This is a genomic window from Citrobacter sp. Cpo147, from assembly GCF_030332405.1.
In the GTDB taxonomy this organism is placed as follows: Bacteria; Pseudomonadota; Gammaproteobacteria; order Enterobacterales; family Enterobacteriaceae; genus Citrobacter; species Citrobacter portucalensis.
Genome location: NZ_JAOWHX010000029.1, coordinates 1 through 115,343, shown reverse-complemented (window position 1 = coordinate 115,343; position 115,343 = coordinate 1). Strand labels below are relative to the sequence as shown.

Below are 115,343 nucleotides of genomic sequence, written 5' to 3'. Positions count from 1 at the left end.
CACGACGTTCACGACGCGGACGGTCTTCACCACCACGGTCATTACGGTCACGAGGGCCACGATCGTTGCGGTCACGCGGACCACGGTCATCACGGTCGCGGAATTCGCGTTTCGGACGCATCGGCGCATCTGGCGGCAGGATCAGAGGACGTTCGCCCTGAGCCATTTTCAGCAGTGCAGCTGCCAGCGTTTCGATATCCAGCTCTTCTTCCGGCTGCATTTTCGCCAGCAGAGCACGGTACTGATCCAGATCGCTACTTTCCAGCTGCTGCTGTACTTTAGCGGCGAATTTTTCCAGACGGCGTTTGCCCAGCAGATCTGCGTTCGGCAGTTCTACTTCCGGAATAGTCAGCTTCATGGTGCGTTCGATGTTACGCAGCAGACGACGCTCGCGGTTCTCAACGAACAGCAGCGCACGACCCGCACGACCCGCACGACCGGTACGGCCGATACGGTGAACGTAAGACTCGGAATCCATCGGGATGTCGTAGTTGACAACCAGGCTGATACGCTCAACGTCCAGGCCACGGGCCGCAACGTCGGTGGCAATCAGAATATCCAGACGACCATCTTTCAGACGCTCCAGAGTCTGCTCACGCAGGGACTGGTTCATGTCGCCGTTCAGTGCAGCGCTGCTATAACCGCTACGCTCCAGCGCTTCTGCTACTTCCAGGGTCGCATTTTTGGTACGAACGAAGATAATCGCCGCATCAAAATCTTCTGCTTCCAGGAAACGCACCAGCGCTTCATTTTTACGCATGCCCCACACAGTCCAGTAGCTCTGGCTGATGTCAGGACGGGTAGTAACGCTGGACTGAATACGTACTTCCTGCGGCTCTTTCATAAAGCGGCGGGTAATACGACGAATCGCTTCCGGCATGGTTGCAGAGAACAGAGCGGTCTGATGACCTTCCGGGATCTGCGCCATGATGGTTTCAACGTCTTCGATGAAGCCCATACGCAGCATTTCGTCAGCTTCGTCCAGTACCAGACCGCTCAGTTTGGAGAGGTCCAGAGTACCGCGCTTCAGGTGATCCAGCAGACGGCCCGGCGTACCGACGACGATCTGTGGCCCCTGACGCAGGGCACGTAATTGCACGTCATAACGCTGGCCGCCGTACAGGGCAACCACGTTCACGCCGCGCATGTGTTTAGAGAAATCCGTCATGGCTTCTGCAACCTGAACCGCCAGTTCGCGGGTCGGTGCCAGCACCAGAATCTGAGGTGCCTTCAGCTCAGGATCAAGATTGTTGAGCAGCGGTAAAGAGAACGCTGCAGTTTTGCCGCTACCTGTCTGGGCCATACCCAGAACATCGCGGCCGCCCAGCAGATGCGGAATGCACTCTGCCTGGATTGGAGATGGTTTTTCGTAACCCAGATCGTTAAGGGCTTCAAGGATAGGAGCCTTCAGGCCCAGATCTGCAAAAGTGGTTTCGAATTCAGCCATGTAGTACGTGTGCCTCAAAATTAATGGCGGCCAGTCTACATAACTCATCATGAAATTGATCTGCAATTTTCATTGAAAAGTGTGAACCGGCTCAAAGTAGGTGTATTAACGAACAACAACGCCCTCACCCGTGAAGGTGATGGCAATCAAAAAAGATTACGGGCTGATGTGTACGTCAGCTATTGCTGGTCCGATTCTGCCAGGTCATCTTGGTCCTGGCCCAGGAGCGATAATTCCAACAATGCGTATCGGTGCTCAACAAAGTTATGAACGTTGTTAGCCACCGCCAGTTTGAACAATGCCGTAGCGTTGTCCAAATCCCCCAGACTTAGGTAGTACTTACCTAAATAGAAGTTGGTTTCACTGAGATGCTCAGCGAGCGAGGTGTTATCCGTTGCGTCCGCCTTCAGGCGTTCCATCAGCGTTGCTTCGCTAATGTTGCCCAGGTAGAACTCGACAATGTTCCATCCCCATTGCTCTTTATCCGATTTCTCAAAGCGTTGCTTCAACGCTTCTTTAGCCTGCTTCTCATCGAGCTTCTGCTCGGCAAGATAAAGCCACAGACTACGGAAAGGATCATTGGGATCGTCTTGATAAAACGCTAGCAGATCATCTTGCGCTAACTTGTCGCGACCGCCGTAATACAATGCGATACCGCGATTTAAGTGCGCGTAGTTGTAAGTTGGATCAAGCTCAAGTACAGAATCAAACGCTTCATAGGCAGCATCAAAATTGCCTGCCTGCGTTAAATATATACCTAAGTAATTGAATACTTCAGGCATATCTGGTCGGATTGCCAGCGCTTGTGAAAAATCATTTCGCGCCAGTGCCCTCAGACCGAGACTATCATACAACACTCCGCGCTCATATAAAAGCTGTGCGCGTTCGTCATCGGTTAAAGCCCGACTGGCAAGAATTTGTTCCATACGTGCCAGAATCACTTCCTGCTGCAAAGTCGGTTGCAATGGTACTGCGAGGACTTCACTCTTTCGCCAGGCGGAATTACTGCATCCAGCCAGCGTGAGTGCTGTCGCAACGAAACACCAGCGCAAAAAAGGCTTCATTTCCCACTCCCGAAGACAACGATTGAATGAACGTCCAGGTTCCCCGGTTGCTAACAAGGCATCCTGCCGGGTTAAAGGCCCTCCGCTTTCACGGAGGGCAATGGCAACCTTACTCGCCCTGGCTTGCCGGAGCTTCCGGTTCGCCTGCAGGCTGAGACTGCTCAGTTGCTTCTTTAATGCTCAGACGTACACGGCCCTGGCGATCAACTTCCAGAACTTTGACCGGTACTTCCTGGCCCATCTGCAGGTAGTCGGTCACTTTCTCTACGCGCTTGTCAGCGATCTGAGAGATGTGTACCAGACCTTCTTTACCGCCACCGATGGCAACGAACGCGCCAAAGTCAACGATACGGGTCACTTTACCATTGTAGATACGGCCAACTTCGATCTCTGCGGTGATCTCTTCGATACGACGGATAGCATATTTCGCTTTCTCACCGTCGGTCGCAGCAATCTTCACGGTACCATCATCTTCGATTTCAATGGTGGTGCCGGTTTCTTCGGTCAGAGCACGGATAACAGAACCGCCTTTACCGATAACATCTTTGATCTTGTCCGGGCTGATCTTGATGGTGTGGATACGCGGAGCGAACTGAGAAATGTCGCCGCGCGGAGCGTTGATCGCTTGTTCCATCACACCCAGGATGTGCAGACGCGCACCTTTAGCCTGGTTCAGAGCAACCTGCATGATTTCTTTGGTGATACCTTCAATTTTGATATCCATCTGCAGTGCAGAGATACCGTCGCGGGAACCCGCCACTTTGAAGTCCATATCGCCCAGGTGGTCTTCGTCGCCCAGGATGTCAGACAGAACAACAAAGTTGTCGCCTTCTTTCACCAGACCCATCGCGATACCCGCAACGGCGGCTTTGATCGGCACACCTGCGTCCATCAGCGCCAGGGAAGCACCACATACGGAAGCCATGGAAGAAGAACCGTTAGATTCGGTGATTTCAGAAACCACACGCACGGTGTACGGGAATTTATCCAGTTCCGGCATTACTGCCAGTACGCCACGCTTCGCCAGACGGCCGTGACCAATCTCACGACGCTTCGGAGAACCGACCATACCGGTTTCACCTACGCAGTACGGAGGGAAGTTGTAGTGGAACAGGAAGTTGTCAGTACGCTCGCCCATCAGTTCGTCGAGGTTCTGCGCATCACGCGTGGTGCCCAGGGTCGCAGTAACCAGCGCCTGAGTTTCGCCACGGGTGAACAGTGCGGAACCGTGGGTACGCGGCAGAACGCCAGTACGCACGTCCAGGCCACGGATCATGTCTTTTTCACGGCCATCGATGCGCGGCTCGCCTGCCAGTACGCGGCTACGAACAACGTTTTTCTCGATAGCGTGCAGGATTTCACCCAGTTCGTTAGCGTCCAGGGTTTCGTCTTCAGCCACCAGAGTCGCGATGGTTTCAGATTTGATCACGTCAACCTGAGCATAACGCTCTTGTTTGTCAGTGATACGGTAAGCATCGCTCAGACGAGCTTCTGCCAGTGCGGCAACGCGCGCGTTCAGCGCTTCGTTGACGGCTTCTGGCTGCCAGTCCCAACGCGGTTTGCCAGCTTCTTTCGCCAGCTCGTTGATCGCCTGAATCACAACCTGCTGCTGTTCGTGACCGAACACAACAGCGCCCAGCATCTGATCTTCGCTCAGCAGTTCAGCTTCGGATTCAACCATCAGTACGGCTGCTTCAGTACCTGCAACAACCAGGTCCAGCTTGCTTTCTTTCAGTTCGTCCTGAGTCGGGTTCAGTACGTACTGGTCATTGATGTAACCAACACGTGCAGCACCGATCGGGCCGTTGAATGGGATACCAGACAGCGTCAGCGCAGCAGATGCACCAATCATTGCCACGATGTCCGGGTTAACCTGCGGGTTAACGGAAACAACGGTCGCGATAACCTGAACTTCGTTAACGAAGCCTTCCGGGAACAGCGGGCGAACCGGGCGGTCAATCAGACGCGCGATCAGGGTTTCGCCTTCGCTCGGACGGCCTTCACGACGGAAGAAGCTACCCGGGATACGGCCAGCAGCGTAGGTACGCTCCTGATAGTTAACGGTCAGCGGGAAAAAGTCCTGGCCTGGTTTCGCTTTTTTCTGACCAACAACGGTAACGAATACCGCGGTGTCATCCATGCTAACCATAACAGCGGCAGTCGCCTGACGCGCCATCATGCCGGTTTCCAGCGTAACGGTATGCTGACCGTACTGGAATTTACGAACGATCGGATTAAGCAAAATAATATCCTTTCTCTATTTTTTGACGGCACATTTTTGCGCCATCGTTAATACCCGATCTTCTGCGCATCCTCGCGACTAATGACAACCCTAACCCATAAGCATGAGTAAAGCCTCTCATTAGCCGCGCGAACCTCTGCAACGGAAGATCATTCATAGCAACAATACATTAGTTTCCAGCGAATTGCTGCCATCTGCTGGAAAAAAGGGGCCATGAAGGCCCCCTCTTTCTGAAACTCGAAAGAATTAGCGACGCAGGCCCAGACGCTCGATCAGCGCGGTGTAACGTGCAACATCTTTACGTTTCAGGTAGTCGAGCAGTTTACGACGCTGAGAAACCATGCGCAGCAGACCACGACGGCTGTGGTGATCTTTTTTGTGCTCTGCAAAGTGGCCCTGCAGGTGGTTAATCTGTGCAGTCAACAGAGCAACCTGAACATCGGTAGAACCGGTGTCGTTTGCATCACGACCAAACTCAGAAACGATTTTAGCGGTAGCTTCAGTACTTAGAGACATTTTAAAACTCCAAAGTGATAAGAATGAAAGGATGCCGATCTCTAATTCAGCTATCCCAGTGTATACACATCATCCTTCAAACTGACTCTGCGTTGGCTGCGTCCGCTCACCTCAATCACTTACCTAAGTAAGCACTTGAGGGTTATCAGATGTGCCGCCTTAATGCAGCTCGAATGATTTTGTGTATACGCCACGCAGATTGTTAAACAATTTACGCGACGTTAAGCGGCAGTATTCTACTCGCAGCGCCCTTTTATCGCAAGACAGAGAGCGCTATGCAGGATACTCAACCACCAGGCGGCGGGGGGCGACACGACCTTCATCGTCCATCTCCCCCATGCCAATAAACTTGCCGTCATCGCCTTCCGTCACGCGTACCAGCCCTTCCAGCGGGGCGCCTGTCGTCCGTACCGGATTACCATTTTTAAAGTAAACCGACGATGTTAAAGGCAAATTAACAACAGGATAGTCCGATGCCGGACTGTCCATTGGCATCAGCAAAGGATCAAGCAGCTGAGCCGCCGGAATGTTCTGCTGTTCTGCCTGTTCGACCAGCTCACGCAGGTGTTCCAGCGTGACCATACGATCCACCGGATACTTGCTGACCGTCAGACGACGCAGATACGTTACGTGCGCGCCGCAGCCCAGCTTCTCACCGAGATCGTCAACGATGGTACGAATATAGGTGCCTTTGGAGCAGTGAACTTCCAGCTCCAGTTCGTTACCTTCGTGACGGATAAACAGCAGCTCATAGACGGTAATCGGGCGCGCTTCACGCGGCACTTCAATGCCCTGACGCGCATATTCGTACAGCTTCTTACCCTGATACTTCAGCGCCGAATACATCGACGGAATCTGCTCGATATCGCCGCGGAAAGTCTCCAGCGCGCTCGCCAGTTGTTCTGCGGTGAAGGTTACCGGACGCTCCTGCACGATCTGCCCATCGGCATCGGAAGTGTCAGTACGCTGGCCCAGACGGGCAACCACGCGATAGCGTTTGTCAGAATCCAGCAAATACTGTGAAAACTTTGTCGCTTCACCGAGGCAGATAGGCAGCATACCTGTCGCCAGCGGATCCAACGCGCCGGTATGTCCCGCGCGGTTGGCATTGTAGATGCGCTTTACTTTTTGCAGCACGTCATTGCTGGACATGCCCTGCGGCTTATCCAGCAGCAGGACACCGTGAATATCGCGACCACGACGACGAGGACGACTCATCAGTCCTCCTTGCTGTCGTCCGCTGGGTTCACACGACGCTCATCGTCATGTTTCACCACGCTGGTCACCAGGTTGGACATGCGCATCCCTTCAACCAACGAGTTGTCGTAGAAGAAGGTCAGCTCAGGCACGATACGCAGACGCATTGCTTTACCCAGCAGAGAACGGATAAAACCAGAGGCTTCCTGCAGTGCCTTAATGCCGTTTTTCACAGCAGCTTCGTCCTGATCGTTGAGGAAAGTCACGAATACTTTGGCATATGCCAGATCACGGGACATCTCAACACCCGATACGGTGGTCATCATGCCAACACGCGGGTCTTTGATTTCGCGTTGCAGGATGAGTGCGATTTCTTTCTGCATCTCCTGCGCGACACGCTGTGGGCGACCAAATTCTTTCGCCATAATAAATTCTCCAGACAAAAAAGGGGCATTCAGCCCCTTTTGAAAATAATTCGGTGATTAGGCTGTAGGCCTGATAAGCGTAGAGCCATCAGGCATTACATTGCCGGATGTCGGCGTAAACGCCTTATCCGGCCTACACCCGAACAACCTTAAGCAATTGTACGTTTGATCTCGATGATCTCGAACACTTCGATCATATCGCCAACGCGAACATCGTTGTAGTTCTTAACGCCGATACCACATTCCATACCGTTACGGACTTCGTTAACGTCATCTTTGAAGCGGCGCAGGGATTCCAGCTCGCCTTCATAGATAACCACGTTGTCGCGCAGTACGCGGATTGGGTTGTGACGTTTAATCGTGCCTTCGGTAACCATACAGCCTGCGATAGCGCCGAATTTCGGTGATTTGAACACATCACGAACTTCAGCCAGACCAATGATCTGCTGTTTCAGCTCCGGAGACAGCATGCCGCTCATCGCAGCTTTCACTTCGTCGATCAGATGATAGATGACGGAGTAGTAACGCAGATCCAGGCTTTCTGATTCGATAACTTTACGTGCAGAGGCATCAGCACGTACGTTGAAGCCAACCAGAATCGCGTTGGATGCCGCAGCCAGGGTCGCGTCGGTTTCGGTGATACCACCTACGCCAGAACCGATGATCTTCACTTTTACTTCGTCGGTAGACAGTTTCAGTAAAGAGTCGGAAATCGCTTCTACAGAACCCTGTACGTCAGCCTTCAGCACGATGTTCACTTCGTGAACTTCGCCTTCGGTCATGTTGGCGAACATGTTCTCAAGTTTAGATTTCTGCTGACGAGCCAGTTTAACTTCACGGAATTTGCCCTGACGGTACAGTGCAACTTCACGCGCTTTCTTCTCGTCACGAACAACAGTAACTTCGTCACCCGCAGCCGGAACACCGGACAGACCGAGGATTTCCACCGGAATGGACGGACCTGCTTCCAGTACTTCCTGACCCAGTTCGTTACGCATCGCACGAACGCGGCCGTATTCGAAACCACACAGAACGATATCGCCCTTGTTCAGGGTACCTTCGCGAACCAGGACGGTAGCAACCGGGCCACGACCTTTATCCAGGAAGGATTCGATAACTGCACCGCTCGCCATACCTTTACGCACAGCTTTCAGTTCCAGAACTTCGGCCTGCAGCAGGATAGCATCCAGCAGTTCGTCGATACCGGTACCCGCTTTCGCAGAAACGTGAACGAACTGGCTCTCGCCGCCCCACTCTTCCGGCATGATGCCGTACTGGGACAGTTCGTTTTTAACGCGATCTGGATCCGCTTCCGGTTTATCGATTTTGTTGACTGCAACAACTACCGGCACACCTGCCGCTTTCGCGTGCTGGATAGCTTCGATAGTCTGCGGCATCACGCCGTCGTCTGCTGCAACAACCAGAACAACGATATCCGTTGCCTGAGCACCACGAGCACGCATGGAGGTAAACGCGGCGTGACCCGGGGTGTCCAGGAAGGTGATCATACCGTTGTCAGTTTCAACGTGGTACGCACCGATGTGCTGAGTAATGCCGCCCGCTTCGCCAGAGGCCACTTTCGTTGAACGAATGTAGTCCAGCAGAGACGTTTTACCGTGGTCAACGTGACCCATGATGGTCACTACCGGTGCGCGCGGTTCAGCCGCAGCGCCGGTGTCACGGTCGCTCATTACTGCTTCTTCCAGCTCGTTTTCACGACGCAGGATAACTTTGTGGCCCATCTCTTCGGCAACCAGCTGTGCGGTTTCCTGGTCGATGACCTGGTTGATGGTCGCCATTGCGCCCAGTTTCATCATCGCTTTGATGACCTGAGAGCCTTTGACCGCCATCTTGTTCGCCAGATCGCCAACGGTGATGGTTTCGCCGATCACAACGTCACGGTTAACGGCCTGAGCTGGCTTCTGGAAGCCCTGCTGCAGAGCGGAACCTTTACGCTGCTTACCGCCTTTACCGCCGCGAACCGCTGCACGTGCTTCTTCACGGTCAGCTTTAGATTCAGCGTGTTTGTTACCTTTTTTCGCCGGACGCGCTGCTTTAGTGCTGCGAGTACGACCACGACCGCCTTCAACTTCACGATCGTTCTCGTCTTCAGCCTGGCGAGCATGCTGAGAGGTGGTGACGTGATAATCACTGGTGTCTTCGACAGGTTCAGCGTTATTCACACCATTTTTCTCGTTTTCTTCCGCCATACGGCGAGCTTCTTCCGCTACGCGGCGCGCTTCTTCTTCAAGCTTGCGACGTGCTTCTTCTTCCGCTTTACGCTTCAGTTCTGCGGCTTCATTTTCACGGCGGGCTTTTTCGGCCTGGGCGGTTTTAGTCATATCGTCGGTCTGTTGATTGCTCACTTTGTCTTTTTCCGCAGCTTCACGTTTCGCTTTATCAGCGGCTTCACGCTTAGCTTGTTCTGCGGCCTCACGTTCGGCTTTTTGTTGCGCCTCGCGTTTGGCAGCTTCTTCTGCCTCACGACGGGCTTGCTCTTCCGCTTCACGCTGCGCCTGCTCTTCCGCGGCAAGGCGTTCAGCCTCTTGCGGATCGCGTTTCACAAAGGTGCGTGTCTTGCGGACTTCGATTTGTACCGATTTGCTTTTTCCACCGGTACCTGGAATATTGAGAGTACTGCGCGTTTTACGCTGCAATGTCAACTTATCCGGCGCTGAGCCGTTTTCACGGTTCAAATGCGCCAGTAAGGTTTGTTTCTCTTGTGCGGACACAGAGTCGTCAGCAGACTTCGGAATACCGGCATCAGCAAATTGCTGTACCAGGCGATCTACGGAAGTCTGTATCTCTGCAGCCAGCGTTTTTACGGTTACATCTGTCATACTGTTCCTTCCTGCTACAGTTTATTACGCTTCGTCGCCGAACCAGCAAATATTACGGGCAGCCATAATCAGCTCACCGGCTTTTTCGTCGGTCAACCCTTCGATATCAGCCAGATCATCAATGCCCTGTTCAGCGAGATCTTCCAGCGTACAAACACCACGGGCCGCCAGTTTGAAGGCCATCTCACGATCCAATCCTTCCAGATTCAGCAGATCGTCAGCCGGTTTGTTATCACCGAGGCTTTCTTCCTGGGCCAGTGCCAGAGTGGTCAGTGCGTTTTTAGCACGCTCGCGCAGCGCTTCAACGGTCTGTTCATCCAGGCCGTCAATTTCCAGCAGTTCTTTCATTGGCACGTAGGCCAGTTCTTCCAGCGTCGCAAAACCTTCTTCCACCAGAACGGTCGCGAAATCTTCATCGATATCGAGATATTTGGTGAAGGTATCGATGGCTGCATGTGCTTCAGCCTGATGCTTCGCTTGCAGGTCATCAACGGTCATCACGTTGAGTTCCCAACCGCTCAGTTGTGAAGCCAGGCGGACGTTCTGACCATTACGTCCAATCGCCTGAGCCAGGTTACCGGCTTCAACCGCGATATCCATGGTGTGTTTGTCTTCATCCACCACGATAGAAGCGACGTCTGCTGGCGCCATTGCGTTAATCACGAACTGCGCCGGGTTATCATCCCACAGGACGATATCGATACGCTCGCCGCCCAGTTCGGTAGAAACCGCCTGAACGCGCGCACCGCGCATACCAACACAGGCGCCGACCGGATCAATACGCTTGTCGTTGGTCTTAACGGCGATTTTCGCACGCGATCCCGGATCGCGAGCAGCCGCTTTAATTTCGATAACTTCTTCGCCGATTTCCGGCACTTCAATGCGGAACAGCTCAATCAGCATTTCCGGCTTGGAACGGGTTACGAACAGCTGTGCACCGCGCGCTTCCGGGCGAACTGAGTACAGAACGCCACGAATACGGTCACCAGGGCGGAAGTTTTCACGCGGCAGCATGTCTTCACGCAGGATCACAGCTTCAGCATTACTGCCCAGATCCAGAGAAATGTTGTCGCGGTTTACTTTCTTCACCACACCGGTGACGATTTCGCCTTCGTGTTCGCGGAACTGATCAACAACCATTGCGCGTTCAGCTTCACGTACTTTCTGTACGATAACCTGCTTCGCGGTCTGGGTAGTGATACGGTCAAAGGTGACAGATTCAATCTGATCTTCAACATATTCGCCCACGTTCAGACTTTCGTCTTCGAAGCGTGCCGCTTCCAGCGTAATTTCTTTGGTCGGCTGAGTAACTTCTTCTACGATTACCCAACGACGGAAGGTATCGAAATCACCGCTTTTACGATCGATTTCTACGCGAACGTCGATCTCTTGCTCATATTTTTTCTTTGTTGCTGTAGCCAGCGCACTTTCCAGCGCTTCAAAAATTTTCTCGCGTGGCAGCGCTTTTTCGTTGGATACGGCTTCAACAACAGCCAAAATTTCTTTGTTCATCGCGGGCTTTTCACCTCAATCCAGACTGTTAAAAGTGGGGAACCAGGTTCGCCTTCTGGATATTACTCAGCGCGAACACTTCATCTTTGCCTTCGACTGTGACCGTGATCATCTCACCGTCCACCGCTTTGATAACGCCCTGCCATTTACGACGGTTTTGTACCGCCATACGAAGAACCAGCGTGACTTCTTCACCCAGGAACCGCACGTAGTGTTCAGCTGTGAACAGAGGACGGTCGAGACCCGGAGAGGAGACTTCAAGGTTATAGGCAACGGTGATTGGGTCTTCGACATCCATCACGGCGCTTACCTGATGGCTCACATCAGCACAATCATCAACATTGATGCCATCTTCACTATCAATATAGATGCGCAGTGTGGATGTGCGACCACGAATAAATTCGATGCCGACCAGTTCGTAGCCCAGGGCTTCAACTGGCGCTGTAATCATCTCTGTTAATTTTTGCTCTAATGTGGACAAGCCCACCCCCAAGACATAAAAAAAGGGCCTAAAGCCCAGTTATTCTGTAGTCAGATAACAAAAAACCCCGATAAATCGGGGCTTTAGATAACTGAACCCTATAACCGCACCTGCGGTTCGGAGAACCTTCCGAAAGAATTTTTTTCAAATCCAGCTACGAAGGCCTAAGTCTTCACAGTATATTTGAAAAAGAACTCTAAGGGAAAGTGGTTGCGGGGGCCGGATTTGAACCGACGACCTTCGGGTTATGAGCCCGACGAGCTACCAGGCTGCTCCACCCCGCGCCTGAAACGTGGCAAATTTTACTCGTTTTGGGTAAAAAATGCAAATACTGCTGGGATTTGGTACCGAGGACGGGACGTAAAATCTGCGCACAGTATATTGATTCACTATGCGTTATGTCAACCTTGTTACGACTATGCAAATCAATGAATGCTGCCCAGCGCTAACCCAGCAAGATAAATATGCCGCCCACGCCGTTATTTAACGAAATTATCACTAAACTCTTCCTGTCATCCAGAAAAGATGATTAAATGAAAACTCATTTATTTTGCATAAAAATGCAATTAGTATAATAAGCCGACCTCTTCACCAGTCTATCAAGCAGGGTTTTATTTTATGACGACGATTCTCAAGCATCTCCCGGTAGGTCAACGTATTGGTATCGCTTTTTCCGGCGGCCTGGACACCAGTGCAGCACTGCTGTGGATGCGACAAAAAGGGGCTGTCCCATATGCATATACTGCGAATTTGGGTCAGCCGGATGAGGATGACTATGACGCCATTCCTCGCCGTGCAATGGAATATGGTGCTGAGAATGCTCGCCTGGTAGATTGCCGTAAGCAGCTGGTTGCCGAAGGGATCGCTGCCATTCAGTGCGGTGCATTCCACAACACCACTGGCGGACTGACCTACTTCAATACCACCCCGCTGGGCCGTGCCGTGACCGGCACCATGCTGGTTGCCGCAATGAAAGAAGATGGTGTAAACATCTGGGGCGACGGTAGCACCTATAAAGGTAACGATATTGAACGTTTCTATCGTTACGGTCTGCTGACCAACGCCGAACTGCAGATTTACAAACCATGGCTGGATACCGATTTTATCGATGAACTCGGCGGTCGCCATGAGATGTCCGAATTTATGATTGCCTGTGGTTTCGACTACAAAATGTCCGTTGAGAAAGCCTACTCCACTGACTCCAACATGCTCGGTGCGACCCACGAAGCTAAAGACCTTGAGTTCCTGAACTCCAGCGTCAAGATTGTTAACCCGATCATGGGCGTCAAATTCTGGGACGAAAACGTCAAAATTCCTGCGGAAGAAGTTACCGTTCGTTTTGAACAGGGTCATCCGGTTGCGCTGAATGGTAAAACCTTTAGCGACGATGTTGAAATGATGCTGGAAGCCAACCGTATTGGCGGCCGTCACGGTTTGGGTATGAGCGATCAGATTGAAAACCGTATCATTGAAGCAAAGAGCCGTGGCATCTACGAAGCCCCGGGGATGGCATTGCTGCATATCGCCTACGAGCGTCTGCTGACCGGTATTCACAACGAAGATACCATCGAGCAGTATCACGCACATGGTCGCCAGCTTGGTCGTCTGCTGTATCAGGGACGCTGGTTCGACTCTCAGGCGCTGATGCTGCGTGACGGTCTGCAGCGTTGGGTTGCCAGCCAGATTACCGGCGAAGTCACGCTGGAACTGCGTCGTGGTAATGACTACTCAATCCTCAACACCGTGTCTGACAATCTGACGTACAAACCAGAACGTCTGACGATGGAAAAAGGCGACTCCGTATTCTCTCCGGACGACCGTATCGGTCAGTTGACCATGCGTAATCTGGATATCACCGATACCCGCGAGAAGCTGTTTGGTTATGCACAATCTGGCTTGCTGACCGCCTCTTCCGCAACCGGCCTGCCGCAGGTTGAGAATCTGGAAAATAAGGCGAAGTAAAGATTCACTATCTTAAGGCCGCGCAAGCGGCCTTTTTTATGCGCGGAATATAGGATGTCTGTAGGTCGGATAAGGCGTTTACGCCGCCATCCGACATTATTACAACGCCTGATGATGCTACGCTTATCCGACCTACAGACAGCCATAAATAACAGACGAAAAAAAAGACGCTTTGCAGCGTCTTTTTTTTGGAATTTGGTACCGAGGATGGGACTCGAACCCACAAGCCCGTTAGGGCACTACCACCTCAAGGTAGCGTGTCTACCAATTCCACCACCTCGGTACAGAATACTTAGCGTGGGATATCGCTGGTCGGCTGAGCCGGAGCAGCTGGCTGAGTTTGCTCGGTTTTCGCCGGTGCGCTCAGATTTTCCCACTCACTTCCTTTATTGGTCTTATTGCTGTTCATGTTACCCAGCACCAGACTGATGATGAAGAACAAGGTTCCCAATACAGCTGTCATACGGGTCATGAAGTTACCAGAACCACTTGAACCAAACAGAGTACCAGAAGCGCCTGCGCCAAAAGAGGCTCCCATATCAGCGCCTTTGCCTTGCTGCAGCATGATCAAGCCTACCAGGCCAATTGCCACAATAAGGAAAACTACTAAAAGAGCTTCGTGCATAATCAACCTGTTCCTTGCGGAGTTGCCGCGTACAATGCTTCGACCATTAAAGCGGGAATATTTACTGTTTCCCACTGAAGCGGGTGTGAATACTAACCAAAGCGAATAACCTTCGCAAGGGCAATTTGTTAGCATTGTATCAACTGCGGAAAAAATCGCCATATCAATCAAAAACGCAGCAACTTCTCCCAGCATCTCTGCATAACGGCACGTTGATCTTCAAGATTCGCCCATACCACAACGGGGATTTCACAAATCAGGTCTGTATTTTCTGGCCAGCAGTGAATAATTTGCTGATTCACCAACTCTTCCGCCACCATCGATTCAGGTAACCAGGCCATTCCCATATGGCGCAGTACCATTTCTCGTATCGTTTCGCTTAAACCACTCTCAAATACTTTTTTTAGCCGTGGGCGGACGCGTTGTTCTGCCGACTCAATAATACGTCTGACAAAGGTGTAGTCGCTGTAGCATAGCCACGGAATCGGAGCATGCGGATCATTAAGCGCATCAGCCAACTGGGCTGAAATAACCGGTATAAATCGCTCATACCGCCATAGGGAACGTTTTAACCCTCCAGCGATCTCCAGCCCCGGCTGGGCAGACGGTAAATCGTAGGTCACCAGCAAATCAATTTGCCGGTTCATCAGGGCATTGAAGTGGTTGTCTATCCCCTGGATACTGGCGTTTACCGTAAAGTTTAACTGCGGCTCACTCTGTCGCAGGTAGTTGATCATATCCGGCAGGATATTCACCGACAGCGTATGCAGGCTGACCATCACCAGCGTGTTATCCGTTGCTGGCGTCATCGCCGACAGCTCATGACGTGCCTCTGTTAACGTGCTGAGGACATGCCGGGCATAAGGCTCAAAGCGTTCACCATAGCGCGTCAGCGTGACGGGGGTCGTTGTCCGGTCAAACAAAGGTACGCCCAGCACCTCTTCCAGCGCCTTTATACGCCGACTCAACGCAGGTTGAGTAATATGCCGCTGCGCCGCGGCCTGAGAGTAGTTTCCATGCTGGCTCAAGGCCAGAAAATCTTCCAGCCACTTACAATCCACGTTGTGCTCTCCGCCATGCCATAACCGCATCCTCCAATAACAAATCGGTAATAGTCATAGTTATAGTAATGGCTTTATGGTGGGCATCATAACAACAATATTTCGTTTCACCTGCCGACTCTCACCCTCGACGTTTGACAGGACCGCTATGTTTACTTTATTGACCAATGCCCGTGTTTTTTCTCCTGAGGATTTAGGCCTCTGCTCCCTGCTCATTCATGCCGACCGAATTGTGGCGGTAGAAAAAGATATTTCATTGTTTGATGGCATCAACGAGGTCATCGATTGTCGGGGTAAATGGGTTATCCCTGGTATCATCGATCAGCATGTTCATCTTACCGGTGGCGGTGGTGAAGCCGGATTTGCCAGTCGGACGCCCGCCGTCAAGCTGCGCGATCTGATTCAGGCAGGTATTACCACGGTGGTTGGCGTGTTAGGCACCGATGCCATTTCTCGTTCACCCAAAGACCTCTACGCTAAAATGCAGTCTCTCAACCTTGAGGGATTACGCGCGTTTATGCACACGGGAGCCTACGCCGTTCCCAGCCCAACTATTACGCGATCCATCCGCGATGATATGGCCTTCATTCCGGCAATTCTTGGTGTAAAAATCGCCCTCGCCGATCACCGTGGCTCTTACCCCTCTTTCCAGGAGTTGCTGAGGATAGTGAGCGATATTCGCGTCGCTTCCCTGCTGGCAGGGAAAAAAGGCTTGCTGCATGTGCACCTGGGGAATCTGCCGGAAGGGATGTCGCAACTTATTGAGCTGTGTGATGCGGGTATTCCGATTCACCATATTTCACCGACGCATGTTGCGAGAACTGAGCCCTTGTTCGAACAGGCAATTGCTTTTGCCCATCGCGGCGGCCATATCGATGTTACGTCAGGTGGCAGTCGTTTTATGCCTCAGGAGCAAGCGATTCTCCACGCACTCGAAGCACAGGTTCCGGCGGAGCGCATCACGATCAGTTCTGACGGCAATGGCAGCGTTCCACGCTTTAACGCTCAGGGTATCGTTGAAGGTTTAAGCGCAGCACCGGTCGCAGGCAATCTTAACCTGCTTCCTCGCCTGATTGATGTCGGGATTCCGGTGCCACAGGCCATCGCGATGCTGACGGCAAACGTTGCGCGCTCGCTGGGTATTTCCGGGGGCGTGCTCTGCGCCGGAGAACGTGCTGATATCTGTGTACTCAATGATGACCTCTCGCTGGCCCACCTGTTCGCCGCGGGTAAACCGTTGCTGCGGGATGGCGAGTGCCTGGTTACCGGCAACTTCGAGTAAGGGGGCAAGAATGTCGTTACTACTGGCGCTAATCGCCATCATTTTTGCCGGACGTCTAATCCTCAAAAAATATCACCCCCAGTCGGTACTGTTATTGACCGGGATTGTGCTGTTGCTTATCGCGCATTTTAGCGGAATGACCTCACTCAGTGGCCTGGTGAAAAAGAGCACTGGATTTGGCCCCTTTGACGCCTTTGAGTTTATTCGCGATACCCTGAGCGTGCGTCTCGGCGGCCTCGGTCTGCAAATTATGCTGATTGGTGGTTTTGCCACCTATATGTCGGCCATTGGCGCAAGCCAGGTACTGGTTCGGGTGACATCTCGTCCTTTGCAACGCCTGAACTCGCCTTATCTGCTGCTGGGGCTGGCACTGCTACTGGGTCAATTCCTGTCGCTGTTTATCAGCAGCGCCACCGGATTGGGTCTGCTGTTGATGGCGACGCTTTACCCATTGCTTACCCGTCTTGGCTGTAGCCGCGCCGCGGTTGCCGCCGTTATCGCCAGTACCTGTGCGGTTGAGTTTGGCCCCGGTTCCGGCAACTCTGTTCTCGCCGCCAAAACTGCAGGCATCGAGGTCGTGAACTATTTCGTGCAGGATCAGTTGCCGATCGTTGTACCCGTCATTCTTTTCATCGCCCTACTGCATATTGTTGTGCAACGCTTTTTTGACCGTCGGGAAAGTGGCGACAATGCAACTCAGCAAATGCAGACATTAACGGCGACTGATGAAGCCGACGCACCTATCGCCTGGCTGTTTCTGCCCATGCTGCCGCTGGTATTGATGCTGGTGTGCAGCGATTTAGTATTCAGCTCACTCAAGATCACCCTGGATACCGCCGTACTGATAAGCCTCGCTATTACGCTGGTTTGTGAGTACTGCCGTCATCGCAAGGCGCGCGAGGTGATGGCTGGCGTACAAAAGGTTTTCGACAGCATGGGCAGCGTTTTTGCCACCGTCGTGACACTGATTATCGCCGGTGAAGTCTTTTCCGCCGGACTGAAAGCCATTGGTGCCGTTGACGCACTGTTGTCGCTTTCCGGTGAATTTGGCCTCAGCGCCGCCTCTATTATCCTGCTGATGACCCTGATCACCTTCGCAATTTCAGCGCTGATGGGCTCCGGGAATGCGGCATTTTTCTCCTTCGCACCCATGGTGCCGGACATCAGCCGTCATATCGGCAGCGATATCGCTGTCATGATGTTGCCTATCCAGATCTCTGCGGGTATTGGTCGTACGTTATCGCCCATCGCCGGCGTAATCATTGCTATCGCAGGGATTGCAGGTGTCTCGCCTGTGGATATTGTTAAGCGTACCGCGATTCCGATGCTGGGCGGTTGGCTACTGATGATTGCGTTAACCTTTGCCCGGTCTGGGCATCTGCTGGCGGTTCTGCCGTGGCTGGCAGCCCTTGTGCTACTGATGGTCGGTGGTTACTTCTGGCAGCGCCGACGTAAACAGCCGCTTGCCGTACAGTAAAAAAAAGCCGGAGTCTCAGACTCCGGCTTTCACTTTCTTCGGAATTACGCCGCTTTCACAGCATCGGCAATACGGTGGGCGAATTCAGTCACCTGCGCTTCGTCTTCACCTTCAACCATCACACGAATTAGCGGTTCGGTACCAGACTTACGCAGCAGGACGCGTCCACGGTTACCCAGCGCCGCTTCCACTTCCGCCATCACCGCTTTCACGTTTTCATGTTCCAGCGGATCGCCGCTACCTGCTGTGTATCGTACGTTAACCAGCAGCTGTGGGAACATTTTCATGCCGCTGCACAGGTCGTGCAAGCTCATATGGTTGCGCACCATCGCCGCCAGCACCTGCAGGCCCGCCACGATGCCATCACCAGTGGTGGTTTTGTCCAGCAGGATTACATGACCAGAGTTTTCGGCACCGATACGCCAGCCTTTTTCCTGCATTTTTTCCAGCACATAACGGTCGCCAACTTTTGCACGGGCAAACGGAATACCCAGCTGTTTCAGCGCCAGCTCGAGGCCCATGTTGCTCATCAGCGTACCTACCGCGCCACCGCGCAGCTGACCCTGACGCAGGGCTTCACGGGCGATGATGTACATGATCTGATCGCCATCGACCTTATTGCCTTCGTGGTCAACCATAATGACGCGGTCGCCATCGCCATCCAGCGCAATACCCAGATCGGCTTTTTCCGCAATCACGCGCGCCTGCAGGGCACGGACGTCGGTGGCACCGACTTCTTCATTGATATTCACACCGTTTGGCTCACAGCCAATGGCAATCACGTTTGCACCCAGTTCACGCAGTACATTTGGCGCAATGTGGTACGTCGCACCGTTAGCGCAATCCACCACAATTTTAAGCTCATTCAGGCTCAATTCGTTCGGGAAGGTGCCTTTGCAAAACTCGATATAGCGACCGGCAGCATCAACGATACGTGTGGCTTTACCCAGTTCAGCGGAATCCACGCAGGTGATCGCTTTTTCCATCTCGGCTTCAATGGCTTCTTCCACTGCATCCGGCAGTTTAGTCCCGTCGGTAGAGAAGAATTTAATCCCGTTGTCATAGTACGGGTTGTGCGAAGCGGAGATAACAATCCCGGCCTCAGCACGGAAGGCGCGCGTCAGATACGCAACGGCGGGTGTTGGCATTGGCCCTGTGAATGAGGCTGAGAGTCCGGCGGCAGCCAGGCCCGCTTCCAGCGCAGACTCCAGCATATAGCCGGAAATACGCGTATCTTTACCGATAATAATTTTACGTGAACCATGACGAGCAAGCACTTTCCCTGCAGCCCAGCCCAGCTTGAGCACAAAGTCAGGAGTAATTGGGGCATCACCTACGCGACCGCGGATCCCATCAGTGCCAAAATATTTACGATTACTCATAGCGTTTTTTTTCCTTTGCAGACAATGTGGCTTCCACCACACGCATCGCTTCTACGGTTTCTTTGACGTCATGGACACGAACGATCTGCGCCCCCTGCATTGCGGCAATCACCGCGCACGCAAGGCTACCGCTCAGGCGTTCAGATGGCCCCACATTCAGTAACTGGCCAACCATTGATTTTCGTGACATCCCAACCAGCAATGGCAGATTAAAATGATGAAACTCAGACAAACGTGCCAGTAATGTGTAGTTGTGAGTGAGATTTTTACCGAATCCGAATCCGGGGTCGAGCAACAATTTATCTTTTGCGATTCCAGCCCGCTCGCAACGTGCTATTTGCTCAACAAAGTAACGGTTTACCTCAGCAAAAACATCCTCATACTTTGGCGCTTCCTGCATGGTTTTCGGCTGCCCCTGCATATGCATCAGGCAAACCGGCAATCCGGTCTCCGCTGCGGCTTCCAGCGCTCCAGGCTCCGAGAGTGAGCGAATATCGTTGATGATATGCGCGCCAACTCTGGCGCATTCGCGAATCACTTCGGGTTTTGAGGTATCGACCGAAATCCACACTTCAAAACGCTGAGCAATCGCCTCGACCACTGGGATCACTCGCTGCAACTCTTCTTCCACACTCACATCAGCCGCGCCCGGACGCGTGGACTCACCGCCCACATCAATGATAGTCGCCCCGGCGTTAATCATCAGGTTTGCGTGTTTTACCGCCTCAACCAGAGAGTTGTGCGCTCCGCCATCGGAAAAAGAATCTGGCGTGACGTTCAAAATCCCCATGACGTGCGGATGGCTGAGATCCAGTGAAGAACCCTGAGCAAAGAGTTTCATAGTTTTATCCCTGGTAAAATCTTGAATATGCAGATAAGAAAAACCCCGGAGCAAGCCCCAGGGTTTTCAATTAAAACACGGTCATCATCAACGATAACTTATTTGTCGCCCAGTTGCTCTGACATAGTGCCAGAGTCCGGCGCACGCGGTTCATCAACCGGACGCGGTGCACTCGGCTTGCCGGTGCTGCCAGAGTTGTTATTAGAAGAACCCGGTTCTTCCCAACCCGCTGGCGGACGCACATCGCGGCGAGCCATCAGATCGTCAATCTGCGGCGCATCGATGGTCTCATATTTCATGAGCGCATCTTTCATCGAGTGCAGAATGTCCATGTTTTCGTTCAGCAAACGACGTGCACGGTCATAGTTACGCTCAATCAGCAGTTTAACTTCCTGATCGATAATGCGAGCGGTTTCATCGGACATGTGTTTCGCTTTCGCTACAGAACGTCCCAGGAACACTTCGCCTTCTTCTTCAGCGTACAGCAACGGACCGAGTTTATCGGAGAAGCCCCACTGAGTAACCATGTTACGCGCCAGGTTAGTCGCGACTTTAATGTCGTTCGACGCACCGGTAGAAACATGTTCAGCACCGTAGATGATCTCTTCCGCCAGACGGCCACCGTACAGTGTGGAGATCTGACTTTCCAGTTTCTGACGGCTGGCGCTGATTGCGTCGCCTTCAGGCAGGAAGAAGGTCACACCCAGCGCACGACCGCGCGGGATAATCGTTACTTTGTGCACCGGATCGTGTTCCGGTACCAGGCGACCGATAATCGCGTGGCCAGCTTCGTGATACGCGGTAGATTCTTTCTGCGCTTCCGTCATCACCATGGAGCGACGTTCCGCACCCATCATGATTTTGTCTTTCGCTTTTTCGAACTCAACCATCGACACTACGCGCTTGTTGCCACGAGCAGCAAACAGCGCCGCTTCGTTCACCAGGTTCGCGAGGTCCGCACCGGAGAAGCCAGGCGTGCCACGTGCAATGATTGCCGCATCGATATCCGGAGACAGCGGTACGCGACGCATATGCACTTTCAGGATCTGTTCACGACCGCGAACATCTGGCAGACCAACCACAACCTGACGGTCGAAACGGCCTGGACGCAGCAGCGCAGGGTCAAGAACGTCTGGACGGTTAGTTGCTGCGATAACGATAATACCTTCGTTACCTTCGAAGCCGTCCATCTCAACCAGCATCTGGTTCAGCGTCTGTTCACGTTCATCGTGACCACCGCCCAGACCTGCGCCACGCTGGCGACCTACGGCGTCGATTTCATCGATGAAGATGATGCACGGTGCCGCTTTCTTGGCTTGTTCGAACATGTCACGCACACGAGATGCACCGACACCCACGAACATTTCCACGAAATCAGAACCGGAAATTGTGAAGAATGGAACCTTCGCTTCACCTGCGATAGCTTTCGCCAGCAGGGTTTTACCCGTACCCGGAGGACCAACCATCAGGACGCCTTTCGGGATTTTACCGCCCAGTTTCTGGAAACGGCTCGGTTCGCGCAGATACTCAACCAGCTCAGCGACTTCTTCTTTTGCTTCGTCACAACCCGCAACGTCAGCAAAAGTCGTTTTGATCTGATCTTCCGTCAGCATGCGCGCTTTGCTCTTGCCGAACGACATGGCACCTTTGCCACCACCGCCCTGCATCTGACGCATGAAGAAGATCCAGACACCAATCAGCAGCAGCATTGGGAACCAGGAAATGAAGATAGAAGCCAGCAGGCTCGGCTCTTCAGGTGGTTCGCCAACAACCTTGACGTTTTTGGTCAGCAGGTTATCAAGCAGCTTCGGATCGTTAACCGGGATGTAGGTCGTGTAACGGTTACTATCTTTCTTGGTAACGTTAATCTCACGTCCGTTGATCTTCGCTTCACGAACCTGGTCCTGATTGACCTCTTGCAGGAAGGTAGAGTAATCAACCTTACGGCCATTAGACTCGCTGGGCCCAAAGCTCTGGAATACTGACATCAGCACAACGGCAATGACCAGCCAGAGAATTAGGTTTTTCGCCATGTCACTCAAGGGATTAACCTCATATTACAACTGTGTTAAAAACAGCGTCAGGATACTCTATATCCAGTTTCTTTCAAACTTTCGTTTGAAATCTGCCGGTTATGGTTTACGCCCGGTCGCTACAATATACACTTCACGCGAACGGGCGCGAGAAGAGTCCGGCTTACGAACTTTGACCTTCGTAAACAGGGAGCGAATCTCTCTTAGATACTCATCGAAGCCTTCGCCCTGGAACACCTTCACTACAAAACTACCACCTGGCGCTAATACATCACGAGCCATTCCAAGCGCCAGCTCTACCAGATACATGGCCCGGGGAATATCCACCGCCGGTGTTCCACACATATTTGGCGCCATATCAGACATGACAACTTGTACTTTACTGTCACCTACGCGTTCAAGTAACGCTTTCAGGACTAATTCATCACGAAAGTCGCCCTGAAGGAAGTCCACACCAACGATTGGATCCATAGGTAAAAGATCGCAAGCGATAATGCGGCCGGTGTTGCCGATCTGCGTAACTGCATATTGCGACCAGCCACCGGGTGCAGCACCGAGATCAACTATCGTCATCCCCGGTTTAAAAATTTTGTCACTTTGCTGTATTTCATCAAGTTTAAACCAGGCACGGGAACGTAACCCCTTTTTCTGTGCCTGTTGAACATATTTATCGCTAAAGTGTTCCTGAAGCCAGCGACTCGAGCTGGCAGAACGCTTTTTACCTGTCATTTCACATTCCCAAAGGGCAGTTCATCGTAACCAATGGTGTAAATTTCTACACAGCTATTTGGTGATATATGGGAGATGGCGGTAGAATGACCCGTTTTCAATCCCAACGTAAGCAAAAATATACGATGAATCTGAGTACTAAACAAAAACAGCACCTGAAAGGTCTGGCACATCCGCTCAAGCCTGTAGTTATGCTTGGCAATAATGGTTTGACCGAAGGGGTACTGGCCGAGATTGAACAAGCGTTAGAGCACCATGAACTTATCAAGGTGAAAATCGCCTCGGAAGATCGCGATACTAAAACCTTGATCGTGGAAGCTATCGTACGCGAAACCGGCGCCTGCAATGTACAGGTCATCGGCAAAACGCTGGTACTGTATCGCCCGACTAAAGAACGTAAAATCTCGCTGCCACGCTAAGAATATCCCAAAGTTGCACACGAAGTTTGTGTAAAACGCGGGGTTTTCCGCTAGCAGGAGAGCAAAATGCCACGCTCTCTTCGTTGATAAAAGGCCGCTATGCGGCCTTTTTCCTTTCTTTACAATGTATCAACATCTTAACCAAGATGCGAATTACAGGTATTCTACCTTCGTCACTTCATATTCCACTTCGCCGCCCGGCGTTTTGATAACCACGACGTCATCCTGCTCTTTACCGATAAGGCCACGAGCGATAGGCGAGTTCACTGAAATCAGGTTCTGTTTAAAATCGGCTTCATCATCGCCGACAATACGCCATGTCTGCTCTTCATCGTTATCGAGATTCAGAACGGTAACCGTCGCACCGAAAACAACGCGGCCATTGTTCGGCATTTTAGTAACGTCGATTACCTGCGCGTTGGACAGTTTAGCTTCGATATCTTTAATGCGTCCTTCGCAGAAACCCTGCTGTTCGCGCGCCGCGTGATACTCCGCGTTCTCTTTCAGGTCACCGTGCTCACGCGCTTCAGCGATAGCGGCAATAATTTCAGGACGGCGCACAGATTTCAGAAAATCCAGCTCTTCGCGCAGTTTTTCAGCACCACGTAAGGTCATCGGGATAGCTTGCATTTGTTATACCTCTTGAACATTCCTGTAGGGGGTAGTTGCTCTCACCCCGGCTGCTAAGCCCACCCTGGCGTGTGTCATGCCAGAGTCAGAAGCAAAAAAATACCGACCCGGGGCTCAAGGTCCCAGGTCAGCTACAATTCTCTATTTGATGATCATTTTACCCTGGAGTTCCTTATGGGTCATCGTTTACTTTTTGGGGCGTTGCGCCGTAGTATGACGGCCTGTTTCCAGGTTGTTAGCGCGAGATTATGCGATTTTCCAGATTTACCATCGGATTGACTGCCAGTATAGCGTTCAGCGTTCAGGCTGCGAACGTCGACGAGTATATCAATCAGCTCCCTGCCGGGGCCAACCTCGCCCTTATGGTACAGAAGGTTGGCGCACCTGCACCCGCTATTGATTTTCATAGCCAGCAGATGGCGCTGCCCGCCAGCACCCAGAAAGTAATCACCGCGCTGGCGGCATTGATTCAGCTCGGGCCTGACTTTCGTTTTACCACCACGCTTGAGACCAAAGGCAGCGTGGAAGGCGGCGTATTGAAAGGTGACTTAGTGGCACGATTTGGTGCCGATCCGACGCTAAAACGCCAGGATATTCGCAATATGGTGGCAACCCTGAAAAAATCAGGTGTGACGCAAATTGCCGGGAATGTCCTGATCGACACCTCTATTTTTGCCAGTCATGATAAAGCGCCCGGTTGGCCCTGGAACGACATGACGCAGTGTTTTAGCGCACCGCCCGCAGCGGCTATTGTCGATAGAAACTGTTTCTCGGTTTCACTCTACAGCGCGCAAAAACCCAACGATCTCGCCTTTATTCGCGTGGCATCTTATTACCCGGTCACCATGTTCAGTCAGGTGCGTACCCTCGCCCGAGGTTCTGCGGAAGCGCAATATTGTGAACTGGATGTGGTTCCCGGCGATCTCAACCGCTATACGCTGACCGGATGCCTGCCACAACGAGCCGATCCGCTGCCGCTGGCGTTCGCCATTCAGGACGGTGCCAGCTATGCCGGGGCAATTATCAAAGATGAGCTAAAACAAGCAGGTATCACCTACAGCGGTACGCTGCTGCGCCAGACGTTGGTCAACGAACCGGGAACGGTGGTCGCCAGTAAACAGTCTGCGCCGCTACATGACCTGCTTAAGATTATGCTGAAAAAATCGGACAACATGATTGCCGATACCGTTTTCCGTATGATTGGTCATGCCCGGTTTAACGTGCCGGGCACCTGGCGGGCGGGTTCTGATGCCGTGCGCCAGATTTTACGTCAGCAGGCAGGCGTTGATATCGGCAACACCATTATTGCCGACGGTTCTGGCCTCTCCCGCCATAACCTGATTGCCCCAGCGACCATGATGCAGGTGCTGCAATATATCGCTCAACACGATAACGAGCTGAACTTTATCACTATGCTGCCGCTGGCGGGCCACGACGGCTCCTTGCAATACCGTGCGGGTCTGCATCAGGCTGGTGTGGATGGCAAAGTATCGGCGAAGACTGGCTCGCTGCAGGGGGTTTATAACCTCGCAGGTTTCATCACCACGGCAAGTGGCCAACGCATGGCATTCGTGCAGTATTTATCTGGTTATGCGGTAGAGCCAGCTGACCAGCGTAATCGCCGTATTCCGTTGGTGCGCTTCGAGAGCCGGTTGTACAAGGATATTTATCAGAACAACTAAATGGGTAATTTGATTGTCGGATGGCGGCATTAACGTGCCTTATCCGGCCTACAGAGAGGCCTGGAAACAAAAACCCCGGCAACATGGCCGGGGTTTTTAATGCGATTAACGCTTGTAGATGAACTCAACGCCTTCTTCGTCGTCTTCGTCCCAATCGTCATCCCAGTCATCTTCCGCTTCGTCTTCGACTTCAGCGAGCTGCTGGCGGTGATAATCATCCCACATGAACTCAACTTTCTCTGGCTGTTTCGCTTCTTCAGCCTGAACAATCGGGTTCTCAATGATAAAGGTCATCACATCCCAGCAGAGATCTTTCACGCCCAGCTGGCTGGCGGCAGAGATCAGGTAATATTTACCTTCCCAACCCAACGCTTCGGCGATCGCTTTCGCTTTCTCTTCCGCTTCAGCCTTGTCCATCAAATCAATTTTGTTGAACACTAACCAGCGCGGTTTAGATGCCAAATCCTGACTGTATTTTTCCAGTTCGCCAATAATGATACGGGCGTTTTCAACTGGATCAGAGCCATCAATCGGATCGATATCGATGAGGTGAAGCAGTACACGGCAACGTTCCAGGTGTTTCAGGAAGCGGATACCCAGGCCTGCGCCTTCAGCCGCGCCTTCAATCAGTCCCGGAATGTCGGCAACCACGAAGCTCTTTTCGTTGTCCATACGAACCACGCCCAGGCTCGGCACCAGGGTGGTAAACGGATAATCAGCGACTTTCGGCTTCGCCGCGGACACCGCACGGATAAACGTCGATTTCCCGGCGTTTGGCATGCCCAGCATACCCACGTCCGCCAGCAGCATCAGCTCCAGCATCAGATCGCGCTTATCACCCGGCGTACCCATTGTTTTCTGACGCGGAGTACGGTTAACCGAGGATTTGAAACGGGTGTTGCCCAGACCGTGCCAGCCACCTTTAGCGACCATCAGACGCTGACCGTGTTTGGTCATGTCGCCCATGGTTTCGCCCGTGCCCTGATCGATAACACGCGTACCAACAGGTACTTTAATCGTAACGTCTTTGCCACGCTTACCGGTGCAATCACGGCTCGCGCCATTCTGACCACGTTCCGCACGGAATGATTTTTCAAAACGGTAATCGATCAGCGTGTTCAGGTTTTCGTCGGCTTCCAGCCAAACGTCACCACCGTCACCACCATCACCACCGTCCGGACCGCCTTTTGGGATGTACTTTTCGCGGCGGAAGCTGACGCAACCATTACCGCCATCACCTGCAACGACCAGAATCGATGCTTCATCAACAAACTTCATTTTACTCTCCGTAAATCATTCGCCTGATCGGGGTTGCGAAACCACCGTTTCATGCTTACGTAAACCGCCCCAAATTCGATGACCAATGGCGGAATACATCGCGCCCGCAACCACGATAAACGCACCGAGATAACCTAATAGGTTTAGCATCGGTCTGGCGAAGAAATCGGGCCAGGCCAGTGATAATAAATCTGAAAATAACAACGTAAACAGCGGTGTGAGCGTGATAATAGCGCTCACCTGAGCCGCCTGCCAACGCGCCATCGCTTCCGCGAGAGCGCCGTATCCTACCAGCGTATTCAGGCCGCAGAATACCAGGCATGCCAGCTGCCAGTCGCTGAGTTGCGTGATGACACCGGGTTTAGCCAGCGGCAACAACGCCATCGTACATAAAGTGTACAGTAAAAACAGGATCTGCGGTGATGCCAGGCGGCGCAATAACACCTTTTGTGCGACCCCATAGCTCACCCAGACCATCGCCGCACCGACACCAAAGATAACGCCCCAGGTGTAATCGGTGAGTCGGGTAAAAATTTCGATCAGACTGGTATTAAAAAACAGAACCAGGCCGCTCAGAAGCATAATGGCGCCAATAACCTGCGTGCCGCGCATCTTTTCTTTCAGGATAAAGACGCTGGCGATCATCATACCAACCGGTGACAGCTGGCCGATAACCTGCGAAGCCGTTGGGCTCAAATACTGCAAGGATGAACTAAACAGAATGAAGTTACCGAACAGCCCACCGGTTGCGATAGCCAGCAACACCAGCCAGCGCGCTTTGCGAAAAATACGCAGCGGAGGGAGCTTTTTTTTAACCGCAAGAATAGCGCCAAGGCCAACGCTTGCCATTAAAAAACGGTAGAATACCACGGTAGGAGGCTCCATCACCTCCAGCACTTGCTTCATTGCTATTGGCAAAGCGCCCCAACATACTGCCGTTGTGAGTGCTAACAGAATACCAATGCCTGCCTGCTGCTTCATGCCGTATTCCCTGCAAGGGCTCGTTTCCGGGTTGTCGGCGCGACGAGCGTATTTACCGGCCGTCGAATGTAAAAAGCCCCGCAACGTGTTGCGGGGCTTTTATCCGTTACCGGGACGCGAAAAACTTATTCAGCAACGATGCTGATGAATTTACGGTTTTTCGGGCCTTTCACTTCAAATTTCACTTTACCGTCTGCTTTAGCAAACAGAGTGTGGTCTTTGCCGCAACCAACGTTGGAGCCAGCGTGGAATTTAGTACCACGTTGACGAACGATGATGCTACCAGCCAGAACTGTTTCACCGCCGAAGCGTTTTACGCCCAGACGTTTAGCTTCTGAATCGCGACCGTTACGAGTCGAGCCGCCAGCCTTTTTATGTGCCATTTAATCTGCTCCCCTTAACTTAAGCGCTGATGCCAGTGATTTTCACATCAGTGAACCACTGACGATGGCCCTGCTGCTTACGGTAGTGTTTACGACGACGAAACTTAACAATTTTAACTTTCTCGCCACGACCGTGAGCAACGACTTCAGCTTTGATAACGCCGCCATCAACGAAAGGAACGCCGATTTTGACTTCTTCACCGTTTGCGATCATCAGAACTTCTGCGAATTCAACAGATTCGCCAGTTGCGATGTCCAGCTTTTCCAGGCGAACGGTCTGACCTTCGCTTACTCGGTGTTGTTTACCACCACTTTGGAAAACCGCGTACATAAAAAACTCCGCTTCCGCGCACACCTTTTTGATGATTCAGAGTGCGCTATAAATATTCACAATAGGGCGCGAATATTACGCAAAACGCGAGCCTTTGACAAGTGCTACCGTCAATACATGAAGAAAAAAAACACAACACGTACGGTAACGTTTATCTACGGCGTTTTTTCAGTACAATCAGCATATATTTATAACCCTAAACCCGACGTTACCTTCCCACACAGTAAGGTAATCGGGGCGAGAAGCCCGGCTTTTGCGATGAATTTAGAAAAAATCAATGAGTTAACCGCGCAAGATATGGCGGGGGTCAATGCGACAATCCTTGAACAGCTCAATTCCGACGTTCAGTTGATCAATCAACTGGGGTACTACATCGTTAGCGGCGGCGGAAAACGCATTCGCCCAATGATCGCCGTCCTCGCAGCGCGGGCCGTTGGTTACCAGGAAAATGCGCACGTTACGATCGCGGCCCTCATCGAGTTTATCCACACCGCGACCCTGCTGCACGACGATGTTGTGGATGAGTCAGACATGCGCCGTGGGAAAGCTACGGCAAATGCGGCGTTTGGTAATGCGGCCAGCGTGCTGGTTGGCGATTTTATCTATACCCGCGCATTTCAGATGATGACCAGCCTTGGCTCGTTGAAAGTGCTGGAAGTCATGTCGAAAGCAGTCAACGTCATCGCCGAAGGTGAAGTCTTGCAGTTGATGAACGTCAACGACCCGGACATCACCGAAGAAAACTATATGCGCGTCATCTACAGTAAGACCGCGCGTTTGTTTGAAGCGGCAGCCCAATGTTCAGGTATTCTGGCTGGCTGTAGCGAAGAACAAGAAAAAGGGTTGCAGGATTATGGCCGTTATCTCGGTACCGCTTTCCAGTTAATTGACGATTTGCTGGATTACAGCGCAGATGGCGAGCAACTGGGTAAAAACGTCGGCGATGACCTCAACGAGGGTAAACCAACGCTGCCGCTGCTGCATGCCATGCGCCATGGTACCCCAGAACAAGCGCAAATGATCCGCCAGGCCATTGAGCAAGGTAATGGTCGTCACCTTCTGGAGCCGGTTCTGGAAGCGATGAACGCCTGTGGCTCCCTGGAATGGACTCGCCAACGTGCAGAAGAAGAGGCTGATAAGGCCATCGCTGCGCTGCAGGTGCTGCCTGATACACCGTGGAGAGAAGCGCTGATTGGTCTGGCACATATTGCCGTACAGCGCGACCGTTAATTCCCTACTGCATCCTCTCTCATCCCGTGCCCTGCACGGGATTTTCTTATAAGCTCCAGTAAGCATTTCCTCCTCTCCAGAAAATCACGCAGAATCTTGGCATATTCTGAATATACACACACTTTACATGAACATTTTAGAACATTCACTCTTCGGGCGTTATAGTGTCGGCACAACCGATCGTGGAACCGTAAGTCGTTAACCAAAGGAGAGATGAATTTATGGAAAGCAAGCTGATTGACTGGCATCCGGCCGACATCATCGCCGGACTGCGCAAGAAAGGGACCTCAATGGCCGCTGAATCACGTAAAAATGGATTGAGTTCATCAACGCTGGCAAATGCGTTAACGAGACCATGGCCAAAAGGTGAGTTGATAATCGCCCAGGCGCTGGGAACTGACCCCTGGGTAATTTGGCCGTCACGCTATCACGATGCCAAAACGCATGAGTTCATCGACAGAACGCGGATGATGAGGAGTCGCAAAGAGAAAAAGAATCCGGAATGAACATTGAGCTGTAACCCCCGGTTCGCAGAACCAGGGGTTAAAAGAGACGTTGACGATTACTCGCCTTTCACGCGCTCAATGTTTGCGCCCAGCGCACGCAGTTTATCTTCGATGCGCTCATAGCCGCGATCGATGTGATAAATACGATCGACTACCGTCGTACCTTCAGCAATACAACCTGCCAGCACCAGGCTTGCAGATGCGCGCAGATCAGTCGCCATAACCTGTGCGCCAGAGAGCGTTTCCACGCCGTGGCAAATCACGGTATTGCTTTCGATTTCTGCGTGAGCACCCATACGGCTCAGCTCAGGCACGTGCATAAAGCGGTTCTCAAACACGGTCTCCGTGATGAAGCCGGTTCCTTCAGCTACCAGGTTCAGCAGCGTGAACTGGGCCTGCATATCAGTTGGGAATGCCGGATGCGGTGCAGTACGCACATTGACCGCTTTCGGACGTTTACCGTGCATATCGAGGCTTATCCAGTCGTCGCCAACTTCAATATCCGCACCCGCATCACGCAGCTTCGCCAGAACGGCATCCAGCGTGTCCGGCTGTGCATTACGGCAGATAATTTTGCCGCGAGAAATTGCCGCCGCCACCAGGAAGGTACCGGTTTCGATACGATCTGGCAGAACGCGATAAACACCACCGCCGAGACGCTCAACGCCTTCGATGGTAATACGGTCGGTGCCCTGACCCGTGATCTTCGCGCCCAGCGCAATCAGGAAGTTCGCGGTATCCACAATCTCCGGCTCGCGCGCGGCGTTTTCGATGACGGTGGTGCCTTCGGCAAGCGTTGCTGCGCACATAATGGTGACCGTCGCACCGACGCTCACTTTGTCCATGACGATATGCGCGCCTTTCAGACGGCCATCAACGGACGCCTTCACATAGCCTTCTTCCAGCTTAATAGTCGCGCCTAACTGCTCCAGGCCGGTAATGTGCAGGTCAACCGGACGTGCACCGATGGTGCAGCCGCCCGGCAGTGATACCTGGCCCTGACCAAAGCGGGCAACCAGCGGCCCGAGCGCCCAGATGGATGCACGCATGGTTTTCACCAGATCGTACGGCGCACAGAAGACGTTCACATCACGCGCATCAATGTGCACGGAACCATTACGCTCAACTTTCGCACCCAGCTGGCTCAGCAGCTTCATCGAGGTGTCAACGTCCTTCAGTTTCGGGACGTTTTGGATCTCTACAGGTTCTTCAGCCAGCAGCGCCGCAAACAGGATCGGCAGTGCGGCATTTTTAGCGCCTGAAATTGTGACTTCGCCCTGGAGCTTGGTTGGCCCCTGAACACGAAATTTATCCATTATTCTGTTCTCTGTTAAGAATTTATCTTCGCTACCGGTACATCACCCGTAGCTCAAAAACCGTTAAGTTTGCGATCGCGCGCCCATTCCGCTGGGGTAAACGCCTTAATCGACACGGCATGAATGCGGTTGTCCGCAATGTACTCCATCAACGGGCCATAGACCGATTGCTGCTTCTTGACCCGGCTCATGCCTTCAAACATCTCACCCACGGCAATAACCTGAAAGTGACTGCCGTCGCCAGAAACGTGGACTTCCTGGAGGGAGAGTGCATTCATCAGCACGCTCTGAATTTCATTATTTTCCATGGGCTCTTCATTCGTCAGATAGTGAAAACAGCCCAACATCTTAGAGCAAAGTGGCGCTGTCATAAATAAGCAAAAAGCCTCGCTGATAAATCAGACAAGGCTTTAGTGGCAGATCCCCCTCAGGGGTTTTGCCGGATAGCGGCACAAGACCTTATCCGGCCTGGAAAAATTAACGCGGAAGGACGTCGTCAGGCAGATTGTAAAGCTGCGCCAGCATGTACACTTTATCGTTAACGCCAGTGAGCGAAACGCTATTTCCCTGCTGCTTGCCTTGATTAATCAGATGCAACAGTAACGCCAAACCGCCGGTATCTACCCGGGATACCTGGTTCAGGTCGATGCAGGATACCCCTTTCATCGCCTCAATTCGCGCATCCCATAAGGGATTTAACACGTCCTGATCCAGCTCTCCCACCAGCACCAGCTTGTCGCCTTCGCGCGTCCAGGTGAGTGACTGCGTCATTATTTTTTCTCTTCCAGAGTGATTTTCTGCTGAGAAATAGATTTCAGCTGCGCCGTCAGGCCATCAATACCTTTGGTACGCAGCAGGTCGCTCCACTCATTTTGTTTGGTGGTGATCATACTTACGCCTTCGGCGATCATGTCATACGCCTGCCAGTTACCGGTCTGGGAGTTTTTACGCCACTGGAAATCCAGACGTACCGGAGGACGACCGTTTGGATCGATGATGGTTACGCGGATAGGTACGATAGTCGCATCACCCAGCGGTTGTTCAGGGGCAATCTGATAGGTTTGGCCGTGGTACATCGCCAGTGCCTGGCCGTAAGCCTGCTTCAGATATTCACGGAATGCGGCAAAATAGGCTTCACGTTGGGCAGGAGTCGCATCTTTGTAGTAACGGCCCAGCACCAGCGCACCGGCATACTTAACCTGCACATAAGGCAGCAGTTCCTGATCGACGACCTGACGCAGGTAATCGGGGTTGGAACGGATTTTTGGTTGCTCGTTTTTCAGACGGTCAAAGGTCTTCTGCGCCGCCTCATCCATCAGTTTGTACGGGTTAGTCTGGTCTGCTGCGGTTGCCGCGCTAAGTGGAGCAATCACCAGCATAGCCACCATCATCAATCGTTTAAACATACGTCGATTCTCCTGAGATTATTTCGTTGCGCCCGCAGGCGTAGTGGCTTCATTATTGCCGTCAGTTGCGGCTGGCGCATCGCCAGAATTCTTATTGTCATCACCTTTACTGTTGCTGTTGTAAAGGAACTGACCAATCATATCTTCCAGCACCATCGCGGATTTCGTGTCCTGAATCGTACCGCCATCTTTGAGGATAGACGTTCCCAGCTCAGGATCTTCAAAACCCACGTTCAATGCCAGATACTGTTCGCCCAGCAGACCGGAAGTACGGATGCTCAGAGAACTGGTGTCAGGAATATGGTTAAAACGCGATTCGATTTCCAGCGTCACGCGCGGCAGGTACGTTTTCGGATCTAACGAGATGTCCGATACGCGTCCAACTACCACCCCGCCAATCCGCACCGGAGAACGCTCTCTCAGGCCGCCGATATTATCAAAGGTCGCATAAATCGTGTAAGTCGGCTCAGTACGCATTGAGGTGACGTTCGCTGCCTTCAGGCACACAAACAGCGCTGCCAGCAGCGCAACCAGCAAGAATAACCCGACCCAAATTTCATTTTTTTTCGTTTGCATGAACTCAATTCCCAAACATCAGTGCGGTCAGCACAAAATCCAGCCCCAGAACGGCAAGAGAGGCGTGCACAACGGTGCGTGTCGTTGCCCGGCTAATCCCGGCAGAGGTCGGGATCGCATCATAACCATTGAACAATGCAATCCATGTGACCGTAATGGCGAACACCACGCTCTTAATCAGACAGTTGACCAGGTCCAGACGCCAGTCGACGGCATTTTGCATAGCCGACCAGAAAAAGCCCGCATCAATCCCCTTCCAGCTTACGCCAACCAGTGAACCACCCCAGATCCCGACTGCGACAAAAATAATCGTCAGCAGCGGCAATGAAATAACACCGGCCCAAAAACGTGGGGAAATCACCCGGCGCAGTGGATCGACGGCCATCATTTCCAGACTGGAAAGCTGTTCGGTCGCCCGCATCAGGCCAATTTCTGCGGTTAAGGCCGACCCGGCCCGCCCGGCAAACAGCAGCGCCGCAACAACCGGTCCCAGCTCACGTAACAATGACAGTGCCACCAGCATACCGAGGCTGGTTTCCGCGCTGTAAGTCGTCAGCACCAGGTATCCCTGCAACCCCAGCACCATACCGATGAACACGCCAGAAACAATAATGATCAGCATCGATAAGACACCGACATTATAGAGCTGGCGTATCAGCAGCGGCGCATGTTTGCGAAACTCCGGCTTGCCGACAACCGCATTGAACAACATTAATCCGGCTCGCCCGAACGTCCTGAGGGTTTTTATTCCCCGATGTCCGAGTGATGCCAGCGCATTTAACAACATGGGTGGCTTAACTCCCTGTTTTGAGTAAATCGATGTGGTAGTCGCCCGCCGGGTAACGGAACGGAACCGGTCCATCGGCAATGCCGTCAAGGAACTGGCGTACGCGCGGATCGGCATTTTCTTGTAGCGCCTGAGCACTACCGTAGGCCACTATTTTTTTGTCCGCCATTATATAGGCGTAATCCGCAATACTCAGTACCTCAGGCACATCATGGGATACCACCACACAGGTGACGCCCAGCGCGCTGTTCAGTTCTGAAATTAGCTTCACCAGAACGCCCATGGTGATGGGATCCTGGCCGACGAACGGCTCATCAAACATGATGAGGTCTGGCTCCAGCGCGATAGCACGTGCTAACGCGGCGCGACGCGCCATCCCACCGGATAATTCAGAAGGCATTAATTTGGCCGCACCCCGCAGGCCGACGGCCTCGAGCTTCATCATCACCGTGCTCTTCAGCAACGGCGCTGGCAACGTCGTATGCTCGCGCAGAGGGTACGCGACGTTGTCAAAAACATTCATGTCGGTAAATAGCGCACCAGACTGAAACAGCATACTCATGCGCTTACGCACGGTAAATAAACGCGAACGGGACATGGCCGGGACGTTCTCACCGTCAAACAGGATCTCGCCCTTATCCGGGGGGATCTGTCCGCCAATCAGACGCAACAGCGTCGTTTTGCCGATGCCTGATGGCCCCATGATCGCCGTCACCTTACCGCGCGGTACCGTCAGGGAAATATTATCAAAGATGCAGCGGTCACCCCGGGAAAAGCTGACATCGCGCATATCGACTAGATTCGCCACAGACTGACCCATTGATTCATCCTTTACTATTGCCTCGTTGATCGAAGAGTTTGGCGCTCAATTTAGCCCTGAACCCAACATATTTACAGATTATTGCCTGTCCTGGTTAGCGAAAGCTGGCATTTGTTTTACTTTTTAGCCGCATAAAGTCAAAATTAAGACTTCGTTACGGCTTCCAGAAGATCCTTCAAGTGGACCGGCGAGTATACCTGAAGAAAGGACTTTAGATGCTTTTAGCGACGGCGCTGTTAATAATTGGTTTACTTCTGGTGGTCTACGGTGCCGACCGTCTGGTATTTGCCGCATCCATTTTATGTCGAAATTTCGGTATTCCTCCCATTATCATCGGAATGACCGTGGTCAGCATGGGTACGTCGTTACCCGAAATAATTGTCTCCGTTGCCGCATCGATGAATGGGCAACTCGATCTGGCTGTCGGGACCGCCATAGGTTCTAACATCACCAACATTCTGCTTATTTTAGGCCTGTCGGCGCTGATTCATCCTTTTACCGTGCATTCTGATGTTCTGCGTCGTGAATTACCGCTAATGTTGCTGGTAAGTATTTTAGCTGCATCCGTCCTGTATGACGGACAGTTAAGCCGCAGCGACGGTTTCTTTCTTCTGCTTCTGGCCGTGCTATGGCTGCTATTCATTGTTAAAATCGCCCGTCTGGCCGAGCGACAAGGCAATGACAGCCTGACACGTGAGCAGATAGCTGAGCTACCGCGTGAAGGCGGGTTACCTGTCGCGTTTTTGTGGCTGGGCATTGCGCTGATTATTATGCCAATGGCAACACGTATGGTGGTGGATAACGCTACCGTGCTGGCGAACTATTTCGCCATGAGCGAACTTACTATCGGGCTAACAGTGGTCGCCATTGGTACCAGCCTGCCGGAGCTGGCAACAGCGATTGCGGGTCTGCGTAAAGGTGAAAACGATATTGCCGTCGGTAACATTATCGGCGCAAACATTTTTAATATCGTTATCGTCCTCGGGCTACCGGCGCTGATTACGCCGGGTGAAGTCAATCCAATGGCCTTCACCCGTGACTATAGCGTCATGCTGCTGGTGAGCGTGATTTTTGCACTACTCTGCTGGCGACGTCCGCGCCAGATTGGTCGCGGCGCAGGTGCGCTGCTGACCGGCGGTTTTATCATATGGCTGGCGATGCTGTATTGGTTATCGCCACTTCTCGTTGGATAACTGGAAACGCATTATGTCGCACTTAGAGTTGCAACCGGGTTTTGACTTTCAGAAAGCAGGCAAGGAAGTCCTGGCAATTGAACGTGAAGGCCTGGCGGAGCTTGATCAGTACATCAACCAAAATTTTACCCTCACATGCGAGAAAATATTCAGCTGCCCGGGCAAAGTGGTGGTGATGGGAATGGGGAAATCTGGCCATATCGGGCGGAAAATGGCAGCCACATTTGCCAGCACCGGCACCCCCTCATTTTTTGTACATCCAGGCGAAGCCGCACATGGCGATCTGGGTATGGTCTCGCCGCAGGATGTGGTCATCGCCATCTCTAACTCCGGTGAATCCAATGAGATAGCGGCGCTGATCCCGGTATTAAAACGTCTTCATGTACCGCTTATCTGCATGACCGGTCGTCCTGAAAGCAGTATGGCGCGTGCGGCAGATGTGCATCTGTGTGTTAAAGTGCCCAAGGAAGCTTGTCCGTTAGGCCTGGCGCCGACCAGCAGTACGACAGCAACATTGGTGATGGGCGATGCCCTGGCGGTGGCGTTATTAAAAGCGCGCGGCTTTACCGCGGAAGATTTTGCGTTGTCTCATCCCGGTGGCGCACTGGGCCGTAAGCTTTTACTGCGCGTTAACGATATTATGCATACGGGCGACGAGATCCCGCATGTGACCAAAAACGCCAGCCTGCGTGACGCCTTACTTGAGATCACGCGTAAAAATCTCGGCATGACCGTCATTTGCGATGATGCCATGAAGATTGACGGTATTTTCACCGATGGCGATTTACGTCGTGTCTTCGATATGGGCGTTGATGTACGCCAGTTAGGCATTGCCGATGTGATGACCCCTGGAGGCATTCGCGTGCGTCCGGGCATTCTTGCCGTCGATGCCCTGAACTTAATGCAGTCCCGCCATATCACCTCGGTAATGGTTGCTGATGGCGACCAGTTACTCGGTGTGTTACATATGCATGATCTGCTGCGTGCAGGTGTAGTGTAAGAAACTCAAGGATAACAAAAATGAGTAAAGCAGGTGCGTCGCTTGCGACCTGTTATGGACCCGTCAGCGCAGACGTTATCACCCGGGCAGAAAACATCCGTTTGCTGATCCTGGATGTGGATGGCGTACTGTCTGATGGTCTGATTTATATGGGCAACAACGGTGAAGAGCTGAAGGCTTTTAACGTCCGTGATGGTTACGGAATTCGCTGTGCGCTCACTTCCGGTATTGAGGTTGCCATTATTACCGGACGAAAGGCTAAACTTGTAGAAGATCGCTGTACCACTTTGGGGATCACCCACCTGTATCAGGGGCAGTCAGACAAACTGGTTGCCTTTGGCGATCTCCTTAGCAAACTGGCGATCGCGCCGGAGAATGTCGCCTATGTTGGCGATGACCTGATCGACTGGCCGGTGATGGCTAAAGTGGGATTAAGCGTCGCGGTGGCAGATGCCCACCCTTTGCTGATCCCGCGAGCTGATTATGTCACCCGCATTGATGGGGGACGTGGCGCTGTGCGTGAAGTCTGCGATTTATTACTCCTGGCGCAGGGCAAACTGGACGAGGCCAAAGGGCAATCGATATGAGCAAAACCAGACGTTGGGTTATCATTCTACTGTCGCTGGCTGTCCTTGTGATGATTGGTATTAATCTGGCAGACAAAGATGACACCGCTCAGGTCGTCGTCAATAACAACGAGCCAACCTATAAGAGCGAACATACTGATACCGTCGTGTATAGTCCGGAAGGCGCGCTGAGCTATCACTTGATCGCACAACACGTTGAATATTATTCGGAACAAGCGGTTTCGTGGTTTACTCAACCGGTATTAACCACGTTTGATAAGGATAAAGTACCGACCTGGACGATCAAGGCCGATAAAGCCAAATTGACCAACGATCGGATGCTGTATCTGTACGGCCATGTTGAGGTTAACGCCCTGGTGCCTGACTCTCAACTACGCAGAATTACGACCGATAACGCGCAGATTAACCTGGTGACACAAGACGTCACTTCCGATGATCTGGTGACGTTGTATGGCACAACATTTAACTCCAGCGGACTGAAGATGCGCGGCAACTTACGCAGCAAGAACGCCGAGCTGATTGAAAAGGTTAGAACCTCATATGAAATCCAAAACAAACAAACTCAGCCTTAATCTTGTACTTGCCAGCTCACTTCTGGCCGCCAGCATTCCGGCATTTGCCGTCACCGGCGATACCGAGCAGCCGATTCACATTGAATCGGACCAGCAGTCCCTGGATATGCAGGGCAACGTGGTGACGTTTACTGGCAACGTGATTGTGACTCAGGGCACCATCAAAATTAACGCCGATAAAGTCGTCGTGACCCGTCCTGGCGGTGAAGACGGCAAAGAAGTGATTGATGGCTATGGCAATCCAGCAACGTTTTACCAGATGCAGGACAACGGTAAACCGGTTAAAGGCCACGCCTCTCAGATGCACTATGAACTGGCGAAAGACTTTGTCGTTCTCACCGGCAAGGCGTATCTGGAACAGCTCGATAGCAACATCACGGGCGATAAGATCACTTATCTGGTAAAAGAGCAGAAAATGCAGGCCTTCAGCGATAAAGGCAAACGCGTCACCACCGTTCTGGTTCCGTCGCAGTTGCAGGACAAAAACAAGGCTCCGGCAGAGAAAAAAGGTAACTGATTCGTTATGGCAACATTAACTGCAAAGAACCTTGCAAAAGCCTATAAAGGCCGTCGTGTGGTTGAAGATGTCAGTCTGACCGTCAACTCCGGGGAGATCGTCGGTCTGCTCGGTCCTAACGGTGCAGGCAAGACAACAACCTTTTACATGGTTGTCGGCATTGTCCCGCGCGATGCGGGTAACATTATCATTGATGACGAAGACATCAGTCTGCTGCCTCTGCATGCGCGCGCGCGTCGCGGCATCGGCTACTTACCGCAGGAAGCATCGATTTTCCGTCGCCTGAGCGTGTTTGATAACCTGATGGCGGTGCTGCAAATTCGTGACGATCTGACCAGCGAGCAGCGGGAAGATCGCGCTAACGAGCTGATGGAAGAATTCCACATCGAGCACCTGCGCGACAGCTTAGGTCAGTCGCTCTCCGGTGGTGAACGACGCCGCGTGGAGATCGCTCGCGCACTGGCCGCCAATCCGAAATTTATCCTGCTGGATGAACCGTTTGCCGGTGTTGACCCGATTTCTGTTATTGATATTAAACGGATCATCGAACACCTGCGCGACAGCGGCCTTGGCGTGCTGATTACCGACCACAACGTCCGCGAAACGCTGGCAGTGTGTGAGCGCGCCTATATCGTAAGTCAGGGGCACCTGATCGCGCACGGCACGCCAACAGAAATACTGCAGGATGAGCACGTTAAGCGCGTATACCTTGGGGAAGACTTCAGACTCTGATAGGGTAGAAGACTTCACGTCACTGCAGGAGAAAACAACTCTGAACATGAAGCAAGGTTTGCAACTCAGGCTTAGCCAACAACTGGCGATGACGCCTCAGCTACAACAGGCTATCCGTCTGTTGCAGTTGTCCACGCTGGAACTTCAGCAAGAACTTCAGCAAGCGCTGGAAAGTAACCCACTGCTCGAGCAAACCGATCTTCACGACGAAATTGATACCCAGGAAAAACAGGACAGCGAAACCCTCGACACCGCAGATGCACTCGAACAAAAAGAGATGCCTGAGGAGTTGCCGCTTGACGCCAGTTGGGATGAAATTTACACCGCCGGGACGCCTTCGGGCACCAGCGGAGATTACATCGACGACGAACTGCCTGTCTATCAGGGTGAGACCACGCAATCACTACAGGATTACCTGATGTGGCAAGTGGAACTGACCCCGTTTTCTGATACCGATCGCGCCATTGCGACATCCATTGTGGATGCGGTAGACGAAACCGGTTATCTCACCGTGACCCTGGACGATATTCTCGAAAGCATGGGCGATGACGACGTCGGTATGGACGAAATCGAAGCCGTGCTTAAACGCGTTCAGCGCTTTGATCCCGTTGGCGTGGCCGCCAAAGATCTCCGTGACTGCTTACTGATCCAACTTTCGCAGTTTGATAAAGCCACACCGTGGCTGGATGAAGCGCGCCTGATCATCAGCGATCATCTCGATCTGTTAGCCAACCATGACTTCCGCACGCTGATGCGCGTGACCCGACTGAAAGAAGACGTGCTGAAAGAAGCCGTCAACCTCATCCAGTCGCTTGATCCCCGCCCAGGGCAGTCGATCCAGACTGGCGAGCCGGAGTACGTCATTCCGGATGTGCTGGTGCGTAAGCATAACGATCGCTGGGTGGTCGAACTCAACGGCGACAGCATTCCGCGCTTACAGATTAACCAGCACTACGCCGCGATGTGCAATAGCGCACGCAACGATGCCGACAGCCAGTTTATTCGTAGCAATCTGCAAGATGCGAAGTGGCTGATTAAAAGCCTGGAAAGCCGCAATGATACGTTGCTGCGCGTCAGCCGCTGCATCGTTGAGCAGCAGCAAGCTTTCTTTGAACAAGGCGAAGAGTATATGAAACCGATGGTACTGGCGGATATCGCCCAGGCCGTCGAGATGCACGAATCGACCATTTCCCGTGTGACCACGCAAAAGTATCTGCACAGTCCGCGCGGCATTTTTGAATTGAAGTATTTCTTTTCCAGTCACGTTAACACTGAAGGCGGAGGTGAAGCCTCATCCACAGCTATCCGTGCGCTGGTGAAGAAATTAATTGCTGCGGAAAACCCCGCGAAACCGCTGAGTGACAGCAAGTTAACCTCTATGCTGTCAGAACAGGGTATCATGGTGGCACGCCGCACCGTTGCGAAGTACCGAGAGTCTTTATCCATTCCGCCGTCTAACCAGCGCAAACAGCTGGTGTGACCCAACCGATAAGGAAGACACTATGCAGCTCAACATCACTGGAAACAACGTCGAAATCACCGAAGCCCTGCGCGATTTTGTGAATACAAAATTTGCCAAGCTCGAACAATATTTCGACCGGATTAATCAGGTCTATATTGTGTTGAAAGTGGAGAAGGTTACACATATCTCGGATGCAACACTGCATGTGAACGGTGGCGAAATTCATGCCAGCGCGGAAGGTCAGGATATGTACGCCGCCATTGACGGTTTAATTGATAAACTGGCTCGGCAGTTAACAAAACATAAAGATAAACTGAAACAGCACTAACTTGTCCGGGCAGTTAGCGGGTGCAGGACGGCCTGTTGTGTAGCACAACGGGCCATTTGTACAGTTAGCGCTTAGGTGAAATTATGACAAATAACGATACGACTCTACAACTGAGCACTGTTCTTAACCAGGAATGTACACGCGCAGGCGTTCACTGCCAAAGCAAGAAACGCGCACTGGAAATCATCAGCGAACTTGCGGCAAAACAGCTTAGCTTGCCTTCTCAGGTGGTATTTGAAGCCATTCTGACGCGTGAAAAAATGGGCAGTACCGGCATCGGTAATGGTATTGCTATCCCGCACGGAAAGCTGGAAGAAGACACGATGCGCGCGGTTGGTGTGTTTGTTCAACTCGAAACACCCATCGCCTTCGACGCCATTGATAATCAACCTGTCGATCTGCTTTTCGCCCTGCTGGTCCCGGCAGACCAAACCAAGACGCATTTGCATACGTTGTCACTGGTCGCAAAACGTCTGGCGGATAAAACCATCTGTCGTCGTCTGCGCGCCGCGCAGAGTGACCAGGAGTTGTATCAAATCATCACGGACACCGAAGGTGGACAGGATGAAGCATAACAACCCAATGGCATCCTTTTTTGTCGTTGTGAGGAGAAACAGTACATGGTACTGATGATCGTCAGCGGCCGTTCAGGGTCAGGTAAATCTGTCGCCCTGCGTGCGCTGGAAGATATGGGTTTTTACTGCGTGGATAACCTTCCCGTAGTGCTGTTGCCCGATCTGGCTCGTACACTGGCCGATCGCCAGATTTCTGCGGCCGTCAGCATTGATGTGCGCAACATGCCTGAGTCCCCGGAAATTTTCGAGCAGGCAATGAATAATCTGCCCGAGGGTTTCTCACCACAGCTGCTGTTCCTTGATGCAGACCGTAACACGCTGATTCGTCGCTACAGCGACACGCGCCGTTTACACCCGCTCTCCAGCAAGAACTTGTCTCTGGAAAGCGCTATCGATAAGGAAAGCGATTTGCTGGAGCCTCTGCGCTCTCGCGCTGATCTGATCGTTGATACCTCCGAAATGTCCGTACACGAACTGGCGGAAATGTTACGTACCCGACTGCTGGGTAAACGTGAACGTGAATTGACGATGGTATTCGAATCCTTTGGTTTCAAACACGGTATCCCGATTGATGCGGATTACGTCTTTGACGTGCGCTTCCTGCCTAACCCACACTGGGATCCGAAGCTGCGCCCAATGACCGGTCTTGACCGCCCTGTCGCCGCATTCCTCGACAGGCACACAGAAGTACACAATTTTATCTACCAGACTCGCAGCTATCTTGAGCTATGGTTACCCATGCTGGAGACCAACAACCGTAGCTACCTTACCGTAGCCATCGGCTGTACCGGCGGGAAACACCGTTCGGTGTATATTGCAGAGCAGCTGGCAGACTACTTCCGCTCACGCGGTAAAAACGTGCAGTCACGCCATCGTACGCTGGAAAAACGTAAATCATGACCGTGAAGCAAACCGTTGAAATCACCAATAAGCTGGGCATGCATGCCCGCCCAGCGATGAAACTGTTTGAATTGATGCAGGGTTTCGAAGCAGAAGTTTTGCTGCGTAATGATGAAGGAACGGAGGCCGAGGCCAACAGCGTTATCGCCCTGCTGATGCTGGATTCAGCCAAAGGGCGTCAGATAGAAGTCGAAGCCACGGGACCACAGGAAGTAGAAGCCCTGGCCGCAGTGATTGCCCTGTTTAATTCAGGGTTTGATGAAGATTAATCGAGTACACAGAACGTAGCCAGTAGGCCGGATAAGGCGTTTACGCCGCATCCGGCAATAACTACGCTAATACAGCTTATTTTCCCGCATAAACGACTCACCACCTAACTGACGCATTTGGCGCATAATCCAAGCCTGGCGGTTACGCACATAACCAGAAGGCGCATTCGCCTTAAAACGCAAAGGATTGGGCAATACTGCCGCCAGCAAGGCCGCTTCAGACAGGCTCAACCGACTGGCCGGTTTATGAAAATACCGTTGCGCCGCCGCCTCCACGCCAAATATCCCATCGCCAAACTCGGCGATATTCAAATAGACGGTCAGAATACGTTTCTTACTCCAGACGGTTTCCATACCCAGCGTTAGCCCGGCTTCGAGACCTTTACGCACCCAGCTGCGTCCATCCCATAAAAACAGGTTTTTCGCCGTCTGTTGCGATAACGTCGACGCCCCGCGAATGCGGTTTTCATTGCGTTCATTGTGCGCCAGCGCTTTCTCTATGGCGGTGACGTCAAACCCCCAGTGGTCGGGAAACTTCTGATCCTCCGCAGCAATCACCGCCAGTCCCATCCACGGTGAGATCTCATCCATACTCACCCAGTCCGAGTGCGCCACATAGCCGAAATCACCGGACAGCCATGCGCCCAGCTGTCGCTCGACCATCACCGCCGAGAAAGGCACAGGCATCACGCTGAAAAGTGCGATACCTCCGCCCCAGAATACGGCGAGGACAACCACCACCCGCAGAAAAATACGTCGCAGAAAGGCGGTTACTCCTTTTCTCATTCAGTCAGCACCAACACACGCGATACCAGTTTATCGATGCCACTCGCAGCCTGAGCGATGTCCTGCGCCAGCATATAGGCAGGCGTGGTGACGATTTTGTTGTCTTCATCGACGACAATGTCATCAACCGGACAAGGCACATGCTCAGCGCCCATCTCTTCCAGCACCTCTGCCGTGTCGATATCAGTGCCGATGGTCAGACGCAGCGGGAAGTCAAAAATTTTAGGTAACATGGCAGGCGCAATGCACATAAATCCCAACGGCTTACCCGCCTGATGCATGGCCACCGCCAGCGCGGCTAAATCGCTGTCAACCCGGCATTCGCTGCCCTGACTGGCAAAGTTGCTCAGATTTTTGGCCGCACCAAACCCACCCGGCACGATCAACGCATCCAGTTCCGATGAGACTGCCTGCGCAAGTGGGCGAATATCGCCACGTGTGATGCGCGCGGCTTCAATCAGCACATTGCGAGTTTCCAGCATCGGCTCGCCGGTCAGATGATTAATCACATCCGCTTGTTGTTTATCCGGTGCAAAACAGACGGCCTGAGCGCCGTTGCGGGCAATGGCCAGAAGCGTGAGAACAGTTTCATGGATCTCTGCACCGTCATACACGCCGCATCCGCTGAGCACTACACCCACTTTTTTCATCGTGATACTCCTTTCTCAACTGGCTGAAACATATTAGTTATTATGATTTAAATGCTACGCTTCACACATTTAACTGATTCATGTAACAAATTATTTAAGATTTGCTATCTTAACTGCGTGCGGCCTGAAAATTAGGGCTGCGCCCTTGTAAACAATGATAATAATTTACGGCGCAGCCACGATTTCCCTGGTGTTGGCGCAGTATTCGCGCACCCCGGTCAAGCCGGGGTCATTTTTTTTCCACGCTCGCCACCCAGGCTTTTAATACTGCCACGTCGTGCTGCCACTCCTGCTTCATCTCTTCAATCCATTCAGCAACGTTATCTTCCCAGGCAGGAAGATCCGGCGACTGGATTTGCTGACCTAGCTGTTGCAGGTGACGCAGCCCCACTGAACCTGCTGCGCCTTTAATTTTATGGCCTTCCTCAACAACACCTTTTTTATCCCGTGCCGTCAGATTGGACTCCAGCACGCTCAAATATCCCGGCATCATCTTCTCAAACACCGCCAGCCCGTCGGTAATTAACTTCGGTCCCACCAGCTCGAGGTATTGTTCCAACATAGGAATATCTAACAGCGCTTGCGATTTACTGCTTTCTTCAGATGTCACAGTGCTCTCCTCTTCGTTTCGGGTATCCCAGTATTTTTTGATCATGGCGGTTAGTGCCGGAACCGACAGCGGCTTACTCAGCACGTCGTCCATGCCTGCGTCCAGATACTCTTTTTTATCTTTCAGTACGTTGGCGGTGAGTGCGACCAGCGGTGGCAGATCTTCACGGGCGTATTTTTGCGTGAGCTCCCGCGAGATATCCAGACCGGTCATATCCGGTAGCTGAATATCCAACAACACCAGGTCATATTCACCCGGCGTAAACATTTCCAGCGCGGCTTTCCCGGTCATCGCGACATCCACGCTGTTGCCTAATTTTTCCAGCACGGAGCGCGCAACAATAACGTTCAGCTCAATGTCTTCCACCAGCAGCACATTCAGGGCTGGCAGCGGCAGTTCATCGTCTTCAAACGCGTCTTCAATCTCTTCCGCTACCGCAGGGGCATGCACGGTCAGCGTAAAGATAGACCCTTTTCCTGCCTGGCTGGAAACCGTAATATCACCGCCCATGTTTTTCGCCAGACGCTTCGACACGGCCAAACCAATCCCTGTCCCCGTTGCCGGTTTACCGCCGTTACTGTCCTTCACCTGATAATACATAGCGAAGATTTTATCCTGCTCATCCTGCGGAATGCCGATGCCGGAATCTTCAACTTCGAAATGCAGCATATTCCCCTGGTCATAGCGCGCCCGCACGGTCACCTGCCCCTGCTGGGTAAACTTCACGGCGTTGCTGATCAGATTCCACAGGATCTGACGCAGACGCGTTCCGTCGGTAATGACCTTATGCGGCAGGGGTAACGTCGGCTCAAGCACAAAACGCAGACCCTTTTGCTGCGCCTGTAGGCCAGAGAGGTTTTCCAGATCCGCCATAAAACTGGTGAAATCGATCGGCTGGTTATCGAGCTGGACTTTACGTCGCTCCATCTTATCCATGTCGATAATATCGTTGAATATATTCCCCAGCGTCACAGCAGAGACGTGGATTGTTTTCAGGTATTTTTCCTGCTCCGCTGTTAGATCCGTATCCAGCAGGATCCGGCTTAAGCCGACAATGCCGTTAAGCGGGGTGCGCAGCTCGTGGCTGATGGTAGAAATAAAGGTGGTCTTATCGCGGCTGGCGCGCTCAAGCGCATCCTGATAACGCTTACGCTCGGTAATATCGCGTCCAAAGCCCATCAGACCATGTCGCTTACCTACGCGGTCATAGTAAGGCACTTTGCGAATTTCAAAGCAGGCTTTGCGCCCATCCGGGTAGTCCAGCCACTGTTCGTAGGTGAGCGAAACATTATGACGGAACACCTTCTCGTCGGTCTCAATCACCTTTTCAGCCGCTTCAGGAGAGTAAACGTCAGCCGGTTTTAAGTTCACCAGCTGCTTTTCGCTTTTGCCAGTCAGCAGCTCCATGGCACGGTTACAGCCGGAAAACTCCTTATCTTCATTGCGATAAAAAACCAGATCCGGCGAGGCATCAAGGAAAGAGCGTAAAAAGGAAGACTGTTGCTCAAGCTGGATCTGCGCCTCTTCGCGCTCTTTGATTTCAACCTTCAGTTGCTCGAATGTTTCCTGGCGCTCTGCTTCAGCTTTTTCACGCTCAACAATTTCCTGATTGAGCTGGGCAATATTATCTTTCAGCTGCACATTGAGCTTGAGATCGCGCTCGCGCATCTCTTCCAGCTTTTGTACCAGTCGTGACAGGCGCTGCCGGGACTCCTCAAGTTGCTCCACCACCACGGACAAGAAATAGACGGCCCAGGGGGTAATTAACAGACCAAAAAAGATAGAGCGGATGACATCAATGCTTTCTACCTGGCCATGCAGCACCATGGTGACAGCCATCTGCACCACAATTGCCAACACGACCAGAGCCAGCGCCAACAGCAGCGAAAAGCGCACCAGACCTAACTTCATCATCAGGTCGACGTAATATTGCGCCAGCATACGGATTTGCTTCATAGAGGGTTCCTTCACGACAACTTGGCACAATAATACTCAATTCTCAGCGTGACGTTGAAGATTGTGCAAGAAATGCGGAGGTTATCGGTGAAATGACCGCGGAGAGGCCATCGTACGCCTGATAAGCAAAGCGCCATCAGGCAAGCAGGCGCAGATTTCCGGATGTCGGCTTTACCTTATCCGGCCTACGGAGAGTTAGTTCTCAGGCAGCACCCATGGCGTACCGAGCGCCGAGCCTTGCACACCGTACTTGTTAAGGTACTTATCCAGTTCGACCATGCCGGTCCAGCGGTTTTCACACCATAGAGGTGCCAACAGCGTTGGGCGGCGCGCGCTGGCGGAAATTCGATGATAAATCACCTCTGGCGGCGTATGACGGATCATCTCCCCGGCGGTAACCGTATAGTCGTCCAGTTCAATTCCGTTCAGCCGCCCGGCTTCCCAGGCTTTCGCCATCGTACTGCCTTTCACAATATGCAGCGGGTGCAGCTTAATACCGTCAACACCCGTCTCCACCACACGTTCCATGGTTTGCAGGCATTCTGCTTGCCCTTCTCCCGGCAGACCGACAATCAGGTGTGAGCACACTTTCAGCCCGCGCTCGCGTGCCAGTCGCGTAGTGCGTTGGTAACAGGCAAAATCATGGCCGCGGTTAATACGGTGCAAGGTTTTGTCATGCGCAGTTTGCAAACCGAGTTCCAGCCATACCTCATAGCCGAGGTCTTTATACTCGCAAAGCAGATCAAGTACCGCATCCGGCACGCAGTCGGGGCGCGTCCCAACGCATAACCCGACGATACTGGCCTGGCTGACCGCCTGCTGATACATCGAACGCAGCACCTGCACTTCAGCAAAGGTGCTGGTATAGGCCTGGAAATAGGCCAGATAGCGTTTCGCGCGATTGACCAGATGCGCCTGATGCTCAAGCTGCTCGGCAATAGAATGGTGCTGCTGTGCTTCATCGGCAAACGAGGCGACATTGCAGAAAGTACATCCACCACGTCCGATGGTGCCATCACGATTTGGACAGCTAAAGCCGCCGTGAAGCGTGAGTTTATGAACCTTTTGCCCGTAACGGCGAGAAAGATCCCCACCAAACATATTGACTAATTTCTGTAACTGCATAATCTGGTAGACCGCGCCTTGAAAAGAGGCCAAAGCCTGCCATTTTTTGCCCCAGTCGGCGATGACCTGGATCAATCGCCCTGGCGTGCCTTTATTTATTGCATAACAAATCAAAACAATCGAAATTTCATTCATTCAAAATGAAATTACTTTTCCTTATATCCGACTGTTTTTTTTATCTTCTTATACTCTCAGCATAAAAACAGTATCTTTAAGACGCCAAAACTCTAAAAACCAGCATAAAATGCCAAGCATAGCGATAAACAAAGGGAGGACGGGGGATATACAGCCTTTCTGACAGTGAGACAGATCACACTTCGCACTCCATTCCCCTTGCGTTAAATCAATGTAAAAAAGCCTTAAATTTCAACATATTCATAAAGTTAATCGCCCTATAGCACATTTTTGCATAAATAAGATTGCCATTTGACCTGTGTGTGGATTCCCGATAACGTGGAAATCCGCTGGAAGCTTTCTGGATGAGCAGTCTGCTCATCATATTTATGCAGTAATTGAGATTCCCTCTGAAGCAAGTCCTCAAACTTGTTTGACCTATGCGAAAAGGATAAAGAGGGCGAATGCGAGGTAAGCGTATGACACGCAAACCCCGTCGCCATGCTCTTGGTGTGCCCGTGCGCAACGGTCCAGATGGGAATCCCGCAGAGCCTGGGGAGGTTCACTGATATGTTGTACGATAAATCCCTTGAGAGGGATAACTGTGGTTTCGGCCTGATCGCCCACATAGAAGGCGAACCTAGCCACAAGGTAGTGCGTACCGCCATACACGCACTGGCCCGCATGCAGCACCGTGGCGCAATTCTTGCCGATGGTAAAACCGGCGATGGTTGCGGTTTGCTGTTACAAAAACCTGACCGCTTTTTCCGCATCGTGGCGCAAGAGCGCGGCTGGCGTTTAGCTAAAAACTACGCCGTCGGCATGATCTTTTTAAATAAAGACGCTGAACTGGCTGCGGCTTCTCGTCGCATTGTCGAAGAAGAATTACAGCAGGAGACCCTGTCGATTGTCGGCTGGCGCGACGTGCCGACCAACGAAGGTGTTCTCGGTGAAATCGCCCTCTCCTCCCTGCCTCGAATCGAGCAAATTTTTGTCAACGCCCCTGCGGGCTGGCGTCCGCGTGATATGGAGCGTCGCCTGTTCATCGCGCGCCGTCGTATCGAAAAACGCCTCCAGGACGATAAAGACTTCTACGTCTGTAGCTTGTCGAACCTGGTCAATATCTATAAAGGTCTGTGTATGCCGGCGGATCTGCCGCGCTTTTACCTGGACCTGGCGGATCTGCGTCTGGAATCGGCCATCTGCCTGTTCCACCAGCGCTTCTCCACTAATACCGTACCGCGCTGGCCGCTGGCGCAACCGTTCCGCTACCTGGCGCATAACGGTGAAATTAACACCATCACCGGCAACCGCCAGTGGGCACGCGCACGTACCTATAAATTCCAGACACCGCTGATCCCTGACCTGCACGACGCCGCACCGTTCGTTAACGAAACCGGCTCCGACTCCAGCTCAATGGATAACATGCTGGAACTGCTGCTGGCTGGCGGGATGGACATTATCCGCGCCATGCGTTTACTGGTGCCGCCGGCCTGGCAGAACAACCCGGATATGGACCCGGAGCTGCGCGCGTTCTTTGACTTTAACTCCATGCACATGGAGCCGTGGGATGGCCCGGCGGGCATTGTTATGTCCGACGGCCGCTTTGCCGCCTGTAACCTTGACCGTAACGGCCTGCGTCCGGCGCGCTACGTCATCACCAAAGACAAGCTGATTACCTGCGCCTCTGAAGTCGGGATCTGGGATTATCAGCCGGATGAAGTCGTCGAGAAAGGTCGCGTCGGCCCAGGCGAGCTGATGGTTATCGATACCCGCAGCGGGCGCATTCTGCACTCCGCCGAAACCGATGACGATCTGAAAAGCCGCCATCCGTACAAAGAGTGGATGGAGAAGAACGTCCGCCGTCTGGTGCCGTTCGAAGACCTCGCAGACGATCAGGTCGGCAGCCGCGAACTGGACGATGACACGCTCGCCAGCTATCAGAAACAGTTTAACTACAGCGCCGAAGAGCTGGATTCCGTGATCCGCGTGCTCGGTGAAAACGGTCAGGAAGCGGTCGGCTCAATGGGTGATGATACCCCGTTTGCGGTGCTCTCAAGCCAGCCACGCATCATTTATGACTACTTCCGCCAGCAGTTCGCGCAGGTGACTAACCCGCCGATCGACCCGCTGCGTGAAGCGCACGTTATGTCGCTGGCCACCAGCATCGGTCGTGAGATGAACGTCTTCTGCGAAGCCGAAGGTCAGGCACACCGCCTGAGCTTTAAATCGCCGATCCTGCTGTACTCCGATTTCACCCAGCTCACCACCATGAAAGAGGAACATTACCGCGCCGATCGCCTGGATATCACCTTCGACGTGACCGAAACCACGCTCGAAGAGACCGTCAAAGCATTGTGCGATAAAGCCGAACAGATGGTGCGTAACGGTACGGTGCTGCTGGTGCTCTCTGACCGTAACATCGCGAAAAACCGTTTGCCGGTTCCGGCACCGATGGCCGTGGGCGCAGTGCAAACGCGTCTGGTAGAACAAAGTCTGCGTTGCGACGCCAACATCATCGTTGAAACCGCCAGCGCCCGTGACCCGCACCATTTTGCTGTCCTGCTCGGCTTTGGCGCGACGGCCATTTATCCGTATCTTGCGTATGAAACGCTGGGACGATTGATCGACACTCAGGCGATTGCCAAAGATTACCGGACCGTGATGCTGAACTACCGTAACGGCATCAACAAAGGTCTGTACAAAATCATGTCCAAAATGGGCATCTCGACCATCGCCTCTTACCGCTGCTCGAAGCTGTTTGAAGCGGTTGGTCTGCATGATGATGTCGTGGCGCTGTGCTTCCAGGGCGTAGTCAGCCGCATCAGCGGCGCAGGGTTTACCGACTTCCAGCAGGATCTGCTGAACCTCTCCAAACATGCATGGCTGGCACGTAAGCCTATCAGTCAGGGCGGTTTGCTCAAATACGTCCACGGCGGCGAATACCATGCCTACAACCCGGACGTGGTGCGCACGCTGCAACAGGCGGTACAAAGCGGTGAGTACAGCGACTATCAGGAATATGCCAAGCTGGTCAATGAGCGTCCGGCGGCCACGCTGCGCGATCTGCTGGCGATTACGCCTGGCGATGAAGCCGTAAGCATTAGCGAAGTAGAACCCGCAACCGAACTGTTTAAACGCTTTGATACCGCGGCGATGTCCATCGGTGCATTAAGCCCCGAAGCACACGAAGCGCTGGCCGAAGCCATGAACAGCATCGGTGGCAACTCGAACTCCGGTGAAGGCGGCGAAGACCCGGCGCGCTACGGCACTAACAAGGTGTCGCGCATTAAGCAGGTTGCCTCCGGTCGCTTTGGCGTAACCCCGGCGTATCTGGTCAATGCCGATGTCATTCAGATTAAAGTCGCTCAGGGCGCGAAGCCTGGCGAAGGCGGTCAGTTACCGGGTGATAAAGTCACCCCGTACATCGCTAAACTGCGCTATTCGGTACCGGGCGTGACGTTGATCTCCCCGCCGCCGCACCACGATATTTACTCTATCGAAGACTTAGCACAGCTGATTTTCGACCTCAAACAGGTCAACCCGAAAGCGATGATCTCCGTGAAGCTGGTTTCCGAACCGGGTGTCGGCACTATCGCCACAGGCGTGGCAAAAGCCTATGCGGATCTGATCACCATTGCTGGCTACGATGGCGGTACCGGCGCAAGCCCGCTCTCCTCGGTGAAATATGCGGGCTGCCCGTGGGAACTCGGTCTGGTGGAAACCCAACAGGCGCTGGTCGCTAACGGTCTGCGTCACAAGATTCGTCTGCAGGTTGATGGCGGTCTGAAAACCGGTGTCGATATCATTAAAGCGGCGATTCTGGGTGCGGAAAGCTTCGGCTTCGGTACCGGTCCAATGGTGGCGCTGGGCTGTAAATACCTGCGTATTTGCCACCTGAACAACTGCGCAACCGGCGTGGCGACTCAGGATGACAAACTGCGTAAGAACCACTATCACGGCCTGCCGTTCAAAGTGACTAACTACTTTGAATTTATCGCCCGCGAAGTCCGTGAGCTGATGGCGCAACTGGGTGTGAAGCGTCTGGTGGATCTGATTGGTCGTACCGACCTGCTCAAAGAGCTGGAAGGGTTTACCGCGAAGCAACAGAAACTGGAACTGTCTCGTCTGCTGGAAACCGCCGAACCGCATCCGGGTAAAGCGCTGCATTGCACCGAGAACAACCCGCCGTTTGATAACGGCGTGCTGAACGCTCAGTTGTTACAGCAAGCGAAACCGTTTGTCGACGAGCGCCAGAGCAAAACCTTCTGGTTCGATATCCGCAACACCGACCGTTCTGTTGGCGCGTCGCTGTCGGGCTATATCGCGCAAACACATGGCGATCAGGGGCTGGCGTCTGACCCAATCAAAGCGCACTTCAGCGGTACCGCAGGCCAGAGCTTCGGCGTGTGGAACGCGGGCGGCGTGGAGTTGTATCTGACCGGTGATGCCAACGACTATGTCGGTAAAGGCATGGCGGGCGGTCTGCTGGCAGTGCGTCCTCCGGTTGGCTCTGCTTTCCGTAGCCATGAGGCGAGCATCATTGGTAACACCTGTCTGTATGGCGCCACCGGTGGCCGCCTGTTTGCCGCGGGTCGTGCGGGTGAGCGCTTTGCAGTACGTAACTCCGGCGCAATCACCGTGGTTGAAGGTATTGGCGACAACGGCTGCGAATATATGACCGGCGGCATCGTCTGTATTCTCGGAAAAACGGGCGTCAACTTCGGAGCGGGTATGACGGGCGGATTTGCCTACGTGCTCGACGAAGACGGTGAGTTCCGCAAACGCGTGAACCCGGAACTGGTAGAAGTGCTGAGCGTGGACTCGCTGGCTATCCACGAGGAACACCTGCGCGGTTTGATTACCGAGCACGTACAGCATACCGGCTCTTCACACGGCGAAGAGATCCTGGCTAACTGGCCAGCATTCTCGGCGAAATTCGCGCTGGTAAAACCAAAATCCAGTGATGTGAAAGCACTGTTGGGTCACCGTAGTCGTAGCGCAGCAGAGCTGCGTGTGCAGGCGCAGTAAGGGGTAGCAGCAATGAGTCAGAACGTATACCAATTTATCGACCTGCAGCGCGTTGATCCGCCTAAGAAGCCGCTGAAGATCCGTAAGATCGAGTTTATCGAGATCTACGAGCCGTTTTCCGAAGGCCAGGCCAAAGCACAGGCAGACCGCTGCCTGTCCTGCGGTAACCCGTACTGCGAGTGGAAGTGCCCGGTGCATAACTACATCCCGAACTGGCTGAAACTGGCGAACGAGGGGCGTATTTTTGAAGCAGCAGAACTGTCGCACCAGACCAACACTCTGCCGGAAGTCTGTGGCCGCGTGTGCCCGCAGGATCGTCTGTGTGAAGGATCCTGTACGCTGAACGATGAGTTCGGCGCGGTAACTATCGGCAACATCGAGCGCTATATCAACGATAAAGCATTCGAAATGGGCTGGCGCCCGGATATGACCGGCGTGCGTCAAACCGACAAGCGCGTGGCGATCATCGGTGCCGGTCCGGCAGGCCTGGCCTGTGCTGATGTGCTGACCCGCAACGGCGTGAAGGCGGTGGTATTTGACCGCCACCCGGAAATCGGCGGTCTGCTGACCTTCGGTATTCCAGCCTTCAAACTGGAAAAAGAGGTGATGACCCGCCGTCGTGAAATCTTCACCGGTATGGGCATTGAGTTCAAATTGAACGTGGAAGTGGGCCGCGATGTACAGCTTGACGATCTGCTGAAAGATTATGACGCCGTGTTCCTTGGCGTAGGTACCTATCAGTCTATGCGCGGTGGGCTGGAAAACGAAGACGCTTCCGGCGTATTTGATGCCCTGCCGTTCCTGATCGCCAATACCAAACAGTTGATGGGCTTTGGCGAAAACAGCGACGAGCCGTACATCAGCATGGAAGGCAAACGCGTCGTCGTTCTCGGCGGCGGCGATACCGCGATGGACTGCGTGCGGACCTCGGTTCGCCAGAACGCAGCACACGTTATCTGTGCTTATCGTCGTGACGAAGAGAACATGCCGGGTTCCAAACGCGAAGTGAAAAATGCGCGTGAAGAAGGCGTCGAATTCCAGTTCAACGTCCAGCCTTTAGGCGTGGAAGTGAACGCCAACGGTAAGGTATGCGGTGTGAAAATGGCGCGTACCGAAATGGGAGAACCGGATGCGAAGGGCCGTCGCCGTGCGGAGATCGTCGCCGGTTCCGAACACGTTGTTCCGGCAGATGCGGTGGTACTGGCGTTTGGCTTCCGTCCGCACAGTATGGAGTGGCTGGCAAAACACAGCGTCGAACTGGATTCTCAGGGCCGCATTATTGCTCCTGAGCGCAGCGACAACGCCTTCCAGACCAGCAATCCGAAAATCTTCGCCGGTGGTGACATCGTGCGCGGTTCGGATCTGGTAGTCACCGCGATTGCCGAAGGTCGTAAAGCGGCGGACGGCATCCTGAACTACCTGGAAGTGTAATACAGCCTCTTAAGGCATCTCATCTGCCCTGGTGGGTGAGATGCCAAATTCCTGCCGCAATACCGCCAAACCTGCCGATTAAGCCAGTCTGACAACACCTTTAGTAAACAGGGCAAATAACCTTAACACCCCAAACACATCAACATCATGAATAATAACCATGTAAAAATCAGACGAAAACGTTTGCTTTACGTTGAGAACTGTATATTATGCGGCGGATTTTTTGGGCAAAATTCATGGAGGCGTTGTGTCGCAAGACAACAATTATAGCCAGGGCCCCGTCCCTCTGGCGGCGCGAAAAGGCGTAGTTCCACTAACATTTGTGATGTTGGGGCTCACATTTTTTTCCGCCAGTATGTGGACCGGTGGCACACTCGGTACCGGTCTTTCTTATAATGATTTCTTCCTGGCAGTTCTCTTCGGTAATCTTCTCCTCGGTATTTACACTGCATTTCTCGGTTTTATCGGCGCAAAAACAGGGCTCTCAACCCACCTTCTGGCGCGTTACTCATTTGGTGTGAAAGGTTCATGGCTTCCCTCTCTGCTGTTAGGCGGCACACAGGTAGGCTGGTTTGGCGTTGGTGTGGCCATGTTTGCTATCCCGGTTGGCAAAGCGACGGGAATTGACGTCAATATCCTGATTGCGGTTTCCGGTCTGCTGATGACCCTGACCATCTTTTTTGGCATCTCAGCGCTGACCATTTTATCTATCATCGCCGTACCTGCCATCGTCATTCTTGGCAGCTACTCTGTCTGGCTGGCAGTGAGCGATGTCGGCGGTTTGGAGCATTTAAAAGCGATAGTGCCGCAAACGCCGCTGGATTTCTCCACCGCACTGGCGCTGGTAGTCGGCTCGTTTGTCAGCGCAGGGACGTTAACCGCTGACTTCGTCCGTTTTGGTCGCAACGCCAAAGGTGCGGTGCTAATCGCCATGGTGGCATTTTTCCTCGGCAATTCGCTTATGTTTATCTTCGGCGCTGCGGGCGCGGCTGCGGTTGGGCAGGCGGATATCTCTGACGTGATGATTGCCCAGGGACTGCTGCTGCCCGCAATCATCGTTCTCGGCCTGAATATCTGGACCACCAACGATAATGCGTTGTATGCATCGGGCCTGGGATTTGCCAATATTACCGGCCTTTCCAGCCGTACGCTGTCAGTGGCTAACGGTATTATCGGCACACTGTGCGCGCTATGGCTTTACAATAACTTTGTCGGCTGGCTGACATTTCTGTCGGCAGCGATTCCCCCGATTGGCGGGGTGATCATCGCCGACTATCTGCTGAACCATCGCCGATATGCCGACTTCAGCAAAGTGCAATTTATTTCCGTAAACTGGATAGCGCTCCTGTCCGTTGCACTGGGCATTGCCGCAGGTCACTATATTCCAGGCATCGTGCCCGTCAATGCCGTACTCGGCGGCGTATTCAGCTATATCCTGCTGAATCCACTTTTCAATCGCAGCCTTGCTAAATCCCCGGAGGTCAGCCATGCAGAATAATAACATCACCATTCATCAGGCGCGTTTACAGGGACGTGAAGGGTTATGGCAAATCACGATTGAAAACGGGCGCTTTAGCCGTATTGAGCCTCAAGACGCAGCGACGATACCACAGGGTGAAGTGCTTGATGCTGAAGGCGGTCTGGCTATCCCACCGTTCGTTGAGCCACATATCCATCTGGACACTACGCAAACCGCGGGCGAGCCGAGCTGGAATCAGTCTGGTACGCTGTTTGAGGGCATTGAGCGCTGGGCTGAACGTAAGGCAATGCTCACTCACGAAGACGTCAAAGCGCGCGCCATGCAGACCCTGAAGTGGCAGATGGCCAACGGCATCCAGTATGTCCGTACTCACGTTGACGTTTCCGACCCTACGTTGACGGCGCTAAAAGCCATGCTGGAGGTGAAGCAAGAAGTCGCTCCATGGGTAGAGCTACAGATTGTCGCGTTCCCGCAAGAAGGCATTCTTTCTTATCCCAACGGTGAAGCGCTCCTGGAAGAAGCCGTGCGTCTGGGCGCCGACGTCATTGGCGCGATCCCGCACTTTGAATTCACGCGTGAATATGGCGTAGAGTCGCTGCATAAGATTTTCGCTCTGGCGCAAAAATACGACAGACTTATCGACGTGCACTGTGACGAAATCGATGATGAGCAATCCCGCTTTGTTGAAACCGTTGCGGCCCTGGCGCATCGCTACAATATGGGCGAACGCGTGACCGCCAGCCATACCACGGCAATGCATTCCTATAACGGCGCGTATGCTTCCCGTCTTTTCCGTCTGTTGAAAATGTCCGGTATTAACTTTGTCGCAAATCCACTGGTGAATATTCACCTGCAAGGGCGCTTCGACACGTACCCTAAGCGTCGTGGTGTTACGCGCGTCAAAGAGATGCTGGAGGCGGAGATCAACGTCTGCTTCGGTCATGATGACGTCTTCGATCCGTGGTACCCGCTGGGCACTGCGAATATGCTGCAGGTGCTGCATATGGGATTACACGTGTGCCAGTTGATGGGATACGGACAAATTAACGATGGGTTGAACCTGGTCACCACCCACAGCGCGAAAACCCTGCACCTGCAGGACTACGGTCTGAACGTGGGGAATTCTGCGAATCTGGTGATTTTGCCTGCAGAAAATGGGTTTGACGCGGTTCGTCGCCAGACGCCTGCCCGTTATTCCATTCGTCATGGTCGAGTCATTGCCGAGACGGTCCCAAGCCAAACCACACTGCATCTGACGCAGCCAGAAACGGTGACGTTTAAGCGCTAGGTCGTTACATCCCATGTCGGATGGCGTAAGCCTTGCCATCCGACACAGTCTCTCATTCTCAAGCTTGTAATAAACTGGCGCGGACTTTGATCACCACCTTTTTGATGTCCATCGGGGCCTGCACCACACAACCCGGTTTATGCGGCTCGCCCGGCATAAAAATCACAAATTTTCCCGGCTTCAGTACCATAGCCTGCTCATCGGCAATCTGACTGCACAGCTGATAATCATCCTCAACGTGCATCTCTTCGCAGTGACGAGCAGAATCGGTCATCCCAAACAGAATACGTTCTTCGCCGGACAACAGCATCTGAATATCAATGTACTGCTGATGCAGCTCCGCTTTCTTTTGCTCTGGGCTCTGCGTTGTAAATTGCATGACATTCATAAAAATATTCTCGCCCTGCAACGTGTAGCGCCCAGGCATCTTCTCCTGCGGATTCGCCGCAATGGCAAGCGTTAACGCCTGCTGCAAGACCGGATGTAATCCGGCAGAAGGCAGTGAATTCAACGCATCTGATATCATCATCATTCTCCCTGGGCCAACAGCGCGGCCCCCAGTAATCCAGCGTCATGACGGTAATGCGCCGCCAGCAATTCCACGTGATAGGCCAAAGGCTCTTGTGCCAGATAATGTTCCACCAGCGCCAGATACCCTTCAGCCAGCCCAACGCTGCCGCCAATCACCACAATCTGGCAATCGGTCGTGGCCTTCACATCGGCAACAAGCCTTGCCAATGTTCGCGCTGAGCGATGGATCAACCGACTTGCCTGCTCATCCCCCTGCCCGGCACAGCTAAAAATAGTTTTGGCGTCGCATCCGGCAAGCGCGCCTTCGGCTGCCGCCGCTACTCCACGACCGGATGCGATCGCCTCAACGCAGCCCACACGCCCGCAGCCGCACATGGGCCCATGCGGGTCAGCCAGCGTATGTCCCAGATGCCCTGCCAGACCGCCGATTCCAGTCAGCAGTTTCCCACCGCTGACGACTCCCCCGCCCACGCCTGTGGAGACGGTAATAAACACCAGATCGCGGTACTCACCACCAAGCGCATGGTACTCAGCCCACGCCGCTGCCTGTGCGTCATTGACGGCCAGCGTCGGCAGGTCGGTGATTTGTTCCAGCGTTTGTGTCAGCGGAAAATGCATCAACCCGCCGAGGTTATGCGAATTCAGCGCCAGTAAAGCCCCCTCACGGATAATCCCCGTCGAGGCGATCGCCACCCGATTAGCACGCCCCTGTAGCGGTGCAACCAGTGTTTGTAACGCAGCGCGCAGCGCTTGCGGCGTTTTACTGGCAGGCGTCGGCAGTTCATGCCGCTCGCGGACTTGCAGATTGTTCTCTACCAGCGCGGCAGCCAATTTGGTGCCGCCAATATCAATCGCCAGTGTGGTCATGGCGCAGCCTCATGCATCGTGGTGGCGCTCTGTAGCTCGAAGAACGACATATTTCTTCCCTTACGGCTATTGCCCGGTTCAGCACCGGGCAATTGGATTAACTTTTGGATTTCACCATGGTGCTTTTGTCACCGCCGAACGGCACGGCACCGCTAAACGGTCGACCATCAATGGCATCATGCGTACGCAACGCTTCAGGACGCAGCCAGCGCTGTACACGGGACGGCATATCAAGACCAATCAGCAGGATCACTACAAATGTCAGGCCGAAAGAGAGCGATCCCAGCGCGGTACCCAGATCAAGACGTTGGGCAATCAGCGCGCCGATGATCGGTGCCAAAGCCCCGCCCAGTGCGCCCACGTTATAGGTGAAGCCCAATCCCGCCGCACGCTGATCGGTATCGAAATAGCCGCCAATCAGTTTTGGTAAGATCCCGGAGATCCCCTGGCCGAGCATTTGTTGGAAAAACAGCAGCAAACCCAGTACCCAAACGTTTGAACCGCCTATCGCAAATACCGGAATAATCAGCAACTGCGAGGCCAGCAGACTGCAGACATAGGCTTTACGCGTGCCCAGCCAGTCACCAAGAAAACCGCCGACGCAACAACCAACCGCCGCACCAAAGCCGCTAAAGAAGAGCACTCTGGCCACCGTGGAAGGATCGTACAGCAGTTCCGTTTTCAGATAGGTTGGCAACAGCGCCTGAATCGGCCACGAGTACAGGAAGGCAAATAGCACGACCACCATCAGCATCACGCCCGTCGGCCAGCGTTTCCCGCTGCTTTGCACCATAAAGCTAATGAAGATAAAGGCGCATATCAGTCCCAGGACCGCCACGATAGCCGCATTTTGCAGGTTGCCAGCAAAGCAGAACCACAGCGCGGTTGCAGCGGCGAGCGTCATCAGAATATTAATTACCCGATGCTCGCCCCGGTAGAGAATGTCCACCATCGTGCGTACCGGCGCTTTGCCTTCGTGTTTCTCTTTCCAGTCTTCCGCTTCCGGAATATTTTTACGCAGCCAGAGGGCGAAGATAATTGGCAGGATGCCGATGAAAAACAGCGCACGCCATCCCCAGACCGGGACCACCAGGCTGTAAACCTGGGCGGCGATCACGGCACCAACGGAAAAGCCGGAAATCAGGAAACCACTGGCTTTGTTTCGCAGGTGTTTAGGCCAACTTTCAATAACATAGGTTGCGCTGGAGCCATACTCACCGGCCATTCCCATACCGATAACCAGGCGGGCGATAAACATGGTGGTGTAGCCCGGCGCGAAACCGCAGGCCAGCGTTCCCACAGAGAACAGAATGATGCTGGTGACCATTGCCAGACGGCGTCCGTAGCGGTCGCCCATTGCCCCCAGCATTAACCCGCCAAACCAACGGGAGATAAAGGCGGCCGAGATCAGGCTGGCGGCCTGCACCGTCGTCAGTCCGAATTCGCCCTGCACTTCTGTCAGCACCAGGGCGATTAACACAAAATCGAAACCATCAAGCAAATATCCCAGCCAGGCGGCGGAAAATGCCCGCCATTGAGCCCGATTGAGATGGCGATACCACGGGATGTTCTGGGTAGAAGTACTCATTTTACTCTCCCGACGATTTTTGTTGTTGTGCCGGGTGGTGACTTTGCCTTACCCGGCCTACGGTCGAAAATCCAGGCCGGGCAAGCGAAGCGCCCCCGGCGACCCGCGATTACGCCTTTTCCGCCAGCAGTTGGTTTGCCAGCGCTTTCAGTTCCGGCAGATAGTGTTCATCTACCGGGGCAAAGGGTTTACGGCACAGTGGGACAGAAACCACATCCATATAGTGCAGTACTGTTTTCAGGCCGCGGAACACGCCAACCTTAATAAGCAGATCGATAACCTTATTGCACTCGGTTTGCAGCTTTTGCGCCGTGCGAATGTCACCTTCTTTGAGCGCTTTCACAATTCCCTGATAGCGCCACCCCATGATGTTGTAAGTGCTACCGATACCGCCATCTGCGCCCGCGAGCAGTCCGGAAGCGAAGATTTCGTCATAGCCGTTATAAAGCACCAGATCGGGATGAGCGCGGCGGATCTGTTCCATCTGATAGAGATCGCCTGAAGTTTGCTTCAGAGCACCAACGCCCGGCAGCGTCACCAGCGTGTTGATCTGATCCAGCGTCAGTTTTACGCCGCTCAGCGCCGGAATGTTATAGACCACCATCGGTAAACCATCAGCGGAATCAATAATTGCGCGGTAGTGATCGCAATGTTCTTCAAAGCTGAACGGATAGTAAAACGGTGTAACGGCCGAAACGGCATCAAAGCCGTAACGATGTGCCGCGCTCGCCAGCTGTTGGCTCTCTTCAGTACTCACCGTGCCAACGTGGGCGATCAGCGTCACCTTACCTTTCGCCTCTTCGGCAACAATTTCCAGTACCTGCTCTCTTTCAACGCGGTTTTGGACAAAGGCCTCACCCGTTGAGCCACCGACATAGAGCCCGTCTACACCCTGACCAATGTTGAAACGCACCAGGCGGCGCAAACTCTCGATGTCCAGTCTCTGTTGGTTATCGAATGGGGTTAACAACGCTGGCATTACGCCTTTTAAATCTCTTGCCATAACGACCTCTGACGATGATTAGTGTTATCTGACTGCATACCTTTATACCTGTTATACCAGATCAAATAAGCAGCAATACAATAGAGAACGCTTATAGTGCGATCTACTTCACTAAACACGTCATCCTTCGAGCCGCCTCTGCGTTAGCTGCGTTCGCTCACCCCTGTCACATAGTTATCTATGCTCCAGGGAACTCGCTCTCCTGCCGCCTTGATGCAACTTGAATGATTTTGTGTTTAAACGATCGTCAGGATCGCGATCACTTACGCAATTTTTTACTTTTGCTGAAGGCGTGCCAGGTCGCGGAAACGCTGTTGAGGTGTTCTTGCAGTGCGCGGTCAGCTTCCTCAGGATCGCGCTGACGAATAGCTTCTACAATCGCGATATGCTGCTGATAACTCACGTTGTTGTGCTCATACAACTCTTGATCGGCAACGGTCGGACGGGCGGCAATCAGCCAGTCTAACAGCGCAACATGGATAGCCATAAAGATAGGATTACCCGGGATCTCAGCCAGTACACGGTGAAAATCAACGTCCGAGCGGATGAACAACGTATTGTCATCGAGCGACTGGCTGTTGATCTCCAGTGCTTTAGCCAGTCTGTCGATTTGCTCATCTGTCGCATGTTCGGCGGCGTATCGTACCAGGCTGGATTCAAAGAACAGTCGCAACTGCTCGAAGTGGGCAATGCCGCCGGGATGTGCGAGGAAATCTTTCGCCATACCAGACAGCTCGCTAATGATGGTATCAGCTGAAGGACGCGAAACGCGGGCGCGCTCGCCGTTGTTGATTTGTACCAGACCTTTGCGTTTTAACGCGGCCAGCGCTTCTCGTACAGAAGGACGGCCCACGTTAAAGAAGGCCATCAGCTCCCGCTCAGACGGCAACTGTTCGCCCTCGCCAAATTCCCGACGACGAATCATCTGCTCCAGTTCTTCTTCAACCATTTCAGACAGTTTTTTACGCGCCAACGGGCGATTGCGTAAGCTACGGCCAATGGTGGATGGAGAGTCTTCAGCTTGCGAATCAAATGCGTTCATAGGGTCCATTCAGCTAAGTCGTGGTGACAAACAACAGCGGGTTTATCCTAACACAGGATCGAAAGCAGGGTGAAATGATGGACGATCTGATCCGGCTGGCTTATTGATAATATACGTAACAGCAATATTATTTTAAGCGAGTATCTTCTGCCTCATTTTAATTGAATGGAGTTAAATAGCTTCATGAAAATTATGAACATGAACGTGATAATTTATCATAACATTCTATTTTATAACGATAAATAATTACATCATTGAATTAAAAATAAGATATTCACTCCATAAAAAATGCCCAGAAAAATATAACATCCGTTTTGACAACAGCGTTATTACCGGATTTATCTTCTTCTCTGGCATGGAGTGAAACAATGTTCGGCATCATTATCTCTGTCATCGTTTTATTAACGATGGGTTACCTGATCCTCAAAAACTACAAACCGCAGGTCGTGCTGGCCGCCGCCGGGATCTTTCTGATGATCTGCGGCGTCTGGCTGGGCTACGGCGCGTTGGTCGCTGACGACAAAAGCAGTGGCTATCTACTGGTCGATATTTACAACGAAATTTTGCGTATGCTCTCCAACCGTGCGGCCGGACTGGGGTTATCAATCATGGCGGTGGGCGGTTATGCCCGTTATATGGACAGAATGGGGGCCAGCAGAGCGATGGTTAGCCTGTTAAGTCGCCCGCTCAAGCTAATCCGTTCCCCCTATGTAGTTCTTGCCGCCACCTATGTGATTGGTCAGATCATGGCGCAGTTCATTACCAGCGCATCCGGGTTAGGTATGTTGCTGATGGTGACGCTGTTCCCAACACTGGTTAGTCTTGGCGTGAGCCGTTTATCCGCTGTTGCGGTCATTGCCACTTCGATGTCGATTGAATGGGGCATTCTGGAAACCAACTCTATTTTTGCCGCGCAGGTCGCGGGCATGAAAATCGCCACCTATTTTTTTCAATACCAGTTGCCCGTCGCGTCGTGTGTCATTGTCGCCGTCGCCATTGCGCATTTTTTCGTTCAGCGTCAATTTGATAAAAAAGCCGCACCGGAAAGTAACGGATTTGCGGAACAAAAGACGCTGGAAAACGTACCTCCGCTCTATTACGCCATTCTACCTGTCATGCCGCTGATCCTGATGCTGGGCTCGCTTGCCCTTGCACAAATGGGACTAATGAAAGCAGAGTTGAATCTGGTGGTGGTGATGTTGATGAGCATGACGCTGACTATGTTTGTTGAATTCCTGCATAAACATAATCTGCGCGAAACGATGGATGATGTGCAGGCTTTTTTTGACGGCATGGGGACGCAGTTTGCCAACGTTGTCACGCTGGTGGTCGCCGGTGAAATCTTTGCGAAAGGGTTGACGACTATCGGGACTGTCGACGCCGTCATAAAAGGCGCAGAGCATTCCGGTCTTGGCGGCATCGGCGTGATGATCATCATGGCTGTAGTCATTGCCGCCTGTGCGATCGTCATGGGGTCAGGCAACGCGCCGTTTATGTCTTTTGCCAGCCTCATTCCGGATATTGCCGCCGGGCTGCATATTCCTGCCGTAGTAATGATTATGCCGATGCATTTTGCCACTACGCTGGCCCGGGCGGTGTCACCCATTACCGCGGTCATTGTCGTGACATCGGGTATTGCCGGCGTATCGCCCTTTGAAGTGGTAAAACGAACAGCAATCCCGATGGCAGTAGGATTTGTGGTGAATATGGTAGCCACCATCGCGCTGTTTTATTGATGCCAAAGCCAGAAAACAGAACAGGCCCCAAAGGGCCTGTTTTTTATTTCACTATTTATTTCACTACGCGCAGCGCTGGACGCCCACCGCGAGGCGGTGGCGGAGTATCATCCGGATCGTTGTCGTCGCCATTATCAGGCTTATCGCCATCAATGACCGACATGACCGTTTCACTCTCAAAACCAGACGCGTCGTTGTCGTCATCATTTAAGCTGGCAACATCTTCGTCGTAGGCGGCTTCCGGTTCGAACATCGTACCGGCGCCATTTTCACGTGCATAAATTGCCAGAACGGCAGCCAACGGCACAGACACCTGACGCGGCACACCACCGAAGCGCGCGTTAAAGCGCACTTCATCGTTAGCCAGTTCCAGGTTGCCCACCGCACGCGGTGCAATATTCAGAACAATTTGCCCGTCACGCGCATATTCCATTGGAACCTGCACGTCCTGGAGCGTCACATCCACCACCAGATGCGGCGTGAGCTGGTTGTCCAGCAACCACTCATAGAACGCGCGCAGCAGATACGGACGGCGTGGTGTTAGCTGTGGCAAATCCATACAGATTAACCCCGGCCCAGACGCATTTCACGTTCAGGCTCAGTCAGAGAAGCCAGGAAAGAGTCACGTTCGAAGACGCGAGTCATGTACCCTTTCAGTTCTTTCGAACCTGCACCGTTGAATTCAATACCCAGCTGCGGTAAACGCCACAGCAGCGGCGCCAGGTAGCAGTCTACCAGGCTGAACTCATCGCTCAGGAAGTAAGGTTTCTGGCCAAATACTGGCGCGATTGCCAGCAGTTCTTCGCGCAGACGCTTACGCGCGACTTCGGCTTCAGATGCAGAACCGTTCACGATGACATTCATCAGCGTGTACCAGTCTTTTTCAATACGCTGCATGTACAGGCGGCTTTCACCACGCGCAACCGGGTAAACCGGCATCAGCGGCGGATGCGGGAAGCGCTCATCCAGGTATTCCATAATGATGCGAGATTCCCACAGGGTCAGCTCACGATCCACCAGTGTCGGTACGCTCTGATTCGGGTTGAGGTCGATCAGATCCTGAGGTGGATTGTCCTTCTCCACATGCTCAATCTCGAAACTAACACCTTTCTCAGCCAGCACAATGCGGACCTGATGGCTATAGATGTCAGTAGGACCAGAAAACAGCGTCATTACCGAACGTTTGTTGGCAGCGACAGCCATGAAAACCTCCAGGTATATTCAGAATTTTTACTGCTACCAGCCACTCAGTGGCCAGCCAGAAGTGATGTCACCCAGGCTCGGGAAAGTCATTACTGTTCAAAATACAAACAAAAAATGAACGATACCGGACATTTGGGCAGAAAATTGGATGATAGTTTACCAGATTTTGTGACCTTTGTGGTGAGTCGATTCTTGAAATGGGGAAAAAGAGGTGGCAATCAGCGGATTAGCGTGGATCTGAGGCGAGAAATAACGATAAAAAAACCCGCCGAAGCGGGTTTTTTCGCAAATTGTCGTCTGCCGAAGCAGAGTACAATTAACGTTTGGAGAACTGAGGACGACGACGTGCTTTACGCAGACCGACTTTCTTACGTTCAACCTGACGAGCATCACGAGTAACGAAGCCAGCTTTACGCAGTTCGCCACGCAGGGATTCGTCGTACTCCATCAGAGCGCGGGTGATACCGTGACGGATCGCACCAGCCTGACCAGAGATACCACCACCTTTAACAGTGATGTACAGATCCAGTTTCTCAACCATGTCGACCAGTTCCAGCGGCTGACGAACTACCATGCGGGCAGTTTCACGACCGAAGTACTGTTCCAGAGAACGTTGGTTGATTACGATTTTACCACTGCCCGGTTTGATGAAAACGCGAGCTGCGGAACTTTTGCGGCGACCAGTGCCGTAGTATTGATTTTCAGCCATTGCCTATAATCCCGATTAGATGTCAAGAACTTGCGGTTGCTGTGCCGCGTGGTTGTGCTCGTTGCCAGCGTAAACTTTCAGTTTACGGAACATAGCACGACCCAGCGGGCCTTTTGGCAGCATGCCTTTAACCGCGATTTCAAGCACACGCTCAGGACGGCGAGCAATCATCTCTTCAAAGGTCGCTTGTTTGATACCACCGATGTGGCCGGTGTGGTGATAGTACACTTTGTCAGTACGCTTGTTGCCGGTTACAGCAACTTTGTCAGCGTTCAGAACGATGATGTAATCACCGGTATCTACGTGCGGAGTATATTCCGCTTTGTGCTTACCGCGCAGGCGCAGAGCCAGTTCGGAAGCCAGACGGCCCAGAGTTTTACCGGTCGCGTCAACAACATACCAGTCGCGTTTTACGGTTTCTGGTTTAGCTGTAAAAGTTTTCATTAAAAGCTTACCCAAATAAATAAGTTACACGTTGGTGAACACCCAAACGTTTTGTCAGTTGAGGTTCACACGACATTGTCCAGCAAACCTACCCCTTCGAATAGCCTATGCCGGCGCATAGAAAGTTTTGGGAAAAAAACTCTCTCGTAACGTGGGGTCGCAAGATTATAGAGAAGTCAGGGTCAAAGATCGACCCCTTTATGTGATTTGCGGCAGGTTTAACCGGCTAAATGTTCCCGCTTCAGATACTCTTCGCTTTGCATCTCCTGCAAACGCGACAAACAACGCTGAAATTCAAACTTCAGACGCTCGCCCTGATAAATTTCATAGAGGGGTGATGCCGCACTGACCACCAGCTTGACGTGGCGTTCGTAGAACTCATCCACCAATGCGATAAAGCGTCGCGCTTCACTCTCCATCAGCGGGGCCATGACCGGCACATCAGACAACAGCACCGTGTGAAACAGACGCGACAGCGCAATGTAGTCATGCTGACTCCGGGCATCGACACAGAGCGTGGTAAACGACACCGCCAGCGTCTGATTTTCTACAGCCAGGGTTTGCATAGGACGATGGTTAATCTCCAGCGTTGGCGCATGTTCACCTTTGGTTCCCGCTAATGCCAGCCAGAGCTTATCCATCTGCTGGCGGGTTTCCTCATTCAATGGCGACAACCACAAATGCGCCTGCGTTAAGGTACGCAGACGATAATCGACGCCGGCATCGACATTCATGATGTCACAATGCTGTTTGATGGCATCAATGGCAGGAAGAAAACGCGTGCGTTGCAAACCGTTGCGATATAGCTCATCTGGCGGAATATTGGAGGTCGCCACCAGCGTAATGCCACGGGCAAACAGCGCCTTCATCAGGCCGCCAAGCAGCATGGCGTCGGTGATATCAGAAACAAAAAATTCGTCGAAGCACAGCACGTCCGTTTCGGCCTTAAAGCGGTCGGCGATGATTTCCAGCGGATCGCTCTGCCCTTGTAAGGCAGTAAGCTCTTCATGCACGCGCAGCATAAAACGGTGAAAGTGCAAACGCTGTTTACGTTCGCCCGGCAGGCTATGGTAAAACAGATCCATCAGCCAGGTTTTTCCACGCCCAACTCCGCCCCACATATACAAGCCACGCACCGATGCGTTGATCGGCGACTCACGCTTGCCCAGCAATTTACCAAAACGCGCCATCAGTCCGCTCTCCTGCGGTGCAGGACGTGCTGGTGTCGTAAGCGCCTGGAAAATTGTTTCCAGTCGATTCACGGCTTCGAGTTGTACGTTGTCGGGCTGATGACTGCCGTCGCTGAGGGCTTGCTGGTAACGCGATGTCGGGGAAAGGCTTTGCATGATGTTATTGTTATTCCTTGAGAATCGATGTGCCGTCGCTCACGGTTGACGAAAAAAAGGCCGTTCTACATTACGTGATATAAACACGGGATTCCACTTCTACGGGATTAGCGGTTATAGTGGCATAATCAGGCGCAGGCATGGAGCCTAAAGCCAACACCCTACGGAAACACAAGACAACGGGAGATGTTCATGACCTGGGAATATGCGCTAATTGGGTTAGTCGTCGGTATCATTATTGGTGCTGTAGCCATGCGTTTTGGTAATCGTAAATTACGCCAACAGCAGGCATTGCAGTACGAACTGGAAAAAAATAAAGCTGAGCTGGAAGAGTACCGCGAAGAGCTGGTGAGCCACTTTGCCCGCAGCGCTGAATTGCTGGATAACATGGCGGACGATTATCGTCAGATTTACCAACACATGGCGAAAAGCTCCAGCAACCTGCTGCCGGGTATGTCGCCGGAAAACAACCCGTTCCGTAACCGTCTGGCAGAGTCTGAAGCAGGCAACGATCAGGCGCCGGTTCAGATGCCACGTGACTATTCTGAAGGGGCATCCGGCCTGCTGCGTAGCGGCGCAAAGCGCGACTAACCGCACATCGTTAAGAAATTTATTGGGCGCAGCAATTGCGCCCTCCGCTTCTCTTCCTGTCCCAGCTATTATTTAGTCGTTAGCCGCATTGTGACCTAACCGAAAATTCAATAACATCAACCTGTTTTGAATCATCTTCCGTTTACTCAAGGTACGAGAGCAGGATCCATGAAAAAACAAACCCAGCTGTTGAGTGCATTAGCGTTAAGTGTCGGGTTAACTCTCTCGGCGCCATTCCCGGCCATTGCGTCGATTCCCGGCCAGGTTCCCGGTCAGGCAGCGCTTCCCAGCCTTGCTCCGATGCTGGAGAAAGTGTTACCAGCAGTGGTGAGCGTAAGGGTCGAAGGCACCGCCACTCAGGGACAGAAAGTCCCGGAAGAGTTCAAAAAGTTTTTTGGTGATGAACTTCCCGATCAACCTTCACAACCTTTTGAAGGGCTGGGTTCAGGGGTCATTATTGATGCCGCCAAAGGCTACGTCCTGACCAATAACCACGTCATTAACCAGGCGCAAAAAATCAGCGTTCAGCTTAATGATGGCCGTGAGTTCGACGCTAAGCTTATCGGCAGCGACGATCAGAGCGATATCGCACTGCTACAAATTCAGCACCCCAGCAACCTGACACAAATTGCTATTGCCGACTCAGACAAACTCCGCGTAGGTGATTTCGCGGTGGCTGTGGGTAACCCGTTCGGTTTGGGTCAAACGGCCACCTCCGGCATTGTATCGGCTTTAGGTCGCAGTGGGTTGAACCTGGAAGGTCTGGAAAACTTTATTCAGACTGACGCCTCTATCAACCGCGGTAACTCAGGCGGCGCATTGCTCAACCTGAACGGTGAGCTGATCGGTATTAACACCGCGATTCTGGCCCCCGGCGGCGGCAGCATCGGGATTGGTTTTGCAATCCCGAGCAACATGGCGCGCACGCTGGCACAGCAGCTGATGCAGTTTGGTGAAATCAAACGCGGTCTGTTGGGTATCAAAGGCACCGAAATGACCTCGGATATCGCCAAAGCGTTCAAACTGGACGTACAGCGTGGCGCGTTTGTCAGTGAGGTTCTGCCTAACTCCGGCTCCGCAAAAGCGGGAGTGAAATCTGGTGACGTCATTACCAGCCTCAACGGTAAACCGCTCAACAGCTTCGCCGAACTGCGTTCACGCATTGCGACAACCGAACCTGGGACCAAGGTCAAACTGGGCCTGCTGCGTAACGGTAAACCGCTGGAGGTTGAAGTCACCCTCGATACCAGCACATCTTCGTCCGCCAGCGCAGAGATGATTGCGCCTGCGTTGCAAGGGGCCACGCTCAGCGACGGTCAGTTAAAAGACGGCACCAAAGGCATCAGAATTGATAACGTAGAAAAAAGCAGCCCTGCCGCACAGGCCGGTCTGCATAAAGATGACGTTATCATTGGTGTTAACCGCGATCGCGTAAACTCAATCGCCGAAATGCGCAAAGTGCTGGAAGCGAAACCGTCGATCATTGCTCTGCAGGTGGTGCGCGGTAACGAGAGTATTTACCTGCTCCTGCGTTAACGCATGCAACCGGACATCAGCCCCTCGTGTGATGTCCGGTAAACTCGTGATATGCTGCTGCCGTTCCCTTTATTAATGACGCCGCCATCATGTTTGTGAAGCTTTTACGTTCGGTCGCGATTGGTTTAATCGTCGGCGCCATCCTGCTGGCCGCGATGCCCTCTCTGCGAAAAATTAATACGCTTACCGCACCGCAGTTCGACAGTGCAGATGAAACGCCCGCTAGCTATAACCCGGCGGTTCGCCGCGCAGCGCCTGCCGTCGTGAACGTTTATAACCGCAGTATGAACAGTACCGCGCACAACCAGCTTGAGATCCGCACGCTCGGCTCAGGCGTTATCATGGATCAGCGCGGCTATATCATTACCAATAAGCACGTCATTAACGATGCCGACCAAATCATCGTCGCATTGCAGGACGGTCGCGTATTTGAAGCGCTGCTTGTGGGGTCTGATACGTTAACCGACCTTGCGGTGCTGAAAATCAACGCCACTGGCGGGCTGCCAACAATCCCAATTAATAACAAACGCGTGCCGCACATTGGTGACGTGGTACTCGCCATCGGTAACCCGTACAACCTTGGGCAAACCATCACTCAGGGGATCATCAGCGCCACCGGTCGAATTGGCCTGAACCCAACAGGACGGCAAAACTTCCTGCAAACAGATGCTTCCATCAACCACGGAAACTCCGGCGGTGCGCTGGTCAACTCACTGGGTGAATTGATGGGGATTAACACGCTGTCATTTGATAAGAGCAACGATGGCGAAACCCCGGAAGGGATCGGCTTTGCCATTCCGTTTCAGTTGGCGACTAAAATCATGGATAAGCTGATTCGTGACGGGCGCGTGATTCGTGGCTACATCGGCATCAGCGGTCGCGAAATTGCACCACTGCACGCTCAGGGCGGCGGGATGGATCAAATTCAGGGGATTGTGGTTAACGAAGTAGCCCCGGACGGTCCGGCTGCGCAGGCAGGCATTCAGGTTAACGATCTGATTATCTCGGTCAATAACAAACCGGCAGTGTCTGCACTGGAAACGATGGACCAGGTGGCAGAGATTCGACCAGGTTCAGTTATCTCCGTTGTCGTGATGCGTGATGACAAACAGTTGACGCTGCAGGTAACGATCCAGGAATACCCAGCCACCAATTAACGTCACGTCTGGCGGCCTACTGACCATAAAAAAACCGGAGCATGTTTGAACTGCGCCCAAAAAGTTGGACACCCAACGAAGTAAGGTGCAGTTTTTTATGAGCAAGTATTCTCTCAGCTTCAAGCTTGAGGTTGTGCAGCACTATCTTTCCGGGCTGGAAGGACAGGAGGCGACTGCAAAACGTTTTGGTATCGATCACAGTGCCGTTCGTAAATGGTCTGCTGCCTGGAAGCTCCATGGCGAAGCCGGGCTTACAACCCGGCATTTCACCTATTCTCCTGCTTTTAAAGAGTCCGTTATCCTGCATATGCGTGAACACCAGCTGTCTGTTCGCGAAGTCTGTGCAAAATTCACTATCCCTGCCTTTTCCACTGTTAGTCAGTGGGAACGACTGTATGATGAAGGGGGATTAGAAGCCCTTACAGACAGTCGACGCAGGAAAAAAACGATGCCAGAACGCCCTGAGAATCACCCCGTCCCTCCTTTGCAGACCCCTCTTGCTCCGGATGAACGTGAGGAACTTGAACAACTGCGTGCTGAAGTGGCATATCTAAAAAAGCTGCAGACCTTACTCAGGGAAAGAAGCACGTCAGGACGCGGGATAAAGCGCAGGTCGTGAATGAGTTAAGGCTGAAGTTCCCTCTTGCACGCTTGTTAAAAGCTGCAGGGCTGGCAAGAAGCACGTTCTACTGGCAACTGGCCAACGGTAAAAAACCAGACAAATATGCCGATGATAAGCAGCATATTTTAACGCTGTTCCATAAACATAAAGGACGGTATGGATACAGGCGAATCACGCTGGCTGGCCGCCGGGAAGGAAGCTTACTGAACCATAAAACGGTTCCGAGGTTAATGAAGGTGTTAGATTTAACCTGTTGTATCAGAAGGAAAAAATATAACTCTTACAAAGGCCGGCATGGGAAAGTTGCGGGTAATGTACTGAACCGGCAGTTCAGTGTGGATAAACCCAACCAGAAGTGGGTAACAGATGTCACGGAATTTAAAATAAGCGGAGAAAAGCTGTATCTGTCCCCGGTTCTGGATCTGTATAACGGAGAAATAGTAGCGTATCAGATGGAGTCCCGTCCTCTTCTGTAGATGGTGGATAACATGCTGTCGAAGGCTATATCTGTACTGGGCAAAAACGAATACCCGCTGCTCCACTCAGATCAGGGCTGGCAATATCAGATGGCGCATTATCAGAACCGGCTAAAGGAGGCGGGTCTAAAACAGAGCATGTCAAGAAAGGGAAACTGTCATGACAATGCAGTGATGGAGAGCTTCTTCGGCACACTGAAATCTGAGTGTTTTTACCTCACGGAACACAAGAATATCAGCGAGTTGCGCATGGCTATCGATGACTACATCCACTATTACAACCATGAAAGAATAAAACAGAAACTGAAAGGCCTGAGTCCGGTAGAGTACCGAACCCAGGCCCAGATAACCGCTTAAAATAAACTGTCCAACATTATGGGGTCAGTTCATGTTGGCTCCGGTTTTTTTTTTTAGGCGATATCGTAGAGAGTTAGTACGTAATGCCTGATGGCATTACGCTTATCAGGCCTACAAATACACGCAGGCCTTTCTTCGCGTTACTTAACGAACTCTTCGCCCAGAGTAATATCTTTTTTCAGCGTATCCAACATGCCTTCCAGCGAGCTTTGTTCAAACGCGCTCAGCTTGCCGATAGACTGACGCTCTTCTACGCCGTTTTTACCCAGCAGCAGCGGCTGAGAGAAGAAACGAGCATACTGGCCGTCGCCTTCAACGTAAGCACATTCAACCACACCTTTTTCGCCGCTCAATGCGCGAACCAGGGACAGGCCGAAACGTGCAGCAGCCTGACCCATAGACAGGGTTGCAGAACCGCCACCAGCTTTGGCTTCCACAACTTCAGTACCCGCATTCTGGATACGTTTAGTCAGGTCAGCGGCTTCTTGTTCGGTGAAGCTTACGCCAGGAATTTGTGACAGCAGTGGCAGGATGGTTACGCCAGAGTGGCCGCCAATAACCGGAACTTCAACGTCGCCAGGTTGTTTGCCTTTCAGTTCCGCAACAAAGGTGTTGGAGCGGATGATGTCCAGCGTGGTCACGCCAAACAGTTTGTTCTTATCGTATACGCCTGCTTTTTTCAGCACTTCTGCAGCGATAGCAACGGTAGTATTCACCGGGTTGGTGATGATACCGATACACGCTTTCGGGCAGGTTTTAGCAACTTGCTGGACCAGGTTCTTCACGATACCGGCGTTGACGTTGAACAGGTCGGAACGATCCATACCCGGTTTACGTGCGACGCCCGCAGAGATCAGTACCACATCAGCACCTTCCAGTGCAGGGGTAGCGTCTTCGCCGCTGAAGCCTTTGATTTTCACAGCAGTAGGGATATGGCTCAAATCAACGGCCACACCAGGTGTTACTGGAGCGATGTCGTACAGGGAGAGTTCTGAACCTGAAGGCAGTTGGGTTTTTAACAGTAATGCTAGCGCCTGACCGATACCACCAGCAGCGCCGAGGACTGCAACTTTCATCCTAAACTCCTTATTATATTGATAAGCAAAATGTCTATTGCTCCGCGGCGGCGACCTTAATTCACAAATCCAATGAATACAACAACCACGCGTCAAGAATGCGTAGTCACGCAAATTTGGCTTTTATGCATTTAACTTACGTAAAATAAAACCTAAGTTACGTAATTCAAAACCACCCACACAGTAGAGCAACTTTCCAACAGGTGCTGACAATATACCCTACCCACCTCTCAAAACAACATCAATTTGATAACATTTAATTTACTTTTAACCTTATTTGCGAGCCGTGACACAGGCATGTTTCTTGATAACGAAATTTGATAAAATTCCGCTCTTTCATAACATTATTTCAGCCTTGAACAAGGCAGACTGTTTGCATAAAAATTCATCTGTATGCAGAATAATGTTGTTTCTACCGCCATATTACGGGTGACTTATGCGAAGCTCGGCAAAACAAGAAGAATTAGTAAAGGCGTTTAAAGCGCTGCTTAAAGAAGAAAAGTTCAGCTCTCAAGGCGAAATCGTCCTCGCGTTGCAGGATCAGGGCTTTGATAATATCAATCAGTCCAAGGTTTCACGCATGCTGACCAAATTTGGCGCCGTGCGTACCCGCAATGCGAAAATGGAAATGGTGTACTGCCTTCCGGCTGAGCTGGGCGTACCCACGACCTCCAGTCCGCTGAAAAATCTGGTGCTGGATATCGACTATAACGATGCGGTTGTGGTTATTCATACCAGCCCCGGCGCTGCTCAGTTGATTGCACGTCTGCTGGACTCATTGGGGAAAGCGGAAGGTATCCTGGGTACGATTGCCGGTGACGATACCATCTTCACCACCCCAGCTAAGGGTTTTACGGTAAAAGATCTGTACGAAGCCATTCTGGAACTGTTCGAACAAGAACTGTAATACCGCCTCCCCGCCGCCTCGCGGCGGGGGAAAACACTCTCTTTTCATCCCCCTCCTTCTCTTTTCCACTGCTATTGATTTAACAAATGGTGCGTTTAACCATCAAAATACATTCACATGGTGAATGTGCAGTCTTAAAAACGCACATTTTGCAAAACCAAGTATCTACATGATTTAATTAAATTTAATTTGTATAAGCTGTTTAAAACGCTCTTTTTAATTCCATTGAGTTATAAAAGATCATTTTCTTAACACTCAAAACCCAATGAAACAATTAGCGTGGTATTAATTTATAGGGTGATTAGTGTATACTTGATTTTGTGATGAGGGTCACGAAACACAGACCCCCAATAAAAGAATTCGACGAGGTAAATATCATGAAAATCAAAACTACTATTGCAACCTTAAGCCTTCTTTCTGTTCTCTCCTTCGGTGCAAGTGCCGCGGTTACTCAGGTGAACTCACAAGAAGCACAGAATCTGCAATCCATCGGTAGCGTCTCCGTCTCTCAGATCGGTAGTTCACCAATGGACATGCGTCAGGCCATCGCCGCTAAAGCTGAAAAAGCAGGCGCCAGCAGCTATCGCGTCACCGAACTCCGTGAAGGTGCTCACTGGCACGCTACTGCAGAACTCTACAAATAAACCCTCGTCGTCTAAGTCCGACGACTTGCCCCCGCCTGCCGGGGGCTTTTTTATGTCTTACATTGAGTGACGAACGTTAAAACGCAACTGCCCTTCCAGCTCTTCTTCCGCTTCATCGAACAGTAAAATCAACGCGCCGTATCGCCTTCGCAGCTTATCCGGTAAATGGACAAATTCAATCTCCAGCGGCAGCGGCAAGACTTCCCCGATCACCACCTCCCACAGAGAATCCAAATCAACCACCTTTTCCCGCGCCAGACCGAACGTGCGCGTGAACTCGCGATAGAAATCGCCCTGATCTTCTATCTCGTCAAAATCAAATGTATAGATGTTCATCTATAGCCACCATCCCGACGCCAGCTACTCTACAGACCGCCAATATTCAGGGGTCTCTCGCATTTTCAGGTAAGTATAGCCATAAAAAAACCGACGCTTTTAGCGTCGGTTTTCAACTCTTAATTACTGACCAGCGCATGCTGGTATTTGTGCAGCATCCCGCTGAGTCGTTTTACTGGCTCGGTAACCTGCGGTGGTGCTTGCCAGATAATTAATTTTTCCTGGTAGATATCAAGCTCCTCCAGTAACTGGCTAAAGTAGCGTCGGCGCTTGTCGTCATTTCCTGCTGAAATTACGTGATCGGCAGTTCGACGAAGCTGGCGATGGAATGCGGATAGATCCTCGTTTACCGGTACCGGCGCATCACGCAGGCGCTGGTGCGCGATGATCATCGTCAGCGCCAGGCGAAACTTAGCCAGATCGCCGGGAAACTTGTTCATCAGCAAAAAAAGCTGCTGATAAAGTGCCGGAAGATGATTTTCTTTACGACGGACTACGTTGGTGGTCATCGCTGAAACCGCCGCCGAGACAAACTGGTTGAGCAACACGCGGCCCGTTCTGTCACGAGAGTTATCACGCACCAGCAGAATGACGATAAACGCCAACACGCAGCCAACAATTTGCCCCAACGCACTGTCAAGGAACTGGCTAAAGTGAAAGGTCATCGGGTTATCCAGCACAATGATATTAATAGTGCTGGCCAGCGCCCCCATCGATCCCAGCCGTCGTTTCTGTACCTCAATCCCCAGAAAGAATCCCAGCACCGCCAGGCTCAGGCACAGTAGGAACATACTTTGTTGCGTATTGGGGATAATCACCAGGAAATAGAGCGCTCCGAGCGGTAACGCTGCCAACGTCCCATAGATAAAATCTATCGCCACCATGCGAGGATTTGGCAAACGCATTGCCAGCGAGGTGACGACCGCAATCATCACCATTGCGCCGCTGCCGGAGGTCCATCCGGTCCACAACCAGAATAAGGTTCCCAGCACACAAGAAAGCGTGGTACGCCAGAAGTTAACCATCGCATGATGACGCTCGGCAGACTCCACTTTCACCACCGGCTCACCTTGCAGGATCTCTTCTTCCGTAGCGCTAATCTTGGTATTACTCACCACACCACGTTTGAGCAGCAGGTAGCGCGTCGCAGCCCCCGCCCAGCTGTATATGGTGACCGGCGTTTCGCGCTCGCCAGTCCAGGCAATCACCCGACGCATCCGCTTCAGCTGTTTATGGACATCCTGCGCCGTTTCAACCGACGTATCGAACAACTCGCGGAAAGTATCAGTGATCAGTTCCGGTCGGGTGTTCTGAATAAGATAGGTTTCACAGGACTGCGTGATGAGCGTGAGCGACAGCGTGTTCAATGCTTTAAGCCTGCGGTTAGCACGCCCCCAGCGTGAAGACTCCATATTCAGGTTACTGCGCATACCTTCCAGCGCTGCCGTACGACGGACTAAATCGCCCCAGGCTTTATCCACAACCTCGCTGTCGCCGTGCTTAATGCACAACTGCATCAGTTGATATTGCGCCACCAGCAGGCTGTCCAGCTCAACATCAATCTCTTGTTTTATCGAACGGGGAGAGAAAAGCAGATCGGCCACAATGGCACAGACAATCCCCATCACAATTTCACTGCAACGTTCGAGCGCAAATTGTGGCGTCAGCAGCGGTTCAGCCTGAATGGTAATGACGATGATCAGCGCCGTATAGCCCGAAAGCCCCCAGGCATAGGAGTTCTCGATCTTCACCAGTGACGAGATCCAGGTACAAAAACCGGCCCAAATACAGCACACCAGGATCATCAATAACGGAGCGCGGATCATACTGATGATAATGATCAGTCCGGCAATACAACCGATAAATGTCCCGACAATACGCAGCATGCCGCGATAGCGAATAGCCCCTGAATAGGGTTCCCCACCGGCAGCAAAGGCCGGGCCTGCCGCCACAATAGCTGCAGTCAGCACCGCCCAACGCGGAGTTTCAAGTTGGAAGTGAAAACCAACGAACAGCGCCAGTACAATCGCGCACGCCAGTTTTACCGCAAAGCGGATATGCTGGTTGGCAATGGAGAAAATACCCATCGCGATTAACCAAACTCGCGCAGGCGGTGCGCCATTTTACGGAAGAAGGACTCCTGGCTTGCATCACGGTCCTGCTTACCGGTAATGACAACGGTAGCCGTTGTCCCGGCAGGCCACAGAGTTCCCTGCTGTTCATCAAGGCGGATTCGCACCGGTACACGCTGCGCCAGGCGCACCCATTCCAGATTTGAATCAATGGTCGCCATACCTTTTGCATCCTGCGTACTGCTGGCATTTGTTACCCCCGCCGCCACGCTATCAACGGTGCCTTTTAAGACATTATTACTGCCAAGCGGGGTGATCTCAGCACGATATCCAGGGCGAACGCCTTCCAGTTTGGTTTCTTCCATATAGGCCAGCACATAGAAAGAATGCTGTTTGACCAGTGCCACCGCTGTGGAACCACGCGTAATAAATTCGCCGCTATAGACGTTCAGGTTAGTGACCCAACCGTCTGCTGGTGCGCGAATGACGGTACGTTCCAGATCTAATTTTGCCAGGTCGCGGGTCGCTTGTGCTTTCGCAAGCTGGTGTAATACGGTTTGCAGGACGTTGTTTGACTGGTCAATCTCTTCACGAGACATGGCCTGCACGCCAAGGCGGTTACGACGTCCAGCCTCCTGGCGTTTTTCCTGGGCCAGAACCTGATAATAAGAAACATCAGCTTCGGCCTGCTCAAGGGCTTTCTTGTAGCGTGGCTGATCGATGGTGAACAGAATCTGATCCTTTTTCACCAGTTGGTTATCATGGACGTTAACGTTGGAAATAAGACCCGCAACATCCGGCGCAATAGCGACAACTTCCGCGCTGAAACGCGCATCACGTGTCCATGGCGACTCGGTGTAATACACCCATGCGCGAAAAATAGCGATGAAGGCCAGAATGACCAGTACGAGAGTCGTGGCCGTACGGGAGAGTTTTTTTGTTAGTGTTTTCACTTCAACCTCAAACGAACAGGCGCGTTATTAAATAGAACAGGCAGCAATACAGCGCGGTGTTAAACAGAGCCGGATGCCAGACAAAATCATAGATGCCGGTTGGAACCAGCATCCGGCGCACCAGCCAGAAAATCGCCAGTGACAAAAGTAATTCGAAAAAAATCGGTGGGAAGGACAAACCAAACACCACGATAACGGGAAACAGACTCATGTTGACCTTGGTAACTTAAGAGAGTGCAGGTGATAGATTTTCTAGCGTATGTCACCGCAGAGAAGGGCAAGGATGAGCCAGGCGAGAGCGACATAGCTGTTATTTGAATAATAATATATTAACGTAACTGTTATGCTGTTATCTATATTATGTGATCTAAATCACTTTTAAGCCAGAGTGAACAATGGAACGATTAAAACGTATGTCGGTGTTCGCCAAAGTCGTCGAACTGGGTTCCTTCACCGCCGCCGCAAGACAGCTACAAATGAGCGTTTCATCGATAAGCCAGACGGTCTCCAAACTGGAAGATGAGCTACAGGTTAAGCTGCTAAACCGCAGTACACGCAGCATTGGGCTGACCGAAGCCGGTAAAATCTACTACCAGGGCTGCCGGAGAATGCTGCACGAAGCGCAGGATGTTCACGAGCAGCTTTATGCCTTTAACAACACGCCCATCGGCACGCTGCGCATTGGTTGTTCTTCAACCATGGCACAAAATGTCCTCGCCGGATTGACCGCGACAATGCTGAAGGAATACCCCGGTCTGACGGTAAATCTGGTAACAGGCATCCCGGCACCGGATTTAATCGCCGATGGTCTGGACGTGGTTATCCGCGTCGGTGCGTTGCAGGACTCCAGTCTGTTCTCGCGTCGCCTGGGCGCCATGCCGATGGTAGTCTGCGCGGCTAAAAGCTATCTCGCACAGTTTGGTGCCCCGGAGAAACCCGCCGATCTCAGCAACCACTCGTGGCTGGAATACAGCGTGCGCCCGGATAATGAATTCGAGCTTATCGCTCCGGAAGGAATTTCCACCCGTCTGATACCAGAGGGGCGTTTTGTGACTAACGATCCGATGACATTGGTGCGCTGGCTGGCTGCGGGTGCGGGCATTGCCTATGTGCCGCTGATGTGGGTGATTAATGAGATCAATCGTGGCGAAGTGGAGATCCTCCTTCCCCGCTACCAGTCAGATCCGCGTCCGGTCTATGCGCTGTATACCGAAAAAGACAAATTGCCGCTCAAGGTCCAGGTAGTGATTAACTATCTGACGGATTATTTTGTCGATGTGGCGCAGCTTTTTCAGGGGATGTACGGCCGGGGAAAAGAGAAATAAAAAGAGCATTGGCCGGATAAGGCGTTGACACCGCGTCCGGAAAGATGCCCGATAGCACTAGTGCTTATCGGGCAAACATCATGATGTTATGCAGTACCACCTACCGTCAGGTTATCCACCTTCAGCGTCGGCTGGCCCACGCCCACCGGCAAACTCTGCCCTTCTTTACCGCACACACCAACCCCGTTATCCAGCTTCAGGTCGTTACCTACCATTGAAATCTGCTGCATCGCTTCGATACCAGACCCAATTAGCGTCGCGCCTTTCACCGGTTTGGTTACTTTACCGTTTTCAATCAGATACGCTTCAGACGTCGAGAACACGAATTTCCCGGAGGTGATATCCACCTGGCCGCCGCCGAAGTTAGGCGCATAAATACCGTATTCAACGGATTCGATGATTTCCTGCGGCGTGGATTTCCCAGGCAGCATGTAGGTGTTGGTCATACGTGGCATCGGCAGGTGCGCGTAAGATTCACGGCGACCGTTACCCGTTGGCGCAACGCCCATCAGGCGCGCGTTCAGTTTGTCCTGCATGTAGCCTTTCAGAATACCGTTTTCGATCAGCACGTTGTACTGACCCGGAGTGCCTTCATCATCAATAGCCACAGAGCCACGACGGTCCGCCATTGTGCCATCATCCACAACGGTACACAGTTCCGACGCCACCAGCTCACCCATGTGACCGCTGAATACCGAGGTACCACGACGGTTAAAGTCGCCTTCCAGACCATGACCTACCGCTTCATGCAACAGAACGCCAGGCCAGCCAGCGCCGAGTACTACCGGCAGCGTACCAGCAGGCGCTGCTACTGCGGACAGATTAACCAACGCCATGCGTACGGCCTCTTTCGCCCACGCGTCAGCACGGACTTCACCATCGAGGTCGCCCAGGAAATAGTCATAGCCAAAACGACCGCCACCACCGCTAGCGCCGCGCTCGCGCTTACCATCTTCTTCCACCTGTACGCTTACGGACAGGCGTACCAGCGGACGAACGTCAGCGGCCAACGTACCGTCGGTCGCGGCTACCAGGATCAGTTCATAAACACCGGTCAGGCTGGCGGTTACTTCCTGGACGCGTTTGTCGGCGGCACGGGCCACGCTATCAACGCGACGCAGAATATCCAGTTTCTCTTCGCGGCTCATGCTCTGTAACGGATCAACCGAGGTGTAAAGCGCCTGATGCTCAACCGCTCCCAGCGTTTTTACTTTGCCGTCACCGTTGTCACGCACGATAGTACGGGCAGCATGAGCACTTTGCTCCAGCGCCAGCAGGCTAATCTGGTCTGCATAGGCAAACCCTGTTTTTTCGCCGCTGATGGCGCGCACGCCAACACCCTGATCGATATTGTAAGAACCGTCTTTAATGATGCGGTCTTCTAAAACCCAGGATTCGTGATAGCTCGACTGAAAATAGAGATCGCCGTAGTCAAGACGGCGTTCGGCCAGTTGGCCCAGAATGGCAAACAGATCCTGATGTTTCAGGCCATTCGCCGCTAGCAATTGTTCACTTACCAGGTTCAGACTCATCGTTTTGGTACTCATTAGTTTCTGTTGTAGGCCTGATAAGACGCGCCAGCGTCGCCATCAGGCACTTCAATGCCGGATGGCGGCGTGAACGCCTTTTCCGGCCTACGGACTGCGGTAGAAGATCACTGTACTGAGATTGGGGCAATTACTCGCCCCCGTCAAATCATTGCTGGCTTTCTTTGCGCGGCTGGCGCAGAACTTCGTTAATCTGCGGCTTATCGACCGGACCGGTGATGCGATAGCGCAGAATCGAAACTTTGCTCCACAATGGTCCCAGAACCTTACTGGCAGCAAACACCGCCGCGCCGACAATCGGATTGACAGCAAACGCAGCGGCAACCCCTACGGTGGCAGAAATTTCAGGCGCGACAATGGCTTCCATATCCAGCTCCCGACGGACCAGGTTCACTGAGCCTTTCATTGCAATGTCTGCCTCCAGACCGTCCACCAGCGTGTCGTCGGTATGCATCACGCCATCTTTGATCCACGCCGTACTGCGAATCGAGTCGAAATAGAAACCTTCACTGAAGGTATCGCTAAAATCAAAACGCAGTTTACGTAGCAACGCATCAAAGCTCAGCAGTCGCAATAGTTGCCCCGCATGTCCGGTGCTGAGTTCAGTAAGCTCACCTTTGCCCAACCGGGTACGCAAAATCCCATTCAGCGAAGCTTCATCCGGATCCCATGGCGGGTTACGCCAGTGCAGGTCATACCCCACGTTGAACGAAGAGTTACGAATCGGGGTCGATACGCCAAAGAAACTGGCAGCGGAGTCAATTTTATTACCGCTCAGTTTACCCTTCAGTGACGTTCGTTCTTTGCCCGGCGCATTCACCCACACGCCATCGGTGGTCAGTCTGGCAAATCCCGTATCCAACAGACCGTTGCTCAGCGTTAGCGTGTCGCCTTTAATTGCTACATCGGCGTCAATACGCCCATATTTCTGTCCCCACATCCAGCACTCGGCACAGCGTAACTGAAGGTCCGGCCAGCCGCGGAAGCTGAAGTTGTCCACGGCGGAAAACGGCGAGGCTGGTGTGTTGCCCGGTGACGCTTTCGCCGCGCTGGGGTTGTAATAAAGATACTTAATATTGGCCAACCATGGCGCATTATTGCGCATCGCCAGCGTGGCGTTAATTTCACGACCCTGCGCCTGTACGATAGAGCCATTGCTCGCAGGCTCAGACACAATACTCAAATTATTCCACTGCTGACCGCCCAGGGATAACGATGGCGTACGCACGGTGATGCGTTGTGGGAAGTTGGCATTAGTGCCAACGTTATCCGCTGCGCCTTTTTGGAACAATGCCAGCCATTGCGCGCCATCCATAGGGGGAAGATTAAGCTCAATGCCTTGCTGATCGGGTAACGCGGGCACAGTGCGGCTTTCCGACGTCCAGATAGCGCGGTCAAGCGTCAGTTTCTGATTCAGCAACCAGCGGCTGTTAAAGTGGTTCTTACTGCCAGCATTACCGGTCAGTTCAAAGCTGCGCAGATTGCCCCTGGCCTTAACGTTCACCGGCAACGCCTCACCGGTAGCTTTATTCAGCGGAGCAGGTAAGTGACTACTTACATTCTTCAGGTCACCCTTTAGCTCAATGTCGTAGGTCGGCCCGGCATGATACGGAAGATCGATACCCACCTTGCCATTCCACGCCATGCTGCCACGTAACGCATCGTTGACCTGCGCCGGTAAAATCCCCATGCGGGTTGGTTGCCAGTCACCTTGCAGGTTCACGGCTACCTGATAGGCTTTCGCCCCTTCGGTGGTGGAGAAGTCGACGTTCAGCGGCTGATTAAACCAGTTCGCCGTCATCGGCTCGCTCTTCAGATCGCCGTTGATAAAGCTGAATTTACCATTCAAATTCTTCATCGTACTGTCGAGCGGTTTAATAAACAGACTGTTATTACGCAGGTTGACGTCGCCTTTGGCGGTAACCAGCGAGCCGTCTAGCGGAATATCAAGATGTAAGCGAGCATTCACATCACCGTCAATTTGCAACTGTTCCAGCGTGGCGCCGAGAGAATCCTTCAATGGTGTCTCATCAAAATAAGGTCCAACCGCCTTGCCTGGCCCGTTGATATCGGCATCAATCAGCAGCTTTTCTTTTGCATAGTCGGGAATATTAGCCGTCAGGTTACTGGCCTTCACGCCGCCCAGATTGACGCTATCCGTCTTCATCCACAGGCCATCGTTAATGAAGTTTAGTTCGATATTAAGATCGGTTAGCGCAGGCCAGTCGGGCTGGAAAGCAAATTTCGCATTGCGTAGCGGCACCAGGACCTGAAACTGCCCTTCGTTGTGCAGATACGGGAACAGATTCGGGTTACCGCCATACACCAGCGTGGCGTTATCCGCCTCGCCGCCCTGAATAGCGCCGCTGAGGTAGTCAACCAGCTCTTTGCCCATCAGGTTTTCCGGGAAGTAGCGCCAGGCCTGAGAGCCATCGTCGGTACTGATACCGGCCAGGATGCCCAACCATGGCTCATCATCAGCCGGTTGCAGATAGCGAAAACCACCGCGCGCATGTACCGCTTTCGCTTTAACATCAATGTTGCGCCCGTCTAACTGGAAGCCTTTATCATTCTTCAGCCAGCTTAGCGTCGCCACGCCGTTCTCTATTTCCAGCGGCGCGCGGAAGACGGTTTCATACGGCATTTTTGCTTGTTTCATGGAGGCGGTGAGCGCCCCATTTTCAACGCTTCCCGCAAGCGTACCGGAGAAATGTTCTGCCCCCGGCAGCAGCTTCCACTGTTTCCAGGCCAAATCGGTCCACGAGGACAGGAAGCGGGTTTTTTCTGTCGCCTGTAACGGGATATCCAGCGCAAGCACATCTATTTTGCCGCTCGGCTGCGTGGCCCGCCAGATATCACCCAGCGCAGGCGATAGCCTGGACGCCATCGGACGCAGTCCTTCTAACCCGGCCAGTTCCAGATTACTGGCACGAATGCGTAGCTCATCACTGCGTTTGTTATTCTCGCCACCGACTTCCTGCTCAGGGATCCAGGCCAGCGTTAATGCCCCGCTCGGCCAGGGTTTATCATCCATGGTGATACGGGTATCGGGAATAGAGAATTGCCAGCCCGCCTCTTCACGGCTGATGTGCGCCGTCAGATTATCGACGGAGAGCGTGTGCTTACGATTTTCACCCAGCCAACTTGCCCCGCCTTTTTTTAGCCAGACATCGCCACCAGAAACGACGCCTTTGCTGATCGTCATCCATGCTTCCAGGCTAAAACGCGCGGTTTGCAGCGCGACATTATCCTGCATCCATTTGCCCAACCACGGTTTGACGTCGATGTCGTCTGCCTGCAGCCAGACCCGACCGTTATTCAACAGCCCTTCGTCATCACGCAGATCCATACGCACCTGCATAACGCCGTGCTGTCCGGTCAGGCTGGAGAGGCTGACCTGACCCTCGGCGCGATGCCGATTTTTACCGTTCAGCCAGGTAAGCTGGGGGATCGCCAGTTCAGCACGTTGACCTGAGAGGGTTATAAAGCTGATATGGCTGTCGCGTAGATCGAAATGATCAAACTGACGCAGGAAGAGATCGCTGAGATGGCCGGTTTCAATCCCATCTCCGCCTTCGCTGCGCTGGATAGGAGTATTGGTGCGCAACTGAAGTTGCCAGAAGGTGAGATCGCGAAACTGCCAGCGCATGTGCAGCAAACTTTGCCAGACATCCAGCGCCAGCGTGACGCGTTTTACCGAAAATTCTCCCCCATCTTTCAGCTGCGCATGGATATTACGCGCTTCAAGCGTAGGACCGAAATTTTGCCAGCTGGCAGAAAGCTGGCTGGCGGAAACAGGCAGACCTGTGGCGGATTCAATCTTGCCAAGAATGGCCGGACGCCAGCTATCAAGATGAGGTAACGCAAGGCGCAGTCCACTGACCAACAGCGCTGCGATGACAACGAATGCGGCTCCAGTGAGCAGTAAAATCCCCGGCAATCGCCTCACGCGCCTCTCCTTGTCTACCAAAAAATATGACTCACACCCCTTGAGTGAATATTGCCGGATAATGGCGCTTGCGCCTTATCCGGCTTACATACGCGGGTGCCACTACACGATTTACATCATGACGACGTCGAACTGCTCCTGGTTATACAGCGGTTCGATTTGTACTTTGACCTGTTTGCCGACAAAGATCTCAACTTCCGCCAGCGCATGTGACTCTTCACCTTTCAGGGTTTCAGCCACTGCCGGAGAGGCATAAACCAGGAAACGGTCAGAGTCATATGCATGGTGTACGCGCACGATTTCGCGCATGATTTCATAGCATACGGTTTCCACCGTTTTCACCGTACCACGCCCATGGCAGGTCGGACACTCGTTGCACAGTACATGCTCCACGCTTTCACGTGTGCGCTTGCGTGTCATCTCCACCAGGCCCAGCTGTGAAAAACCGTTAATGCTGGTTTTTACGCGATCCTTGCTCAGAGCCTGCTCCAGGGAGTGCAGCACCCGGCGACGGTGATCTTCATTATTCATGTCGATAAAATCGATAATGATAATACCGCCGAGGTTACGCAGACGCAGCTGACGAGCAATGGCCTGCGTTGCTTCAATATTAGTATTAAAGATAGTGTCGTCGAGATTACGATGCCCAACAAACGCGCCGGTATTGATATCGACCGTGGTCATCGCTTCGGTTTGATCGATGATCAGATAACCGCCAGACTTCAGCTCAACTTTGCGTTCCAGCGCGCGCTGGATTTCATTCTCTACGTCAAAGAGATCAAAAATAGGCTGGCGCCCGCTGTAATGTTCCAGCTTGCTGGTCATCTCGGGGATATATTCCGCCGTAAATTCCAGTAACGCCTCATAGGTCAGACGGGAGTCGACGCGGATGCGGTCAAGCTGTGCATCGGCAAAGTCACGCAACACGCGCTGTGCCAGTGCCAGTTCACCGTACATCTGGTAGCGCGTTTGCGGGCGCTTTTTACGCTCCATGACTTTCGTCCAGACGCGCTTCAGGTAGGCAGCATCCGAGGCCAGATCCTCTTCGCATACGCCTTCCGCCGCCGTGCGAATGATGAAGCCGCCCTGCTCATCGCAGTAATCCGCCACCACTTTTTTCAGGCGTTCGCGTTCGGTTTCGCTTTCGATACGTTGGGATACGCCAACGTGCGAAGCACCCGGCATAAAGACGAGATAACGGGAAGGAAGCGTGATGTCCGTCGTCAGGCGTGCGCCTTTAGTTCCCAACGGATCTTTTACCACCTGCACCATCAGATCCTGACCCTGGCGCACCAGTTCAGAAATGTCGCGTACAGTGAACTGTTTTTGTTCTTCACCCGCCACGCATTCGGTGTGCGGCATGATGTCAGAAGCGTGAAGAAATGCGGCTTTATCCAGTCCAATATCTACAAAAGCCGCCTGCATACCCGGAAGTACACGACTTACACGACCTTTGTAGATATTGCCTACGATTCCGCGTCGCGCCTCACGTTCAATATGAATTTCCTGCAGAATACCGCCATCAATGTAAGCCACCCGAGTTTCCGATGGCGTTACGTTTACCAACAATTCAGCCGTCATGTTTATCCCTTTTCTCACGCAGTGCGTTAAAATTGGTCAGCAACTCATACGTTTCTACCAGCGGTAAGCCGACTACGGCGTGATAGCTGCCATTTATCTTCCTGACAAAACAGCCACCCAACCCTTGAATACCGTATGCACCTGCTTTATCCATTGGTTCACCGCTGGCAACATAGCCCGCGATGTCCTCATCGGTTAGTGCTCTGAATGTCACTTCCGTCACTACCAGGCAGTCCAGACTGTGCTGGCGATCGGCCAGTGCCACGGCCGTCATAACTTGATGCGTTTTGCCCGACAGTTTGCGCAGCATTGCTGCGGCATGGTCGGCGTCGTGCGGTTTTTCCAACACTTCGCCATTAAGGATAACGATGGTATCCGCACCCAATACCGGCAAATCGCGCTGTGCCAGTACTACGCCAGCCTGCGCTTTTTCGCGCGCCAGACGGGAAACGTACTGCTGCGCGCTTTCCTGCGGGTGCCGCTGTTCTTCAATCCCAGGGACCAGTCGTTCAAACGTAACACCAAGCTGAGCGAGCAACTCCTGACGACGTGGAGAACCTGAAGCAAGATACAGAGTATTCATATCAACCTTATTGCACCGCAAACTGCTGACGGACTTTACGCATCAGTAAGAATAGCCATGGCCAAAGCACACCATTCACTACACTACTCCAGAACACTTCAGGTCTGAAAGAGACGTTGATCACTAAAAACTCGGCCCAGAAAACAATAATATCCACGACCAGTGATAACAACATGACCACCAGCGCCTGTTGCCAGAGCGCGAGGTTTCGGAATAGCTGGAATTTCAGCGCGACCAGATAAGCAATGATACTCATCGACAATGCGCGCACTCCAAGCGTGGAGCCGCTGATGAGATCCAGTATGGCACCCACCACAAATCCCGTGCCCACATTTACGCGATGCGGCAGCGCCAGGATCCAATACAACAAGATGAGCAGCACCCAGTTTGGCCGGAAAACCAGAATGTCATCCGGCCAGGGCATGACTTGCAGCAACAGTGCAATAAGGAACGAGAGCCAAATCACCCAACGTCCCTGGCTACGATAGCTTGCCACTTACTGTCCTCCCGGCTTACGCGGAGCAGGTTGTGGCGGCGTGGTATCTGCGGGCGCTGGAGCCACGCCTGTTGCAGGTGCTGGCATCGGCGCAGGCGGTCCCATGGTATCTGGTGCAGGCAGAACTTGCGGCATCATTTGCATCAGACGTTCATTAGCAACGCGGTGTACTTCTTCCGGCGTCATCGGGTTTGCGCCATTACGATCGGCACCCCACAACAGCAGCAGATAGCGCAGACGCTGCAGACCCGCAGTCGGGCGAGCCTGAATCACAGTATAAGCGCGCTGAGTGTCCAGCTTAACGGAAGAAACAACAGCAACCGGATAACCTTCAGGGAAACGTCCACCCAGACCCGAGGTGACCAGCACATCGCCAACGCGAATGTCGGTGTTGGCCGGCAGGTGTTCGAGCTGAAGATCGTCGGTGCAGCCGTTACCCGCAGCGATTACGCGGATATCATTACGCAGTACCTGAATAGGCAGCGCATGCGTCGCATCGCAAATCAGCAGCACGCGGCTGGTTAATTTAGCCACCGCCACGACCTGACCTACTACGCCTTTGTCGCTAATAACCGGCTGGCCTTCGTAGACGCCGTTAACGCTCCCTTTGTCGATCACGACCTGATCGCTGTAAGGGTCATTAACCGTTGAGATGACCTGCGTCACCATCTTTTGTTCGTCCTGACGCAATGGCGATCCCAGCAGCTCACGCAAACGCGCGTTCTCCTGTTTGTATTGCCCCAACATCAGTAGTTCGCTGTTTTTCAGCAGCAGTTCCTGACGCAACGCACGGTTTTCAAGTTCGAGTTGGTCACGCGAAGCCAGCGTTTGCGACACGCCGTCGAGTAATTCACGAGGACCATTTGAGATAAAGTAGAAAGGACTGACGGCGGTATCCATGTACGTTCGGATTTGACTAAACGTACCCAGGCGGCTGTCGGCAATAATAACGCCGAGCGCCACCAACACCGCCAGAATAAGGCGAATCTGTAGCGACGGGCCACGGCTAAAAATTGGCTTCATAGTCTATGCGTATTCTCGTATCAGAGCGGAAGGGCAACCCGCGGGGGCTACCCAACCTGCATCCGATTACTCTTCGCTGAACAGGTCGCCGCCGTGCATGTCGATCATTTCCAGCGCCTTGCCGCCGCCGCGCGCCACGCAGGTCAGCGGATCTTCAGCAACAACAACTGGAATACCGGTTTCTTCCATTAACAGACGGTCAAGGTTACGCAACAGCGCACCACCGCCGGTCAGCACCATACCGCGTTCGGAGATGTCAGACGCCAGTTCCGGCGGGCACTGTTCCAGTGCAACCATTACTGCGCTCACGATACCGGTCAGCGGTTCCTGCAGGGCTTCCAGAATCTCGTTGGAGTTCAGGGTAAAGCCGCGCGGAACGCCTTCAGCCAGGTTACGACCGCGAACTTCGATTTCGCGCACTTCGTCACCCGGATAAGCGGAACCGATCTCGTGTTTAATACGTTCTGCGGTCGCTTCACCGATCAGGGAACCGTAGTTACGACGAACATAATTAATGATGGCTTCATCGAAGCGGTCGCCGCCAATACGGACAGAAGAGGAGTAAACCACGCCATTCAGGGAGATAACGGCAACTTCAGTGGTACCGCCACCGATATCCACAACCATTGAACCGGTTGCTTCAGAAACTGGCAGACCCGCACCGATCGCGGCCGCCATCGGCTCTTCGATCAGGAAGACTTCACGAGCACCTGCGCCCTGAGCTGATTCACGGATCGCACGGCGTTCAACCTGAGTTGCTCCAACCGGTACACACACCAGTACGCGCGGGCTTGGGCGCATGAAGCTATTGCTGTGCACTTGCTTGATAAAGTGCTGGAGCATTTTTTCAGTCACGAAGAAGTCAGCGATAACGCCGTCTTTCATTGGGCGAATTGCAGCGATATTGCCCGGCGTACGACCCAGCATCTGCTTCGCATCATGACCTACTGCAGCCACGCTTTTCGGCGAACCGGCACGATCCTGACGAATGGCCACAACAGAAGGCTCATTCAATACGATGCCTTGTCCTTTTACATAAATAAGGGTATTCGCGGTACCCAGGTCAATGGACAGGTCATTGGAAAACATGCCACGAAATTTTTTCAACATACTAAGGGATAATCCTGAAAGCTGGGGCGGAAAACAAAATCCGCTTACTTTACCAACCACACGCAGCAGCGACAAGGCGCAAAAATCATCTGCTACGGTGAAAATTAGTGCAGTTCGTTTCCTTTGTTACAAAACCGGCCTGAGTCCATCAGGGCTGAATAAATCAGCAGCACTCCTCGCTTTTGTTTGCAACCTGTCAAAGGTCATTCACCTGCATGTTTGCTGTTACAACCTGGCGAGCAGGCAAGCACACCCCCAGAAGGCACAGCGCGCGTTATTCTACGTGAAAACAAATTAAACGGCAGGTTAAACCGAGTATCTTTGCGAATATTTTTTCACGTTAGTGTCAAGTGGTTGTGATGCGGCAAAAAAATCCCCTTGCCCACCTGCAACTCCGCGTTCTGTCAGCGTATGCCACTCACTACGCGAACGTACGCCCGTGGCGTAAACCTGTGTGGGTGTTCCCGAACAGGCCTCCACCAGGCTTTGAACCAGAAGCTGATTTTCCGTTCGCTTATCAATGTTCCTCACCAGACTTGGATGCAGCTTCAATAACTCAACGTTAAGCTCTTTGATCCAACTGGTGCTCACCAGCGTTAACCCCGCCTGCGTAACGGCAATACGCACGCCCAGCGCATTCATCAATCTGATGACGGGCTGTAACCGGCTGATATGTTGACAGACATCTGCCTCAGCAAGTTCAATAATTATGCGTTTGCGTAATGATTTTTCGCACTGCATCAGCGTATCACGCAGCCAGCGCTGAAAACGTGGACGAATAAGCGATTCAACCGTTGTCTGCATCGCCAGATTTTCCTGCGGCCAGTAGCCCAAAAGCAGGATCAGACGGCTTATCTGCAAACGGTCATATTCTTCTGCCAGACCAAATTGCAGGACCATCGGCATATATTCCGCCGAAATGACCTCTTCGTTGCCATCAAAAATACGGCACATCAACTCCCGATGGTGCACCCGGCCTTCACGCGTTACGGCAGGCTTTTGATAAATTCTCGGCCCGCCCCGGCTAAGCATCTGTTCGATAAGCGTTCGCCAGCGTACGTTGCCCCGACCTTTTTCCGGCAGCGAGTCATCATAGACCGACCAGCTATTTCCGCCCTGCAATACCGAATTCCGGGTGGCGGCTTCAGCATGATCCATCACTTGCTCCGGCGACTGACCGCTGCGGCAAACGCAAATGCCAATATGAACCATATCGGCACGATCGATCATTTTATTAGCCGGAAGTGCATCTACCGCTTTTAATAATTGCCCGGCAATGCTTTCCGCCTCTTTCAACGTGCGGTGTGGCAGCAGGATAGCAAAATCGCTACGGTGGTAGCGCGCCAGCAACGCGCCCGGATATCGCGTCATAAAAGTCGACAACAAATTGATCAGCGTCGAGATTTGTTCTTCTGCGAGGGTGATTCCCCAGCTATCGCGCAGCAGCGTAAAATCCGGCAGGCGCACCATCATCACGACGCCATGCGAGCCTACTTTTTCCTGATCTTCCAGCAGCGTGGCCAGTTGGTTATCAAAGAACAAGCGGTTGCTTAGCCCGGTTTTTGTATCCTGCGCGACATAGGAACGAATCAGCGTATCCAGGCGGCTGCGTTGCTCGCGGGCATTTTGAATTTCAGTCAGCAGCATATCGAGCGCACTGCTGGTACGCGCAGGCCATTCATAGACCGTTCCCCGCACGTTCGGTCCACGCTCGCCGTTCAGAATACGTGTGGAACGAATCTCCAGCAGTTCCTGACCTGAAAGCTGGCGCTGAAGCCAGCGCACGGACAAAAAGAGCATCAGAATAATGAAAGCAATGGCTATCGTGAGCGGTGCGGTGGTCAGTAGCGAATGGAAATAGTTACCCATTGGATCCTGATAAACCAGACGCAATGACATACCCGGATGCTTGACCAACGGTACGGTAATCTCGCGGTAGAGATTGTTCGTCCCTGCCGGTCGGTAGCTGCTGGTGCGTGAGTGGTCATACACCACATTTCCGCCCTGCAACAGTTCGATGCGCACGATATCAACAGAAACCATCAGCTCATCGATTTGCGGGGTTAACGCAACGACATCTCTGGAGACCAGATGCGTATCAATCGCCGTCGCGACCGCATGAACGCGCGTGGTGAACTTATATTGAATAGCGTTGTAGAAACTCAGCGAACAGCCGATCAGAGTCACGAAGATCGTTAACCCAGTAAGCAGCGTGACAAAAGCTGAAAATTTCGTCGTTAATCGCATCCTTGTGTTAACTCCGACAGTTATGAAACAGGCCTGAAAGTAATAAATCGACTCTAAAATGCAAAACTGAAGGCAAAATCCGTCAATTTATACAAACTGTGAGGGCATACTACCAAATCAGGTATATCTGGCAATTTATTGCGCAGAATCGGCATCATGTTTTGATTAGCGAGTATAGTCTTCATTATTAATTTTCCAATCCACTATACGAATTGAGGACAGGTTATGCAGGCTTTGATCTTAGAACAGCAGGACGGAAAAACCCTCGCATCCGTTCAACCCCTCGACGAAAATCAGCTACCGGAAGGCGATGTGACGGTGGATGTCCACTGGTCAAGCCTGAACTATAAAGACGCCCTGGCTATCACCGGCAAGGGAAAAATCATTCGTAATTTTCCGATGATTCCTGGTATCGATTTCGCCGGTACCGTGCGCGCAAGCGAAGATCCCCGTTTTCATGCGGGTCAGGAGGTTTTACTGACCGGTTGGGGCGTGGGTGAAAATCATTGGGGTGGACTGGCAGAACGCGCACGCGTGAAAGGCGACTGGCTGGTTGCGCTGCCAAAAGGGCTGGATGGACGTAAAGCCATGGTCATCGGTACCGCTGGCTTTACCGCCATGCTTTGCGTCATGGCGCTTGAAGATGCAGGAATTCGTCCGCAAGACGGTGAGATTGTCGTCACAGGCGCCAGCGGAGGCGTGGGCAGCACGGCCGTTGCGTTACTGCATAAGCTGGGTTATCAGGTTGCGGCGGTTTCGGGCCGTGAAAGCACCCACGACTACCTGAAAAGCCTGGGCGCAAACCGTATTCTTGGTCGCGATGAGTTTGCCGAGTCTCGTCCGCTGGAAAAACAGCTGTGGGCTGGCGCGGTGGATACCGTTGGCGACAAAGTTCTGGCGAAAGTCCTCGCGCAGATGAACTACGGCGGCTGTGTTGCTGCCTGCGGTCTGGCGGGCGGTTTCGCTCTGCCAACCACGGTGATGCCATTCATTCTGCGTAACGTTCGTTTGCAAGGAGTGGACTCGGTGATGACCCCGCCGGCACGCCGTGCAGAAGCCTGGGCGCGTCTGGTTAAGGATCTGCCGGAATCTTTCTATGCTCAGGCGGCAACGGAAATTACGCTGGCGGATGCGCCGAAGTTCGCCGATGCCATAATCAATAACCAGGTGCAAGGCCGTACGCTGGTGAAGGTGAAGTAACAGACCCTGGCGCAGAAATTTACACTTAATTAACGAAATTTCGCGGCACATCTACAGACTCCCTGCCATATTAACTACGCGTCCCCTGTCAGTTATGACGCGTAAGCCGGGAGTCTGTTATGAAGAAATTACGTCCATTTACAGAAGCCGACGTCACTGACGAGTCGGCTTTTTTTATGCAGCGTCGCCAGGTGCTGAAAGCATTAGGGATCAGCGCAGCCGCGTTGTCTTTACCCCACTCTGCGCAGGCTGACCTTCTGAGTTGGTTTAAGGGTAATGACCGCCCGCCCGCGCCCGCAGGAAAGCCGCTTAATTTCAGCAAGCCCGCCGCCTGGCAAAATTCGCTTCCTTTAACCCCAGCGGATAAAGTTTCTGGCTACAACAACTTCTATGAATTCGGTCTCGACAAAGCGGATCCAGCAGCCAACGCGGGTAGCCTGAAAACCGATCCATGGACATTAAAAATCAGTGGTGAGGTCGCCAAACCACTCACTCTCGATCACGACACCTTGACCACCCGTTTCCCGCTGGAGCAACGGATTTACCGGATGCGCTGTGTGGAAGCCTGGTCAATGGTCGTGCCATGGATTGGCTTTCCGTTACATAAACTGTTGGCGCAGGTGGAACCCACCAGCAATGCGAAGTATGTCGCGTTCGAAACGCTGTACGCACCAGAGGAAATGCCGGGACAAAAAGATCGCTTTATTGGCGGCGGGTTGAAGTATCCCTATGTTGAAGGACTGCGTCTGGATGAAGCGATGCACCCACTCACGTTGCTTACAGTGGGGGTTTATGGAAAAGCCCTTCCGCCACAAAATGGCGCGCCCATTCGCTTAATTGTGCCGTGGAAATATGGATTTAAAGGCATTAAGTCGATCGTGAGTATCAAACTCACGCGCGAACGCTCTCCGACAACCTGGAATCTGGCCGCGCCCAATGAATACGGGTTTTATGCCAACGTGAATCCGCATGTCGATCATCCCCGCTGGTCCCAGGCCACCGAGCGTTTTATTGGCGCTGGCGGTATTCTGGACGTACAGCGTCAGCCCACGCTGATGTTTAACGGCTATGCCGAAGAGGTTGCGTCACTGTATCGCGGACTCAATTTGCAGGAGAATTTTTAAGTGCGTCTGACTGCAAAGCACATTACCGGGCTGAAAGTTTGCCTGCATCTTGCCGGTTTTTTGCCGTTTATCTGGCTATTTTGGGCGGTAAATCACGGCGGCCTGAGCGCCGATCCGGTCAAAGATATCCAGCACTTTACCGGTAGGACAGCTCTGAAATTCTTGCTGGCGACCTTGCTGGTCTCTCCACTCGCGCGCTACGCTAAACAGCCATTATTGATACGCACACGTCGCCTGTTAGGGCTATGGTGTTTTGCCTGGGCAACGCTGCATTTAACCAGCTACGCATTACTGGAACTGGGCATTAATAATCTGGCGTTGTTAGGGCGGGAATTAATTACGCGGCCTTATTTAACCTTGGGCATTGCCAGTTGGGTCATATTATTCGCCCTCACCTTAACGTCCACGCAGGCTGCACAGCGAAAGCTGGGTAAAAAATGGCAGTATTTGCATAACTTCGTCTATCTTGTGGCGATCCTGACACCCATACATTATCTGTGGTCGGTTAAAATTATCTCCCCTCAACCGATTATTTATGCAGCGATCGCTGCGGTGCTGTTAGCGTGCCGTTACAAGAAGTTTCGCCAGTGGTGGCGGTAGTTTCACGATATGTGCAGTGCGTTGCAAAACACTGACGATCCGATTTTCTTTACATGTTAACGGTTGATTATCTTCCCTGATAAGACCAGTATTTAGCTGCCAATTGCTACGAAATAGTTATAATGTGCGACTTTGCTATCCCTGGTAGCGTTTTTAAGGCGCTGAAAGGGTGACAATCGCATATTGAAGGTATATTTTGTCTTTTACCCGAAAATGGCAGAAGATAGCCGCACAATGACTAACAAGTCTGGCAATCTCACTTAATGGCAGCAGCGCCCAGTGCAGCGCCTGAGATGCGTGGCATCTTGTCACTCACTGTTATAAAAATGCTATACAGACGGCGGTAAAACGCCTGTCACAATCTCACTAAACAAAGAGTACGGAACCCACTCATGGATATTCGTAAGATTAAAAAACTGATCGAGCTGGTTGAAGAATCAGGCATCTCCGAACTGGAAATTTCTGAAGGCGAAGAATCTGTACGCATCAGCCGTGCAGCGCCAGCTGCAAGTTTTCCGATGATGCAACAGGCTTATGCTGCACCAGTGATGCAGCAACCAGCTCTGTCTAACGCTGTCGCACAAACTGCCTCTCCAAGTATGGAAGCTCCGGCAGCAGCGGAAATCAGTGGTCACATCGTACGCTCCCCAATGGTTGGTACGTTCTACCGCACCCCGAGCCCGGATGCTAAAGCGTTCATCGAAATCGGACAGAAAGTGAATGCGGGCGATACCCTGTGCATCGTTGAAGCCATGAAAATGATGAACCAGATCGAAGCCGACAAATCCGGCGTAGTTAAAGCGATTCTGGTAGAAAGTGGTCAACCGGTAGAATTTGACGAGCCGCTGGTCGTCATCGAATAACGAGGCGAACATGTTGGATAAAATTGTTATCGCCAACCGCGGCGAGATTGCCCTGCGTATTCTTCGTGCCTGTAAAGAACTGGGCATCAAGACTGTCGCTGTGCATTCAAGTGCGGATCGCGATTTAAAACACGTATTGCTGGCGGATGAGACGGTCTGTATCGGCCCGGCTCCGTCCGTAAAAAGCTATCTGAACATCCCGGCTATCATCAGCGCCGCTGAAATCACCGGCGCGGTGGCAATTCACCCGGGCTATGGCTTCCTCTCTGAGAACGCCAACTTTGCTGAGCAGGTAGAGCGTTCTGGCTTTATCTTCATCGGCCCGAAAGCCGACACCATCCGCCTGATGGGCGACAAAGTGTCTGCAATCACCGCGATGAAGAAAGCGGGCGTACCGACAGTCCCAGGCTCTGACGGCCCGCTGGGCGATGACATGGACGCTAACCGCGCTCATGCTAAACGCATCGGCTACCCGGTTATCATCAAAGCCTCCGGCGGCGGCGGCGGTCGCGGTATGCGCGTCGTGCGCAGCGATGCCGAACTGGCACAATCCATCTCCATGACCAAAGCGGAAGCGAAAGCCGCTTTCAATAACGATATGGTCTACATGGAGAAATACCTGGAAAACCCACGCCACATTGAAATTCAGGTGCTGGCTGACGGTCAGGGTAACGCGATTTATCTGGCAGAACGTGACTGCTCCATGCAGCGTCGTCACCAGAAAGTTGTCGAAGAAGCACCAGCGCCGGGCATTACCCCGGAACTGCGTCGCTACATCGGCGAGCGTTGCGCCAAAGCCTGTGTTGATATCGGCTATCGCGGGGCGGGTACTTTCGAGTTCCTGTTCGAAAACGGCGAGTTCTACTTCATTGAGATGAACACCCGTATTCAGGTTGAACACCCGGTAACCGAAATGATCACCGGCGTTGACCTGATCAAAGAGCAGCTGCGCATCGCAGCGGGCCAACCGCTGTCCATCAAGCAGGACGAAGTTGTGGTTAAAGGCCATGCGGTTGAATGCCGTATCAACGCCGAAGACCCGAACACCTTCCTGCCAAGCCCGGGTAAAATCACGCGTTTCCACGCGCCGGGTGGCTTTGGTGTGCGTTGGGAGTCTCATATTTACGCAGGCTACACCGTACCTCCGTACTATGACTCAATGATCGGTAAGCTGATCTGCTATGGCGAAAACCGCGACGTCGCTATCGCCCGTATGAAAAACGCATTGCAGGAACTGATCATCGACGGTATCAAAACCAACGTTGACCTGCAGATCCGTATCATGAATGACGAGCACTTCCAGCACGGTGGAACCAATATCCACTACCTGGAGAAAAAACTCGGACTTCAGGAAAAGTAAGCGTGCGTTAACCGAAAAGGCCGGAAATTCCGGCCTTTTGTTTTTCTCCCCTCCCGCACGTGCCATAAGGTACAATCCCCGCTTTCTTTATCCACAAGGGACAAAAAATGGACGCTCGTTTTGTTCAGGCCCATAAAGAGGCGCGCTGGGCGCTGTGGCTAACCCTTTTATATCTGGTCACATGGTTAGTGGCCGCTTACTTACCTGATTCAACGCTGGGTTTTACCGGCTTACCGCACTGGTTCGAAATGGCCTGCCTGTTAACGCCGCTGGTTTTTATCGTGCTGTGCTGGGCGATGGTAAAGTTTATCTATCGCGACATTCCGTTGGAGGATGACGATGCAGCTTGAAGTTATTTTACCGCTGGTCGCCTATCTTCTGGTGGTATTCGGTCTCTCTGTTTATGCCATGCGTAAGAGAGTTACCGGTACCTTCCTGAATGAATATTTCCTTGGCAGCCGCTCCATGGGCGGGGTCGTGTTAGCGATGACGCTAACGGCAACCTACATTAGCGCCAGCTCGTTTATTGGCGGTCCTGGTGCCGCTTACAAATACGGACTGGGATGGGTGCTGCTGGCGATGATCCAGTTGCCTGCCGTCTGGCTGTCGCTGGGTATTCTCGGCAAGAAGTTCGCGATTCTGGCACGCCGCTATAATGCTGTTACCCTCAACGATATGCTATTTGCGCGCTACCAGAGCCGCCTGCTGGTATGGCTGGCAAGCCTCAGCCTGTTGGTCGCGTTTATCGGGGCAATGACCGTACAGTTTATTGGCGGCGCACGTTTGCTGGAAACCGCAGCGGGTATCCCCTACGAAACCGGTCTGCTGATTTTTGGCGTCAGCATCGCGTTATACACGGCGTTCGGCGGCTTTCGCGCCAGTGTACTGAACGACACCATGCAGGGCATGGTGATGCTGATTGGTACTATCGTTTTGCTGGTCGGCGTCGTTCATGCTGCCGGTGGCCTTAGCAATGCGGTGGTAACCCTGCAGACTATCGACCCTAAACTGGTCTCGCCGCAGGGCGCTGATGACATTTTGTCACCCACGTTTATGACCTCATTCTGGGTGTTAGTATGCTTTGGCGTGATTGGCCTACCGCATACCGCGGTACGCTGCATCTCTTATAAAGACAGTAAAGCGGTACACCGCGGCATTATCATCGGCACCATCGTAGTGGCGATCCTGATGTTTGGTATGCATCTGGCGGGTGCCCTGGGACGGGCGGTCATCCCTGACCTGACGGTACCGGATCTGGTTATCCCTACGCTGATGGTCAAAGTCCTGCCGCCGGTCGCTGCCGGGATTTTCCTCGCCGCACCTATGGCTGCGATTATGTCGACGATCAATGCCCAATTGCTGCAAAGTTCCGCTACGATCATTAAGGATCTGTACCTGAACCTTCGCCCGGAACAGCTGGAAAACGAAACCCGGCTGAAACGCATGTCGGCAGTGATTACCCTGCTGTTGGGCGCGTTACTGTTGCTGGCCGCCTGGAAACCGCCAGAGATGATTATCTGGCTGAATCTGCTGGCGTTTGGCGGGCTGGAAGCCGTCTTCCTGTGGCCTCTGGTGCTGGGCCTCTATTGGGAGCGGGCAAACGCGTCAGGCGCATTGAGCGCGATGATTGTCGGCGGCGTGCTTTATGCTCTACTCGCCACCTTTAACGTTCAGTTCCTGGGCTTCCACCCAATCGTGCCCTCGTTACTGATAAGCTTGCTGGCTTTCCTGATAGGCAACCGTTTCGGTTCCGCCGTCCCGCAAGCCGCCATATTGACTACTGATAAATAAAGAGTTTTGCCATGCCATGGATCCAACTGAAACTGAACACGACCGGTGCCAACGCTGAAGAGTTGAGCGATGCGCTGATGGAAGCGGGCTCCGTTTCCATTACTTTCCAGGATACGCATGATACGCCGGTGTTTGAACCTCTGCCGGGCGAGACTCGCCTGTGGGGTGATACCGACGTTATCGGCTTGTTCGATGCAGAAACCGACATGAAAGAAGTGGTTGCCATCCTGGAACAGCATCCGCTGCTGGGTGAAGGCTTCGCGCATAAAATCGAACAGCTCGAAGACAAAGACTGGGAACGCGAATGGATGGATAACTTCCACCCGATGCGCTTTGGTGAACGTCTGTGGATTTGCCCAAGCTGGCGCGATGTCCCGGATGAGAATGCTGTCAACGTGATGCTGGACCCGGGTCTGGCATTTGGCACAGGCACGCACCCCACTACCTCTCTGTGCCTGCAATGGCTGGACGGTCTTGATCTTAACGGTAAAACGGTTATCGACTTTGGCTGCGGCTCCGGCATTCTTGCCATTGCGGCACTGAAGCTGGGTGCGGCGAAAGCCATTGGCGTGGATATCGACCCGCAGGCGATTCAGGCCAGCCGTGATAACGCCCAGCGTAATGGTGTTTCTGAGCGTCTGGAGCTTTATCTGCCGAAAGACCAGCCAGAGGCGATGAAAGCCGACGTGGTGGTCGCCAACATCCTTGCTGGCCCATTACGTGAACTGGCTCCGTTAATCAGCGTACTGCCCGTTGAGGGCGGTTTGCTTGGGCTTTCTGGTATTCTTGCCAGCCAGGCGGAAAGCGTCTGTGAAGCCTATGCCGATCTCTTTACGCTCGATCCGGTTATAGAGAAAGAAGAGTGGTGTCGTATTACCGGCCAGAAAAAATAATCCCTTCCGGCGTGGTTATCTGACCACGCCATTTTCAGACAATTGACCAGCATACCGACACTTTCCTCAGCGATATAATAATCAATTGATTTTGTTATTTTTTATATTGAGTTTCGTTGAGTAAACGTATGCGTTTCAACTGTTTTACAACAACTTTGCTGGCAGCATGCATGATGCCACTGACCACGCTGGCCGTACCATGGGGATATACCGAAGAAAACGGCCCCGCACGATGGGGAGAAATCAGCAAAGCGTATGCAACGTGCCAGACAGGCATAAACCAATCCCCCATAGACATCCAGACCACCACAACCAGTAAACTCGGTCTCCCCGCGCTAAACATGCAGTACGTCGATGGCCCAACTAGATTTCGGAGCATTAACCATACGTTGCAAGCAACGATGAGTAGTTACGCATCTAATTCTATTGAAATTGATGAAACGCTTTATTATTTAAAACAATTTGATTTTCACGCCCCGAGTGAACATACCCTCAACGGTAAAACCTATCCGCTGGAGATGCAGTTGCTCCACAAAAATCAATCCGGAGACATTGCTATTGTGGCGGTTATGTTTGACGTGGGTGAACAGAACCAGGCGATTCAAAATTTGTGGGAGTCCTTTCCAACCATGGAGGACAGCAGCATGGACATCTTCTCGCCGGTCGATATCCACCAGCTTTTACCCGACAATAAAACCTACTGGCGCTACCGTGGTTCGTTAACAACACCTCCCTGCACCGAAGGCGTCACCTGGTCTGTCCTGAAAACGCCTGTTGCTCTTTCTGCCGAACAGTTGGATAAATTTCACTACATTGTTGGGCCAGCAAACAATCGCCCGCTGCAGCCGTTGAATGAACGCAAGATTACGGACAGCTATTCTGGGGATACCGAGATCCTGTACTAAAATGAGGTAGCGATCACACAATGACGAGGTAATTTGCTGATTAATTCAGCAGAATATCTTGTCAGTACCGTCTGCAGCTGAAGAAAAAATGAGAAGTTACGCAAAATTATATGTGTATATAAAATCGACACATTTTTATAATGCGATGATTTATATGATTAAATATTTTCATGCGTTCACATTTACGGCAATTCATTGATCCACCTCAGTGGATTGGTCAAAGTTTGGCCTTTCATCTCGTGCGAAAAATGCGTAATATACGCCGCCTTGCAGTCACAGTATGGTCATTTCTTAACTCATGCGCATCGGACAATACCAGCTCAGAAATCGCCTGATCGCAGCACCTATGGCTGGCATCACTGACAGACCATTCAGGACGCTGTGCTATGAGATGGGAGCAGGATTGACAGTATCCGAGATGATGTCTTCTAACCCGCAGGTTTGGGAAAGTGACAAGTCTCGTTTACGGATGGTGCACGTTGATGAGCCAGGAATTCGCACGGTGCAAATTGCCGGTAGCGACCCTGTTGAGATGGCCGATGCCGCACGTATTAACGTGGAAAGCGGCGCCCAGATTATTGATATCAATATGGGGTGTCCGGCTAAAAAAGTGAATCGCAAGCTCGCAGGTTCAGCCCTCTTGCAGTACCCGGATTTAGTGAAATCGATACTAACCGAGGTCGTCAATGCAGTGGACGTTCCTGTCACACTCAAGATTCGCACCGGCTGGGCTCCGGAACACCGTAACTGCGTAGAGATTGCCCAACTGGCTGAAGACTGTGGCATTCAGGCTCTGACCATTCATGGACGCACCCGCGCCTGTTTGTTCAATGGAGATGCTGAGTACGACAGTATTCGGGCAGTTAAGCAGAAAGTTTCCATTCCGATTATCGCGAATGGCGACATTACTGACCCGCATAAAGCCAGAGCTGTACTCGACTATACGGGGGCGGATGCCCTGATGATAGGACGTGCAGCTCAGGGAAGACCCTGGATCTTTCGGGAAATCCAGCATTATCTGGACACTGGGGAGCTGCTGCCCCCGCTGCCTATGGCAGAGGTGAAGCGCTTGCTTTGTGCGCACATTCGGGAACTGCACGACTTTTATGGTCAGGCAAAAGGGTACCGAATTGCGCGTAAACACGTATCCTGGTATCTCCAGGAACACGCTCCGGATGACCAGTTTCGGCGCACATTCAACGCCATTGAAGATTCCAGCGAACAGCTGGCGGCGTTGGAGGCATACTTCGAAAATTTTGCGTAAACAGAAATAAAGAGCTGACAGAACTATGTTCGAACAACGCGTAAATTCTGACGTACTGACCGTTTCTACCGTTAACTCTCAGGACCAGGTAACTCAAAAGCCCCTGCGTGACTCGGTTAAACAGGCACTGAAGAACTATTTTGCTCAATTGAATGGTCAGGATGTTAACGATCTCTATGAGCTGGTACTGGCTGAAGTAGAACAGCCCCTGTTGGACATGGTGATGCAATACACCCGCGGTAACCAGACCCGTGCTGCCCTGATGATGGGCATCAACCGTGGTACGCTGCGTAAAAAACTGAAAAAATACGGCATGAACTGATACTAATCAGTTAAATGTTTGTTTTAAAAGGCGCTACTCGGCATGGGGAAGCGCCTTTTTTATTAACGTCACACGGGAGGCTTTGGCGGTGAACGCAAGATGTGAACCTGTCTATTTTGGCGATGAATCTAAAAAGATAATCCTGGGTGATGCTCTGACCGAACTGAAAAAGCTGCCGTCTGAAAGCATCGATCTCATTTTTGCCGACCCTCCTTATAATATCGGTAAAGACTTTGATGGGATGGTGGAATCCTGGAATGAAGAGGCTTTTCTGGCTTGGCTGTTTGAGTGCATTGACGAGTGCCATCGCATTCTCAAACCGCACGGTACCATGTACATCATGAACAGTACGGAGAACATGCCGTATATTGACCTCAAATGCCGCCAGCTCTTTACTATCAAGAGCCGTATCGTGTGGTCATACGATAGCTCAGGGGTACAAGCCAAAAATTACTTTGGTTCGATGTATGAACCGATCCTGATGATGGTAAAAGATCAGAAAAACTATACGTTTAATCGTGATGATATTCTGGTTGAAGCCAAAACTGGTGCCAAACGCGCACTGATAGACTACAGAAAGAATCCGCCTCAACCTTACAACCAGAAAAAAGTACCGGGCAATGTCTGGGAGTTTCCACGCGTTCGTTATCTGATGGACGAATACGAAAATCACCCGACTCAAAAGCCCAAAGCCCTCCTCGAACGCATCATTCTGGCGTCCTCCAGCCCTGATGACAAGGTACTGGATCCCTTTGCCGGTAGCTTCACAACCGGTGCCACCGCCGTGGAATTGGGTCGCAAGTTTGTCGGGATTGAGATCAATACTGAATACGTAAAAATGGGGCTCAGAAGACTGAGTATCGGTTCTCATTTTTCAGAAATTGAGCTTGCCAAGGTGAAAAAACGTAAGACAAAAAACCTGTCTAAAAAGAGTCGATTGACGGCAAAGAGTGGCGATCTTTCAACAAAGTAAAGGCATTGTAAGTCTGCTTTTCAGCTTAAAAATTTCGTGTATATTCCCTGCACGCTTGGGCATGAATACACAGGGTTTAGGAATGATTCGCAAGTATTGGTGGCTGGTTGTTTTTGCGGTCTTCGTTTTTCTTTTTGATGCGCTGCTCATCCAGTGGATAGAGCTGATGACAACAGAGCACGACAAGTGCCGGAATATGAACTCAGTGAATCCCCTTAAGCTGGTCAACTGCGTCGACCTCGAATAGCACCTCAGGTAATGCTTCGACAGCCGTCAGCCTCTGGCGGTAAAAACTATCCGACCTGGTTTTCACTCTGCATTAATTGCATGACGCTACCGTCTGGGCTTAACATTTTTAGTACATTATCAACTAATACTGGAGCTTGCCCATATAGATCATAACTCACTGGATTCATTAACCAGTTTTTTATAATTCCGCTAAAACTACCGTGCAGAATAATGATGATGACATCTAAATCAAGAGTGGTGGCAATCAGATTGTCATCTACACACTTTTGCAGGGAATCACGAATGCTTTGATGACTGATACCTATTTTATCGCGAATAGCCTGCTCAGATATCATATCGTTATGAAATTCACACTTATGATATAAAATCTGCATTAATGCCTGCTGACGAGGGTTCTCTGCAATATATTGTAACCCCACCACAAACTTTTCTCGCAATCGCTGTAAAGGGTTATCACCCCAACGACCAATTAGCTTGTCCTGAATCAGATCGCGTAAAGGTGGTTGTTGTAACCATAGCTCATTAAACAGTTGAGTTTTATTTTCGAAATGCCAATAGAGCGCGCCACGCGTCACGCTGGCGGCATCCGCAATGTCGTTTAGCGTCGTATTGCTTACGCCACGTGCGGCAAACTGTACAATTGCTGTTTCTATCAGGTTCTGCCGCGTTTTGAGGGCATCAGCTTTCGTTTTTCTGGCCATGGTTCCGACTGTCTGAGGTAGGTAGAGAATGATTAACTTTCTTATCTAATATTTGCGATACGGAACAAATGTATCACTTAGCATTTATTTAAACGAGTTCTAAAAAATATTATTACGGACTTCGCACACGAATAAACAAAACGAATACCAACAACAAATATATTCATAAACCAAATGCTTATTTCAATTTGTGTTTATGCGAATCATAGTATTGCTATTAACACCACAATGAAACAGCTGTCGATTAATCTTTTTTTGCTTTTACGTGCCGTGTATCGCGCCCATAAATAAGTATTGCTTACATCGCAAGCTAATAATTTGTAGGATAGCCAACTATTATTTTTCTTGTGCGCGTTATCGCCCCTGCGTTACCCGGTTAATAACGAGCGTTCGGTTTTTTAAGGAATAGAAATGACGAAAAATGCCAGGTTTTCACTCCTGCCCTCATTCATCATCGTCTCCGCAGCATTACTCGCCGGTTGTAACGATCAGGGAGAAACACAAGCTCATCCCACAGAACCGCAGGTGACTGTCCATGTCGTCGAAAAGGCTCCTTTAGCCGTAACGACCGAATTACCCGGGCGCACAACGGCATTCCGAATTGCAGAAGTTCGTCCCCAGGTCAGCGGGATAGTGCTTAAACGGAATTTCACTGAGGGAAGCGATATTGAATCCGGACAGTCACTTTATCAGATCGATCCCGCGACTTATCAGGCTGACTATGACAGCGCCAAAGGTGAACTGGCGAAGAGTGAAGCGGCTGCTGCAATCGCGCATTTAACGGTAAAACGCTATGTGCCGTTGGTTGGCACCAAGTACATCAGCCAGCAAGAGTACGATCAGGCAATTGCTGATGCCCGTCAGGCCGATGCCTCCGTGATCGCGGCAAAAGCGGCGGTCGAAAGCGCGCGTATCAATCTGGCCTACACCAAAGTGACATCGCCAATTAGCGGACGCATCGGTAAATCTAACGTCACCGAAGGTGCATTAGTCACGAATGGCCAGGCTACAGAGCTTGCTACCGTTCAACAGCTCGATCCCATTTACGTCGACGTGACACAGTCCAGTAACGACTTTATGCGCCTCAAACAGTCCGTTGAACAAGGGAGCCTGCATAAAGACAGCGCCAGCAGTACTGTCGAACTGGTAATGGAAAATGGTCAGTCATACCCGCTAAAAGGCTCTTTGCAGTTTTCCGATGTGACGGTTGATGAAAGCACCGGCTCAATCACCCTCAGAGCCGTGTTCCCTAACCCACAGCACACGCTGTTGCCGGGCATGTTTGTGCGCGCACGCATTGATGAAGGCGTCCAGCCGAATGCCATTCTCGTTCCGCAGCAGGGGGTAACGCGTACGCCTCGCGGCGATGCCACCGTAATGGTCGTTAACGACAAGAGTCAGGTTGAGTCTCGCGCAGTCGTTGCCGCACAAGCTATTGGTGACAAGTGGCTCATTAGCGAAGGCCTGCAACCGGGTGACAAAGTTATCGTGAGCGGCTTACAGAAAGCACGTCCAGGCGTTCAGGTTAAAGCAACCGCCGATACCGAAACCCCTGCCACGAAAGCCCAATAAGGTAACCGGACATGGCTAACTTTTTTATCAGGCGTCCTATCTTTGCCTGGGTATTGGCTATCATTCTGATGATGGCGGGTGCTCTGGCAATCATGCAACTGCCCGTGGCACAGTACCCGACCATTGCGCCTCCTGCGGTCGCTATTTCTGCCACCTACCCTGGTGCGGATGCACAGACGGTTCAGGATACAGTCACACAGGTTATCGAACAGAATATGAATGGTATCGATAACCTGATGTATATGTCCTCCACCAGCGACTCGGCCGGGAGTGTGACTATTACGCTGACTTTCCAGTCCGGTACCGATCCCGATATCGCGCAAGTGCAGGTGCAAAATAAACTGCAGCTCGCCACTCCGCTACTGCCGCAAGAAGTTCAGCAGCAAGGGATCAGCGTCGAGAAATCCAGCAGCAGCTTTTTGATGGTCGCGGGCTTTGTTTCTGACAACCCACAAACCACACAGGATGACATTTCCGATTACGTCGCCTCGAACGTTAAAGACTCAATCAGCCGTCTGAATGGCGTGGGTGACGTGCAGCTGTTTGGTGCACAGTACGCCATGCGTATCTGGCTGGATGCAAACTTATTGAATAAATATCAGCTCACGCCGGTTGATGTGATCAATCAGTTGAAGGTACAGAACGATCAGATTGCCGCAGGTCAGTTAGGGGGGACGCCTGCATTACCTAACCAGCAGCTGAACGCCTCTATCATTGCGCAAACGCGACTGAAAGACCCTGAAGAGTTCGGCAAAGTGACTTTACGCGTGAACAGCGATGGTTCGGTTGTTCACCTGAAAGACGTCGCGCGTATCGAGTTGGGCGGGGAAAACTACAACGTCGTGGCGCGTATTAACGGTAAGCCTGCATCCGGCCTTGGGATCAAGCTGGCAACCGGGGCAAACGCGCTGGATACCGCGAACGCTATTAAAGCCAAGCTGGTTGAACTGCAACCATTCTTCCCGCAGGGAATGAAGGTGGTCTACCCGTACGACACGACGCCATTTGTGACCATCTCCATTCATGAAGTGGTAAAAACGCTGTTTGAAGCGATCGTGCTGGTGTTCCTGGTCATGTATTTGTTCCTGCAAAACATCCGGGCAACGCTCATTCCGACCATCGCCGTACCTGTCGTATTGTTGGGCACATTTGCCGTGCTTGCTGCGTTTGGCTACTCAATAAACACCCTGACGATGTTCGGCATGGTGCTCGCCATCGGTCTATTGGTCGATGATGCGATAGTGGTGGTAGAAAACGTGGAACGCGTGATGATGGAGGATCATCTGCCGCCCAAAGAGGCGACGGAAAAATCCATGTCACAAATACAGGGAGCACTGGTTGGTATTGCTATGGTGCTGTCTGCGGTATTTATCCCGATGGCCTTCTTTGGCGGTTCAACCGGGGCTATCTATCGGCAGTTTTCCATCACCATCGTTTCCGCCATGGCGCTTTCAGTACTGGTCGCGCTGATCCTGACTCCCGCACTTTGTGCAACGCTGCTGAAGCCCGTATCAGCTGAACATCACGAGAAAAGAAGCGGTTTCTTTGGCTGGTTTAATGCCAAATTCGATCACAGCGTCAATCACTACACCAATAGCGTCAGCGGTATTGTGCGTAAAACTGGGCGTTACCTGGTCGTCTACCTGATAATCGTCATCGGGATGGCGGTGCTGTTTATGCGCCTGCCAACATCCTTCCTGCCGGAGGAAGATCAGGGCGTCTTCCTGACGATGATTCAACTTCCTGCAGGCGCCACGCAAGAACGCACCCAGAAGGTGCTGGATCAGGTCACCCACTACTACCTGAACAATGAAAAAGCCAACGTTGAAAGCGTCTTTACGGTTAACGGCTTTAGCTTCAGCGGCCAGGGGCAAAACTCAGGGATGGCGTTCGTCAGCCTCAAGCCCTGGGAAGAACGTAGCGGTAACGAAAATAACGTTGAATCAATTATCGCCCGCGCTACCCGAGCGTTTAGTCAGATTCGTGATGGTCTGGTGTTCCCTTTCAACATGCCAGCCATCGTTGAACTGGGTACCGCAACGGGCTTCGACTTCGAGCTGATTGACCAGGGCGGGTTGGGACATGCTGCGCTAACCCAGGCACGTAACCAACTGCTGGGCATGGTTGCCAAACACCCTGACCTGCTGGTTCGTGTGCGTCCAAACGGGCTCGAGGATACCGCACAGTTCAAGCTGGATGTCGATCAGGAGAAAGCGCAAGCGCTTGGTGTCTCACTGTCTGATATCAACGAAACCATCTCAGCTGCGCTGGGCGGCTATTACGTCAATGACTTCATTGACCGTGGCCGCGTGAAAAAAGTGTACGTACAAGCCGATGCCAAGTTCCGTATGTTACCGGAGGACATCAATAATCTGTATGTTCGTAGCGCCAATGGCGAAATGGTTCCATTCTCCACGTTCAGTTCCGCACACTGGATCTACGGCTCACCGCGCCTGGAGCGCTATAACGGTATGCCTTCTATGGAACTGCTGGGAGAAGCAGCGCCTGGCAGAAGTACCGGTGAAGCAATGGCGCTAATGGAAAGCCTGGCGGAAAAACTGCCAAACGGTATTGGTCATGACTGGACGGGGATGTCCTATCAGGAACGACTGTCGGGTAACCAGGCTCCTGCGCTGTATGCCATCTCGCTAATCGTTGTTTTCCTTTGCCTTGCCGCATTGTATGAAAGCTGGTCTATTCCTTTCTCGGTGATGCTGGTTGTACCGCTCGGTGTTGTGGGCGCATTGTTAGCAGCATCACTACGTGGGATGAATAACGATGTGTATTTCCAGGTTGGCTTACTAACTACAATCGGCCTCTCGGCTAAGAACGCCATCCTGATCGTCGAGTTTGCCAAAGACCTGATGGATAAAGAAGGCAAGGGGTTGATTGAAGCGACGCTGGAGGCATCGCGCATGCGTCTTCGTCCTATCCTGATGACATCCCTGGCCTTTATTCTGGGGGTTATGCCTCTGGTTATCAGTCACGGTGCAGGTAGTGGTGCACAGAATGCGGTCGGTACAGGTGTTATGGGAGGAATGCTGACCGCAACATTGTTGGCTATCTTCTTCGTCCCCGTCTTCTTTGTTGTCGTAAGACGGCGTTTTAGTCGGCACAACGATTAATTTGTAAAATAAAGGCGTCTACGGACGCCTTTTTCACCTACGATGCTCCTCTTTATTTATTAGTAAGATAGCCATTTATTTCATTTAAACTATCCCTCTAAATTCGCCTGCAACCTTTCTTTTTATCCATTATTTTTACAATCCACATGAATTGAGATTATTCCTCATGTCAGTCCTTTTTTAAGAAGTGGTAAAATAATCACCGAGTTCGCAGATGGCTTAGCGTTTGTCTTTGCTTAATTAGCGAAACGCTTATTTTGAGGTAACACCATGAAAAGATTAATATCCGTTGCATTGCTTACCGCATTCCTGGCTGGCTGTGCACACGATTCTCCTTGCGTACCTGTATACGACGATCAGGGGCGCCTGGTTCATACCAATACCTGTATGAAAGGCACCACCCAGGATAACTGGGAAACAGCCGGAGCCATCGCCGGTGGTGCTGCAGCCGTTGCCGGACTGACGCTTGGGATTGTCGCCCTGACCAAATAAATCATCTTAAAAGCGCGGTTATTACCGCGCTTTTAGCAACAAGCATAAAATCTACATATAAGACAAAACGTTGCTTAATAGAACCTGACATGTAATAAAATTATTATAGATTTCACTCACACATCCGCGATTTGAAATTAGCATTTTTTCTGTTTTTCGTAACACCACATTTTCTTTTCATTATTCTCACGACATTAATATTAACGCCAGAAATCGTTATCACGCGTCCTGTCTGATTTTTAAATTTTTTGCGCCGAAATGTGGCTTACGTTTCAATTTTGCACCACTTCAGGGCGCTGCATTTATTTTTTCCTGTCTACACTCTGCATATTGCGTCGAATAATCAGGCGCAAAAAACTGGCACTACCTTTGCTTAAAAGAGTATGGCCAAAGCCACTGACAGGTAAAAGACGTTTTCAGAACGTTTCCATAACAATAATTCCTCCACACAGGATGCTCTATGAAAAAGATGATAATCGCCAGCCTGGCTGCGGCCGGTGTGCTGCTTGCTGTTGCAAATCAGGCACATGCCGGCGCAACACTTGATGCCGTAAAGAAAAAAGGGTTTGTGCAATGTGGGATCAGCGACGGCTTGCCTGGCTTTTCTTACGCCGATGCAAGCGGCAAGTTCTCGGGTATTGATGTTGATGTATGTCGTGGCGTTGCCTCCGCCGTATTTGGCGATGATAGCAAAGTAAAATATACCCCGCTCACCGCCAAGGAACGCTTTACCGCATTACAGTCTGGTGAAGTCGACTTGCTCTCTCGTAATACCACGTGGACCTCTTCTCGTGATGCCGGTATGGGCATGTCCTTCACTGGTGTAACGTATTACGACGGCATTGGTTTTCTTACCCACAATAAAGCAGGCCTGAAGAGCGCTAAAGAGCTGGATGGTGCAACGGTCTGTATTCAGGCGGGAACCGATACCGAACTAAACGTGGCCGACTACTTTAAAGCCAACAAGATGAAGTACACCCCCGTCACCTTTGACCGTTCGGATGAATCAGCCAAAGCTCTGGAATCTGGACGTTGCGATACGCTGGCTTCCGACCAGTCTCAGCTGTATGCCCTACGCATCAAGCTGAGCAATCCTGCGGAATGGATCGTCCTGCCAGAAGTTATTTCTAAAGAACCTCTGGGACCTGTCGTACGTCGTGGGGACGATGAGTGGTTCTCCATTGTTCGCTGGACGCTGTTCGCCATGCTAAATGCGGAAGAAATGGGTGTTAACTCGAAAAACGTCGATGAAAAAGCGGCTAATCCAGCAACACCGGATATGGCACACCTGTTGGGTAAAGAAGGGGATTATGGCAAGGATCTGAAGCTTGATAACAAATGGGCCTACAACATTATCAAGCAAGTTGGTAACTATTCGGAGATCTTTGAACGTAACGTTGGATCGGAAAGTCCGCTGAAGATCAAACGTGGACAGAACAACCTCTGGAATAACGGTGGCATTCAATATGCGCCACCGGTGCGCTAATGCGTAGTGATGTAACGGGCGCCGCAACTGCGGCGCTCAGCCCAGAGTCATAGTTACTGAGGTTTTCTTATGTTCCATCGCCGCTCAACCGTAAAAGGATCATTATCCTTTTCTAACCCTGCGGTCCGCGCCTGGTTATTTCAAATACTCGCCGTCATTGCGGTTATCAGCATTGCGGTCTATCTCATTCATAACACGATAAATAACCTGAACAATAGCGGTATTACCTCGGGGTTTTCTTTTCTCGATCGCAGCGCCGGATTTGGCATTGTCCAACATCTGATCGATTACGAGCAAGGCGATACGTATGGTCGTGTCTTTGTGGTCGGCCTGCTCAATACGCTGTTAGTTTCAGCACTGTGCATTGTTTTCGCATCAATTCTCGGTTTCTTTCTCGGGCTGGCACGCCTGTCAGATAACTGGTTATTGCGAAAGCTCTCGACGATCTACATCGAAACGTTCCGCAATATACCGCCGCTGCTGCAGATCTTCTTCTGGTATTTCGCCGTATTACGTAACCTGCCCGGCCCACGCCAGGCCGTTAACGCGCTGGATTTGATGTTCCTGAGTAACCGGGGGCTCTATATTCCGTCCCCGCAAATGGGAGACGGTTTTTTTGCCTTTTGCACCGCTGTTGTTATCGCTATCGTCGTCACCATCGGATTATTTCGCTTCAACAGAATGCATCAGACCAAAACCGGTCAGCTACGTCGGACCTGGCCCACAGCTCTTGCGTTGATCGTACTTTTACCGGTGATTTCACAGTGGATGTTTGGCGCTGCGCTTCACTGGGATATTCCCGCGCTCCGTGGTTTTAACTTCAGTGGCGGTATGGTGCTTATTCCTGAACTGGCGGCACTAACTCTGGCGCTTTCGGTATATACCTCGGCATTTATTGCAGAAATTATTAGGGCAGGCATTCAGGCCGTTCCTTACGGCCAACATGAAGCCGCACGCTCGCTGGGTCTACCAAATCCGGTGACGCTACGCCAGGTAATCATCCCACAGGCGCTACGCGTCATCATTCCCCCACTGACCAGCCAGTACCTGAATATCGTCAAGAACTCTTCTCTTGCAGCCGCCATTGGCTACCCGGACATGGTTTCACTGTTTGCCGGCACGGTACTCAATCAAACAGGGCAAGCCATTGAAACGATCGCCATCACCATGTCGGTATACCTGATCATCAGTCTGAGTATTTCTTTGCTGATGAATATTTATAACCGCCGTATTGCACTGATTGAGCGCTAAGGAGCCATGATGACAAAAGCACTGCTGTCTCACCCCTCGCGCCAGCGCAGCAATCCGGCAAGCCGCAGTCTACTCTGGGTGCGTAAAAACCTGTTCTCCAGTTGGTCAAATAGCCTGCTCACCCTGCTATGCGTATGGCTGATTTGGTCATTTCTTCCACCACTGTTGAACTGGGTATTTTTTCAGGCCAACTGGGTCGGCTCTACCCGGGCAGACTGCACCAAAGCGGGAGCCTGCTGGGTGTTCATTCATGAACGCTTCGGGCAATTCATGTATGGGCTTTATCCCCACGATCAGCGTTGGCGCGTAAATCTGGCCCTGATGATTGGTCTGGTTTCTATTGTTCCGATGTTCTGGAAAACCATTCCTCACCGTGGCCGCTATATCGCCATCTGGGCAGTCATTTATCCGATTGTCGTCTGGTGGCTGATGTACGGTGGTTTTTTCGGGCTTGAACGCGTAGAAACGCGGCAGTGGGGCGGATTAACACTGACGCTTATTATTGCATCCGTGGGGATTGCAGGCGCGCTTCCATGGGGCATTTTACTGGCGTTGGGACGTCGTTCCCATATGCCAGTCGTGCGGGTTTTATCCGTCATTTTCATTGAGTTCTGGCGCGGTGTACCGCTGATTACCGTTCTGTTTATGTCCTCGGTCATGCTTCCTCTGTTTATGTCCGAAGGAACCAGTATCGACAAGCTTATCCGGGCGCTGGTCGGCGTTATTCTTTTCCAGTCGGCCTATGTCGCAGAAGTGGTTCGCGGAGGGTTACAGGCCCTACCAAAAGGTCAGTATGAAGCCGCGGAATCACTGGCGCTAGGTTACTGGAGAACTCAGGGGCTGGTCATTCTTCCGCAAGCCCTCAAGCTGGTTATCCCTGGCCTGGTTAACACGATTATCGCTCTGTTCAAGGATACCAGCCTGGTCATCATCATCGGTCTGTTTGATCTCTTCAGTAGCGTACAGCAGGCAACTGTGGACCCTGCGTGGCTGGGTATGTCGACGGAAGGATATGTTTTTGCCGCACTGATCTACTGGATCTTCTGTTTCAGCATGTCGCGTTACAGCCAGCATCTGGAAAAACGTTTTAACACCGGGCGTACACCGCACTGAGGAATTTATGAGCCAATTATTAATGCCGTCTACCGACTCGATGATTACACTGGAAAACGTCAACAAATGGTACGGACAGTTTCATGTCCTGAAAAACATCAACCTAAAGGTAAAACAGGGAGAGCGCATCGTATTATGCGGGCCTTCCGGTTCGGGTAAATCGACAACTATCCGCTGTATTAACCATCTTGAAGAACATCAGCAAGGACGCATTGTGGTGGATGGGATTGAACTCAATGAAGACATCCGCAATATTGAGCGCGTCCGACAAGAAGTCGGCATGGTCTTTCAGCACTTTAATCTCTTTCCTCATTTAACTGTCTTGCAAAACTGCACGCTGGCGCCTATCTGGGTGCAAAAGATGCCGAAAAAAGAGGCTGAAGTACTGGCAATGCACTACCTTGAGCGGGTCCGCATTGCCGAACATGCACATAAATATCCCGGGCAAATCTCTGGTGGACAACAACAGCGCGTGGCCATTGCACGCTCGCTGTGTATGAAACCCAAAATCATGTTATTTGATGAACCCACATCAGCGTTGGATCCTGAAATGGTAAAAGAAGTGCTGGATACCATGATAGGTCTGGCGCAATCGGGTATGACCATGCTATGTGTAACCCATGAAATGGGCTTTGCCCGCACAGTAGCTGACCGGGTGATCTTTATGGATCTTGGCGAGATTGTGGAACAGGCACCACCGGATGAGTTTTTTGCTCACCCCAAATCGGAACGCACTCGCGCGTTTTTATCGCAGGTTATTCATTAAATATATATGCCGGATACAGTTCCGGCTGATTTTCGCGTATAAATGCAAAAAGGCCATCCGAAAGGATGGCCTTTTCACTTATTTGATGTCTGGCAGTTCCCTACTCTCGCATGGGGAGACCCCACACTACCATCGGCGCTACGGCGTTTCACTTCTGAGTTCGGCATGG

At 52.2% G+C, this 115,343-nt stretch carries 105 protein-coding genes, 2 tRNA genes, 1 rRNA gene and 1 pseudogene (1 of these 109 running past the window's edge); 50 read left to right on the top strand and 59 right to left on the bottom strand.

Features of this window, described 5'->3' with window-relative positions:
* The 11 genes from OGY06_RS01550 to OGY06_RS01500 all read right to left on the bottom strand — a co-directional run.
* Positions 1 to 1,447: the 5' portion of a DEAD/DEAH family ATP-dependent RNA helicase gene (locus OGY06_RS01550; RefSeq protein ID WP_003828643.1), read on the bottom strand. 482 nt of this gene lie to the left of the window's left edge; only the first 1,447 of its 1,929 coding nucleotides appear in the window; its start codon is at positions 1,445 to 1,447; the stop codon falls past the left edge of the window.
* Entirely contained in the window at positions 1,440 to 1,520 is an 81-nt protein-coding gene (gene yrbN, locus OGY06_RS01545; protein WP_010723222.1) for a protein YrbN, read from the bottom strand. The genes OGY06_RS01550 and yrbN overlap by 8 nt, the downstream gene beginning before the upstream one ends.
* A 106-nt stretch (positions 1,521 to 1,626) precedes the next feature.
* Positions 1,627 to 2,511, bottom strand: a complete 885-nt coding sequence (nlpI, locus tag OGY06_RS01540) for a lipoprotein NlpI (RefSeq protein ID WP_003024982.1) — start codon at positions 2,509 to 2,511, stop codon at positions 1,627 to 1,629.
* Positions 2,512 to 2,620: 109 nt separating this feature from the next.
* Positions 2,621 to 4,753: a polyribonucleotide nucleotidyltransferase gene (gene pnp / locus OGY06_RS01535; protein ID WP_008785911.1), complete on the bottom strand. Its 2,133-nt coding sequence runs from the start codon at positions 4,751 to 4,753 to the stop codon at positions 2,621 to 2,623.
* Positions 4,754 to 4,999: 246 nt separating this feature from the next.
* Complete coding sequence (gene rpsO, locus OGY06_RS01530) at positions 5,000 to 5,269, bottom strand: 30S ribosomal protein S15 (RefSeq protein ID WP_000059465.1); 270 nt, start codon at positions 5,267 to 5,269, stop codon at positions 5,000 to 5,002.
* Positions 5,270 to 5,542: 273 nt separating this feature from the next.
* The gene (truB, locus tag OGY06_RS01525; protein WP_003828704.1) at positions 5,543 to 6,487 is read right to left on the bottom strand and encodes a tRNA pseudouridine(55) synthase TruB; all 945 of its coding nucleotides are present in this window, start codon (positions 6,485 to 6,487) and stop codon (positions 5,543 to 5,545) included.
* A complete protein-coding gene (gene rbfA, locus OGY06_RS01520) occupies positions 6,487 to 6,891 on the bottom strand; it encodes a 30S ribosome-binding factor RbfA (protein WP_003024988.1) in 405 nt (134 codons plus the stop codon). Before rbfA ends, truB begins: the two co-directional genes overlap by 1 nt.
* A gap of 149 nt (positions 6,892 to 7,040) precedes the next feature.
* Positions 7,041 to 9,731: a translation initiation factor IF-2 gene (gene infB / locus OGY06_RS01515; RefSeq protein WP_003828710.1), complete on the bottom strand. Its 2,691-nt coding sequence runs from the start codon at positions 9,729 to 9,731 to the stop codon at positions 7,041 to 7,043.
* Between the two features lie 24 nt (positions 9,732 to 9,755).
* Positions 9,756 to 11,243, bottom strand: coding sequence for a transcription termination factor NusA (gene nusA / locus OGY06_RS01510; protein WP_003024992.1), 1,488 nt, complete (start codon positions 11,241 to 11,243; stop codon positions 9,756 to 9,758).
* Positions 11,244 to 11,271: 28 nt separating this feature from the next.
* A complete protein-coding gene (gene rimP, locus OGY06_RS01505; protein WP_003024996.1) occupies positions 11,272 to 11,724 on the bottom strand; it encodes a ribosome maturation factor RimP in 453 nt (150 codons plus the stop codon).
* A gap of 207 nt (positions 11,725 to 11,931) precedes the next feature.
* Positions 11,932 to 12,008: transfer RNA gene (locus OGY06_RS01500), tRNA-Met, on the bottom strand.
* Positions 12,009 to 12,342: 334 nt separating this feature from the next.
* Here OGY06_RS01500 and argG point away from each other — a divergent pair.
* Entirely contained in the window at positions 12,343 to 13,686 is a 1,344-nt protein-coding gene (gene argG, locus OGY06_RS01495) for an argininosuccinate synthase (protein WP_003828714.1), read from the top strand.
* Positions 13,687 to 13,882: 196 nt separating this feature from the next.
* Here argG and OGY06_RS01490 read toward each other — a convergent pair.
* The 3 genes from OGY06_RS01490 to OGY06_RS01480 all read right to left on the bottom strand — a co-directional run bounded on the left by OGY06_RS01490 (position 13,883) and on the right by OGY06_RS01480 (position 15,372).
* A tRNA-Leu gene (locus OGY06_RS01490) sits at positions 13,883 to 13,969 on the bottom strand.
* 9 nt (positions 13,970 to 13,978) lie between these two features.
* Complete coding sequence (gene secG / locus OGY06_RS01485; protein ID WP_003025000.1) at positions 13,979 to 14,311, bottom strand: preprotein translocase subunit SecG; 333 nt, start codon at positions 14,309 to 14,311, stop codon at positions 13,979 to 13,981.
* 167 nt (positions 14,312 to 14,478) lie between these two features.
* Complete coding sequence (locus OGY06_RS01480; protein WP_008785916.1) at positions 14,479 to 15,372, bottom strand: LysR family transcriptional regulator; 894 nt, start codon at positions 15,370 to 15,372, stop codon at positions 14,479 to 14,481.
* Between the two features lie 148 nt (positions 15,373 to 15,520).
* Here OGY06_RS01480 and iadA point away from each other — a divergent pair, with 148 nt between their 5' ends.
* Entirely contained in the window at positions 15,521 to 16,654 is a 1,134-nt protein-coding gene (gene iadA, locus OGY06_RS01475) for a beta-aspartyl-peptidase (protein ID WP_063941608.1), read from the top strand.
* A gap of 10 nt (positions 16,655 to 16,664) precedes the next feature.
* The gene (dcuC, locus tag OGY06_RS01470; protein ID WP_149335563.1) at positions 16,665 to 18,131 is read left to right on the top strand and encodes a C4-dicarboxylate transporter DcuC; all 1,467 of its coding nucleotides are present in this window, start codon (positions 16,665 to 16,667) and stop codon (positions 18,129 to 18,131) included.
* Between the two features lie 44 nt (positions 18,132 to 18,175).
* Here the strand turns inward: dcuC (OGY06_RS01470) and glmM are convergent, their stop codons facing one another.
* From glmM to rlmE, 4 genes are all read right to left on the bottom strand, one after another.
* Entirely contained in the window at positions 18,176 to 19,513 is a 1,338-nt protein-coding gene (gene glmM, locus OGY06_RS01465) for a phosphoglucosamine mutase (RefSeq protein ID WP_008785919.1), read from the bottom strand.
* On the bottom strand, positions 19,506 to 20,354 hold the full coding sequence (gene folP / locus OGY06_RS01460; protein WP_063941610.1) for a dihydropteroate synthase: 849 nt from the start codon (positions 20,352 to 20,354) through the stop codon (positions 19,506 to 19,508). Before folP ends, glmM begins: the two co-directional genes overlap by 8 nt.
* 98 nt (positions 20,355 to 20,452) lie before the next feature.
* Complete coding sequence (gene ftsH / locus OGY06_RS01455) at positions 20,453 to 22,387, bottom strand: ATP-dependent zinc metalloprotease FtsH (protein WP_003025013.1); 1,935 nt, start codon at positions 22,385 to 22,387, stop codon at positions 20,453 to 20,455.
* A gap of 99 nt (positions 22,388 to 22,486) precedes the next feature.
* Complete coding sequence (rlmE, locus tag OGY06_RS01450; RefSeq protein ID WP_003025015.1) at positions 22,487 to 23,116, bottom strand: 23S rRNA (uridine(2552)-2'-O)-methyltransferase RlmE; 630 nt, start codon at positions 23,114 to 23,116, stop codon at positions 22,487 to 22,489.
* A 125-nt stretch (positions 23,117 to 23,241) separates the two neighbouring features.
* Here rlmE and yhbY point away from each other — a divergent pair, with 125 nt between their 5' ends.
* A complete protein-coding gene (gene yhbY / locus OGY06_RS01445) occupies positions 23,242 to 23,535 on the top strand; it encodes a ribosome assembly RNA-binding protein YhbY (protein ID WP_003025016.1) in 294 nt (97 codons plus the stop codon).
* Between the two features lie 153 nt (positions 23,536 to 23,688).
* Here the strand turns inward: yhbY and greA are convergent, their stop codons facing one another.
* Positions 23,689 to 24,165, bottom strand: a complete 477-nt coding sequence (greA, locus tag OGY06_RS01440) for a transcription elongation factor GreA (protein ID WP_003025019.1) — start codon at positions 24,163 to 24,165, stop codon at positions 23,689 to 23,691.
* A 248-nt stretch (positions 24,166 to 24,413) separates the two neighbouring features.
* Here greA and dacB point away from each other — a divergent pair, with 248 nt between their 5' ends.
* Entirely contained in the window at positions 24,414 to 25,847 is a 1,434-nt protein-coding gene (gene dacB, locus OGY06_RS01435) for a serine-type D-Ala-D-Ala carboxypeptidase (protein WP_032945109.1), read from the top strand.
* Between the two features lie 105 nt (positions 25,848 to 25,952).
* On the opposite strand, the gene cgtA is transcribed toward dacB, so the two are convergent.
* The 4 genes from cgtA to rplU form a co-directional block, all read right to left on the bottom strand.
* Positions 25,953 to 27,125, bottom strand: coding sequence for an Obg family GTPase CgtA (gene cgtA, locus OGY06_RS01430; RefSeq protein ID WP_003828732.1), 1,173 nt, complete (start codon positions 27,123 to 27,125; stop codon positions 25,953 to 25,955).
* A 15-nt stretch (positions 27,126 to 27,140) separates the two neighbouring features.
* Positions 27,141 to 28,106 carry a DMT family transporter gene (locus OGY06_RS01425; RefSeq protein ID WP_174328906.1) on the bottom strand — a complete coding sequence of 322 codons (966 nt, stop codon included), beginning with the start codon at positions 28,104 to 28,106 and terminating at the stop codon, positions 27,141 to 27,143.
* 125 nt (positions 28,107 to 28,231) lie between these two features.
* Positions 28,232 to 28,489, bottom strand: a complete 258-nt coding sequence (gene rpmA / locus OGY06_RS01420; RefSeq protein WP_003025030.1) for a 50S ribosomal protein L27 — start codon at positions 28,487 to 28,489, stop codon at positions 28,232 to 28,234.
* A 19-nt stretch (positions 28,490 to 28,508) separates the two neighbouring features.
* On the bottom strand, positions 28,509 to 28,820 hold the full coding sequence (gene rplU / locus OGY06_RS01415) for a 50S ribosomal protein L21 (protein ID WP_003025032.1): 312 nt from the start codon (positions 28,818 to 28,820) through the stop codon (positions 28,509 to 28,511).
* 258 nt (positions 28,821 to 29,078) lie between these two features.
* On the opposite strand from rplU, the gene ispB reads away from it, so the two are divergent.
* Both ispB and sfsB read left to right on the top strand, forming a co-directional pair.
* Positions 29,079 to 30,050: an octaprenyl diphosphate synthase gene (ispB, locus tag OGY06_RS01410; protein WP_003025033.1), complete on the top strand. Its 972-nt coding sequence runs from the start codon at positions 29,079 to 29,081 to the stop codon at positions 30,048 to 30,050.
* A 221-nt stretch (positions 30,051 to 30,271) separates the two neighbouring features.
* A complete protein-coding gene (gene sfsB / locus OGY06_RS01405; RefSeq protein WP_063941611.1) occupies positions 30,272 to 30,556 on the top strand; it encodes a DNA-binding transcriptional regulator SfsB in 285 nt (94 codons plus the stop codon).
* A gap of 56 nt (positions 30,557 to 30,612) precedes the next feature.
* Here the strand turns inward: sfsB and murA are convergent, their stop codons facing one another.
* From murA to mlaF, 7 genes are all read right to left on the bottom strand, one after another.
* Entirely contained in the window at positions 30,613 to 31,872 is a 1,260-nt protein-coding gene (gene murA, locus OGY06_RS01400) for a UDP-N-acetylglucosamine 1-carboxyvinyltransferase (RefSeq protein WP_003828741.1), read from the bottom strand.
* A 53-nt stretch (positions 31,873 to 31,925) separates the two neighbouring features.
* Positions 31,926 to 32,180 carry a BolA family iron metabolism protein IbaG gene (gene ibaG, locus OGY06_RS01395; protein ID WP_003025040.1) on the bottom strand — a complete coding sequence of 85 codons (255 nt, stop codon included), beginning with the start codon at positions 32,178 to 32,180 and terminating at the stop codon, positions 31,926 to 31,928.
* Positions 32,181 to 32,349: 169 nt separating this feature from the next.
* Positions 32,350 to 32,643 carry a lipid asymmetry maintenance protein MlaB gene (gene mlaB, locus OGY06_RS01390; RefSeq protein WP_286604483.1) on the bottom strand — a complete coding sequence of 98 codons (294 nt, stop codon included), beginning with the start codon at positions 32,641 to 32,643 and terminating at the stop codon, positions 32,350 to 32,352.
* Positions 32,643 to 33,278, bottom strand: coding sequence for a phospholipid-binding protein MlaC (mlaC, locus tag OGY06_RS01385; protein ID WP_003025047.1), 636 nt, complete (start codon positions 33,276 to 33,278; stop codon positions 32,643 to 32,645). The genes mlaB and mlaC overlap by 1 nt, the downstream gene beginning before the upstream one ends.
* Positions 33,279 to 33,296: 18 nt before the next feature.
* Complete coding sequence (mlaD, locus tag OGY06_RS01380) at positions 33,297 to 33,854, bottom strand: outer membrane lipid asymmetry maintenance protein MlaD (RefSeq protein ID WP_003828747.1); 558 nt, start codon at positions 33,852 to 33,854, stop codon at positions 33,297 to 33,299.
* Between the two features lie 4 nt (positions 33,855 to 33,858).
* Complete coding sequence (gene mlaE, locus OGY06_RS01375; RefSeq protein WP_003025053.1) at positions 33,859 to 34,641, bottom strand: lipid asymmetry maintenance ABC transporter permease subunit MlaE; 783 nt, start codon at positions 34,639 to 34,641, stop codon at positions 33,859 to 33,861.
* 7 nt (positions 34,642 to 34,648) lie between these two features.
* On the bottom strand, positions 34,649 to 35,461 hold the full coding sequence (mlaF, locus tag OGY06_RS01370; RefSeq protein ID WP_003828749.1) for a phospholipid ABC transporter ATP-binding protein MlaF: 813 nt from the start codon (positions 35,459 to 35,461) through the stop codon (positions 34,649 to 34,651).
* 215 nt (positions 35,462 to 35,676) lie between these two features.
* On the opposite strand from mlaF, the gene OGY06_RS01365 reads away from it, so the two are divergent.
* The 11 genes from OGY06_RS01365 (at position 35,677) to npr (ending at position 43,596) form a co-directional block, all read left to right on the top strand.
* On the top strand, positions 35,677 to 36,654 hold the full coding sequence (locus OGY06_RS01365; protein WP_003828751.1) for a calcium/sodium antiporter: 978 nt from the start codon (positions 35,677 to 35,679) through the stop codon (positions 36,652 to 36,654).
* A gap of 13 nt (positions 36,655 to 36,667) precedes the next feature.
* Positions 36,668 to 37,654 (top strand): arabinose-5-phosphate isomerase KdsD, encoded by a 987-nt coding sequence (gene kdsD / locus OGY06_RS01360; protein ID WP_286604481.1) that lies wholly within the window; start codon positions 36,668 to 36,670, stop codon positions 37,652 to 37,654.
* A 20-nt stretch (positions 37,655 to 37,674) separates the two neighbouring features.
* Positions 37,675 to 38,241, top strand: a complete 567-nt coding sequence (gene kdsC, locus OGY06_RS01355) for a 3-deoxy-manno-octulosonate-8-phosphatase KdsC (protein ID WP_003828755.1) — start codon at positions 37,675 to 37,677, stop codon at positions 38,239 to 38,241.
* Positions 38,238 to 38,813, top strand: a complete 576-nt coding sequence (gene lptC, locus OGY06_RS01350; RefSeq protein ID WP_003828757.1) for an LPS export ABC transporter periplasmic protein LptC — start codon at positions 38,238 to 38,240, stop codon at positions 38,811 to 38,813. Before kdsC ends, lptC begins: the two co-directional genes overlap by 4 nt.
* Entirely contained in the window at positions 38,782 to 39,330 is a 549-nt protein-coding gene (lptA, locus tag OGY06_RS01345; RefSeq protein ID WP_003828759.1) for a lipopolysaccharide ABC transporter substrate-binding protein LptA, read from the top strand. The genes lptC and lptA overlap by 32 nt, the downstream gene beginning before the upstream one ends.
* Positions 39,331 to 39,336: 6 nt before the next feature.
* Entirely contained in the window at positions 39,337 to 40,062 is a 726-nt protein-coding gene (gene lptB / locus OGY06_RS01340) for an LPS export ABC transporter ATP-binding protein (RefSeq protein WP_003828761.1), read from the top strand.
* A gap of 46 nt (positions 40,063 to 40,108) precedes the next feature.
* Positions 40,109 to 41,542, top strand: coding sequence for an RNA polymerase factor sigma-54 (rpoN, locus tag OGY06_RS01335; RefSeq protein ID WP_032934192.1), 1,434 nt, complete (start codon positions 40,109 to 40,111; stop codon positions 41,540 to 41,542).
* A gap of 22 nt (positions 41,543 to 41,564) precedes the next feature.
* Positions 41,565 to 41,852: a ribosome hibernation promoting factor gene (hpf, locus tag OGY06_RS01330; RefSeq protein WP_003025078.1), complete on the top strand. Its 288-nt coding sequence runs from the start codon at positions 41,565 to 41,567 to the stop codon at positions 41,850 to 41,852.
* A gap of 83 nt (positions 41,853 to 41,935) precedes the next feature.
* Positions 41,936 to 42,427, top strand: a complete 492-nt coding sequence (gene ptsN, locus OGY06_RS01325; protein ID WP_003025083.1) for a PTS IIA-like nitrogen regulatory protein PtsN — start codon at positions 41,936 to 41,938, stop codon at positions 42,425 to 42,427.
* A 45-nt stretch (positions 42,428 to 42,472) separates the two neighbouring features.
* A complete protein-coding gene (gene rapZ, locus OGY06_RS01320) occupies positions 42,473 to 43,327 on the top strand; it encodes an RNase adapter RapZ (RefSeq protein ID WP_003025085.1) in 855 nt (284 codons plus the stop codon).
* Complete coding sequence (npr, locus tag OGY06_RS01315; protein WP_003828770.1) at positions 43,324 to 43,596, top strand: PTS phosphocarrier protein NPr; 273 nt, start codon at positions 43,324 to 43,326, stop codon at positions 43,594 to 43,596. The genes rapZ and npr overlap by 4 nt, the downstream gene beginning before the upstream one ends.
* Positions 43,597 to 43,662: 66 nt before the next feature.
* Here npr and mtgA read toward each other — a convergent pair whose 3' ends face one another.
* The 4 genes from mtgA to mnmL all read right to left on the bottom strand — a co-directional run bounded on the left by mtgA (position 43,663) and on the right by mnmL (position 48,723).
* A complete protein-coding gene (gene mtgA, locus OGY06_RS01310) occupies positions 43,663 to 44,382 on the bottom strand; it encodes a monofunctional biosynthetic peptidoglycan transglycosylase (protein ID WP_003828772.1) in 720 nt (239 codons plus the stop codon).
* Positions 44,379 to 45,032 carry an isoprenoid biosynthesis glyoxalase ElbB gene (gene elbB / locus OGY06_RS01305; protein ID WP_003828774.1) on the bottom strand — a complete coding sequence of 218 codons (654 nt, stop codon included), beginning with the start codon at positions 45,030 to 45,032 and terminating at the stop codon, positions 44,379 to 44,381. The genes mtgA and elbB overlap by 4 nt, the downstream gene beginning before the upstream one ends.
* A gap of 229 nt (positions 45,033 to 45,261) precedes the next feature.
* Positions 45,262 to 47,598 (bottom strand): aerobic respiration two-component sensor histidine kinase ArcB, encoded by a 2,337-nt coding sequence (gene arcB / locus OGY06_RS01300; protein ID WP_003828775.1) that lies wholly within the window; start codon positions 47,596 to 47,598, stop codon positions 45,262 to 45,264.
* Positions 47,599 to 47,793: 195 nt separating this feature from the next.
* Entirely contained in the window at positions 47,794 to 48,723 is a 930-nt protein-coding gene (gene mnmL / locus OGY06_RS01295; RefSeq protein WP_008785937.1) for a tRNA modification radical SAM protein MnmL/YtqA, read from the bottom strand.
* Between the two features lie 684 nt (positions 48,724 to 49,407).
* Between mnmL and gltB the strand changes: the two genes are divergently transcribed.
* From gltB to OGY06_RS01275, 4 genes are all read left to right on the top strand, one after another.
* Positions 49,408 to 53,868, top strand: coding sequence for a glutamate synthase large subunit (gene gltB, locus OGY06_RS01290; RefSeq protein WP_003828779.1), 4,461 nt, complete (start codon positions 49,408 to 49,410; stop codon positions 53,866 to 53,868).
* 12 nt (positions 53,869 to 53,880) lie between these two features.
* Positions 53,881 to 55,299 (top strand): glutamate synthase small subunit, encoded by a 1,419-nt coding sequence (locus OGY06_RS01285; protein WP_063941616.1) that lies wholly within the window; start codon positions 53,881 to 53,883, stop codon positions 55,297 to 55,299.
* A gap of 247 nt (positions 55,300 to 55,546) precedes the next feature.
* Positions 55,547 to 56,797, top strand: a complete 1,251-nt coding sequence (gene codB / locus OGY06_RS01280) for a cytosine permease (RefSeq protein WP_286604478.1) — start codon at positions 55,547 to 55,549, stop codon at positions 56,795 to 56,797.
* Positions 56,787 to 58,067 (top strand): cytosine deaminase, encoded by a 1,281-nt coding sequence (locus tag OGY06_RS01275; protein ID WP_063941618.1) that lies wholly within the window; start codon positions 56,787 to 56,789, stop codon positions 58,065 to 58,067. The genes codB and OGY06_RS01275 overlap by 11 nt, the downstream gene beginning before the upstream one ends.
* Positions 58,068 to 58,125: 58 nt before the next feature.
* On the opposite strand, the gene nanQ is transcribed toward OGY06_RS01275, so the two are convergent.
* The 5 genes from nanQ to nanR all read right to left on the bottom strand — a co-directional run bounded on the left by nanQ (position 58,126) and on the right by nanR (position 63,107).
* Positions 58,126 to 58,593 (bottom strand): N-acetylneuraminate anomerase, encoded by a 468-nt coding sequence (gene nanQ, locus OGY06_RS01270; protein WP_063941630.1) that lies wholly within the window; start codon positions 58,591 to 58,593, stop codon positions 58,126 to 58,128.
* Positions 58,594 to 58,595: 2 nt separating this feature from the next.
* Positions 58,596 to 59,465: an N-acetylmannosamine kinase gene (gene nanK, locus OGY06_RS01265; protein ID WP_218667145.1), complete on the bottom strand. Its 870-nt coding sequence runs from the start codon at positions 59,463 to 59,465 to the stop codon at positions 58,596 to 58,598.
* A 97-nt stretch (positions 59,466 to 59,562) separates the two neighbouring features.
* Positions 59,563 to 61,053: a sialic acid transporter NanT gene (gene nanT, locus OGY06_RS01260; RefSeq protein ID WP_003828791.1), complete on the bottom strand. Its 1,491-nt coding sequence runs from the start codon at positions 61,051 to 61,053 to the stop codon at positions 59,563 to 59,565.
* Between the two features lie 109 nt (positions 61,054 to 61,162).
* Positions 61,163 to 62,056 (bottom strand): N-acetylneuraminate lyase, encoded by an 894-nt coding sequence (nanA, locus tag OGY06_RS01255; RefSeq protein WP_003828793.1) that lies wholly within the window; start codon positions 62,054 to 62,056, stop codon positions 61,163 to 61,165.
* A gap of 259 nt (positions 62,057 to 62,315) precedes the next feature.
* Entirely contained in the window at positions 62,316 to 63,107 is a 792-nt protein-coding gene (nanR, locus tag OGY06_RS01250; protein WP_126317335.1) for a transcriptional regulator NanR, read from the bottom strand.
* A gap of 359 nt (positions 63,108 to 63,466) precedes the next feature.
* On the opposite strand from nanR, the gene dcuC (OGY06_RS01245) reads away from it, so the two are divergent.
* Positions 63,467 to 64,834, top strand: coding sequence for an anaerobic C4-dicarboxylate transporter DcuC (gene dcuC, locus OGY06_RS01245; RefSeq protein ID WP_003828798.1), 1,368 nt, complete (start codon positions 63,467 to 63,469; stop codon positions 64,832 to 64,834).
* A 55-nt stretch (positions 64,835 to 64,889) separates the two neighbouring features.
* On the opposite strand, the gene sspB is transcribed toward dcuC (OGY06_RS01245), so the two are convergent.
* The 5 genes from sspB to zapE all read right to left on the bottom strand — a co-directional run bounded on the left by sspB (position 64,890) and on the right by zapE (position 68,536).
* Entirely contained in the window at positions 64,890 to 65,393 is a 504-nt protein-coding gene (gene sspB, locus OGY06_RS01240) for a ClpXP protease specificity-enhancing factor (RefSeq protein ID WP_003025130.1), read from the bottom strand.
* Positions 65,394 to 65,398: 5 nt separating this feature from the next.
* Positions 65,399 to 66,037, bottom strand: coding sequence for a stringent starvation protein SspA (sspA, locus tag OGY06_RS01235; protein WP_003025132.1), 639 nt, complete (start codon positions 66,035 to 66,037; stop codon positions 65,399 to 65,401).
* Between the two features lie 316 nt (positions 66,038 to 66,353).
* Positions 66,354 to 66,746 carry a 30S ribosomal protein S9 gene (gene rpsI, locus OGY06_RS01230; protein WP_003025138.1) on the bottom strand — a complete coding sequence of 131 codons (393 nt, stop codon included), beginning with the start codon at positions 66,744 to 66,746 and terminating at the stop codon, positions 66,354 to 66,356.
* 15 nt (positions 66,747 to 66,761) lie between these two features.
* On the bottom strand, positions 66,762 to 67,190 hold the full coding sequence (gene rplM / locus OGY06_RS01225; RefSeq protein ID WP_003025141.1) for a 50S ribosomal protein L13: 429 nt from the start codon (positions 67,188 to 67,190) through the stop codon (positions 66,762 to 66,764).
* Positions 67,191 to 67,408: 218 nt separating this feature from the next.
* Positions 67,409 to 68,536, bottom strand: a complete 1,128-nt coding sequence (zapE, locus tag OGY06_RS01220; protein ID WP_286604476.1) for a cell division protein ZapE — start codon at positions 68,534 to 68,536, stop codon at positions 67,409 to 67,411.
* A gap of 192 nt (positions 68,537 to 68,728) precedes the next feature.
* Between zapE and zapG the strand changes: the two genes are divergently transcribed.
* From zapG to OGY06_RS01200, 4 genes and pseudogenes are all read left to right on the top strand, one after another.
* Positions 68,729 to 69,127: a Z-ring associated protein ZapG gene (gene zapG / locus OGY06_RS01215; protein ID WP_003025147.1), complete on the top strand. Its 399-nt coding sequence runs from the start codon at positions 68,729 to 68,731 to the stop codon at positions 69,125 to 69,127.
* A gap of 168 nt (positions 69,128 to 69,295) precedes the next feature.
* Positions 69,296 to 70,663, top strand: coding sequence for a serine endoprotease DegQ (degQ, locus tag OGY06_RS01210; RefSeq protein ID WP_003828805.1), 1,368 nt, complete (start codon positions 69,296 to 69,298; stop codon positions 70,661 to 70,663).
* Positions 70,664 to 70,752: 89 nt separating this feature from the next.
* On the top strand, positions 70,753 to 71,820 hold the full coding sequence (gene degS / locus OGY06_RS01205; RefSeq protein ID WP_003025154.1) for an outer membrane-stress sensor serine endopeptidase DegS: 1,068 nt from the start codon (positions 70,753 to 70,755) through the stop codon (positions 71,818 to 71,820).
* A 97-nt stretch (positions 71,821 to 71,917) separates the two neighbouring features.
* Positions 71,918 to 73,275 (top strand): annotated as a pseudogene (locus OGY06_RS01200) (IS3 family transposase).
* A 140-nt stretch (positions 73,276 to 73,415) separates the two neighbouring features.
* Here OGY06_RS01200 and mdh read toward each other — a convergent pair.
* On the bottom strand, positions 73,416 to 74,351 hold the full coding sequence (gene mdh, locus OGY06_RS01195; RefSeq protein ID WP_008785953.1) for a malate dehydrogenase: 936 nt from the start codon (positions 74,349 to 74,351) through the stop codon (positions 73,416 to 73,418).
* Between the two features lie 436 nt (positions 74,352 to 74,787).
* Here mdh and argR point away from each other — a divergent pair, with 436 nt between their 5' ends.
* Both argR and yhcN read left to right on the top strand, forming a co-directional pair.
* Positions 74,788 to 75,258 (top strand): transcriptional regulator ArgR, encoded by a 471-nt coding sequence (gene argR, locus OGY06_RS01190; protein ID WP_003025162.1) that lies wholly within the window; start codon positions 74,788 to 74,790, stop codon positions 75,256 to 75,258.
* Positions 75,259 to 75,635: 377 nt separating this feature from the next.
* Positions 75,636 to 75,902: a peroxide/acid stress response protein YhcN gene (gene yhcN / locus OGY06_RS01185; protein WP_003828812.1), complete on the top strand. Its 267-nt coding sequence runs from the start codon at positions 75,636 to 75,638 to the stop codon at positions 75,900 to 75,902.
* Between the two features lie 57 nt (positions 75,903 to 75,959).
* Here yhcN and OGY06_RS01180 read toward each other — a convergent pair whose 3' ends face one another.
* The 4 genes from OGY06_RS01180 to aaeX form a co-directional block, all read right to left on the bottom strand.
* Entirely contained in the window at positions 75,960 to 76,238 is a 279-nt protein-coding gene (locus OGY06_RS01180) for a barstar family protein (RefSeq protein WP_003025168.1), read from the bottom strand.
* A gap of 119 nt (positions 76,239 to 76,357) precedes the next feature.
* Entirely contained in the window at positions 76,358 to 78,325 is a 1,968-nt protein-coding gene (aaeB, locus tag OGY06_RS01175; RefSeq protein WP_003828813.1) for a p-hydroxybenzoic acid efflux pump subunit AaeB, read from the bottom strand.
* Positions 78,326 to 78,330: 5 nt separating this feature from the next.
* Positions 78,331 to 79,263, bottom strand: coding sequence for a p-hydroxybenzoic acid efflux pump subunit AaeA (aaeA, locus tag OGY06_RS01170; protein WP_003828814.1), 933 nt, complete (start codon positions 79,261 to 79,263; stop codon positions 78,331 to 78,333).
* Between the two features lie 7 nt (positions 79,264 to 79,270).
* Positions 79,271 to 79,474: a p-hydroxybenzoic acid efflux pump operon protein AaeX gene (aaeX, locus tag OGY06_RS01165; protein WP_003828816.1), complete on the bottom strand. Its 204-nt coding sequence runs from the start codon at positions 79,472 to 79,474 to the stop codon at positions 79,271 to 79,273.
* A gap of 184 nt (positions 79,475 to 79,658) precedes the next feature.
* On the opposite strand from aaeX, the gene aaeR reads away from it, so the two are divergent.
* Positions 79,659 to 80,588, top strand: coding sequence for an HTH-type transcriptional activator AaeR (gene aaeR / locus OGY06_RS01160; protein WP_003828817.1), 930 nt, complete (start codon positions 79,659 to 79,661; stop codon positions 80,586 to 80,588).
* 86 nt (positions 80,589 to 80,674) lie between these two features.
* Here the strand turns inward: aaeR and tldD are convergent, their stop codons facing one another.
* The 8 genes from tldD to csrD form a co-directional block, all read right to left on the bottom strand.
* A complete protein-coding gene (gene tldD, locus OGY06_RS01155; RefSeq protein WP_003828819.1) occupies positions 80,675 to 82,120 on the bottom strand; it encodes a metalloprotease TldD in 1,446 nt (481 codons plus the stop codon).
* A gap of 163 nt (positions 82,121 to 82,283) precedes the next feature.
* Positions 82,284 to 86,084 (bottom strand): AsmA2 domain-containing protein YhdP, encoded by a 3,801-nt coding sequence (gene yhdP, locus OGY06_RS01150; RefSeq protein ID WP_197385466.1) that lies wholly within the window; start codon positions 86,082 to 86,084, stop codon positions 82,284 to 82,286.
* A 111-nt stretch (positions 86,085 to 86,195) separates the two neighbouring features.
* Positions 86,196 to 87,665 (bottom strand): ribonuclease G, encoded by a 1,470-nt coding sequence (gene rng / locus OGY06_RS01145; protein WP_003025190.1) that lies wholly within the window; start codon positions 87,663 to 87,665, stop codon positions 86,196 to 86,198.
* The gene (locus OGY06_RS01140) at positions 87,655 to 88,248 is read right to left on the bottom strand and encodes a Maf family protein (RefSeq protein WP_057067977.1); all 594 of its coding nucleotides are present in this window, start codon (positions 88,246 to 88,248) and stop codon (positions 87,655 to 87,657) included. Before OGY06_RS01140 ends, rng begins: the two co-directional genes overlap by 11 nt.
* Before the next feature lie 7 nt (positions 88,249 to 88,255).
* On the bottom strand, positions 88,256 to 88,744 hold the full coding sequence (gene mreD / locus OGY06_RS01135) for a rod shape-determining protein MreD (RefSeq protein ID WP_003025196.1): 489 nt from the start codon (positions 88,742 to 88,744) through the stop codon (positions 88,256 to 88,258).
* Positions 88,745 to 89,767, bottom strand: a complete 1,023-nt coding sequence (mreC, locus tag OGY06_RS01130) for a rod shape-determining protein MreC (RefSeq protein ID WP_003828827.1) — start codon at positions 89,765 to 89,767, stop codon at positions 88,745 to 88,747.
* A gap of 66 nt (positions 89,768 to 89,833) precedes the next feature.
* On the bottom strand, positions 89,834 to 90,877 hold the full coding sequence (mreB, locus tag OGY06_RS01125) for a rod shape-determining protein MreB (protein ID WP_000913396.1): 1,044 nt from the start codon (positions 90,875 to 90,877) through the stop codon (positions 89,834 to 89,836).
* A 306-nt stretch (positions 90,878 to 91,183) separates the two neighbouring features.
* Positions 91,184 to 93,124, bottom strand: a complete 1,941-nt coding sequence (csrD, locus tag OGY06_RS01120; protein WP_048236872.1) for an RNase E specificity factor CsrD — start codon at positions 93,122 to 93,124, stop codon at positions 91,184 to 91,186.
* Between the two features lie 225 nt (positions 93,125 to 93,349).
* Between csrD and acuI the strand changes: the two genes are divergently transcribed.
* The 13 genes from acuI (at position 93,350) to OGY06_RS01055 (ending at position 104,666) form a co-directional block, all read left to right on the top strand.
* Positions 93,350 to 94,324: an acrylyl-CoA reductase (NADPH) gene (gene acuI, locus OGY06_RS01115; RefSeq protein WP_003828832.1), complete on the top strand. Its 975-nt coding sequence runs from the start codon at positions 93,350 to 93,352 to the stop codon at positions 94,322 to 94,324.
* 119 nt (positions 94,325 to 94,443) lie between these two features.
* The gene (gene msrP, locus OGY06_RS01110) at positions 94,444 to 95,448 is read left to right on the top strand and encodes a protein-methionine-sulfoxide reductase catalytic subunit MsrP (protein ID WP_193134769.1); all 1,005 of its coding nucleotides are present in this window, start codon (positions 94,444 to 94,446) and stop codon (positions 95,446 to 95,448) included.
* Positions 95,449 to 96,048, top strand: coding sequence for a protein-methionine-sulfoxide reductase heme-binding subunit MsrQ (gene msrQ, locus OGY06_RS01105; protein WP_003828835.1), 600 nt, complete (start codon positions 95,449 to 95,451; stop codon positions 96,046 to 96,048).
* 392 nt (positions 96,049 to 96,440) lie between these two features.
* A complete protein-coding gene (accB, locus tag OGY06_RS01100; protein WP_003025210.1) occupies positions 96,441 to 96,911 on the top strand; it encodes an acetyl-CoA carboxylase biotin carboxyl carrier protein in 471 nt (156 codons plus the stop codon).
* A gap of 10 nt (positions 96,912 to 96,921) precedes the next feature.
* Positions 96,922 to 98,271: an acetyl-CoA carboxylase biotin carboxylase subunit gene (accC, locus tag OGY06_RS01095; protein WP_003828838.1), complete on the top strand. Its 1,350-nt coding sequence runs from the start codon at positions 96,922 to 96,924 to the stop codon at positions 98,269 to 98,271.
* Between the two features lie 107 nt (positions 98,272 to 98,378).
* Positions 98,379 to 98,621, top strand: a complete 243-nt coding sequence (locus OGY06_RS01090; protein ID WP_003828839.1) for a YhdT family protein — start codon at positions 98,379 to 98,381, stop codon at positions 98,619 to 98,621.
* A complete protein-coding gene (gene panF, locus OGY06_RS01085) occupies positions 98,611 to 100,062 on the top strand; it encodes a sodium/pantothenate symporter (protein WP_191222090.1) in 1,452 nt (483 codons plus the stop codon). Before OGY06_RS01090 ends, panF begins: the two co-directional genes overlap by 11 nt.
* A gap of 11 nt (positions 100,063 to 100,073) precedes the next feature.
* A complete protein-coding gene (gene prmA / locus OGY06_RS01080) occupies positions 100,074 to 100,955 on the top strand; it encodes a 50S ribosomal protein L11 methyltransferase (RefSeq protein WP_003025221.1) in 882 nt (293 codons plus the stop codon).
* A 170-nt stretch (positions 100,956 to 101,125) separates the two neighbouring features.
* Positions 101,126 to 101,860, top strand: coding sequence for a carbonic anhydrase (locus OGY06_RS01075; protein ID WP_226804259.1), 735 nt, complete (start codon positions 101,126 to 101,128; stop codon positions 101,858 to 101,860).
* Between the two features lie 298 nt (positions 101,861 to 102,158).
* Positions 102,159 to 103,124: a tRNA dihydrouridine synthase DusB gene (gene dusB, locus OGY06_RS01070; RefSeq protein WP_032934195.1), complete on the top strand. Its 966-nt coding sequence runs from the start codon at positions 102,159 to 102,161 to the stop codon at positions 103,122 to 103,124.
* Positions 103,125 to 103,149: 25 nt separating this feature from the next.
* The gene (fis, locus tag OGY06_RS01065; RefSeq protein WP_000462905.1) at positions 103,150 to 103,446 is read left to right on the top strand and encodes a DNA-binding transcriptional regulator Fis; all 297 of its coding nucleotides are present in this window, start codon (positions 103,150 to 103,152) and stop codon (positions 103,444 to 103,446) included.
* An 88-nt stretch (positions 103,447 to 103,534) separates the two neighbouring features.
* Positions 103,535 to 104,419, top strand: coding sequence for an adenine-specific DNA-methyltransferase (gene yhdJ / locus OGY06_RS01060; RefSeq protein ID WP_003828849.1), 885 nt, complete (start codon positions 103,535 to 103,537; stop codon positions 104,417 to 104,419).
* An 82-nt stretch (positions 104,420 to 104,501) separates the two neighbouring features.
* Complete coding sequence (locus OGY06_RS01055) at positions 104,502 to 104,666, top strand: DUF2556 family protein (protein ID WP_003025279.1); 165 nt, start codon at positions 104,502 to 104,504, stop codon at positions 104,664 to 104,666.
* 46 nt (positions 104,667 to 104,712) lie between these two features.
* On the opposite strand, the gene envR is transcribed toward OGY06_RS01055, so the two are convergent.
* On the bottom strand, positions 104,713 to 105,369 hold the full coding sequence (gene envR / locus OGY06_RS01050; protein WP_003828851.1) for an acrEF/envCD operon transcriptional regulator: 657 nt from the start codon (positions 105,367 to 105,369) through the stop codon (positions 104,713 to 104,715).
* A 411-nt stretch (positions 105,370 to 105,780) separates the two neighbouring features.
* Here envR and OGY06_RS01045 point away from each other — a divergent pair, with 411 nt between their 5' ends.
* From OGY06_RS01045 to OGY06_RS01015, 7 genes are all read left to right on the top strand, one after another.
* Positions 105,781 to 106,941 (top strand): efflux RND transporter periplasmic adaptor subunit, encoded by a 1,161-nt coding sequence (locus OGY06_RS01045; RefSeq protein WP_003828853.1) that lies wholly within the window; start codon positions 105,781 to 105,783, stop codon positions 106,939 to 106,941.
* Between the two features lie 11 nt (positions 106,942 to 106,952).
* Positions 106,953 to 110,066, top strand: coding sequence for an efflux RND transporter permease subunit (locus OGY06_RS01040; protein WP_008785975.1), 3,114 nt, complete (start codon positions 106,953 to 106,955; stop codon positions 110,064 to 110,066).
* A gap of 270 nt (positions 110,067 to 110,336) precedes the next feature.
* Positions 110,337 to 110,558 carry a lipoprotein gene (locus OGY06_RS01035; protein ID WP_003025292.1) on the top strand — a complete coding sequence of 74 codons (222 nt, stop codon included), beginning with the start codon at positions 110,337 to 110,339 and terminating at the stop codon, positions 110,556 to 110,558.
* A gap of 460 nt (positions 110,559 to 111,018) precedes the next feature.
* Complete coding sequence (locus tag OGY06_RS01030; protein WP_003828858.1) at positions 111,019 to 112,044, top strand: amino acid ABC transporter substrate-binding protein; 1,026 nt, start codon at positions 111,019 to 111,021, stop codon at positions 112,042 to 112,044.
* Between the two features lie 69 nt (positions 112,045 to 112,113).
* Positions 112,114 to 113,295: an amino acid ABC transporter permease gene (locus tag OGY06_RS01025; RefSeq protein WP_206160138.1), complete on the top strand. Its 1,182-nt coding sequence runs from the start codon at positions 112,114 to 112,116 to the stop codon at positions 113,293 to 113,295.
* A 9-nt stretch (positions 113,296 to 113,304) separates the two neighbouring features.
* Positions 113,305 to 114,408, top strand: coding sequence for an amino acid ABC transporter permease (locus OGY06_RS01020; RefSeq protein WP_003828862.1), 1,104 nt, complete (start codon positions 113,305 to 113,307; stop codon positions 114,406 to 114,408).
* 7 nt (positions 114,409 to 114,415) lie between these two features.
* The gene (locus OGY06_RS01015; protein ID WP_126317321.1) at positions 114,416 to 115,174 is read left to right on the top strand and encodes an amino acid ABC transporter ATP-binding protein; all 759 of its coding nucleotides are present in this window, start codon (positions 114,416 to 114,418) and stop codon (positions 115,172 to 115,174) included.
* A gap of 87 nt (positions 115,175 to 115,261) precedes the next feature.
* Here the strand turns inward: OGY06_RS01015 and rrf are convergent.
* Positions 115,262 to 115,343 (bottom strand): 5S ribosomal RNA (rrf, locus tag OGY06_RS23250); the annotation flags it as partial.

What these genes read in the sequence shown, in the direction of transcription:
- yrbN (WP_010723222.1), bottom strand. Translation starts at nt 1,520, where the DNA reads ATGAAAATTGCAGATCAATTTCATGATGAGTTATGTAGACTGGCCGCC.
- nlpI (WP_003024982.1), bottom strand. Translation starts at nt 2,511, where the DNA reads ATGAAGCCTTTTTTGCGCTGGTGTTTCGTTGCGACAGCACTCACGCTG.
- rpsO (WP_000059465.1), bottom strand. Translation starts at nt 5,269, where the DNA reads ATGTCTCTAAGTACTGAAGCTACCGCTAAAATCGTTTCTGAGTTTGGT.
- truB (WP_003828704.1), bottom strand. Translation starts at nt 6,487, where the DNA reads ATGAGTCGTCCTCGTCGTCGTGGTCGCGATATTCACGGTGTCCTGCTG.
- rbfA (WP_003024988.1), bottom strand. Translation starts at nt 6,891, where the DNA reads ATGGCGAAAGAATTTGGTCGCCCACAGCGTGTCGCGCAGGAGATGCAG.
- infB (WP_003828710.1), bottom strand. Translation starts at nt 9,731, where the DNA reads ATGACAGATGTAACCGTAAAAACGCTGGCTGCAGAGATACAGACTTCC.
- nusA (WP_003024992.1), bottom strand. Translation starts at nt 11,243, where the DNA reads ATGAACAAAGAAATTTTGGCTGTTGTTGAAGCCGTATCCAACGAAAAA.
- argG (WP_003828714.1), top strand. Translation starts at nt 12,343, where the DNA reads ATGACGACGATTCTCAAGCATCTCCCGGTAGGTCAACGTATTGGTATC.
- secG (WP_003025000.1), bottom strand. Translation starts at nt 14,311, where the DNA reads ATGCACGAAGCTCTTTTAGTAGTTTTCCTTATTGTGGCAATTGGCCTG.
- iadA (WP_063941608.1), top strand. Translation starts at nt 15,521, where the DNA reads ATGTTTACTTTATTGACCAATGCCCGTGTTTTTTCTCCTGAGGATTTA.
- dcuC (WP_149335563.1), top strand. Translation starts at nt 16,665, where the DNA reads ATGTCGTTACTACTGGCGCTAATCGCCATCATTTTTGCCGGACGTCTA.
- glmM (WP_008785919.1), bottom strand. Translation starts at nt 19,513, where the DNA reads ATGAGTAATCGTAAATATTTTGGCACTGATGGGATCCGCGGTCGCGTA.
- folP (WP_063941610.1), bottom strand. Translation starts at nt 20,354, where the DNA reads ATGAAACTCTTTGCTCAGGGTTCTTCACTGGATCTCAGCCATCCGCAC.
- ftsH (WP_003025013.1), bottom strand. Translation starts at nt 22,387, where the DNA reads ATGGCGAAAAACCTAATTCTCTGGCTGGTCATTGCCGTTGTGCTGATG.
- rlmE (WP_003025015.1), bottom strand. Translation starts at nt 23,116, where the DNA reads ATGACAGGTAAAAAGCGTTCTGCCAGCTCGAGTCGCTGGCTTCAGGAA.
- yhbY (WP_003025016.1), top strand. Translation starts at nt 23,242, where the DNA reads ATGAATCTGAGTACTAAACAAAAACAGCACCTGAAAGGTCTGGCACAT.
- greA (WP_003025019.1), bottom strand. Translation starts at nt 24,165, where the DNA reads ATGCAAGCTATCCCGATGACCTTACGTGGTGCTGAAAAACTGCGCGAA.
- dacB (WP_032945109.1), top strand. Translation starts at nt 24,414, where the DNA reads ATGCGATTTTCCAGATTTACCATCGGATTGACTGCCAGTATAGCGTTC.
- cgtA (WP_003828732.1), bottom strand. Translation starts at nt 27,125, where the DNA reads ATGAAGTTTGTTGATGAAGCATCGATTCTGGTCGTTGCAGGTGATGGC.
- OGY06_RS01425 (WP_174328906.1), bottom strand. Translation starts at nt 28,106, where the DNA reads ATGAAGCAGCAGGCAGGCATTGGTATTCTGTTAGCACTCACAACGGCA.
- rpmA (WP_003025030.1), bottom strand. Translation starts at nt 28,489, where the DNA reads ATGGCACATAAAAAGGCTGGCGGCTCGACTCGTAACGGTCGCGATTCA.
- rplU (WP_003025032.1), bottom strand. Translation starts at nt 28,820, where the DNA reads ATGTACGCGGTTTTCCAAAGTGGTGGTAAACAACACCGAGTAAGCGAA.
- ispB (WP_003025033.1), top strand. Translation starts at nt 29,079, where the DNA reads ATGAATTTAGAAAAAATCAATGAGTTAACCGCGCAAGATATGGCGGGG.
- sfsB (WP_063941611.1), top strand. Translation starts at nt 30,272, where the DNA reads ATGGAAAGCAAGCTGATTGACTGGCATCCGGCCGACATCATCGCCGGA.
- murA (WP_003828741.1), bottom strand. Translation starts at nt 31,872, where the DNA reads ATGGATAAATTTCGTGTTCAGGGGCCAACCAAGCTCCAGGGCGAAGTC.
- ibaG (WP_003025040.1), bottom strand. Translation starts at nt 32,180, where the DNA reads ATGGAAAATAATGAAATTCAGAGCGTGCTGATGAATGCACTCTCCCTC.
- mlaB (WP_286604483.1), bottom strand. Translation starts at nt 32,643, where the DNA reads ATGACGCAGTCACTCACCTGGACGCGCGAAGGCGACAAGCTGGTGCTG.
- mlaC (WP_003025047.1), bottom strand. Translation starts at nt 33,278, where the DNA reads ATGTTTAAACGATTGATGATGGTGGCTATGCTGGTGATTGCTCCACTT.
- mlaD (WP_003828747.1), bottom strand. Translation starts at nt 33,854, where the DNA reads ATGCAAACGAAAAAAAATGAAATTTGGGTCGGGTTATTCTTGCTGGTT.
- mlaE (WP_003025053.1), bottom strand. Translation starts at nt 34,641, where the DNA reads ATGTTGTTAAATGCGCTGGCATCACTCGGACATCGGGGAATAAAAACC.
- mlaF (WP_003828749.1), bottom strand. Translation starts at nt 35,461, where the DNA reads ATGGGTCAGTCTGTGGCGAATCTAGTCGATATGCGCGATGTCAGCTTT.
- OGY06_RS01365 (WP_003828751.1), top strand. Translation starts at nt 35,677, where the DNA reads ATGCTTTTAGCGACGGCGCTGTTAATAATTGGTTTACTTCTGGTGGTC.
- kdsD (WP_286604481.1), top strand. Translation starts at nt 36,668, where the DNA reads ATGTCGCACTTAGAGTTGCAACCGGGTTTTGACTTTCAGAAAGCAGGC.
- kdsC (WP_003828755.1), top strand. Translation starts at nt 37,675, where the DNA reads ATGAGTAAAGCAGGTGCGTCGCTTGCGACCTGTTATGGACCCGTCAGC.
- lptC (WP_003828757.1), top strand. Translation starts at nt 38,238, where the DNA reads ATGAGCAAAACCAGACGTTGGGTTATCATTCTACTGTCGCTGGCTGTC.
- lptA (WP_003828759.1), top strand. Translation starts at nt 38,782, where the DNA reads ATGAAATCCAAAACAAACAAACTCAGCCTTAATCTTGTACTTGCCAGC.
- lptB (WP_003828761.1), top strand. Translation starts at nt 39,337, where the DNA reads ATGGCAACATTAACTGCAAAGAACCTTGCAAAAGCCTATAAAGGCCGT.
- rpoN (WP_032934192.1), top strand. Translation starts at nt 40,109, where the DNA reads ATGAAGCAAGGTTTGCAACTCAGGCTTAGCCAACAACTGGCGATGACG.
- hpf (WP_003025078.1), top strand. Translation starts at nt 41,565, where the DNA reads ATGCAGCTCAACATCACTGGAAACAACGTCGAAATCACCGAAGCCCTG.
- ptsN (WP_003025083.1), top strand. Translation starts at nt 41,936, where the DNA reads ATGACAAATAACGATACGACTCTACAACTGAGCACTGTTCTTAACCAG.
- rapZ (WP_003025085.1), top strand. Translation starts at nt 42,473, where the DNA reads ATGGTACTGATGATCGTCAGCGGCCGTTCAGGGTCAGGTAAATCTGTC.
- npr (WP_003828770.1), top strand. Translation starts at nt 43,324, where the DNA reads ATGACCGTGAAGCAAACCGTTGAAATCACCAATAAGCTGGGCATGCAT.
- mtgA (WP_003828772.1), bottom strand. Translation starts at nt 44,382, where the DNA reads ATGAGAAAAGGAGTAACCGCCTTTCTGCGACGTATTTTTCTGCGGGTG.
- elbB (WP_003828774.1), bottom strand. Translation starts at nt 45,032, where the DNA reads ATGAAAAAAGTGGGTGTAGTGCTCAGCGGATGCGGCGTGTATGACGGT.
- arcB (WP_003828775.1), bottom strand. Translation starts at nt 47,598, where the DNA reads ATGAAGCAAATCCGTATGCTGGCGCAATATTACGTCGACCTGATGATG.
- mnmL (WP_008785937.1), bottom strand. Translation starts at nt 48,723, where the DNA reads ATGCAGTTACAGAAATTAGTCAATATGTTTGGTGGGGATCTTTCTCGC.
- gltB (WP_003828779.1), top strand. Translation starts at nt 49,408, where the DNA reads ATGTTGTACGATAAATCCCTTGAGAGGGATAACTGTGGTTTCGGCCTG.
- OGY06_RS01285 (WP_063941616.1), top strand. Translation starts at nt 53,881, where the DNA reads ATGAGTCAGAACGTATACCAATTTATCGACCTGCAGCGCGTTGATCCG.
- OGY06_RS01275 (WP_063941618.1), top strand. Translation starts at nt 56,787, where the DNA reads ATGCAGAATAATAACATCACCATTCATCAGGCGCGTTTACAGGGACGT.
- nanQ (WP_063941630.1), bottom strand. Translation starts at nt 58,593, where the DNA reads ATGATATCAGATGCGTTGAATTCACTGCCTTCTGCCGGATTACATCCG.
- nanK (WP_218667145.1), bottom strand. Translation starts at nt 59,465, where the DNA reads ATGACCACACTGGCGATTGATATTGGCGGCACCAAATTGGCTGCCGCG.
- nanT (WP_003828791.1), bottom strand. Translation starts at nt 61,053, where the DNA reads ATGAGTACTTCTACCCAGAACATCCCGTGGTATCGCCATCTCAATCGG.
- nanA (WP_003828793.1), bottom strand. Translation starts at nt 62,056, where the DNA reads ATGGCAAGAGATTTAAAAGGCGTAATGCCAGCGTTGTTAACCCCATTC.
- nanR (WP_126317335.1), bottom strand. Translation starts at nt 63,107, where the DNA reads ATGGACCCTATGAACGCATTTGATTCGCAAGCTGAAGACTCTCCATCC.
- dcuC (WP_003828798.1), top strand. Translation starts at nt 63,467, where the DNA reads ATGTTCGGCATCATTATCTCTGTCATCGTTTTATTAACGATGGGTTAC.
- sspB (WP_003025130.1), bottom strand. Translation starts at nt 65,393, where the DNA reads ATGGATTTGCCACAGCTAACACCACGCCGTCCGTATCTGCTGCGCGCG.
- sspA (WP_003025132.1), bottom strand. Translation starts at nt 66,037, where the DNA reads ATGGCTGTCGCTGCCAACAAACGTTCGGTAATGACGCTGTTTTCTGGT.
- rpsI (WP_003025138.1), bottom strand. Translation starts at nt 66,746, where the DNA reads ATGGCTGAAAATCAATACTACGGCACTGGTCGCCGCAAAAGTTCCGCA.
- rplM (WP_003025141.1), bottom strand. Translation starts at nt 67,190, where the DNA reads ATGAAAACTTTTACAGCTAAACCAGAAACCGTAAAACGCGACTGGTAT.
- zapE (WP_286604476.1), bottom strand. Translation starts at nt 68,536, where the DNA reads ATGCAAAGCCTTTCCCCGACATCGCGTTACCAGCAAGCCCTCAGCGAC.
- zapG (WP_003025147.1), top strand. Translation starts at nt 68,729, where the DNA reads ATGACCTGGGAATATGCGCTAATTGGGTTAGTCGTCGGTATCATTATT.
- degQ (WP_003828805.1), top strand. Translation starts at nt 69,296, where the DNA reads ATGAAAAAACAAACCCAGCTGTTGAGTGCATTAGCGTTAAGTGTCGGG.
- degS (WP_003025154.1), top strand. Translation starts at nt 70,753, where the DNA reads ATGTTTGTGAAGCTTTTACGTTCGGTCGCGATTGGTTTAATCGTCGGC.
- mdh (WP_008785953.1), bottom strand. Translation starts at nt 74,351, where the DNA reads ATGAAAGTTGCAGTCCTCGGCGCTGCTGGTGGTATCGGTCAGGCGCTA.
- argR (WP_003025162.1), top strand. Translation starts at nt 74,788, where the DNA reads ATGCGAAGCTCGGCAAAACAAGAAGAATTAGTAAAGGCGTTTAAAGCG.
- yhcN (WP_003828812.1), top strand. Translation starts at nt 75,636, where the DNA reads ATGAAAATCAAAACTACTATTGCAACCTTAAGCCTTCTTTCTGTTCTC.
- OGY06_RS01180 (WP_003025168.1), bottom strand. Translation starts at nt 76,238, where the DNA reads ATGAACATCTATACATTTGATTTTGACGAGATAGAAGATCAGGGCGAT.
- aaeB (WP_003828813.1), bottom strand. Translation starts at nt 78,325, where the DNA reads ATGGGTATTTTCTCCATTGCCAACCAGCATATCCGCTTTGCGGTAAAA.
- aaeX (WP_003828816.1), bottom strand. Translation starts at nt 79,474, where the DNA reads ATGAGTCTGTTTCCCGTTATCGTGGTGTTTGGTTTGTCCTTCCCACCG.
- aaeR (WP_003828817.1), top strand. Translation starts at nt 79,659, where the DNA reads ATGGAACGATTAAAACGTATGTCGGTGTTCGCCAAAGTCGTCGAACTG.
- tldD (WP_003828819.1), bottom strand. Translation starts at nt 82,120, where the DNA reads ATGAGTCTGAACCTGGTAAGTGAACAATTGCTAGCGGCGAATGGCCTG.
- rng (WP_003025190.1), bottom strand. Translation starts at nt 87,665, where the DNA reads ATGACGGCTGAATTGTTGGTAAACGTAACGCCATCGGAAACTCGGGTG.
- OGY06_RS01140 (WP_057067977.1), bottom strand. Translation starts at nt 88,248, where the DNA reads ATGAATACTCTGTATCTTGCTTCAGGTTCTCCACGTCGTCAGGAGTTG.
- mreC (WP_003828827.1), bottom strand. Translation starts at nt 89,767, where the DNA reads ATGAAGCCAATTTTTAGCCGTGGCCCGTCGCTACAGATTCGCCTTATT.
- mreB (WP_000913396.1), bottom strand. Translation starts at nt 90,877, where the DNA reads ATGTTGAAAAAATTTCGTGGCATGTTTTCCAATGACCTGTCCATTGAC.
- csrD (WP_048236872.1), bottom strand. Translation starts at nt 93,124, where the DNA reads ATGCGATTAACGACGAAATTTTCAGCTTTTGTCACGCTGCTTACTGGG.
- acuI (WP_003828832.1), top strand. Translation starts at nt 93,350, where the DNA reads ATGCAGGCTTTGATCTTAGAACAGCAGGACGGAAAAACCCTCGCATCC.
- msrP (WP_193134769.1), top strand. Translation starts at nt 94,444, where the DNA reads ATGAAGAAATTACGTCCATTTACAGAAGCCGACGTCACTGACGAGTCG.
- accB (WP_003025210.1), top strand. Translation starts at nt 96,441, where the DNA reads ATGGATATTCGTAAGATTAAAAAACTGATCGAGCTGGTTGAAGAATCA.
- accC (WP_003828838.1), top strand. Translation starts at nt 96,922, where the DNA reads ATGTTGGATAAAATTGTTATCGCCAACCGCGGCGAGATTGCCCTGCGT.
- OGY06_RS01090 (WP_003828839.1), top strand. Translation starts at nt 98,379, where the DNA reads ATGGACGCTCGTTTTGTTCAGGCCCATAAAGAGGCGCGCTGGGCGCTG.
- panF (WP_191222090.1), top strand. Translation starts at nt 98,611, where the DNA reads ATGCAGCTTGAAGTTATTTTACCGCTGGTCGCCTATCTTCTGGTGGTA.
- prmA (WP_003025221.1), top strand. Translation starts at nt 100,074, where the DNA reads ATGCCATGGATCCAACTGAAACTGAACACGACCGGTGCCAACGCTGAA.
- OGY06_RS01075 (WP_226804259.1), top strand. Translation starts at nt 101,126, where the DNA reads ATGATGCCACTGACCACGCTGGCCGTACCATGGGGATATACCGAAGAA.
- dusB (WP_032934195.1), top strand. Translation starts at nt 102,159, where the DNA reads ATGCGCATCGGACAATACCAGCTCAGAAATCGCCTGATCGCAGCACCT.
- fis (WP_000462905.1), top strand. Translation starts at nt 103,150, where the DNA reads ATGTTCGAACAACGCGTAAATTCTGACGTACTGACCGTTTCTACCGTT.
- OGY06_RS01055 (WP_003025279.1), top strand. Translation starts at nt 104,502, where the DNA reads ATGATTCGCAAGTATTGGTGGCTGGTTGTTTTTGCGGTCTTCGTTTTT.
- envR (WP_003828851.1), bottom strand. Translation starts at nt 105,369, where the DNA reads ATGGCCAGAAAAACGAAAGCTGATGCCCTCAAAACGCGGCAGAACCTG.
- OGY06_RS01045 (WP_003828853.1), top strand. Translation starts at nt 105,781, where the DNA reads ATGACGAAAAATGCCAGGTTTTCACTCCTGCCCTCATTCATCATCGTC.
- OGY06_RS01040 (WP_008785975.1), top strand. Translation starts at nt 106,953, where the DNA reads ATGGCTAACTTTTTTATCAGGCGTCCTATCTTTGCCTGGGTATTGGCT.
- OGY06_RS01035 (WP_003025292.1), top strand. Translation starts at nt 110,337, where the DNA reads ATGAAAAGATTAATATCCGTTGCATTGCTTACCGCATTCCTGGCTGGC.
- OGY06_RS01030 (WP_003828858.1), top strand. Translation starts at nt 111,019, where the DNA reads ATGAAAAAGATGATAATCGCCAGCCTGGCTGCGGCCGGTGTGCTGCTT.
- OGY06_RS01025 (WP_206160138.1), top strand. Translation starts at nt 112,114, where the DNA reads ATGTTCCATCGCCGCTCAACCGTAAAAGGATCATTATCCTTTTCTAAC.
- OGY06_RS01020 (WP_003828862.1), top strand. Translation starts at nt 113,305, where the DNA reads ATGACAAAAGCACTGCTGTCTCACCCCTCGCGCCAGCGCAGCAATCCG.
- OGY06_RS01015 (WP_126317321.1), top strand. Translation starts at nt 114,416, where the DNA reads ATGAGCCAATTATTAATGCCGTCTACCGACTCGATGATTACACTGGAA.